Origin of the sequence: Pseudoalteromonas sp. SG41-2, assembly GCF_014164535.1 — a bacterium.
Taxonomy (GTDB): domain Bacteria; phylum Pseudomonadota; class Gammaproteobacteria; order Enterobacterales; family Alteromonadaceae; genus Pseudoalteromonas; species Pseudoalteromonas rhizosphaerae.
This window is the reverse complement of the sequence record NZ_JACJFK010000009.1, coordinates 57,672-173,014: the sequence shown is the minus strand read 5'-3', so window position 1 is coordinate 173,014 and position 115,343 is coordinate 57,672. Positions and strand designations below refer to the sequence as shown.

Here is a 115,343-nt window from a genome sequence, read left to right as displayed (position 1 = left end):
TTACGCTCTTCACAACCACATCAGCGCCCTTGTACATGCCGATTGGCGATAAGTCATGTTGATCAAAAGCCGCCTCGTCAACACTAACCGTGGTATTGGTGTCTGTATCAAGGTCAGATCCTACGGTTAAAGATTTAGCTGATAGCGTATTTGTATTCACCTCTGGTGTAACAGCATTACCTGTAACTTCTACTTTGGAGGCTGTTGACGGCGCCGCTTGTTGTGCGTGAACCGCAGACGTTCCACCACCCATTAAACACACAAATAACATAGTTCTTATAAACATTTTGCTCCCTAATTTTTACGTAATTTGTAAATGTGGCGATGTAACACCAACATACTTGATCAATATGCCGCATCGTTTTGATGGACAAATTATTGGCTATATAACTAATGCCGAACGAGATCCGATTTTCATCAAAAGAATAATAAATTTTTTATTAATAATGTTTGCAGAATATCTAAATTAACTTGAATAGGAATGAAAATCATTTATACTCGCGGTAAATATGCTACAGGAATAGTTAAATTTTGACTAGCACTACCGCTAACTCAGTAGGGTTTAATGCGCTCTACCAAGAACACCATGAGTGGCTTGTTCGCTGGATCGCTCGACGCACCTACAACAAAGATAATGCACAAGATCTCGCTCAAGATACATTTATGCGTTTACTTAATAAGCCCTCTTTGTATAACGAAATACAAAGTCCGCGAGCATGGCTTACAAAAGTTGCCGGAAACTTAGTAACCGATAACATTCGTCGCAAAGTTCTAGAAGAAAACTATTTATTATTTTTAGGAAGCATGCCAGAAGCAGCCTATTTTTCGCCTGAAGAGCAACTACAGCTGCTCAGTTTACTAGAGCAAATAGATAAATTATTGAGTGGTTTGAGAGCAATCGAAAAAACAGCATTTTTAATGGTTAGACTCGACGGGCTCAGTTATAAAGAAGTCGCAAAGCAACTCAAGGTGAGCCTATCATCTATTGAAAAATACATGGCGAAAGCGATGTTAGAGTGCTACACCCTTACATACTGTGATATAGAGTAAGCGATTGTGAATAATACGTGTGCCCAAAAAACACCTTTACCAGAACAAGTCGTACAGCAAGCGATTGCGTGGCGTATTTGTTTAGAGTCGGGCAACGCACAGTCTGCAGATATGGCTGAATATAGGCGATGGCGGCTTGCCGATCCGATGCATGAATTAGCCTGGCAACGGATAGAAAACATGGAGGCTGCATTTGCCGGGGTGAGTAAAAAAAATGGTCGTATTGCTCACATGACCTTAAAAAAAACCGATCATGATATACAAAGCATGAGTCGTCGCCAGGCGCTAAAAAGGATCGCTGGAACCACACTAGGACTTGCCAGTGTAAGCTGGTTGGCAGACAAACAGGGGGCATGGCAATACCTTAACGCAGATCACGCAACTACCTATCAACGGCAATTATTTACGCTCGCCGATAATAGCCAGCTTTGGTTAAATCATAACAGCACTGTTGAACTGAATTTTAATGCTCACAATAGATACATTCATTTAACCCGAGGAGAAATGCAATTTATAGCTTCAGCTAATACGCAGCCTGTGCAGGTGGCGTTACAGCACGGAACTTTACTTTGTGACAGCAAACAATTTTTTGTGCGTAATGAAGCCGATCATGCTTTAGTTCAAGTTATGCAAGGCAGTGTTAAGCTCGCGCAAGCAAATGGCTTATTTACCAATCAGGCGATCAAGGCTGGCGAGCTATATAAAATTACCGTAAATTCAATGCAACAGTTAGACAATCATATATTTGATTACAGTAGTTGGACAGCAGGGCTGTTGTCAGTGCGAAATATGTCAATCAATTCTTTTTTAGCTGAACTATCTCGTTATCACCGTGGTTTTATAAAAATTGCCCCCAGTTTAAATGATTACCTTGTCTCTGGGGTTTTTCAGTTAAATGACACTCACCTGATCCTTAAAACAGTCGCTCGTAGCGCTCGGGCAAGTGTGCATTACAGAACCCGTTGGTGGGCCGAAATTCGCTCATAGTCATGTGTATTTAGTTCATCAGGAAAAAATATAAAATAATTATCATTTAGAGTTACGGGATTACTATTTTCATGCGTCATATAAGTATGCATTAAAGAAATAGGAAACCACTTATGCCCCGCGCAGCGTTAAATTTACTCATCGTAGTCACAGGTTTGTTGGTGATTACCCCTTCAGCAAGTTTAGCTGAAGGGGTACCTGCAACATCACAATTAAAAATGATCAAATTTGATCTTCCCGCAGGCCAGCTTGGTGATGTACTGACTTTATTTTCACGCCAAGCGGGTGTGACTTTATCCTTTGAAGAGCGTGTTGTCGGTGGTTTTTCAGTCGCTGCAATAACCGATGAAATGACCATAGAGGCAGCCTTACAAAGGCTGTTAAGCAATACCAATCTACAAGCTTTACCTGTTAGTAATAGCGCATGGCTAGTGCAACAAAAAACCACCCAAGATTTGATCACGCTAAATACCATTAATGTGCAAAGTCGCAATAGGGATCTAAAAGATCAAACCTATACCGAAGCCGCATCAGTAAACCTAATTACCCAGCAAGATATTGAACGCTTTAGAGGAACCAGTGTTGGCGATATATTTCAAGGTACCCCCGGTGTTTTGATCAGCGAAAACCGTAACTCAGGCGGGCTTGATGTTAATATTCGTGGCATGCAAGGCCAAGGACGAGTACCGGTAGTGATAGATGGTAGTCGTCAAGAAACCACCGTGTATCGCGGCTATTCTGGTGTATCGAGCCGCAGTTACATTGATCCCGATTTGATTGGTTCTGTTAAAATCAGTAAAGGCCCTATCATGAGTGCTGATGGCACTGGGGCGACAGGTGGCTTGGTGAGCGTTAGTACATTGTCGGCTGATGATATTGTTAAAGAGGGTGAGCTCAGCGGGTTTAGATTACGTGTTAGCGCCATAGGTAATAGCGCTAATACGCCAGAGCCAGGTACATACGCAGGGTATTATTTACCACGCAATGCCTATCGTTCACAGTGTCGCTTTTCGAGTTATTGTACTGAGCAGTACATAATGCCAGAGAGCTTTGCTCCTGAGGAGGGTATGGATAGGCCCAGCTTATTTGAGTTTGCTAGTTATGCTGGCAGCTTTGCTGCTGCTAAGCATTTTCAGTGGGGCGATCTAATTGCTGCTTATGCTAAGCGCGAGCAAGGTAATTACTATGCCGGTAGTAACGGCCCGGCACCTGAAATAACTTATTCAGCGCCCGACAAACTTGCTTGGTACACCGAAACGGCGGTGTCAATGCAAGGGGCATCACGGTTTCGTGCCAATGAACGCATCCCCAATACCAATTTTTCTAGTGAATCTTGGCTGTTAAAAAGCAATGTGTTGCTGCCCAACGATCAAAGCCTCGAAATGAGTTATATACGCTATAACAGCAGCTACGGCGAAATGATGCCATCGCAAATACGCTCTTTTGGTCAAGCAAGGCAATGGCTCGATAGCGAAGTCACTAATCAAACTTACACAGTGCGATATCGCTGGCAGCCAATCAAATATGATTGGGCTGACTTTAAAGCCAACTTTTGGCATACCGATGCACTTACCCATTTAAATACCCCTGGTGTCGGCTCAGTAGATATAGTCGATAATGTTGCTCGCAGCGATGATTATCAGCGCTTTGGAACTGATGTAAGTAATACCATGATGTTTTATTCAGCGGGCGAACTAGCGCTGAGCTATGGTGTTGCCGCACAGTATGAAGACATGGATACCGACACCCCTGAAACCGAAGGGTTCTATGCAGGGTCGCGCAGTGGTTGGCGCAAAGAGTTTAGTGCTTTTACAGCCATTGATTGGCAGTTTTTAACAGCATGGACACTCGAAGCGGGACTGCGTTTTACGCACTTTTCATCGAAAGATAATAACCCAGTAACCATTACTAACAACGATCCTGCTTGTGTGTCTGACGGAGCCGGTGGTTGCTTAGAAGTACAATATGAAAATAGCCACTCAGGCACAGCACCATTGGTTGCTTTAAAGTGGCAGGCATATAAAGGACTGCAGTTTTATATTCGCCACAGTGAAGCTTTGCGTATGCCAAGCCTATTCGAAAGTACCTCAGGTTGGTCTGTCAGCCCCGTTTTAGATATCCCTTTAGAGCCAGAGCATGCTAAAAACCAAGAAATTGGCCTTAATTATTTAACCGACTCATTACTAACAGATAACTATAAAGTGGGCTTTAAGCTCGCCTATTTCCAAAATCATGTTGATGATTATTTAACCCGTACGCAACCCAATGCGTGGGAGCAAAAACAAGGCGGCTTCAATGATTTTTTTCGAATGCGAAATATTGACAGCCTAGATTTAAATGGCTGGGAGCTTAATTTTAGCTACGACACAAAATACTGGGTTGCTGAGATTAGCGGCACGCATTATACCCAGATTGAAGTATGTAATGTAGGCAGTTATGTGCGCTACTACTGTAATGATTGGGGCCTTCCTGAAAGCTATATCAATAACATGATCCCGCCAAATTGGCACGCCAGTGCTCACCTTGGCTTACGTTTATTTGAGCAGCAATTAGAAGCTGGGCTGCGTGGCACATTTATGGGAGAGCGCAACTCAATTCCTCGCTATAACGCACCTACAGGGTTTAATGAACCGGTACTTTGGCACAGTTATAACCTTTTAGACATCTACGCTAGTTATAAATTTAACGACGACACAACACTCGATTTTACCATCGATAATGTTACAGATCGTTATTACCTCGACGCTTTAAGTTTAGGTTTAGTACCTGCACCAGGAAGAACTGCACGGCTGAGCTTAACTTATAATTTTTAACTGATAACACCTATCAGCAAGGAGTACAAAAGAATGAAAAAACTATTTGGCGCAATAGCCATAGTCGGGCTTTCGCTTACTATGGTAGCCTGTGGTAGCGGTAGTGATAACAAAGACAGTACACAAACAACAGAGCAAAAACCAACAGCGGTTGTTGAGCTGCAATCGCCAGCAGAATCAGCATTCTCACTAAAGGATGGCGCGGTAAAAGTCACGCTGAATGCTGAGGCGAGTACAAGTGCAGAGGGAACAGATTTAATTTATCAATGGCAGCTCATTGAACGACCAGCAACAAGTACTGCTAATATCACCAACACCAATACCATAACAACAGACTTTACTGCAGATTTACCAGGCAATTATGTTGTGAGTTTAATTGTTAATGACGGGGCAAATAATAGCGAAGCCGCGCGTATCACGCTAAGCGCAACCAGCCCGTATCCAGTCGCAATTACTGACTCAGTCCATAGTGTTAATTTAGGCACTAATAGCGTAGGTTTAGATGGTAGCCAAAGTGTAAACCCAGCAGGTGGCACCGATTCATTACTATACCAATGGACGCTTATGGAAAAGCCCACCGACAGTGCGGGTTATTTAAATAACGCAGAGCAAAGCCAAAGCACACTGTTTGTTGATTTAGCCGGTGATTACACATTGCAGTTAGTGGTGACTCATAACGACGTAGCAAGTGAACCAAAACAAGTTGTGGTAAGCGTTTCAGAAGGTAATGCGCCACCAGTGGCTAAAGCCGACGACATAACTATTATCCTAGGTGAAGAAGCTACCTTAGATGCATCAGCCAGCATTGACCCTGAAGGGGAGCCACTACAATATCGCTGGCAATGGCCGTCACGCTCAGCAACGGATCCCGAAAATGTACCACTACCAGAGCTTACAGGTACAAAAACGGCTGTAGTGCGTTTTACACCACAAGCTGTGGCAAGTTATAAATTAATACTATTTGTATTTGATGGCACCCGAAAAAGTGAAGAAAAAGAAGTTACAGTTACCGTCAAAAAAGATCCTAACGCGACTAGCAATACCCCACCGATCGGTAAATTATTAGCAACCGGCTATTACCCATCTAATAGTATTGGTGAACAAGAAGTAGGCTTAAGAGCTGAATTTAATTTTACCGGCTATGATCCAGAAGGCGAGCCGTTACAAATTATTGCAGCTACGCTTATTGAAAAACCGCAAGGAAGTATTGCAGAGCTAGTGGATATTGGTTCTTGGAAACCTATGGGTAAAAAGATTCAAAAGCTTGATATAGCCGGCAGTTATTTAGTACGTATGGTTGTCTCTGACGGCGAAAACCAAATTTCAGTTGATGCCAGCATGCAAGCTAAAATAGGTAACGTTAACGGTCAACCTGCAACTGGCGGCGTTGATGCACAATCAAAGTCAGTGCTGGTGGGTGATGCATTAGTGTTTGATGCATCAAGTAGCGACCCTAATGATGATCCACTGACCTTTCATTGGCAGTTAACAGATAAGCCTGATGGCAGTAATGCGACTATCGAACCGGTAATTGAACCACAAAGCCAAGAATACCGTCGTGCAAAAGTGCTCACCGATGTGCCGGGATCTTATACCGCGCAGTTAATTGTAGAAGATGACCGTGGCTTATTTGCTAAGGCGTATGCACAAGACAGTGGTTTAGCTAAATTTACCAATACCGCTCCAGAGATCCGTTCCGTTGTATGGGCGCGTAGCTGGGGACGCTTAAATCCTGGCCAAGACTACTATCAAATTTTACCGTGCATGTCGTTATTACATCGGCCAGTAACCGTTGATGCCGATGGCGATGAAGTATTCACTCATGAAGAGCTTGTCAGTACACCAGCAGGCGGCGAGTTTACTAGCAACCCAAGTGAAGCAGATTGCCCAAATACCCGTGGGCAAGTATTTACAAAGCCAGGTAAATATACATTCCGTTATTCTGCAACAGACCTAATTGATGATGCGCCGCAGTATGACTTTGTCGTTGACGTTGACCCACTCACAGAGGCTACAGGTGTACGTTTACGTAGCATCAACGAAGATAATGAAAGCCTATGGTATCCATTACCGTATGAGAATATTCCACCCTTTGCGAATGACTTTAGTGCCAGCTCTAAACCTTATCTTGAAGAGGGTTATATTAGCTGGTCATTAACCGCCACTGATGCAGATTACACCATTGAAAATTTACAGGTGCGCCATATTAATGGTGGGTTAGCAAGCTTAACACCGCGTTTCGAAAATCTAAAAAATGAGCAAGTAATAGCAAAGGGCAAATCAGTTGCATTTAAAACTATATTGCCTGTGGTTGCGTGTATTCGTAACGAAGAAGCATCTGAAGGTTTTCATTTTTCTTTTAACATTAAAGAAATTCCTGAAATCACCTTCGTATATGAAACATGGCGCACAGCCAACAAATCAAGCTTATTCTATGATTGGCCTGAATGTGTTGCTGAATAACTAAATACTTGGTAGTTCAACGAATAACAAAAAACCCAGCGTACCGCTCTGGGTTTTTTGTTATTAACTTAATCAACTTCCTATCGTTGTTTTTATCGAAAATTTCGCGCCATAATCTTGTAACCCATAAATCAATTGGTACACTAGAGCCAACTTATAAAGAGCAGGACAAGCTATGTCGCCCGCCAAAATACGCAGTGATGTCATTAAATTAACTGTATTAAGCGATAAAAAACCAGATTACTATTTTATCCAAGGTTATTTTTTAGGGTTAGGCTTACTGCCCGACATAATAATGCCCAGCCAATGGCAGTCAGACCTATTAGGTGACATTAATTTTACAACAGACACTGAGTTAAAGTACCTCGAAAGCCTGATGGAAAATTACAATAACAGCATGCATAAAGTGATGACCGAAGACCTTAAAATGCCCACTAAATGCAGCTTATCGAAAACCGACTACCGCGATTCACTCAAAGCTAATATGCCACTGCCTAATTACTGTAAAGGGGCATTACAAGCACTTAAATTTATCGACAAACGCAGCCTAAACAAACACCAAAAAGACCTGCTAACGAGTTTAAATGAAGTACTGAGTGCATTTAGCTCTGAACAAGTTGCAGTTAAAAAATTTGCTGACAACCAAGGCCTAGCGCAAGCCTATAAAAAGAACTACAGCTATTTTGTAGCCGATGTGCTTTATAGCGTTCGTTTTATTGAAGACCCCAGCTGGACAGATGAAGACGAAGCCGCGTTTAACGAACAATTTGCGGAAGAGTTTGCAGGTGAACACCACAACGATGACTTTGCTGGTAAAGTGCTCGACGACGAAGTGATTGATCAATTAATGGAAGCAATCCTTAGCGATTTTACTCCAAGCGCATTTGAACCTATAGCAGCGTTACTGGAACTGTTTGAAGGTGTTATTACAGAGCAATACATAGCACAGAACCAAGGCCACTTTTGGCTGATCCACGAAACACGCCCTTATATGATGTTACGAGCGCATCGTGCACAAATCAACGCATTACAAGGTAACATACAATACGCTATTGACGAATTTGAAGCGCTTTGGCAACTAAACCCCATGGATAATCAAGCTAATCGCCATTGGCTAATGAATTGCTACATTATTAAAGGCCAGTGGCAAAAGCTGGATGCGTTTTTAGCCGACTTCGACAGCGAAGAGCTCCATGCCACAGCAAGCCGCGCCTTGAGTGAGTTTCATAAACATGGTGACTCTAGCAAAGCTAAGCAATACAAAAAGCAACTTAAACAGCTTAATAAACATTTTATAAAAATACTCACCGGGCAAGAAAAACTAAAATCTGAGGAGTTTCATTTTTACAGCCCAGGCAGTAAAGAAGAAGTGGGTATATACCTAAATTCACTTGGCAAACAAGCTTGGATAGCCACCGAAGGCAGCTTGTTTTGGCTAAGAAAAAAGTAAATAAAGTGCAACATTAATGACTCGATAGTCGGTCATTAAGCTAATAATGATTTATTTGGCGGTATTTAACTTATCTGCAAGGTGATTTAAAAAGATCAGTGCCGAGATGCGAGCGACGGGCGACGCAATGATCCTAGCACCTAGTCACTTCCTTAGAACCTAGCAGCTTTTTCGATCTGTGATTGTTTAAAAACCTATTTTACCACTGAGGCGCTTCGCTGCACGGAGAAGATAAAAAGTGCTTCGAGCGACGGGCTAATCCTAGCTAGCGCCTTTTACTACCGTAGGCGTTAAGCTTGCTGACGCGGTCTTTATATTCTTTCTCTAAAGCGCAGCGTCTCTTAACCTCTGTGGTGAATAAATCACTTAAAGGCATTTTGCACAAAAAGAAGTGAGTGAGGGTAAATGAGCGGACAAAAGCTGTTGGCTTCGAGCTACGGTCTGCGGGCTCACCCTAGCACCTAGCTCCTTTTATTGTCGTAGGAACTGGCTTTAGCCGTGATTATCTTAAAACCACTTTTACCACCGAGGGCCACTGAGGCACTTCGCTACACAGAGAAGATAAAAAGTGCTTCGAGCGACGGTCTGCGGGCTAATCCAAGCCAGCTCCTTGTACTACCGTAGGCGTTAAGCTTGCTGACGCGTTCTTTATATTCTTTATCTAAAGCGCAGCGTCTCTTAACCTCTGTGGTGAATCAGTCAGTTAATAACTTTTTGCACAATGAGAAGTGAACGAGGGTAAATGAGAAGATAACGGCTTCGAGTTACGAGCAGCGAGCTTGTGCAAACAGCCTAGCACCTAGCTACTTCCCTATAACCTCACAGCCTCTTTGTGAATAAATTACTTAAAGATCGTTTGCACATGAACAGTTAATGTTGGTCTACAAAATATTACCTTTAAGGTGCTTTTTTGTAGGCCTTAAAGTTAGCTCCCCATATCAAACTTATTATTTTTAATACCATTATTAAGGATTGAGAGTGACATAGTACTAATTTCTGATTGTACATATGGCCAATAATCAGGGTTATCGATTGTTCTTTCTTTGATTTGATTTGGAATGAAACGGCTCATTTCAATATTGAAGTCTTTACGAACTTCATCGTCATGCTGTAGCTTGTCTAATTGAATAGTCAGTGCCTCAATAAAGTCTTCGTTGGTTTTACCCCTGGCCGCAAGCTTTTTATTGATCAGTTGCTTAGATACTGCAACACCTCTTTGTTTTATCCATACTATATCCCATACATCGCGCGGTTTAATGCGCCTAGCACGGTAGGCTAATGCAATAAACTTGTCTGCAAGCGTTTCCGTTAATGATTGTACAGGGATCAGCAAACCTTCTGTTGGCGCGACAATATTATAGTGATTTATTAATGGCCTTTTTTCGATATCAAATGACGGGATAGCGCAAATATCTATATGCATTTTTTGGCGGGGAAGATCAGGACGATTACTTTCTTTTTCGATACTTATTTTCCAAGATGAAGTATTAGCTTGATTATCTTCAGCTGGTTTATTTACCCATACCTGCACCTCATATTTATTTTGTATGTATTTTTGGATTTCAACTTCTAAGCCACTGAAACTACTTGGCTTGAAGTTATGCCCACCATTAAAATCTAAATCCTCAGATAATCTAGAACTGTTATGGCACAAACGAAGTGAGGTGCCACCAATAAAAGTAAGCGAAGGCATAACACCTTGTTTTACCATTGCAGCCATAATGTCGTGATGAAGAATTTCTTTTTCAATCACAGGCGTGACGCCAGCGTACTCTGGATTTGCAGCTATAATTTGGCGTATATATTCTGTTAACATTTAGTTCTCCAGCATGTGTACGTTGCGATTGCAGGCTTTTAGATCCGCAATCGCTTGCAGCGTATTTGCTCGGTACATCTTGATGCTTTTATCGAAATATAGGTTTTTCGCAAATTTATCAATTGGTTTTTTTGTATGGGTCAGCTCAATAACCCCATACGGAGTTGAAAATGTGCCACTACGACCTTTCGTTATTACCGTTAACCTATCCATTAATATTTGCGAAATATCGCCCGTGTAACTGAGTTGGCTTTCTAGGCTAATGTAATTTAAAACGTCGCCACGTAGTTTTTTAACTATTTTATAAATCGCGGTGGTGGGGTCAGGTGGCGTGAGCGTGCTTTCAAAAATACCATTGCAGACTCTTCTTAATAGTCCTTTATTAACATTGTCAGTCAGAAACTTAGTGAATGCAGGAGTGGGTTTTTCAGCCATCATAAAAGCCAATTCTGCACTGGTATGAATACCGCCACCTGCTTTAACAGAGCTAGCTAGTATTGCTAATAATCTTTCTGCTTTATTCATTTGGTCTACAATTTCATACTTATAATGTTATTAATTGTAGACCTCTAACTTAATTGAAGCAAACTAGAGTTTAGATTAACTCTAGTTTGACTTGTATTGTCATCTAGCCCTCGTACTTATATCACCCTATAAACCGATTTCGGGCAATGAGCAACGAGCTGCGCGCTAATCTTAGCATTTCCTTGTAGGTCGTCATTTATGGCGACAATGTCTAATGTTGAAAATTGACGCGCTAAAGCACGACCTACATTAGACTCTTTATGTTTTTCTCTAAAGCGCAGGCTTCTTAATCTCTGTGGTGAATAAATCACTTAAAATTAATTTTACCACCGAGACGCTGCGCTACACAGAGAAGGTAACGAGTTGCGAGCAACGAGCTGCGCGCATACCTAGCTCCTAGTCACTTCCCTAGAACCTAGCACCTTCGCTCAATAAATATAACCAATACAAAATTCTTAATTTTTGCTAATTAGCAGCTATGTACTTGGTACTCATCGGAAAACTCTATGTTTTTAATACATTTTCATGTTAGGTTAGAGTTAAACTTAATGAAAGCTTAACGCTCTAGTAGTTAAGTATTGTTAATTAGCCATGGAGCGGTATATCAAGTGACCACTAAAACACTCAGTTACTACAACCAAAACGCACAAAGCTTCAGCGATTCAACGCTTAATGTTGATATGTCGGCGCTTTACGCTGAGTTTTTACCGCTTATCCCCAAACACGGCCATATTTTAGATGCAGGCTGCGGTAGTGCCCGCGATGCCATGTATTTTAAACAGCAAGATTTTACTGTTAGCGCATTTGACGCAAGTCCCGAGCTTGCAAAGTTAGCCAGTAATTACTTACAGCAAGCCGTTGAGGTTAAAACCTTTCAGCAACTTAATTGTACTAATAAGTACGATGGCATTTGGTGTTGCGCCAGCTTATTGCACGTTCCAAAAGTAGAGTTACCGCAGGTGTTTTTAAAACTGCAAAATGCCCTAAAACCAAACGGTGTTTTGTATGTATCGTTTAAATATGGCACGCAAGAGCGCGTGCATAACGGCCGCGAATTTACCGATTTAAACGAAGACGGCCTAACTGCGCTCATTACTCATCACACTAAACTTAAAATACTAAAACAATGGCAAAGTGTTGATCAGCGGCCAGAGCGCGAAAGCGAAGTGTGGCTCAACGCATTATTAACGCGCAGCGAATTAATAAATGAATAGTTTTAACGAACAGCACCAATTGCAAAGTAATAAGCAGCAGCTTATTACGGGTGCCGATGACCCGCTATTACCTAATCTTGTACATGCAATAAATAATGCCACAGAGATTGAAATCACAGTGTCATTTATCCAACCCAGTGGCTTGGCTTTGTTATTTGATCCACTCAATGAAGCTTTACAAAGTGGCGCAACACTAAAGCTGTTAACCTCCGATTACCTTGATATTACTCAACCTAATGCGTTGAGAGAGCTAATGGTATTAGTGGATCGTGGTGCTGATGTGCGTATTTACCAAACACAGAGCAGCCAAAGCTTTCACATGAAGTCGTATATTTTTGTCAAAACAAACGACACCAGCGAAATTACGTCTGGTTGTGCCTTTATCGGCTCAAGTAACATTAGCGCCAGTGCACTTACTAAAGGTCATGAGTGGAATTTTAGACACGATTATATGCAGCCAAAAACAAGCCAAGCAGCGCAGCAATTTTTAAGTATTCGTAATGCTTTTTACGCTATTTTCAACCACGAGTTTGTTACACATTTAAGCCATGAATGGATTGATAACTACATTGCTAGGCGTAAAGTACAGCAGTTTGTAACAGTAAATCATGCCGATACAGCGGAACAAATTATTGAACAAAGCGAAGCTAAAACACCAAGGCCAGCTCAAATTGAAGCGCTTAATGCCTTAGCGAAAACGCGTACTGAGGGGTTTAAGCGTGGCTTAGTGGTGTTAGCAACAGGCATGGGTAAAACATGGTTAAGCGCGTTTGATGTTAAACAATTCAAAGCTAAACGGGTATTATTCGTCGCACATCGTGAAGAAATACTTTTACAAGCACAGCGTACTTTTGCTGAACTACTGCCGCTTTCAACGGGATTCTATAACGGTAAACACCGCGACAAAAACGCCGACTGTTTATTTGCCTCTATTCAAACAATTGGCCGAAGTAATCATTTAAAGCAATTTGCACCAACGGCGTTTGACTACATCATTGTTGACGAGTTTCATCATGCCAGCGCACGTGTTTATCGTCAGCTATTAAACTATTTTGAACCACAATTTTTACTTGGTTTAACCGCCACGCCAGAACGAACCGACCAAGCCGATATTTTAGGATTGTGTGACAACAATTTAGTGTTTGAGCGAAACTTAACGCAAGGGATTGATCAAAAAACGTTAGTGCCATTTCATTACTATGGTATTTGGGACGAAAACGTAAACTACCAAGCCATTCCATGGCGTAATGGTCGATTTGATCCAGCAGCACTAGAAAACAAATTTGCGACACAAAAACGTGCCGATCATGCGCTTGCACAGTGGCAGCAATACAAACAACAACGTACGCTAGGCTTTTGTATTTCCACCAAACATGCCGATTACATGGCTGATGCGTTTAATAAAGCGGGTGTAAAAGCACTATCAGTACACAGCCAATCAAAAGTACGCAGAAATGAGGCGCTTAAACAATTAGAACAGCGTCAAGTTGAAGTACTATTTACCGTTGATCTGTTTAACGAAGGGACTGACTTACCCAGCATCGATACCATATTAATGCTGCGTCCAAGTGATTCTAAAATTCTGTTTTTACAGCAACTTGGTCGAGGGTTACGCACGTTAGAAGGTAAAACCCATTTAGTGGTGCTCGACTTTATTGGTAACCACCATAGCTTTTTAAATAAGCCTTATGCGCTACTACATGAAACTACGCCAAGTGGTGTAGTGAAAAAGCTTAAAAAGCCAAATCTTGCTAACGGCTGCTTTATAAATATTGATTTAAAAGTCACTGACTTTTGGCAACAACTTGCTAAAGCGCAGGGCACCACAGTCCTTGAAGATATAACTCAACTTGCCGAACAACTCGGGCATTTACCTACCTTAAGTGAGTTTTACTACCACGATATAAAAAGGGTAACTCGTAAGTACGCCAATTGGTTTGAGTTAATAGCTAAAACACAAAAAATTGATGATGATGCACAACAAAGCGCTGAGCAACTAGCGCCATTTTATGACTTTTTGCATAAAGGCATACAAACAACCAGTATGACCAAATGTTTCAAAGCTATTATGCTTGAAGCTTATGTGGCATTAAATGGTTTTGCTATTCCCCCAACGGTTGCTGCACTTGCTTTAATGAGTGCTAAAGTCTTAGCGCGTTATCCAAATTTAAAACATCACGATTTAGCCATTAAAGAACAACAAGCCACCGCTGATTCACAAATATGGCAAAGCTACTGGCGTAAAAACCCAATCAAAGCTTACACAAGTAAAAATAAAGATGGCACGCAGTGGTTTACGTTAGAAAACGACACAGTAAAAGCCACGTTTGACGTACCCGCAGATAAACTCGAATTATTAAATAACGCCGTGTTAGAGCTGGTTGAATATAGTTTAGCTAAATACAGCCAACGGCTAAAAGCTAAAGCACTAGTAAGTGAAGAACATAGCGAGCAACATGTTGATAATGTTACTCAGCTTGAGTTGAAACACACTGATGTTGTCTCAAATGAGCAAGCTAACGCACTTAAGCTACCGTATTTCCCTAATATTAAAATAGCCTGTGGGCATTTTAAAACAGGGGATGAGAGTGATATGGAATTAATGGATGCGCCACTTGGCGTGGGCAAGCTCGATCCGCAAGTACATTTTTTAGCGCACGCTTCAGGTAACTCAATGAATGGCGGTAAGCACCCAATACTCGATGGTGATTTACTGCTACTTGAGCTTATAACCTCCGATAAAGCAGGATCGCTACGTGGCCAAATAGTTGCCATAGAGCGAGATGATATAGGCGGAGAAGGGCAGTATTTACTGCGTAAAGTTAATAAATTACCTAATGGGCAATATGAGCTAATTGCTCAAAACCCTGATTACGAGGTAATGATTGCAGATGAAAGCATGCGAACATTCGCACGGTTTAAACAAGTGGTTGCAGAGTAGTTTGTAGTCGCGCTTTAACTTGTAGGCGCAGAGCTTGCTCGCGCGAAAAGCGAAGCTTTTAAATTTTTAGGTCGTGGTGTAGGCGGGAGTTTACCTCTCGCTTTTAAAGTGTAGAAATTGGCTTTAGCCGTGAATTTATATCGTTTTGGGGAAGGGATTAAAAACCTCTATTCGAGGTTTTTTGCCAGATTGCTGGCGGCAACCAAGGGGCGATCGATTTTCAAAGTTGACTCTGCTGCAAGTAATTCATCCCTGAAGCTGGGTTCCTGTCAGCATCCATGCTTCCACTTCCTCGCGCTGCGAAACTTCGTTTCGGTCACTCGTCACCCACGGCGCCCCGAGGATCACACTTTATCTTCAACTGGCGTTAATGATGTGAACGTAACCAGCGTAGATAGGCCATCCATGGCCAAGCTACGCTTTTTACAGCATCCATGCTGTAAATTACTCATCATTAGCTCAGTATCAGGTGTGATCACGGGGGGTTGGAGTGTGTTGGTAGATTGGTGTTTATGAATTGCGGCTGTTTTTTATTGTACTGACGAGACTGAATGTAACGTGAACGTTTGTTGCTGTAATAATAATAAACTGTTACGTTAGTAACCACATAATAAGAAAGGACTCTACTAAATGAAACTCAACCAAGTTTTATCCATTGTTAACCAAGTCGAAAAGTCTAAGTTCATTTCATGCCTCGATCGCCTTTGTTCTGATGCAGCTAAAAATAATAAAACACTAGCTAAAACAATCGATAATATTGACGGCCAAATCAAAAATGCTTCAGGCAGCGAAATAACTCAGCTATTTAATACCGTCCGCGAGTTCTTCAAAATTTCTGTAAAAGAACAGATTCTAATGAGTACAGCGCAGCTTAACTTATTGGTTAATATTTTAAGTCGTGACGGCAACGGAGTTGCCAGAATAAGCTGGATTGAGTCGCTCTATGAAAAAGAGTGGGCTGAGCTATCTACGCTTTCAAAAGAATTAAAAGAGTGTATTCATCAAGGCTCTAGTGAGAGTTTTTTAGAAAGAAATCGAGCACTAAAAATCTATCACGCTTGTATGAAAGAAGCATATTTTAATGACGAAAAAAATAACCGTGATGCCAAAGTTACCGATGATGAACGCAGTATTCTTAATGTGCTTGCAGATGAGTTAAATCTCACTACAGATGAATGTGCTGCTGTTGAGCATTTGGTTGATGTTATTCCTAAGAATGGTGTGCTAGATGCTTTAAATAGCCTAAGGGATATAGGATTGGTATTTATCAGTAAAAAGCGCCAAGAGGTATTTATTCCTGATGAAATAGTTACCTTACTGAATGAAATTCAAGGAAAAGACCTTGCCGATAAATATGTTCTAAGGATATTGAGAACCTGTACTGATGCAGAGCTTTCCAATGCACTTAAAGCCCATGGCCGTAAGATTCGAGGCGTAAGCCGAACTGATAAAATTCAAACAATTATTCATTCAGGTATTAGCGCTGCAAAACTATTGTCTGATGATATTCATAACGTTGAAGATAATCAAAACCAGCGTAAAGAACGATTAAAACAACTGATCCAAGATTTAGAAATTGATACCGAAAAACTAGGCACAACTTTAGATGAGCGTATTGGTTTAATATTGTCATCGCTATCAGGTGCAACAGAAAAAGAGTTTGATTCTCTAAGTGCCAGTGGGTTTAAACAGCTTCTAAAAACATTAGAAGAACACTTCCCAACAATGCAAGCTGTGCTAAAAGAAGCGTTTGAACTCGAAGCGAACGAAGTGATTGACACTGAAAAGCTTCGAGCTTTGAGTATTACACCACATGATATTTTATATTTACTCTCAAATGACGAAGTAAAAGAAGTTCGTGACAGCATGGGCTTATCTAAACGTGGTAACCCGCGCTTTGCTATCTTAGAGAGCTTTGCTAATGCGACAGATAAGTTGATTGAAAATTACGACGCACTAGCACGCCGCGATATTAATGCACTAAGAGAGGCGGGCGCTGATGTAATTGAAGCTGACATTGGCGTTAAGTTTGAAGAAGTCACAAAAGCTATTTTTGAAATATTAGAACTTAATATTGATGAAGATCTCCGAAAAGACTTAAACACCACTAAAGATAAAGCGGATATCGTAATTTCACTCAGCGATAACGACATAATTATTGGTGAAGCAAAAACCTGTAAAAATGGTGATTTTGCAAAATACTCTACAACGTCTCGCCAAGTAAAAGCATATGTAACCCGCGCAGAAAATCAGGGTAAACGCGTAGCACAAGTATTGATAATTGCCCCCAGCTTCTCAGATGATTTTATAGAGTCTGCTGAAATGGATACCGAAGTTAATATCTCATTGTTAGAAGCACATGGCCTCAAGTTAATACTTGATGCCTATAAGTCAAAACGTAACCCAAGTTTTGCGCCTAAGCTACTGACTAAAGGTGGCTTGTTGAAGGCTGAATTAATAGCGAAGAATATTTAAAGGGTTCTAGGAGTAATAGACTTTAAAACCTCTATTCGAGGTTTCTGCCAGATTGCTGGCGGCAACCAAGTGGCGCTCTTTACCAAGATAAAGCGCCGACCGCCCCTTGGAACCCCACGGCGCCTCGAGGATCACACGGTGTCCTCAAGTTAAAAATTGATGTGAACGTAATCGCCGTGTATTCGCCATCCATGGCGAAGTCACGGCTTAACTTGCATCCATGCAAGTGATTACTCATCAATTTATAACTTTCAGGTGTGATCACGGGGAATTGGAGCGTGTTGGTAGATTGAGTTTTGTAAAAACGGTTAACATTTAATGTATAAGTCAGCTCAGATTGGAGCAAAGTTAATTACTAAAGGAAACAATATGGAAAATTTAGTTGTACAAAAGTTTATGGATATAAATATCAATGATTCTTTTTTTGATAGCTTAAAAGCTGATTATGTAGAGTTCACAGCGTGGTTTGAGAGAAAAGCTGATAACAATGCACTTGTTCTCTATAGTGAGCAGGGATTAATCGAGGGTTTTTTATATTGTAAATTTGAATCAGGTCCGGGGAATGATACGGCACCTCTTTTGCCAAATGCTAATCACATGAAAGTTGGTACGTTTAAATTTAATCCTAAAAAAACAAGGCGTGGAGATAGATATTTAAAGAAAATTTTTGATTATGCTTTAGCTGCACAGCCTTTAGTTGATGACATTTATGTTACCGTTTTTGCTGAAAAACATAGTTACCTTGCCGAGCTATTCCAAAGATATGGTTTTGAGCATTATGGAAATAAGGTTACTGGTAACGGTACTGAGAGTGTACTTGTACGAAGATTAGATAAATTTCATGACAACGTAGATAAAGATTATCCATTTATAAACACTCGTGGGAATCGTAAGCACTTATTGAGCATTTATCCTGCATTTCATAGTAAGTTATTTCCAGATTCAATTTTATTTAACGAGTCCCCTAATATAGTACAAGACATATCACATTCGAATAGTATTCATAAAATATATATTTGTAAAATGGCTGATGTTATGAATTTTCAGCGAGGTGATCTCATTGTTATTTATAGGACTGGAGATGGCCAAGGAGCTGCAGAATATCGAGCAGTAGCTACATCGATCTGTGTAGTTGAGAGTGTCAGAAATATCGAAGAGTTTAGAACTGAAAATGAATTTTTAAGTTACTGTCTGAAATTTAGCATTTTTACAGAGAAAGAGTTAATTGAGATTTATAGAGAGAAAAAGTATCCATACATAATTAATTTTACTTATAATGCAGCTCTGCCAAAAAGGCCTATCAGAAAGCAGTTAGCTGATGATGCAGGGATCTCTCGGGATCAGTATTGGGGTGTACTTGAGTTAACTGATGAGCAGTTCGAGAGTGTAATAACTCTGGGCGAGTTAGATAGAAAAATAATAATGTAACCCACAATGATTGGCTATTGAAATTAACTTCTTTTTAGCCAATCGCTCAATCTTGAAATACTTTCACCTGATTTATGTTCATATATAGGTACGCTTAGTTTTAATGCAAGTTCTTTCGCTTTAGCTGTTTCTTTATGTTGCATTTCTTTTAAAATGTTTATATCAATACTATACCCATCTCTATTTTTAAGTCTCTCTTCTATTATGTTTTCGTTACAAGTCACATGGATGATTTTATAGGGATTTATTTTTGTGAAAATTGTGTCATCTATTTCGATAATAGAGTGATCTTTTGCTAATAAACAAAAATGCCCATCTAGTAAAAAATTAGTGTCTTTTAAAGTTGAAATACCATGTAATAAAGTCGTTTGATTTACTTCAGCCCTACTAACTAACTTATTGTTTTCTTTGTAATTTGAGTTATCTTTTATTATTTGGCTACATGAATGTTTAGAGAGACCAGTTACTGAACTTAACTGGGTACATAATGTACCCTTCCCAGCTCCATGTATACCTGATACAAAAATAATTTTTTTCAATTTAAAGGCCTTAGTTTTCTTAATGCAAAGTTGAAATTCAGTCAATATACTTAAATGATTGTGGAGCTTTAAAATTACTGTAGGTTAAGTATGGATCAACAGGGTGTTCGTAACGAATAAAATTTTTAATTTTTATAGCGAAAGCTGTATTTTTTTCAATAAAATAGCGGTCAAAAAATTCTTTAGATATACCCGAGCGCTCACTTGTTTTGTACCATAAATCTTGTGGAGGTAGCTCTATAATTTCTTCAATTTCAAACTCCCCAACTATTTTTCCAACAGGCATCGTTGAGTAAATTACGACGGTTTTTACCATAGGACGTTTAAAAACGGCTTTACGGTATTCAAATATTTTTTCGCCTGTAAATATTTTAGATACAAATTCTGGTTTTATAGAAAGTAATGCTTTCATTCATTTTCACTGTTTATTCTTATACTTACTATGGTGATATAAACCTTGAGTAAGAACTATAAATTAATTTCAATAGTATATATAAATACTGTCTTTTTATACAGACTATTATCACCCAACCGCCAATTTACCAGCCTCATGCCACATTTCACTTGGCATGGGGTTGGTTAACTCCCACGTTATATTCATCGGCTGGCTGCCGTTGTGGCTTTGGTATTTAACCTCGCCGTAGTTAACAAATCCCATAGTTCGGCCGTTTTCGTCTTTACCTTGTTCGCGCACGAATAACAGGATAGTTTTGCCTGTTTTTTGATGCTCAATATAGCTTAGGCCGCGGCCATGTTCTGGGCGGGCGCTGTTTTGTGTTTGCCAATGGAACAGGGTAGGGCTGATTGCGTAGTCGTGATATAGCGTAGTTGGCGAGTAGGTTTTTTCGCACTTATTGAGTGTTACAAATAACAGTTCTAAGTTCTGGTTTTTAAATTCTAAAACGCCTTCGCGAGCGGTCGATTTTTTATCAAACGTGTGTGCACCAAACGCGGCGAGTATTTGTTGGCGTGTGTAGCGGCTGTGTAATTTGATTGCGTGATTAGGTAAACACGCTAAATCACTTTCTTGCTGGTGAATACGGTTTATTAATAGCGTAATTACTTGAGTAAGCTCGCACTGTAGCTCTTTGTGTTTAAGTGCTTGTAAGCTCTGTTCGAGGGTTTTAAACCTTAAACTTGTGCCTGTGCTATCCCAAAAGTTGTAATGCGCCATAAGCGCGTACTGTTGGTTTTGTGGTGTTGGGGTAAAGCTAAAGTCGTTATTACATAAATCACGTAAAAAACATAAGTAACTGAGTGAGTTGCAGCCGAGTAATTGGGTGTTGATTGCGCGGTAATACGCGGCGTAAATGTCGGCTTGCTCTGCGGGTATTTCATCGCCTTTTAACCAGTGCCAGCCACCGAGCTTTTTATCTTTTGGTTTGTATATATCTTCAAGTGTGACTTGCGGGTTTATGCGTAAAAAGTTACTGAGCGTAAGGGCGTCATTGGTGTGTTGCGAGTAGCTATTTATCAGCTGCTGTAAACGGCGCTTAGTGTTTATAGCGTGCTGAATATTTTTTAATATTGTTTGTTGCGTACGCTTTTGTAGTTCTATACGACAACCTAGTGGTAAATGCGGGAAGTTGTTTTCAATCTCGGTTTTTATTGGCTGATTACTTTTACCAATGAGTGCGCGGAATTTACTGGCAAAGTCGTATTCTGGGCGCGCATTTCCTACAAAGTCGAGTACGGTACAGCATTGCTTTGATCTACCTAACGAAAAGCTGTTGTCGGGCAGGCGCAAACCACGGCCTAGTTGCTGCAAAAACAGCGTTAGGCTTTCCGTTGGGCGTAAAAATAACAGAGTATCGACCTCTGGAATATCGACACCTTCGTTAAAAATATCTACCACACACAGTATTTGTATTTCACCTTGACGAAGTGCTTGCTGTTTGGCCGCGCGTTCATTGGTGTTTTTACTGGTCAGTACATCGGCGTTTATGCCTGCTAAGTTAAACTTAGATGCCATAAACTTTGCGTGTTTTTGGCTTACGCAAAATGCCAACGCTTTTATATCGTGAACATTAGTCACTATATCAGCAAGGCTGGATATAATTTTGTTAGCGCGGCTGTTCTCGCCTGTATAAAGGTTACTTAGCTCGCTTATATCGTAACGGCCACCACGCCAAGTTATTTGGCTTAGGTCGCTATCGTCATCAAGTCCAAAGTACTGAAACGGGCATAAGTGGCGTTGGTTTATTGCCTCTGGCAAGCGAATTTCCGCGGCTATTACGCCACAAAAATCATCAAGGATATCAGCCCCATCTTGGCGCTCTGGTGTGGCAGTTAAGCCAAGCAATATTGTGGGTGTAAAGTGGTTTAAAATAGCACGATAACTTGTGGCTTTTACGTGATGTACTTCGTCTATCACAATGTAGTCGTAGTAATCACAAGTTAAATTGAGCGACTCAATTTGGCTATTCAGCGTTTGGATTGACGCAAATAATTGGTTGTAGCGCTGTGGTTTGTAGTTACCCACCCACAGCTCACCAAAGTCGTTATTTTTAAGCACACCACGATAAGCGCTTTGCGCTTGTTTGAGTATTTCTTCACGGTGGGCTACAAACAAAAAGTGTGCGTTTGGGTTTTTGTCGTAAACGGCTTTGAAGTCAAACGCTGATATTATTGTTTTACCAGTTCCCGTTGCAGCAACCACTAAATTTTTAAAGCGATCATGCACGCTACGCTCAACGCTTAGTTTTTCTAAAATAGCGAGTTGATGGGTTTTTGGCGTGATATCAAAATAAAACTGACTGCTTGCTTGGCCAACACCGCGTTGCTCGTTAAGTGAATTAATGAGCTTTTCTTTACATTCAGCTTTGCCAGTAAACAGCTCGAAATCTGGCGATTGCCAGTAAGTTTCAAAGGTGCTTTTGGTTTTAGCTATAATGTGCGGTATTTCTTGCGCGGTAATTTTTAAGTTCCACTCAAGGCCGCTGGTAAGCGCTGAATGCGATAAATTAGACGAGCCAATATAACCGGTATGAAAACCTGTATTACGCATAAACAAGTATGACTTTGCGTGTAAGCGCTCTTGCTGATTATTGTAACTAAGCTTTACCTCGGTATTTGGTAGGCCTGCTAAAAACTCAACCGCTTTAGCATCCGTTGCGCCCATGTACGAGGTGGTAATTACTTTGAGTTTATTACCACTTTTGGTAAACGCTTCAAGCTCATTTTTAAATATGCGCAGCCCCGTCCATTTTATAAATGAGACAAGCCAGTAAATAGTGTCGGACGATTTAATCTCGCGTTTTAGCTCGGTTTCGAGCGATATACCCGCATTCGCGCCGCTAAACAATTCGCTTTGTGTAAGCCCTGTTAACGGGAATATATCGTGTGAGTAATCTTTAAGATTTGCCGCAATGGGGTTTTGGGTATTAAACAGCGCGGTGAGAATACGCCCTTGGCTGTCGATAAGATTTTCATTGATCAGCTCGTCATCGCGAATATGATCTTTAAGCCAAAGTACAAGGCTGTTTGCGAGATTAATTTGCTCTTGTAAACGCTCGCTTGAATTAGGGATTGCATCGATTGCATGTTCAACAAGCTTACCTAAAAAGCGCGAAAGCCACGTTGCAGCCTCAGCTGATTCAAGCTGGCGTTCACCGACATAAAATTGATCGCGATTTAAGTTTTGCTTAATTACTTGTGTAATTAACTGCTCGTAAATACCAATCTGTTGCATTAAATCGCTCCCTGTTTGCGAACATTCAGTTTACTAAAAAATGCAATGTAAACAAGCATTAACTCACTATTGAATTAAAGGCAGCTGTTAAGATAATTCCCCGTGATCACACCCGAAATTAAATTAATGATGAGTAATAACAGCGCATGGATGCGCGTTAAGCTGTGACTTCGCCATGGACGGCGAATAAACAGCATTTACGTTCATATCATTAATTTAAATTGAGGAAATAGTGTGATCCTCGGGGCGCCGTGGGATTCCAAGGGGCGTACGGCGCTATGCGCCCCTTGGTTGCCGTCGCCAACGCGACATAACTAAAAATTTGCAATTAAAAACCAAAGCGCGAGGTTAACTCCCGCCTACAATTTAAAAGCTGCGCTTTTCGCGTCAGCAAGCTTAACGCCTACGGTCAACCTAAACGATGCTGTTAAGAAAACTCCCCCGTCATTTTGCCTGAAAAGACTCAATTGATGAGTAACTAACAGCATGGTTGCAATCAAAGCCATGACTGGCACATGGATGCGCCTTACACGGCGTTTACGTTCATATCAATTGTTGCTTTGAGGAGAGTGCAAAATGCTCGGGGCGCCGTGGGGTTCCAAGGGGCGGTCGGCGGTATCCTCTCCTTGGTTGCCGCCAGCAATCTGGCAAATACCTCGAATGAGGAATTTACAAAACTTGCAATTAAAACCCAAAGCGCGAGATAAACTCCCGCTACAATTCAAAAATTTCGCTTTTCGCGTCAGCAAGCTTAACGCCTACGGCAAAATTAAATACTGCTGCTAAGACAATTTCCCCGTGATCACACCCGAAATTAAATTAATGATGAGTAATAACAGCGCATGGATGCGCGTTAAGCTGTGGCTTCGCCATGGACGGCGAATACACAGCATTTACGTTCATATCATTAATTTAAATTGAGGAAGCAGTGTGATCCTCGGGGCGCCGTGGGGTTCCAAGGGGCGTACGGCGCTATGCGCCCCTTGGTTGCCGTCGCCAACGCGACATAACTAAAATTTTATGTTTTTTATTGAACATAAACGAGGTGTATCGCAGTTACGGAGTAAGCCCTAATCCTGTAATACACCCTTACCAATTAACTCATTTAACTTATAGTTAGTTGGACTACAACAATTAAATAAGTTAAATCAATAGAAACTCTCACTACTTTTTTCTTCTTAAAATGAATATCAATTTTCATCTACATCACTTATTAATATTGATAGTTAAAACGTGGCATCCAAGCCATTTTACTATCATTAATTGTAAACGAGGCCTCATGCCTAGCTACCTTCACCTATGATACTAACAAAAAAAATTGGGTGTCTTACGAGTTTGAAAATTTAGTCTTTTCCACTCTTAAAGTCATGTGTTTTCTGCAAGAGGTTATGCTACAAAAATTAAATTAGCAGGCATGGGTTTGTAAAATTTAATTAAAAACCAAAGCGCGAGATACACTCCCGCTACAATTCAAAAACTTCGCTTTTCGCGTCAGCAAGCTTAACGCCTACGGTAGTAAAAGGAGCTAGGATTTGCTCGTAGCTCGTAGCTCGAAGCCCGTCGCTCGAAGCACTTTTTATCTTCTCTGTGTAGCGCCGCGCCGCGGTGAGCTCGGTGGTAAAATTGTTTTTAAAACAATCACAGATCGAAAAAGCTGCTAGGTTCTAGGGAAGTGATTAGGTGCTAGGCTGAATTCATCGCCCGAAGCTCGAAGCTCGTCGCACGTATCCCGCAACCCTCTGTGGTGAATTGAGTTTAAAACAATCACAGCTAAAGCTGGTTCCTACGATTTCAACTTACCAGTTTTACGCTATAAACTAGTCAATTAAAATTTACTTATGGGTTTTAATTTAATTACAAGTATTCATAAGTTAAATGCATTTTACTTATGGTCTTGTTGATTAATTATTTAGTCTAAAAGTAAAGTATCGTTGACTTTTTCTTAAGGTATTCTAGAATTGGTTGTATAAGTAAACTATAGTTGACCATAAATGAGCGATTCCTCCGTCAAAAAAACACTCGGAAGAGTTGTTAAGCGTACTGAAATGCCTGAGCTTTCTAAGCCATTTTCACCCATGCAGCTGGCTAAAGCCATTACTGCAAAGCGAACTGGTATGAAGCTGACATTAGTGGATGTATCACAAGCGCTTGCTATTTCTAAGCCTACGCTAATAAAAATAGAAAAAGGTGATGTAACTGTGCAACTGCATAATGTACTAAAAGTTATGGAGTATTTAGGGTTGTCGTTCAGCCTTGTCAGTGATGATATAGCTCATAGCAATGATGAGGTGAGCGATGAACAGTGGTACTAACACCAATCGTTTAGATGTGTTTATCGGTCAATCGCAAAAGGTGGCTGAGATAACGCTGGCAATAGGCTCTGAAAATGAGATTTCATTTACTTATGAGGCTAAATGGATCAACGAGGGTTTTGCAGTTTCACCACATTTGCCACTCAATGGCGGTTTTGACTCTCGTGCAGTACGTAATTATTTGCAAAATTTATTACCTGAGGGGAAAGGCCTTGAAGAGATCATCAGTAGCACGACCATTTCTAAGAATACATACTCAAACTACCTCTAGATACGAGTTTCAGTTGGAATTAAAAGCGATTTAGGCAAGGCATTGATTGCAAGTAATAGTGGTTCTATTGTTAAAATCAATAACGCAGTATAAATTGCTTTTAAACCAACCCGCTGGGCGTTTCACAGGCACTTACTCTCAGCGTTGTTACTTCTTAAAAGGGACTGCCATTCTTGCAAAGTAACGCCTTGATATTAAGCTCCTGTGAAACGCTGAATTCTGCATCTTGAGGTGGTTTGAGTATACCCTTGGTTTAATTAAAGTTATTGGCGAAGAAACATCGGGTGCTTTGTCGTTTAGAGCAAGTAACCGTGCAGTAAAGCAAACATCTTTTCGTGAAGTAACGAATCACCAATTGAGTCAAAAGCTGAACCGTTTTAAGCAAGCGGGCGAGCCTATTACATTATGGGACGGGCGAACGAGGCTCTCTGTCGCTGGGGTTCAAGATAAGCTTAATTTACTCGAAATCGACGGCAGGCTAGGGTTTGGTGAAGGCGAATTATGCTCTAATAAAATATTTAAGTTTGAAACGGGCGCTGCGCCTTTCATTGCCGTAAATGAGTTATTTACTATGTTGCTGGCAAGAGGCGCAGGACTTGATGTGCCTGACGTTGAATTGCGTAGCTATGGTGAAATGCGGGCCTTTGTTATCGATCGTTTTGATAGGCGTGTTGTTAAAGAGCAAAACCGAGTGTTACGTCGTCATGTTATTGATGGGTGCCAAGCGACAAATTTGCCTCCTTCTTATAAATATGAGCGTCAGCACGGTGATCAGGGGGACGGTATTTATATTCGAGATGGTGTTTCTTTTCCTAAGCTCTTCAATATTGAAACAGTGAATCTGCAAGCGTATCAGGCGCAACTTATTCGCTGGATGACATTTAATATTCTAGTGCGTAATTATGATGCTCACGGCAAAAACATTAGTTTTTTTGTTGGTAAAAATGGTTTAGAGCTCACACCGTTTTACGATTTGGTAAACATAGAAGCGATTATTGAACAGGCGGGGATTGATTGTGCAAAAGGTGGTTCAAAGCTAGCTATTTCAAGGCATTATGCAATGTCGCTAGGTGACTATAATTCACAAGGCGCGGGTAATTTTAGTAATGAAATAACGGCTTATATGTTAGCTGATTTTGCTGATGAGTTTGATATTTCTCTTGCGCGTATGCAGCTACTGATGAGTCAAACAATTCAGTCAGTATTAGCTGCAATAACAATGGCTAAAGCGACTGCTATTGCAAATAATTTGTCTAATAGTGAACTAGAACACATCGGCTTATGTATTAACATTATCAATAAAGCAGCTGGCGAACTGAGTGAGCAGGTTGGGCTGTTACCAAGTATGAAAGCGTTTATTTAAGTTTCTTCGGTGTAGTGAAGTGAGGTAGTAAAAGGAGCTAGGTTCTAGGATTTGCTCGTAGCTCGTTGCCCGCATTATTTTTACCTTCTCTGTGTAGCGCAGCGTCTCGGTGGTAAAATTGGTTTTAAAACAATCACAGGCAAGATAAAGGCTCTAGGTTCTAGGGAAGTGACTAGGAGCTAGGGTTAATTCGTTGCCTGTTACCCATAGCCCGTAGCATTTTATCTTCTCCGTGCAGCGAAGCGCCTCAGTGCCCTCGGTGGTAAAAGTGGTTTTAAGATAATCACAGGCAAGATAAAGGCTCTAGGTTCTAGGGAAGTGACGAGGTTCTAGGGGATTGTATTCGTGCGTTGTATTCTTATTTACCCTCATTGTCTTCTCTTTGTGCAAATTGATTGTAAGTGATGTATTCACCACAGAGATTAAGAGGCGCTGCGCTTTAGAGACAGAATATAAAGACCGCGTCAGCAAGCTTAACGCCTACGGTAGTAAAAGGTGCTAGGATTTACTCGTAGCTCGAAGCCCGTCGCTCGAAGCTAATAATTTAAAAACAATCACAGTTAAAGCGCGCTCCTACTGGTGATAGATACCATTAAGATGATGTGATTACATCAACTAAGTGTCGTATGTTTGCATTGTTTAAATGTCGTATGTTTGCTATATTTTGTCTAAGCAACGAGAGTAATTAATATGACAATAGCAAGTAAAGTAACGACAAGAATAAATCGCTCTAGGCGTTATGTTTTTGAGCGCGCTGATTTTGCTGATATTGCAGGTTACGACCAAGTTGGTCGTGTACTAAAAAAGTTGGTTGATAGCGGCCAGTTGTTACGCATTGGTTATGGGCTTTATACCAAAGCGCGAGAAAATCGCATTACTGGCAAGTTAATGCCAGCATCACCTGCGGGAGCTGATGGAGTCATTTTAGAGGCTATTGAAAAACTGGGCGTTGAGTATCAATTTGATGAATTTTCACAACGCAGTCTTAATGGTGAAAGTTTACAAGTTCCCGCTTCATTTAAAATAATGACCAATAGTCGATTTAAGCGCAAGATTGTTGTAAATAATAGCGCTATCAATGCAAGTTGATAGCGGTTTATTTTTAGATGTAGCAGATGCTCTTGGTATGGGTAACCCTGCCATTGTTGAAAAAGATTATTACGTAGTTGCATTGCTAAAGCTACTTTCAGAGTTATTTTTTGATACGCATTTTTTAGTTTTTTCAGGTGGTACGGCATTAACAAAGTCAGGCATTAAAACTCATCGAATGTCTGAAGATGTTGATATAAAAATCATTCCTAAAGATTTAGCTGCTAACACCTCTAAAACTAAAAGAAGAAAGGCAAGGAAAGCGCTCCATTTACAGTTAATTGATGCAATTAATTCATATGATTATTTTTCTGTAGAAAATGCTCCAACCGTTTTTGATGAATATCGATATCAACAAATTGATATTCGTTATCCTCAAGCCCATTCAAAAGCTCCATGCTTACGACCGTTTATTAAATTAGAGCTTATAGAAACATTACTTTTTGATAATGTACAAAGCCGCAATATATCTTCTTTAGTGAACGAGATAACTCAACAGGCACCAGAAGTGCCGCTGATGGATTTTTCTAGCATTAAGAGTACACAAGCTGAAAAGTTAGTGTCTATGCTTAGGCGCACAGCGAGCTTTGCACGTGATAATAGAAGAGACGATGATCCTGCGCTAATTCGCCATATTTATGATACGTATTATATTCAACAAGCTGGATTGGCGAATGTTCAAGATGTAGTACCTTTAGTGCAAAAAGTCATAGCAGAAGATATTACTCGTTATGGTAATCAGCATGCAGAATTTATGGAAAATCCGATTACTGAACTTAGGTTTGCTTTAGGTGTATTACAAGCGAATTCAATTTATGAAGCGCGTTTTAATAAATATGTCGTGCCAATGGTTTATGGTAATCATAGCCTTAATTGGGAGCATGCATTTGATGTATTTAAGTTATATTGCGACCAAGTACTAAATAATATAAAGCTTTAAATATCGTCGCCAATGCTATATGTACGAATAATTTGCAATTAAAAACCAGACCGCGAGATAAACTCCCGCCTACAATTTAAAAGCTGCGCTTTTCGCGTCAGCAAGCTTAACGCCTACGGTGCTAAAAGGAGCTAGGTTCTAGGGAAGTGACTAGGGACTAGGGTTTGCACCAGCTCGCTGCGTTGTATTTTCTTCTCTGATTCTAAGTGATGTATTCACCACAGAGGTTAAGAGGCGCTGCGCTTTAGAGAGTGAATATAAAGACCGCGTCAGCAAGCTCAACGCCTACGGTAGTAAAAGGCGCTAGGTACTAGGATTTGCTCGTAGCTCGAAGCCCGTCGCTCGAAGCTAATAATTTAAAACAATAACAGCTAAAGCCAGTTCCTACGATTTCAATTCGCAAACTCACACAATGAGGCAATTAAGTTTATTACTTGCCTCACTGTGTGAGGCGAATAATGGCATGAACTTTATATATCAAACGCAAAGGTTTGCTTTAGTAACGGTTGTATATTTGTTTTTATCGCAATGGGTTTGCCATCTGCAAAGCGCTTAGGGTTTACCGTAATAAATCCCCAAAACTCTAAAAACCGCTCTATAAAACGGGATCTGATTAAAACACCTAACAAATCTTGTGGCTCTTTGTATTGCGTAGCTGGCACTTCATTTAGTAAGGCTGGGAATGCGGTGATGACTTCTTCAGTCAATTGCTCAACCGAACCGTGGGTTTGGATCCGCCATAGCATAAATACCCAAAAAGTGCGCAGATCGCAATTACTGACAAAGCTATCAAAATAGGCCCAATTATAGTGTGTGGTGGCAGCTTCAAGCATAGGTAAGAAGAATGCTTTAATTCCCTGTGATTGATACTGTTTTTGGGCGGTTTTTTTAACATGGAAACGGCCGCTCTTAAGGTAAATAATACCTGCAATATCTGCCAAAATTCGGGTGTAATGTAAGGCGTTAATTTTGTCTTCGTTACTACCTGCAAACTCACTGATACTGACTGGCTTTTCATACTCAGATACGGCAAACTCTGGGAGTAATTCACTTGCTTGCTTGGCTATTTTGGCTGGTAAATTACCTTTGGTTGTTGCTTTAAATGATCCTCCTTGTTGCATCGCTTCATCTAGTATTATCGCTAAGTAGCGCATCACAGGACTTGTTGTTAGCTCATTAGGTATACTTATTGTTACCCTTGCCAACTCATTAAATGGTGCTCTTAGCCAATTATCCATTTGATTGGCTGACAGGCCGCAAAAATCATCTAATGAACTATTGTTGATGCCTGAAATTTTATGTTGAGCTATCAGATTCATTTCATCTAGGCTTAAATCAGGGTTAGCCGCAATAGTGTGTGCTATTTCGTCAAATACTTCGCTGTGCTGCTTTGATGCGCTATCCATACAACAACGCTTATATTTTTTACCGCTATTACACGAGCATGGATCGTTTCTGCCTAACTTCATATGAAATAACTCTTAGTTTTGAAACTTTGCGTAATTCTAATCAATTTACTGACGTTGGGTCAAAGTAAGGTTTGCATTGATTTGATATTAGCAAACTTAAGTAGCTGGTTCCTACAATTGTAAAAGCGCTAGGATGTTTGCATAAACTCGCTAACTCACACAATGAGGCAATTAAGCAAGCTATTTGCCTCTACTAAATATTAGAGGCGACAACTATCCTGACACAGGGGGAGGTGAATGGTTGTCGGAAACTTCTAATTGAAAGTCTTGCTGCTAGCGTAAAAAATGCTACGCTATCCCTAATTTAACGACAGTGATGTATATATGATTAAAAGGATTTTATTGGCTATCTGCGTGATTTCAAGCAATAGCACATTGGCCGCAGAGCAGTATTCGCAATCACGGTGTGATGCTATTAAAGCCGAGCGAGAAAAAGTTCAGGATAGAATGAGGGCAGGGTATAAGGCAGCTGAAGGTGAGCGTTTACGCAGGCGCTCAACTGAGTTGTTTGAAATATTGGGTCGTCACTGCATAAGCCCAACTAATGGGAGGAGCTACAGTTCAGGTTCACGAACTTATACTCGCTCATCTGCGAATGATTTATTAAATAAAAAAGTTCATGACTCAACGGTCTATAGTAAAACATACGACAGTGATAGCAAACGACTGGCGTGGAGTAGCTTTTACCAATATCCTGAGCGCTGCCGTGCTAAAGAAATGCAACAAACTGACTTTGTTTGGTGCAGTGAAAATCGAGCTGAGCAGCGTGCAAAATTTGAAGCCCAGTGGCAAGCACCAAGCAAAGCAAGCGCGAATGTTAAACAGCCAACGGTTGTTTTATCTCAACAAAACACTACTGCAATACCCACAATTACACATTCGATGACGCTAACCCCAGTGTCAAAAGCTGATACCCGTTTGAATACAGTTGCTTTGGAAAAAGAAGGCTACAACTACAAAGTTTGGCAATTAGTGGCTGTTGGTTGTCTTGCCTTTATGGGAGTTTTTGGCGCTTACCGCTGGTTTAAAGATTAAGTGCAAACAAGTCGCTCTAAGTAAACGCCGGGTTAGGTTAGGCTTATTGTCACGTAAAGTATGAACTACGGGTTAACTCGTTACTGTAGTTTGGCTTGGGGCTGATAATCACCTTGCTCTAAACCTTTAAAGTAAGATTGGTAACGGCCGTTGTGCTTAAACTGTGATAAGTACTGATTAAAGGTGTTGAGCAGTTTTTCACTTTCGCTGTTATTTTTTGGAAATAGTAAGAAGCTTTTATTAATTAACAGGGGTTTGGGGTGGTGGCTAATAACATTAACAAGATCGGGCAGTTGGTGTTTGAGGGTAAAGTAGCCAACACTTTGCTCTTCAGCAAAGGCGTCGATACGCCCTAGTGCTAAACGGCGAAAGTTTTGCTCGGTATTACCTACCCGCGACATTTCAAAAGAGCCTTCGGCAAGGGCTTTATCAAACTCTGGGCCATAACTATAGCCAAGCCCACCACCGAGTAATAGGCCTTTTAAATCTGCAATATTTTGCCAATCAAAATGGCGCTGCTTTTGATAAAAAAACACAAATCGTTCACTGAGTACCGGTTCGCTATATAAGTAAGCAGTTGCTCTTTCGTCACTGAACATCCATACCGCAGTAGCGGCATATTTGTTATTTTCGGTATCGTGATATGCACGTGACCAAGGTAAAAATGTAAAGTTAACGGTAATGCCTGCTTCCGCAAATATATCGCGAATTAAATGCGCTACTACACCTTGGTAGGGCAGCGATTCACTGAGAAAAGGCGGCCATTCACCTGCGCTAAGTTGAATTGTCGTTGAGTCAATACTTTGCGCTGTTGGTACTGCTTTACTGGCGTTACTTACACACAACAGTAGTAACAGACTGGCGTTGCATATGTTGCGTAATCGTTTAGCTGTTCGCATTGTGTAATTTAGCATTTATGATCATGGTAAAAAAATCTGCATTGGTTATAAATTCCTCATTTATGATACTACAGTAGCGATCACGCAAAAGCGAATTAGTTAATAAACTTGTGTGCGGCTTATATGAGTTGTCTGATGAGTGAAACCTATCTGGTTGTGGTGTGAGGCGACGTTTAATTGAGTCCCATATCAAATTAGGGCAGTTAGAAGTTTACCCTAATTTTGAATATAACTGCCACTATAAATATTATTTAGTGGGCCCTAAGGAGCATTTTAATTGGCCAAAGGTAATCGCTTTTCAAGCTTGGTTATTATCTAGATTTCAGCAAGATGATGACGCACTTAAACAATGTTTAAAGTAACATTGCGTTGAGATTGACTAACTTTCTAACTTTCTAACTTTCTAACTTTCTAACTTTCTAACTTTCTAACTTCATAACTTTCTTTAACTGGCTATCTAACACATTTAAATTAAAAGGTTTTACAATAAAGCCTGACACTTTCGCGGCGATAATTTCTTTGATTGCTGTGGAGCTGTCTTCGCAGGTGATCATTAACACCGGGATTTCGGCTAACTCTTGGTCATCACGAATACGATTGAGTAAAGTTTTGCCATCCATTTTTGGCATATGCAAGTCGGTGATAACTAAATCATAGCCTTGGTTTTGTAATAAACTTAATGCTTGTATTCCATCAGTCGCTTCAACAATATCGTGATAATTTAGTTTTCTTAACATATTTATTAATACATGGCGCATCAAAGGCATATCGTCAACGACGAGGATTTTCATAAAGTTAAATTGTCCATAATATGCAAATTACCTTAAGGTTAGTTAACAAAGTCTTACTCTGCCACAAAACACTGGGCAACTAGCTGACTAAGTCGCGCTATTTTTATATTGCTAAGTTGGCGGTAATCAAAGTATGGACACACAATCAACTTGTTTACTTTATCGATAGCAAATTCTTCATCTAACCACTGTAATTGACACTTTAGGTGCCCTTGCTGAAGCAATGCTTTAGCATAGGTGCGTCCGGCAATAATATGCAAGGTATTATTGTTGTTTAAAACCGGAGGGCTAAAAAGTAAGGCTGTTTGACTATTAGGCTGTAGCAGTTGTTCATCACGATAGTGTTGCCAAGTCGGGGCGAGTTTGGCGAAGTGGTAATGCTCGCTAGGCAGTGAAAATAGCACTTTAGCATATACATTAAATACTTTACGCCAGCCATTACCACAGGCTTGGTTGATGCTGGCAATTTGTCCATCCACACATGACGTCACTGTACTTAGGTTGGTGTACTGTGGCATCGGTGGTACATTCGCTGTATACACAGCGACTGTAAAAGCTGGGTCACCAAAGCCTATATTACTTGCAGCCTTACTCATTTATTTTTAGCTAGAATGCGATCTAGATTATTAGCAAAGTTTTGACGATCACTTTGGCTAAGCGGTGGCGGTCCGCCGTTCATTTCAACGCCACTTGAACGCATAGTATCCATAAAATCGCGCACATTTAGTAACGAGCGAATATTTTCACTGGTATACAGTTCGCCGCGAGGATTTAGCGCTTGGCCGCCATTATCGATTACTTCTGATGCTAGCGGAATATCACCGGTGATCACTAGATCATTGGCTGCAATACGTTTGACGATTTCGTCATCAGCCACATCAAACCCTGATGAGACCTGCAACCGGCTAATGTATTTTGAAGGCGGAATACGCATTGCATGATTAGCGACTAAAATTGTTTCAGTTTGCGTACGCTCTGCGGCACGAAACAAAATTTCTTTGATCACCACTGGACAGGCGTCAGCATCAACCCATATCTTCATTGTTAACTTCTAATAGTTAGTAAAAAAATGATCCTAACCTAAGGCTTTTAGAACAACTAGTATTAAGTGAACTTTTTATGCTTTACTGCGTTGGTGGCCTAATTAACTATCAAGGAATCAACGATGAAAAATCAATTATTTATCACTCTTACTCTGTTTGTCAGTAGTTTACTGCTTGGCTGTACTGGCATGCCCGATAAGGTTGCACCAGTGAGTCCTTTTTCCATCGAACAGTACCAAGGTAAGTGGTATGAAATAGCCCGATTAGATCACTCTTTTGAGCGGGGTTTAGATAATATAACAGCGGATTATACAATTAACGATGATGGCTCTGTAACTGTGCTAAACCGTGGTTTTAATAGCGAGGAAAACAAATGGAGTGAGGCTCAAGGTACTGCGAAATTTGTTGATAGCAATGATGTTGGTCATTTAAAAGTATCGTTTTTTGGTCCTTTTTACAGCTCTTATATTGTATTTAAGTTAGACCAACAAAATTACCAATATGCGTACGTATCTGGCTACAATAACGATTATTTGTGGCTATTATCGCGTACCCCCACTGTGAGTGAGCAACGCTTAGCTGACTTTAAAGTGCTTGCGCAGCAAAAAGGCTTTGATACTGACAACCTGATTATGGTTAAACAGAACAGTACACCATGACTGTAAATCCCCTTTACAGTGATAGAGAATAGCTATGTAGGGCGGCTTGTGTAACTTTGACTTTGCTACGACTACACAGTAATAGGTTTTATTTTTTTATATTAAAAAGTAATTACTAGGTAATAAATATGACACATTAGAGGGATATTATGTTCCACATAGATTGATTGGCAATAGCTTCAATCAAGCTATTTGTAACATGAGTATCCCCCTACTATTTATAACCAAATCATTTGGATATAGGCAAACTAAGTTAGTTTGCCTTTTTTTTTTGCTCAGATCATATTTTTACTAACTAAGCTTAAAAAACAGTTAAAAACAGCCCACTGAGCATTACAACGGTGATATTTAAAGCAGTCATTATTTTTACCCAAGATGCTTTGAAGCTATAAAAAATCATTAATATTAAGACACTTAGCGCCATGTAACCACAAAATAGTAAAGCGCCGTAGCCGTTATGTTGTACAACACTCAGTACTAAGCTTAGTAAAATACTGATCCAAGCAGCGATCAAAAACTGTTTACTGAGTTTGTCGCTAGGGCGGGTTTTAAATACATCACGGTAATGATTAAATTTAGCCAAAGCAAAACAATTAAATGCCAGTAAACATAGGCTCAATTGCAGTAATTCATGCATTATGGTTGCTCCTGTAACTTAGTTTTTGCTGAACGGCGCGCCCGTTGTTGCGGTGTTTTAGCCGGAGTGTGAGTTGGTATTTTTTTGGCCTGAATTACAAATAAGGCTGCAAATATTAAGCACATTAAATCAAAACTAAACAACGCCCATTGGCCGTTTAGCAAGTAGCTTCTTAGATTGCCATTGGTGGTAAGAGCATTAATAACAGGCACGCTGAGACAGGCGATACCGTTTATCCACGCGAGTAAAATCCACTGCGGCCTTGCGCGTTTAAATAGCGCAAACAAAGCAACGGCTAGCCAAGTCACAAAGAATGCAAGTATTTCTTTATCAGCGCGCTCAGGGGTTGTCATAGGCAGTAACCGGTTGGCAATAAAAAATGCGCAGGTTGCAAGTGGTAAGCCCATTAATGTGGCAAGGTTTAACCCTTCTACCAACTTTAAGCCAATTGTAGCGGGTTGGTCTTTTTTCATGCGTTCGCGAATACGCTTAGCCCACATAATACAGCCAGTTGCTATCATTACACAGCCAGCTACGCCGCATAAAAAGTATAACCAGCGTAATAATGGGTTAGCTAAACGGCCTGTGTGTAGGGCTGTTAGCGAGTCATAGAACACTTCTGTATTGGTTAATTGGGCAGCAGTTTTAGCTATTAAGCTGCCATCTACACCGTTAAATAAGAAGGTGGGTGTTTGGTCGCGAACTAGGCTACCGGTGTCTGCACGGACTGTAATTGTGGCTGAGGCTTTATTTGGATCACGAATTGATATTTGTGTTAAGTCAGCATCAGGCCAGTTAGTATAAACTTGATCTAAAATAGTATCGATGGCTATTAATGGGGCGCTATCTGGGCTAGTTTTGGTGCGCACATTAGTGGGTGACACATCGTTAAATAAACCACGAATACCATCTTCGTATGCGGTCATTGCTGGATAGGGGAATAACATAAATATTAGCGTGATTAGGCCTGTATAAGTGATCATAATATGAAAAGGTAACGCCAATACAGACGATACATTATGGCCATCTAACCAACTGCGGCTGCCTTTATTGGCACGAAAGCTAAACATATCTTTAAAAATACGTTTGTGGATCACCACCCCAGATATCAGCGCTACCAACATAAATAAGCTCGCAAAGCAGACAATCCATCGGGCTGTGCGTACATCAATATAATGTAGGTCAAAATGCAGTCGGTAAAAAAAGTTACCACCTCTGGTGTCTCTTGTTTGTGCTATTTCGTCGCCTGTTTGTGGGTTGATATTGTGCTCTTGCCAACCACCAAAACGCTTCCCTTCAGGACGAGGCTTTTCATAAGCATAGTTAAGCTGCGGTTTTCGCTCTGTGGGCAAGTAAATTCCCCAACGCGTAGACTCCGAGCCTGCATTTTGTAGGTAATTAATACCACTGATAATTTGGCTACGCTGTTGCGCTACACGCTGTTCAGGCGCTTGTACATTGTGCAGCGCTGGTTGATTCCATAGCGTTATTTCGTCCCGAAAAAAACTCACCGTACCAGCAAAAAATATTAAATAGAGTAGCCAGCATACTAATAATCCAACCCAAGTATGCATCCAGGTCATGGAGCGGAAAAAACTCTCTTTCATAGCCAACCCTTTAGTAATGATAAGATCAGAGCACACCCTGAAGTAGTTAGTAAAATAGTGATCCATATTTTAGATAGTGACTTAACTGCAAACACCCAAATAAACACGCAGCTGTACACTAAAATAGTCAGGCTGATACTAAGCAGTACAGCATCTGATTTTTTCAGCGGTAAAATAATACTCAGTAACGCGGTAAACACGGCAGTAAAGGTATAACCACCAACAATGGCGGCAAAAAAGCGTGAGATAACAGCAAAACGGTAAGCATGGGCTTGATAAGCTTGGCTTAATTTAGATCTTATAGAGAGTGTTTGGCTGTTTTTGACAGATTGAGCGTGCATGATGATCCCTCAAAGTCCCAAATGGGGGCGAATAAAGAGGGTATTATATATTCTAGATACAGAAAAGATAGTGATTCGTATTTTCTTTGTTGTTTGTTCGGGTGATAGCGCAATAATACTCAGTATATTTACTTAGTAAAATGATGATCTGCTTTTATCATTTGCTGTTTTAATTGAAAAGTTCGCAAATTTTTCAACTGCTTGTATGCTTAGTGATTGGAAGGCTATAAGCCGTTACATTAATTTTTTAGGGAGTACTATGTCAGCACACAAAAAACTTAATTATGTTGAATTTGCCGCAGCAGATTTAATCGCCACTAAGGCATTTTTTAGTGCGGTTTTTGATTGGCAGTTTATTGATTATGGCCCTGAATATACGTCATTTAGTGCTGATACTGCTGGGCTTGATGGCGGTTTTTATCAAGCACCACTTAGCTCATTAACGCAACATGGTGCAGCTTTGTTAGTATTTTATAGCGAGGATATTGCGCAAACACAGGCTAAAGTAGAGCAATATGGCGGGAGTATTATAAAACCAATTTTTGATTTTCCTGGGGGCTGTCGATTCCATTTTACCGAGCCCAGTGGCAATGAATTTGCAGTGTGGTCAGAACATAATTGAACGCAAAAATAGATCATAATTTTACTAACTCAAGGAAATGAATTGAATGACAGATTTGAGTTGCGAAGAAATTAAAGCATTTGTACCAGCAAAAGATTTTGCGCTTAGTTGTGCGTTTTATCAGCATATGGGCTTTCAAATCGCGTGGGAAACCCCAGATATGGCGTACTTTTACCACGGAGACTGTAGTTTTTTACTGCAAAATTTTTATAATCCAGAGCACGCTAAAAATTTTATGATGCACTTATTAGTTGCAGATGTGACAGCATGGCATGATAAATTAACAAGTGCAGGGTTGGCGCAAAAATATAATATAAAAATTACTGAGCCAAGCTTGCAAGCGTGGCAAATGATTGATTTTGTTATTTATGATCCAAGTGGTGTGCTGTGGCGAATAGGGCAAAGCAGTGATGATGGCTAGCACCTTGTTAAAGCAAGTTAGTCAATGCGTGATCTGTGAGCCTGAGCTGGCGCTTGGGGCACGTCCGGTGCTGCAATTTAATCCCAGTGCGCGTATTTTAATTGCAGGGCAAGCGCCGGGGCTTAAAGTACACCAAAGTGGCATTCCATTTGATGATGCCAGTGGTAAGCGGCTGCGCGAGTGGTTAGGGCTTAAGCCATGCGATTTTTATGATGCAACTAAGGTTGCTATTTTGCCGATGGGCTTTTGTTACCCAGGTAAAGGTAAGTCAGGCGATTTAGCGCCGCGTAAAGAATGCGCACCTGCATGGCGTTCCCAGTTTTTAGCGGCACTGCCCAATATTAAGTTAACCATAGTGCTGGGTAAATATGCCCAAGCGTACCATTTACCACACACAAAACATTTACCCCTCACTGAGTTAGTAAAATCATGGCGTGAGTATTGGCCAGATGTTTTGCCATTGCCACACCCGAGTCCGCGTAATAATATTTGGCTAACTAAAAACCCTTGGTTTGAGCGTGATGTGGTGCCACAGTTGGCGCAAACTATTCAAGCAATTTTGCAATGTGAGGATGATTAGTTTGATGATCAATACCCAATTTGAGCAGCATGGCTTTTTTCATGTAAAAGGTTTTTACACTGAACGTGAACTTGTGCATGAGCGCGAAGTGATCAATTGTTTTCATCAGCAATGGATCGCAGATAATCAACAGTTTTATCAAACCAAGGCGGTTAATAGTGCCTATTTAACTGCAAATACCTATTTAGATGAGGCCCAGCGCTTAGTATTATTTAAGTTTATTGCCAGCCATAAGTTAATGGCTCAAGTTGATTCGATACTTGAATCAGCGGCCTTTATGAATACCCAGTTGTTTTTTAATCCGGTTAATCCTGAGCAAGAAAATTATTGGCATCGTGATATGCAGTACCATTTAAGCTTGGCGGAGCAGCAAGCTGCGCTATCGGGTCCTGAAGTGATACATTGTCGGGTTGCGCTTGAGGATGAGCCAGGTATTGAGTTAGTACCAGGTACCCATCGACGTTGGGATACCCCTGATGAGCTGGCAACTCGGTTGGCGATTGAGCACAACAACACCAGCGATGATTTAGCCACCGGCCATGTGATAGAAATGCAAGCAGGGGATTTATTAATTTTCTCGGCAAATATGATCCACCGTGGTTTATACGGTAAAGACCGCTTAGCGCTGGATATTCTTTTTGGTGAGCCACAGCCCCATGTACTGCATTTTGTTCAGGATATCTGTTTGCCTACTCCAGCGATGCTTTCGACATTAGAAGATGCCAGTGCCTTTGCGGTTACTTTGGCACACCAAGAATAACCGCGCTACATAGACCTGCCTAAAAACCACATGGGCTGCTGTAATAATCTCGAAAGATAAACAGGTCTGAGCTACATTTCGCTGTTACTTAACAGCGCCAGTAGTTGATCTTTAGACATTTGCCCAGCATCACCACTGCCGGCGAGTACTTTATCTGCGAGTGCTTGTTTATGTTCGTGCAATTGCAGGATTTTTTCTTCAATGGTATTTTGTGCTATCAGTCGGTACACAGTAACGGGGCGTGTTTGCCCTAGGCGATGCGCGCGATCTGATGCTTGTTGTTCAACCGCAGGATTCCACCACGGATCGAGATGCAGTACATAATCAGCCGCCGTTAAATTAAGCCCCGTGCCGCCTGCTTTTAAGCTGATCAAAAACAGTGGTGCATGACCTGCTTGAAATTTATCAACTTGTTGTTTGCGTTTGTTAGTACTCATGCTGCCGTCAAGATAACAATAATCGATGCCGCGTTTTTGTAAGCGCTTTTCAACCAGTTTTAACACATCGACAAATTGGCTGAAGATCAGCGCTTGGTGGTTGTTTTCTAGTAATTCTTCAATAATCGCTTCTGCAGTGTCGAGTTTACTAGATGGCAACTTACTATTTTCTAATAACAACTGCGGGGCAATACAAGCGCGGCGTAATTTAGTTAATGACGCCAAGATAGTAATGTATTGGCTATCTTCCTGATTTGCTTGTTCAAGTGCGTTTAAACGGGTTGCTTCGTACAGTGCTTGCTCTTTTTCACTTAATGCGAAGGTTAAGTTTATTTCGGTTTTTTCTGGTAACTCGGTCAATACCGTTTGTTTGGTTCGACGCAGGATAAATGGAGCAATGAGGGTTTTCAGGGTATCGGCTTGTTGTTGGTTTTTATCGGCGTTACCAAAGCGCTTTTTAAATACTGGCAGGGTATGTAAAAAGCCTGGCATTAAAAAGTTAAACAAGCTCCACAGTTCACCTAAATGGTTTTCGATTGGTGTGCCTGATAGGGCAATTTTAAATTGACCATTGAGTGCAAATGCGGCTTTAGCTCTTAAACTCAAGGGGTTTTTAATTGCCTGTGCTTCGTCAAAGACAATATTAGCAAAAGAAAATTGCGCCAGTTGTTCACCAATTAGTGGCAGTAAACCATAACTGACGATCACTAAATCGTGTTTACCAGCCGTTGCCAGAATATCAGCGCATGCAGTGGCGTTTTCAATGATTTTTACATGCAAAGCCGGCGCGAATCGCTCGGTTTCAACTTGCCAGTTATGACACACAGATTTTGGCGCAACCACTACACTGGCACCTAAACTACTGCGCATTTGTAACACGGTTAAGGTTTGTAAGGTTTTACCCAGCCCCATGTCATCGGCTAAACAAGCATTGAGTCCCCAGTTGGCCAGTTGCATTAGCCATTTAACCCCGACTACTTGATAGTCTCGTAAAATATGGACTAAATGTGCAGGTAAGGTAGGGTCGATAGTTTGCTCAAATTTAGCTAAACGCGTTTTCCAGCTGTCACCAAATGTGACATCACCTAAGTCGGCAATGCTTTGGTGTAAAGGCAATGCACGCGCGTTGGCAATCCGTAGTTCATCACTTGGGTTGTGCTTATCAATATTTTGCATCCCTTCTAAGCGATTTAATAAGTTAGTTAAACGCTGATCCAATAATAATGAATTGCCTTCCGAAAACTCTAAAATGCTGCCACGGCGCGGGGCTTTAAGCAGGGTTTGTAATTCGTATATTTGGCCGCTAGGGAGTGAGATTTTACCACTGACGCTTAACCAATCGTTATCATCATTTAAGTTAAGAGAAAGGTGCTGGCTTTTGGCAACTCTCATGCCTTGGCTCGTTTCGTCCCAACTTAATACCAGAGACTGTGCTTTTTGCGCAGCTTCAAGTAACTCAATTGCTTGGCTAATATCTTCAGGTAAATAAAACTGCTGTTGAATTTGATTATGTTGCGGTGATTGCCGATCAGCAAATAATCCGGCCATACTTTTCAGTAATTTTCTAAACGCTTTTTGCTCTGCTTTTAAATCACGTTTAATAACAATGCTGTCGGTTTGATCATCATCAGTATGTGCCAGTGTCAAAGCACCAATGCCGGGCTCAACCCAAGGGCCATCTACGCCATTTGGCATGGCATAAAAGTTAATGTTGATACCTAATTGGGTAAGAGCGATCACTGCGGCAAATTCACACAAGCCTTGGCGTACGTTGTTGATATGAGCAAACTCGGTACGCTGGCTGCTAATATGATGCTCGTTAGCCAGTACTTGTAATGCGGCATTTAGTTGTGGCAGTTTTTCTTCGGTTAAATTATTGGGTTGTTGCTCAAATAGTTGCAGTAATTTGAGCTGTTTGTCATCAATGGCGAATACTTGGTAACAATTTGCGTGACTGTGGATAAGTAAAAAGTCACAGTCCGGATCGCTGATACTCGGTTGCATTACCAGGCGATAGCAATCATTGCTGTCTTGTGCAATTTCAATGACAAACTCGCCTTTGATCAGCGTAAGTGGCTGTCCATTGTGATCTTCAAGCCCTTTAAACCCTATTAGTGCTTGTAATACCGCGGCCGTTGCATGTATTTCGTGATAACCAAATCCGGCATGGTTGTTGAGCACTTGTACTAAGTTATGATCGGCGCTGGTTAATGCATCTTGATACTGGTTATAAGCAAGTTCTTGGGCGTTTACTTTACGACCTTTGGTCCATTCGCCTTTGGCATTGAGTTGCTGTACTTTGGCTTGTATGAGCGGTAAATCTAGATGGGTTAAATCCAGTTGCCATACAATTCGTTGCTGCGCAGTGGGCGTATCAATTTGGCTAATATCATTAAGCCAACGCTGCCATTGTGGGACGCGGGTAAAGTGCTGTAATAAACCAGTATTGGGTAATGGTGTGTCATCGCTAAGCCAATTAACTAAGTGCTGGCATTGCTCAGCTAACCAGTGTTGATGCGCACTAATTGCGCTATTGAGCTGTTCTAACAGTTCAGTATCACCCCTTAGATGATTTACCTGTTCGTCTGTGGCGTTTTTAATAATTGCCAGTAATAAGCAAAATAATGGCGCTAATGCATTCGGGTTACCAAGTAGATGACTTAAGCTGTTGCTTAAACGATGGTTTTGATAGTTAGCTAAATCCTCTTCCAGCAAATAATCAATCGCTTGGCTTGGGTGGCTTAATTCCCCAAGATTTTTTTGATACCATTTTCGACAGGTATTTAGTTGTTTAATATCTGCAGCGGTTGCACTGATAAATAGGCATATAGTGTAAAGTAATCCGGTGATCTCGGTCGGATAGATGCCTTTGCCAAAGTTTTTTCTAAACGCTGTTAAAGCGCTTTTATACTGTATCAAAGCAATATCAATAAACTCACCCTTGATGGCATTGGTATTTGCTTCATAAAAAGTGGCTAAAACACGGTCTCTTTTATCATCTAACAATTCAGCAAAATTATCTTCTTGTAATAATATGGCTAAATTCTCATTCAGATAAATGCGTTTTCTCAGCTCTGTTGTTGGGAGCGCTTTGGCAATCAGAGTCGGCCATGCACGCTCACTGGTGAGGTTGAAAAATTGACCGCGGATAAAGTTATCCAAGCAAAGCTGTTGCCATTGCTCAGGAAGGCATTGCCACAGTTGCTCGCTGTATGGTGATTGCGCGAGCAAATTAACAAAAGCGCTATCAAGCTCAAGTGATAAATCACTAGGGAGCGGTTTTTTTCCGCTTTTTGCGCGGTCAAGATCATTAAATAGCAGGTGCAGAAAGTGCACGGCTTGATCGTGGTAATAATAGCTTTTTGTAGCTTCGGTTAAAAAAGCATGCAATAAAACTGGCTGATGTTTTATAGCATTAATAGCTACATAAGCAACTGCGCTAACTGATATACGAAAGTTTGGTCCGTAGGGGAGCTTCCAAATTAAATCTTTAGATTCGAGTTGTTTAGTGTATTTAGCGACTTCAGCTTGAGAAAACGAATAGCCATTTTTAATGTGACTATAAAGACGTTTAGTGAGCTGCTGGACAGAGTTCTCATAGCCATGCGATGAGCCACTTATTATCAGTGCAAGTAATACACACAGTTGTTTTTGGTCGTTATCAGTTGTGGCGGGCGAAAAAGTACTTAATGGCATAAAATCAATAATTAAAGTCGCTAATGATTGCAGCCAGTATAAGTTTCAGCTGGGGGAGTTACAACTATAAAAAAGCGACCCTAAGGTCGCTTTTTTATAAAAACCTATTGCACTCTGGCAAATAGTTTTTGTAGTTGCGGCATATATTCTTTAATTAGTTTTAAATTACTTTCGCTAACAACCGGCGCATCTGTATTAGCAGCATTAGCTGAGTTACCAAGTGTGCCCATCATTGAACTAGCGCTGTTATGCTTCGAGCCGCCCATACTTTGCAAACCACCCATTAGCTGATTTACTTTATCTTTGTTTTCTGGCGATAAATTACCTTTGATGTTTTCAAGGTAAGCCATCGAGACTTCAGAACCCACAGTAATTAGTTGTTCAGGCGTGAAACCATATTTATTGGTAAGGGCTGCAAACTCTTTGTATAAATCATTATCTTTGATTGTACCAAGGGCGCCTAATGCCATTGCCGTCGAGCCCCCTTCAGAGCCACCTAACATACTACCCAAATCCATGCTTTTTAATGAATCTTGATTTTGTGACCAATCAGCAACCGCGGGTAATGCTTTCATATAACCTTGTAAATCTTTTTCTGTGATATCTGCCGCAAGGCTTGAAAAACTCATTGCTAACAAACTAAGAGATAAAATTATTTTTTTCATGTTGAGCACCTTTTTATTCAATTGTTAGTTGCATTAAAGACTATTAATTAGATAACCGCTATAAATTAAAGAGGGTTTTAGTCTGTTAACATCAGATGATATACTACATTTTTGCCTGATGTAGCTGAACCACATGTTAATTATTTCAAATACCGTAACAATCGATGAATGGGAAGTCGAGCTGTCAGCTATTCGTTCACAAGGAGCGGGTGGTCAAAATGTTAATAAAGTGGCCAGTGCGATCCACCTTCGCTTTGATATTAATCGCTCAAAGTTACCAGAGTTTTATAAAGAGCGGTTGTTGGCGTTCAATGATAGTCGTATCACTAAAGAAGGTGTGATTGTTCTCAAAGCGCAAAGTCATCGAACTCAAGAGCTAAACAGGGAAGATGCGTTAAAGCGACTAAAACAGCTTATTTTATCAGCCACTAAGGTCGAACGTGCTCGTCGTGCTACAAAGCCAACACGTAATTCACAGCGCAGACGCATGGATAAGAAAACCAAACATGGTAATACCAAAGCGCTGCGCGGCAGTGTTAAAGTTTAATTTATAAGTTTGGTTTAAGCACCTCAAATAACGCGTTAATATGATCGTCTCTATCATTAAGCGCAGCTATATAACGGTATTTTTCACCGCCAGCTTGTTCAAAAATCTCTCGGTTTTCACCTTCTAATTCTTCAAGTGTTTCAAGGCAATCAGCGCTAAATGCAGGGCTGATAATAGCCACGTCTTTAATCCCTTCGTTTGGTAAGCTCTCAAGGGTTGCATCTGTGTAAGGTTTTAACCACTCGGCTTTACCAAAACGGCTCTGAAAGGTGCTGATAACTAAATCTTTATCGAGTCCGAGCTTTTCGACCACTAAGCGAGTGGTTTGTAAACATAAGCAATGATATGGGTCGCCATTATCTAAAAACTGTTTAGGCATACCGTGGTACGAAAACACTAATTTTTGTGGCATACCGTGTTTTTCTAAATCTTCGCTAATGCTGTTAGCGAGTGACTCTAGGTAGGTTGGGTTTTTGTGATACCCATTTATAAAGTGAAGCTCTGGCACCCAGCGCCATTTTTTTAATACATTCGCCACGGCATCAAATGTTGAGCCTGTGGTTGGGCTTGAATATTGTGGGTAAAGTGGCAACACAATAATGCGGGTTAAGCCTTTATCTCTAAGCTCTTCAAGGCCGGCTTCGATTGATGGATTACCGTAGCGCATCGCCATAACCACTTCGGTATTGGTATAGCCATGCTGTTTTAATAAGGCATTTAATTTAAGGCTTTGCTGGCGTGTAATATGGGTCAGTGGCGAGCCATTTTCAGTCCAAATACTTTTATATAGTTTAGCTGAGCGTTTTGGGCGAATACGCAAAATGATGCCATGCAGGATGATCATCCACACAATACGCGGTATTTCTACGATACGAGGATCTGACAAAAACTCACGTAAGTAAATGCGCAATGCACTTGCTGTTGGGGCATCGGGGCTGCCTAAGTTGGTCAGTAAAATCCCTGTTTTTTGATTAAAACGCTGATCATGAGGGTTATCGGTAACGGCTGAAAATCGCGACACGCAATGCTCCTAAAGCAAAATAGACGGTTATGGAATATAGGCTATTAATATTAATAGCCTATTGTAACGAATGAAAGGGTTAATAGGATCACTGATTTACAATGATTTGATCATGATCCTAAATGGAGTCGGTTTTTTAGCTTCTAGTTGCTGTAACTTTTCAATGGATTTAGCACTAAATATATGCCCCTTTGGCAGCAACATAATCCCCGTGTGACTATGCAGTGCATGGCTAAGTACCATATTGATGGCTAGCTCTTTGGCCGTTATTATTTTCATCGAGCCTACTTTTGCTTGCTGCTTAATGCATTTAACTCGGCAAGCCTCCAAAGCTTGCACTAATTTAGGATGGTAAAAGTTACCGCTGTACATTTTTACTGTTTCGAGTGCATGTTGGTGCTTTTCTTCATCTTTTAAATTACTTTGTTCAAATGCATCCCAATAGTCACGTGCAAGCGCGAGTATCATTGCACTAAGAGGAATATCATTACCTTTTAATCCTTTAGGTAGGCCATTTCCGTTATAGCGTTCGTACTGGTGATAAATGGCGTCAGATACTTCATGCAGATGAGTCGCAGGCATTAACATCAATTGTGCTGTACTTGGATGCGTATAATAACTTTTGCGTTGCTGTTCATTAAGCGCATGCACGGGTTTTTCATAAAGTGCGGGATCCATTGCTAACAGCCCTATCTGAGCTAAGTAACCAGCCATTGCCGCCATTTCTATATTTTTTGGTGGTAGCTGCAACTGTTTTGCTATTTGCGTACAGGTATTGGCAATGTTCTGCGCTTTGGTGCCATCTAAATATGGATTGGCATTAATGAAGTTATAGAGCAACTCAACTGTTGAACTATGTTCGTGTTTTTCATGGGCGTTGGCAATTTCGAGTTTTTTAAGTACTTGTTTTATTTGTTTGGTTCTTTTTTCAACGCGCTGTTCAAGAGAGCTATTAAGTTCTTTGAGGACTTCATTATGGCGATTAATTTGTTGTTGGAGTTTCAGGTTTTGTTTTTTAAGTTGATATTTTTCAATACTGTCGGTGATGGAACGTAGTAATAAGTCATTTTGCCATGGTTTTTGGATATAGCCATGGATCTTGCCTTGATTAACAGCTGCTAAGGTGATTTCGATATCTGCATAACCAGTAAGTAAAATACGCTGAGTATCAGGTGCTAATTTTTGCGCTTGTTGAAAAAGTTCAGCGCCATTCATTTTTGGCATCCGCATATCGCTAATAATTACATCAAATTCATACTGTTTGATTAATTTTAGTGCATCTATAGGTGAATCACTGGTAAGTACCGTAAGTTGCTGCGTTTTGAACAGCCGCGATAAAGAACGTAGCACAATCTCATCATCGTCAACGCATAATACTTGCATGGTTGGTAGGTCTGCTGATTGACTCACGATTTTACCTATGGATAAACAATATTATTAACCATAGCCTGTCTGCTATAGTTTTTCTAATTAAACCGTGTCATTGGCATCAATTGTGCTAATTTTAATGACAAGATAATCGTTTTTAATTGCTGGTTAATTAAGATGGATGCGATAGATGAAGACTACAAGCAAGCTTATTTTCGTGAACGTACCGCGCGTATAAAGGCTGAGCAGCTGATTGAAGATAAAAGTCGCGTTTTATATGCACTAAATGAAGAGTTAATAAAAAAAGTAGCTGATCTTGAGTATCAACAGCAGTTATTTATTCAAGCAGAAAAAATGGCCACTTTAGGTACCTTATGTGCTGGGGTTGCCCATGAAATTAATAATCCCTTAGCTTATGCAATGAGCAATGTAGAAAGTTTGCAACAGAGCATGCATGGCTTTTGTGAGTTACTTGATTTAAACCAGCAATATTTAGCTAAGAGGATTAGTGAAACAAATTTTCAACAACAGTTAGCATCACTTAGTGAGCAGCAATCATTTGCTGAACTGCAGCAAGATATTCATCAACTAGTGGCTGATAGTGCTGAAGGCTTAAGGCGCATTAATCAAATCGTGGGCAATTTGCTTAATTTTGCGCGACCAACAACTAACAAGAAACAATTGGCTGATATGACAGATGCTGTGAAAAATGCGCTTAAATTGCTTAAAAATCAATTAAAAGGTTGTCAGTTAACCACATCAATAACGACATTGCCGCTGAGTTATTGTGATTTGGCAACCATCAATCAAATAATGGTTAACATACTTATTAATGCTTCACATAGTTGCGAAGCATTAATTGATAGACAAGCACATATTCACGTGCAAGTTGATAGCGACGACCAGCAAATAATTATTAGTGTTAATGACAATGGTTGTGGCATGAGTGAGCAAGTGCTTGCAAAAGTTTTTGATCCATTTTTTACTACTAAACCAGTTGGCAGGGGGACCGGTATGGGCATGCCATTAGTGTACACTATGGTTAATGATCATCAGGGAAAAATTGAAATTGAGAGCACCGTAAATATAGGTACATGTGTGCGATGTATATTTCCAGTGTTGAGTGAGCGACCTTAACTCAGGCAAAAACCATTTAACCAGAGTTAGGTTAAGTAATAATTTGCTTTTAAATTAGCCAATTGTTGGTTAGTGTAGGTATGAATTTTATAATAACTTGAGGGTGAATAATGCTTAATGAAAAAAGTGAATTGGTTCTTAGGGATTATCTAAGTCAGCACCCTGAACTAAAAGTGGTGAGTTCTGACAGCGTGATTGGTTTTATCAGTGGGTTATTGGCGTGCTCGGAATTTTATGGCGAGTCAGAAATTGCCAATTATATTGCTGATAAAAATGACCCTATTTATACCCAATTAATGACAAGCTCAGCGGAGCATGACGCAATGATCACGCTGCTGGATAATGTAACCGAAGCTCAGGTAGCGCAGCAGCATATACTGGCAAGTATTTATCCTCATGGTAAAGATGCTAAAGCGCCGAGTGAGCAACTACAACAATGGTGTGTAGGCTATTTAGCTGCTTATATGGTGAATCAAGAAGTATGGCAGCATGACTTTAACTTTTTACTCAGTGCCGATAAACAGGTCGTTGAGAATCAGGCGGATGGACAGTTATTTATTGATAACTTTGAAGCGACGCTTAATTTACTAGCCACTTTTGCGATGTGGCCAGATTCGCTCAAAGAGCATCCAGAACCTGCGGTACTTAGTGAAGGCTTTGCGCTACTGTATACCGGATTAGATGAAAGTCTTACTGGCATTGCATCCATGGCATTGATGCTAGAAGATGAAAAACTGGCTTTGTGGGAAGAAGAAGGCTAGAAAACATAGTTTTAACAACCAGCATGATTTGAATAATCATGCTTTTTTTTGTTTAAAATTCAATCAAAAACATGAAATAGGAGAAAATTTAGCTAACTTTTGCATATATCGACCATTGTCGCAGTTAAATATGTTTCTTTTTATATGTGTATGTTGCTAGGATGTTTGCCAAAGCGCAATTTTGTAAATGACGCTTGATCACACTAATTATAACTTTTATTAATTTACCTGTTTACTACTGCAATTGAGTAAACAGGTGAAGAGTCAACAGGGTCGAACAACACACATGACAACACTTCGTTTAAATACATTGGCTATCGCCGTAGGACTTGCATTTAGCACCTCTTCAGTTATTGCTGAAGAAGCAACAGTTCAAGCAGAAAAAAATATAGAACAAATTTCCGTTTTAGGTTCACGGGTTTCTAACCGCACAGCAACTGAATCTTCGTCACCCATTGATTTAATTGACGCTGATGATTTAAACAAAGGTGGCTTTACCGAGCTTGGCCAAAGCTTACAAGCTACAGCGCCATCGTTTAATTTTTCGCGTACTCAAGTATCAGACGGCTCTGATTTATTCCGCCCAGCAACATTACGCGGCTTACAGCCAGACCAAACGCTGGTTTTAGTAAATGGTAAGCGCCGTCATAATCAATCTATTTTTGGCCTTAATGGAACAGTTGGTGCAGGTGCTGCGGGTACCGATATGAATGCTATTCCACTGACTGCACTTAAAGGGGTTGAAGTATTACGTGATGGTGCAGCAGCGCAGTATGGCTCTGATGCTATTGCTGGGGTCATTAACTTATCACTGAATAACTCAACAGGTATAACAACTGGTTATGTACAATATAGTGAAACAGCTGAAGGTGATGGCGAGACTATTTCAGCGGGTTTAAATCGCGGTTTTGATTTGGGCACTGAAGGCGGTTTTATTAATTTATCTCTTGAGTATCGTGATGCCGATGGTACTAACCGTGCAGAGCGCGATACCGGTGGTTCGCTTGATGTAGAGCCAGGTACGTTATCTGACAACGTTCGTTGGGGCCAAGGTAATTCGGAAAGTGAATTTACCTCGTTATTTTATAATATGGCATTGCCAATGAGCGACGGTGAGCTTTACTCGTTTGGTGGTTACTCTGAGCGCACTGCACTGGGTAACGGCTTTTACCGTAACTTTGACGAAGCATCTAAAAATGTTACTCAAGTATACAGTGATGGTTTTTTACCGCGCATTTATAACGAAGCACAGGATATTTCTATTGCGCTAGGTTTTAAAGGTGATATTAATCCAGATTGGAATTACGATGTATCGGCAGTTTATGGTGAAAACCAATATGACTTTACATCACGCAATACATTAAACGCTTCTTACGCGGCGGAGTATTTATTTAATAACCCAACGGCAAGTGATGCTGAGATAGCAGCAAATGCAGGCCCAACTGCTGGTTACTCGGGTGGTTTTAGATTTGATCAAACCACAATAAATGTAGATATTAATGGTATTATTGATATCGGTCGCAATGAGCCTATTTATCTGTCATTTGGTGGCGAATATCGAAAAGAAAATTACCAGATAGTACCTGGTGATGAAGCATCGTACGCTTGTGGTTTAGCTAATAATAGTACTTTGTACCCTTCAGTAAACAATCCTAATTTTGTTGCTGAGTGCGGTTTTCAAGCTTATAACGGTTTAAGGCCAGAAGCATCAAACAAACAAGGTCGTGACAGTTATGCATTTTATGTGGATGCAGAAACCATGCTCACTGATGACTGGAATATCAGTGGTGCACTTCGCTATGAAGACTTCTCTGATGCTGGAGATGATTTAATTGGTAAGTTAGCTACGCGTTATGAATTTAACGATGACTTCGCAGTTCGTGGCGCGTTATCAACTGGTTTTAGAGCGCCATCACTTCAGCAAAGCGCATACACTGCGTTTACCACTAATTTGAATAATGTTGGTGAACTTGAGCAATCATTTATTGCTAAAGCAGGTTCAGATCTTCCTGTTGCTTTAGGTGTTGAAAGTTTAGAATTAGAAAGCTCCAGAAATACTAGTTTTGGTTTTGTTTATGATGTAAGCAGTGAGTTGTCATTAACAGTAGACTTTTATCATATAACAATAAAAGATCGAATTACTTTGGGTAACTTTATTAAAGCTGAAGATCTTGCATTTAACCCCACTGCTGTTGCTGCTCTTCAGGCAACAGGATCTGACCAAGCTGCTTATTTTTCAAACTCAGTCGATACAACAACAGAAGGTGTCGATATTATTGCGTCATATCGCACCGATTTATATGACGGTAATTTCTCTGCTACGTTTGCCGGTAATTTAAACGAAACCAAAATTGACCGTGTCAATGCAGCACCTGGTATTCCTGAAAACCTAGCACTTGATGATATTCAAAGTAGCTTTTTAACTGATGGGCAGCCGGGCGAACGTGCAACGCTAACGTTTGATTATGAGCGTGACGCGTATAGCTCAATGATCCGCTTTAATTACTTTGGAGAAACCGATGTGAAGTACTTTGGTAATGACCATATTGAACTTGCAACAGATGGCTCATTTAAAGCAACCAGTACGGTAGAATCAGCTGTATTAGTGGATTTAAATGTAAGTTATCAAATTAACGATATGTTTGCGTTATCTGTTGGTGCAGACAACGTATTTGACGAAACACCGGATGAATTAGGCGATGATGAAGTATTAAACGCTATTTCAAATGGGGCATTTAAATACCCTTTACGAGCATTGCCTTATGGCTTTGATGGCAGAAGTTATTACGCAAAAGTAAGTTTTAGTTTCTAAATTTATAGTTGTTTATTAAGCCCGCAAATAAGCGGGCTTTTTGATTTAAAATACTTGTATTTTTTTATATCAAGCATACAATCGCAAAACTTTTAAAGAGGAAAAATAAATGAGTAAACGTCGTTCTAAAGTGACTAAATCTACAACATCAGTAGATACAGGTCGGGGTGTTATTCGCGATAATGCATTAGCGGCATTAGTGACATCGAAAATTTTTAAGCCACAAATTGTAGCTGCTAAAAAAGGCAAAGGCGCTTACAAACGCAACAAAAAACACGCAGGACAAGAGTCCTATTTAATCGCCGCTTAATGACGTTGTGATCAAATAGGGCTTTTATTTAAATGCTATTTTTTACAAAAAATAGCAAGCTCCGACATTTTTTTAAAAACCTCGCTTAGATAATTTTTTTCTAAGCGAGGTTTTTTGGTTATATAGTCTACCACCTTATTGTTTATATCTATTCCCACTCTCATTTACGTTTTCGTAAAACTTGCTAGAGCCCGCGAAGATACTCGCAAATAAAACTTAACCATAAATTAACCTTGTATTCATATTCTGTATGCGAAATTACCCTTTCTTTAAACGGGATGGCTCTAATTTAGTTCTAAATAACGATAAAAAATATATTTTATGGTCTTTTTTTATTAATAAAGCGGCTGTTTTATATACATCATATATCCAAATTAAGTTGACGTATGAGTTAACTGTGGTAGTTTTTAAACTGAGTTGTAAATTTAATGTTATATTTAACCCTGGGCGGAGGAGCTATGAGCTCACAAATGACAATAAAAAATGCTTTTAAGCTAAGTGCGGTATCGCTTAGTTTTGTAGGCTTAAGTACGCATGCAGCAGTTGACTGTAGTGTATTAACACAATGGCAAACGGGTCAAACTCACAGCGGTGGCAGCCAAGTACACGCACAAGATAATGCGTATGAGGCAAAATGGTGGACACAGTCAAATCCAGTTGAAAATGCTGGTGACTGGCAAGATTGGAAACTTTTGGGTTTGTGTGACAGCGCTGTCACAGAAAGTCAGGCGCCAAATATTACAGTATTAACCCCCGCAAACAATTCTCAATTTGCTGATAAAGACAGCGTTGTCATGACTGCGCAAGCAACCGATGACGATGGCTCTGTGACAAAAGTTGAGTTTTTTGTTGATGGTGCATTAATCGCAACTGATAGTAGCGCACCGTTTAGTACTAATTGGCCTGCAGTTGTCGGCACACATCAAGTGAGTGCTGTGGCAACCGATGACGATGGCGCGCAATCTACGCAAGTGATCAATACGATCAGTGTTACTGAGATCGTGGAGCCGGTTAATCAAGCACCGGTGGCAACAATTAGTTTCAGCAGTTTACCAACAGAATTAACGGTTGGCTCACAAGTGGTGTTTGCGCTTGCTGGTACTGACAGTGATGGTCAAGTAACGGCACTTAACTTTGCGGTTAATGGTGCTGATGTGCACCAAGCAAGTACGGCATCAAGCAGTTATGCTTGGCAAGCAACAGCGCTTGGTCAGGCAACCTTTACGTTAACGGTAACTGATAACGAAGGCGCAACAGCCCAAGTAACAAAGCTGCTTACTGTTGTTGAAGAAAATACCGGACCAGTGACTGGAACTGATTGTCATCCGCAGGGGTTATATCAAACACCAGGTGTAAATACGCCGTATTGTACTGTGTATGATGCAGATGGTCGTGAGATAATGGGTGTTGATCATCCGCGTCGTGTAATTGGTTACTTTACCAGTTGGCGCAATGGCGCAAATGGCCAACCGAGCTATTTAGTAAATGATATTCCATGGGATAAGATAACTCATATCAACTATGCGTTTGCCCATGTTGATGCCAATAATAAAGTATCGATTGGCGATCCAAATGCTGCAGGTAATCCAGCTACAAATATGGAATGGCCAGGAGTGGTAGGTGCCGAAATGGACCCAAGCTTCTCGTATAAAGGTCACTTTAATCTTTTAAACAAATTCAAAAAACAACACCCACACGTTAAAACATTAGTATCTGTAGGTGGTTGGGCTGAAACGGGTGGTTTCTTTGATGAAACGGGCCGCGTTGAAAGTGGTGGTTTTTATACCATGACGACCAATGCAGATGGTTCAGTTAATCAAGCGGGTATTGATGCCTTTGCAAAAAGCTCAGTCGAGTTCATTGAAAAATATGGTTTTGATGGTGTTGATATTGATTATGAATACCCATCATCAATGAAAGATTCAGGTCATCCTGATGATTTCCCAATTTCAAATGCATGTCGTGCAGGTTTAAATGCATCTTACCAAGTACTAATGAAAAAGCTGCGCGAAGAGCTAGACCGTGCTGGTGAAAAAGCGGGTAAACATTATTTACTAACAATTGCATCGCCTTCTTCAGGTTATTTACTACGTGGTATGGAAACATTCCAAGCGGTTAAATACCTCGATTACGTTAACATCATGTCTTATGACCTTCACGGTGCATGGAACTCGCATGTTGGCCACAATGCGGCCTTGTTTGATACCGGTATTGATTCTGAACTAGCGCAATGGGGGGTTTACTCAACAGCTGAGTTTGAAGGGATTGGTTATTTAAATACTGATTGGGCGGTACGTTATTTTCGTGGTGCAGTATCGGCAGGACGTATCAATATTGGTATTCCTTACTACACCCGAGGTTTTAAAGATGTCAGCGGGGGTACTAATGGGCTGTGGGGGCAATCTGCACTACCTAATCAAGCAGATTGCGCAACAGGTACCGGCGTTGGTGAAAAGAACAAGTGTGGTAATGGCGCATTAGGCATTGATAATCTTTGGCATGATAAGAACGATGCAGGACAAGAAATGCCAGCAGGTTCTAACCCGTTGTGGCATGTTAAAAATCTTGAGAACGGCATTGTTGGTTCGTACTTAGGTGTGTATGGCTTAACACCAGAGACTGATGTTGATGATCAATTAACGGGTACTTATACACGTCACTATGACAGCGTTGCTGTTGCACCTTGGTTATGGAACTCAGAGAAAAAAGTATTCCTATCTATTGAAGATGAGCAGTCTATGGCAGCTAAAGTTGATTACGTAATTAACAATGGCCTTGGCGGTATCATGTTCTGGGAACTTGCTGGTGATTATGATTTTGACTCAGCAAAAGGTGAATACTTCATGGGTTCTACCTTAACAACTTTGGCTTATGACAAGTTTAACCAAAGTGGTGTGGCGTACGACACTCATCCAGGTAATCCAAACTTTGTTGTACCAACTGAAGCGGTAGATGTAACGTTTGCAGCAAAAGACTTCCCAATTGGTGATGATAACTACCCAATTAGCCCAACATTTGCGTTCACTAATAACTCCAATATTGATCTAAGCGGTGCGAAAATTTCGTTTGATGTACCTGTATCAACATCGGCTATTTTTAAATCTAACTGGAACGCACAAGAAAAATTGGGCATGGCAGTTGAAGTAAATGGCTCAAATGCCGCAGGTAACAACATTGGTGGGTATGAAAATGAATTCCACCGTTTTTCAATCACTCTGAACAATGAATGGGGCGGTCAACCGAAAGACTTCAGTGGTGGCAAAACAGTCAATGCGCAAGTTATGTATTACATGCCAATTACCGGTCCTAGTAACTTTACTATAGAAAAAGATGGCAAAGTTTACGCGTTCAAATTTGAATTCCCACAATTGCCTGATGGGACTACCGGTGGCGGCGACACCACGGATCCTGGTAATGGTGGTGGCGATACATCTGGTATGTGTGAAGGTGTGGCTGTGAGCTCAATCCCTGTATATCCAAACTTCCCTCAAAAAGACTGGGCAGGCAATCCAAGCCATGCCGCAGGCGGTGACTTAATGGTTCATAACAGTGCCGTTTATAAAGCGAAGTGGTGGACAAGTTCTGAACCAGGAGCAACAGCTGACTGGACTAAAAGTTGTAGTCTGTAAGTAAATAATAGGGGCAAGTTTGCTTGTCCCAAAATTTCAGCTTTTCAAGGACAAAACAATGAAAGCTATTAAATTTAAAACTTTATCACTCTCGGCAGTGGCAAGCAGCGTATTACTAACAATTATGCCAGCGCAAGTGAACGCCCATGGTTATATGGATAGCCCAAAAGCGCGGCAAGCTTTTTGCCAAGCCGATGGTGGGTATTGGTGGCCAGAAGATGGCACTAATATTCCAAACCTTGCTTGTCGTGCCGCATTTTTAGAGTCGGGTACAGTGCAATTTGTACAAGATATTGAGTTTTCAGTTAATACACCGGACTACTTAAATCAAGCTGCGGTAGAGGCTAAGGTACCAAATGGGTCGTTATGTGCCGGTGGTGACAACGCAAAGCGTGGTATGGATTTACCTTCGCCGCATTGGCAACGCAGTGATGTGGTGCCTAATGCCAATGGTGAAATTCAAATTCGTTACTTAGCAGCAACGCCGCATAATCCCAGTTTTTGGCAGTTTTATTTAACTAAACCAAGCTTTAATGCAGCAACAGATGTATTGACGTGGGCTGACTTAGAGCTAGTTCAACAACATGAAAATATTGACGTTATCAAAGATACCGATGGAAAGCGTTATTACGAAATGAATGTTGCTATTCCACAAGGGCGCAGCGGCGATGCTATTTTATATAGCCGTTGGCAACGTATTGATGTGGTGGGGGAAGGTTTCTATAACTGTAGCGATATCAATATTGTGACAGACGCAGGGCCGACGGATCCGAGTGTTTGGTCAAGTGTTGGTTACTTTGTTCGTCAAGGACAAAGTGCCATTGCTGGTGACACTGTTTGGGCACGTTTATTTGATGAAAATGGCCAAGAGGTTATCAATCAGCAATTAAAAGTGACCGCTGCGAATCAAGTGAGTTGGCAGCAAGCACTGGCACAACAACTGAACTTAGATTATGCCCACTTAGTACAAATTGGCGTGCAAAATCAAGCCGGTGACGTGGTTTATAACAGTACTGATGTACTGACTAATCAAGTGTATAGCAGTAATGAAAATTACACTTATAGCTTAAGCGTGCAAAGCGCTCCCACTAATACTGCGCCAATTGTACATACGCCAGATGATTTAGTTGTCGATGAAAACACCAGCACAGCCTTACACCTTCATGCTTTTGATGATGAACAAACGCAATTGAGCTACAGCTGGTTAGTGCCAGCACCACTGAGCTTTACCGGTGGTGACGCAAACGTGGTGATTAGTGCGCCAGAGGTATCAACAAGCACAGATTATACCGTGTCAGTGTCGGTTTCGGATGGTCAATTAAGTACTCAAACTAGTTTTAAAGTCACCGTAAATGACAGCGTTATCACTGATCCTGATGTTGTAGCTTGGAGTAGTAGTGCAGTTTATCAAGCCGGTGACAAAGCCAGTTTTCAAGGAGTTGTTTATACCGCGAAATGGTGGAGTCAGGGTCAGCAACCTGATAGCTCTAATGCATGGCAAAGCGATTCACAATCGGATGTGAATAACGATTGGAATGCAAGTAAAGCCTATCAAAGTGGCGCTGAAGTAACCTATCAAGGACAGCGCTATAGCGCTAAGTGGTGGACTCAAGGTGATACACCTGGACAAGCCAATGTATGGACCAAACTTTAATAAGAAGCCTAAGTTTTGTAGTTCAAACTTATTAAATAATTAAATTAATAATGGATAAGAGAGAAATATGAATATTAAACAGTTAACAGCAGCCATTGGCGTTGCTCTATTTGCAAGTACAGCCTTTGCAGCACCGTCTACACCAAGTATTAATTGGGAACCGCAACAATATTCGTTTGTTGAAGTGAACTTAGAAGGTAACGGTTCTTATAAGCAACTTGTTACCCGTGTGGAGCAGGTGAGCATCAATATTCAATGGAGTGCATGGAGCGGTGACGGTGGTGACAGCTACAAAGTTTACTTTGATGATATGTTGGTAAATGAAGGCACACTTTCTGCAGGTTCTAAGAGCGGAACTATTTCTTTCCCTTATGACAAAGCTGGTCGCCATACATTGTATGTAGAACTATGCGAAGTCGGTACTACTTGCGCACGCAGTGCCGGTAAGCCAATCGTAATTGCAGATACCGACGGCGGGCACTTAGCGCCATTGCCGATGGATGTTGATCCTAATAATCGTGATATTGGTACCAAAGCAGGGTTAGTGACCGGTGCGTATTTTGTTGAGTGGGGTATTTACGGTCGTGATTATGATGTAACAAATATTCCAGCACAAAACTTAAGTCACATTTTATATGGCTTCATTCCAATTTGTGGTGAAAATGCATCACTAACTGGCAGTCCTAAACAAGCACTTGAAACAGCCTGTGCTGGCTCTGCTGATTATGAAGTGGTTATCCACGATCCATGGGCTGCTGTACAAAAAGCATTACCAGGTGTGGATGCAAAAGATCCAATCCGTGGTACGTATTCACAGTTAATGGCACTTAAGCAACGTTACCCCGATCTTAAAATCTTACCATCAGTAGGTGGCTGGACGCTTTCTGATCCATTTGGTGGTTTTACTAATAAAGCTAACCGCGACACCTTTGTAACATCAATGGAAGAGTTTTTAAGAACCTGGAAGTTTTACGATGGTGTTGATATTGACTGGGAATTTCCTGGTGGTGACGGCCCTAACCCAGATATTGGCGATCCGATAAATGATGGTCCTGCATACGTTGCGTTAATGCAAGAGCTGCGCGCTATGCTTGATAAGCTTGAAGCTGAAACAGGCCGTACTTATGAGCTTACGTCAGCAATTGGCGCTGGTTACGATAAAATTGAAGACGTTGACTACCAAGCCGCTAGCCAATACATGGATTATATCTTCGCTATGACTTATGACTTTTATGGGGCATGGAGTGGCGTAACTGGCCATCAAACTGCGCTTTATTGTGGTGAGCATATGAGCGTAGGGCAATGTAATGGTACGGGCGTAGATGAAAACGGTGAGCCACGTAAAGGCCCTGCTTATACAACAGATAACGCAGTACAGTTATTATTAGCACAAAATGTAAACTCGAAAAAAATTGTTGTTGGTACTGCTATGTATGGCCGTGGTTGGGAAGGTGTTTATCCAACAGGCACCACTATTGATGGTAACCCTATGACAGCAACAGGCTCCGGTCCATTAAAAGGCTCAACAGCACAAGGCGTGTGGGAAGATGGCGTTATTGATTATAAAGGCATCAAAACTCATATGATTGGTGCTGCAGGTACTGGTGTTAATGGCTTTGAAGTAGGCTACGATGACCAAGCGCAAGCGGCGTATGTGTGGAATCGCGCCACAGGTAAACTAATCACTTATGATAGCCGTGAGTCAGTGATAGCTAAAGGTGCTTATGTTAATCAATATAACTTAGGTGGGTTATTTGCATGGGAAATTGATGCAGATAATGGCGATATTCTCAATGCTATGCACGATGGCTTAGGCGGAGTTGTTACACCACCAAGTAATAAAAAACCAGTGTTATCAGTATCAAGCACTTTAACCGTGAACGCTGGCGAAAGTGTTTCTGTCAGTGCTTCAGCAACAGATGCCGATAATGATCCACTGACGTTTAGTTGGACTGCATCACCTGAGTTAACAGTATCTGGCAGTGCAACAAGCACATTGGCAATTACTGCACCTAACGTAACCCAAGACAGCCAGTTTACCGCAACCGTCAGTGTAACTGATGGCAAAGCAACGGTAAGCCAAAGTGTTTTGGTTAATGTCATCGCGCCAACAACTGGTGACAACACTGCACCGACAGTTGATGCGATTGCTGATATCACTATTGAAGAAGGCGCTTCTGCAGCAGTAACGGTTGTTGCCTCTGATCCGCAAAACGACGCACTGACTTATACATGGTATGTCCCTGCAGGTCTTACATTAGTTGGCAGTGGTGCCAGTGTTAATCTTACGGCCGGCGCAGTAGCTGCAGATACAAACTTAACAGTATCTGTGGCAGTAAGTGACGGCCAAGTTGCTACCACTCAAAGCTTTACTGTAACGGTAACTAACACCGATACAACGCCTCCTACAGGTGATACGTGGGATGCCAGTAAGGTATATGTTGGTGGCGATACTGTTGTTTATAACGGCGTAACATACAAAGCTAAATGGTGGACTCAAGGTAATCGTCCTGACTTAGGTGGCGTTTGGGAAGCAATTACGCAACCAACAGATGATACAGGTGCTCTGATTTGGCAGTCATCAGCAACTTACAATAGCGGTGACCAAGTTTCTTATGGTGGTAACAAATACCAAGCGAAGTGGTGGACTCAAGGAAATGAGCCCGGCGTAGCAGACGTATGGAAATTACTTTAATTAGCCTATTAATCAAGCCTACTTTTAGGTAATAAATTAAAGTGTAATTTACTCACATAAAGCAGCTTTCGGGCTGCTTTTTTTGTATTTCGAGTCAGATGCACCATACTGTACAAAGCGTCTATAATTTTACTAGGCTGTAGTTATTAAATACATTTACTTATTTTTGATATTGTTGAGTCCAATTAGTAGCGGCTGCGAAAAAACTCTGCAAGTAGGGGTGGTGTTACCTTGGCCACCGTTTGTCTTTGATGGTGAGCAGGCTCTTACAGGAATAGATGTAGAGATCAGCCGTTTGGTGTTAACGCATGCTGGATTCTGTAGTCAGTTTGTGTCTTTACCGTCATCAAAGCGCGGTTTGGTCGAGCTTGAAAAAGGCCGCGTGGATATATTAACTGCTGCGAGTTTCAATCAACAACGTGCCCAATATAGTCACTTTTCAACCCCATATAGACGTGAGAAAATGCGGCTGTTCTGGTATGAAGATGCTAAGTACCTAACACACGATTTAGCCAGCCTGTTGGCGCAACAAAAAACAATAGCCGTAAATAATGGTGGTTATTATGGTAAAGAATTTGAGCAGCTAAGCAAAGTCACAAACAATAAAGATTTACTTGTACGAGTACCTTTGCTCAAGCACCGGCTATATATGTTAAAAGCTAAACGCGTCGATTTTATGATCGATGATGAAATATCTGGGTTATACCTCATAAGCCAAGAAAAAATCCCCGGTATTACACTGCATCCTTATGTTATTCATGATAATCCAATCCATTTTATGCTCAGTAAAAAAACGGTCACGATGGACAATGTGCGCTCAATTAATGCAGCGATCATTGATATGCAATCGAATATCAAGCAAATAATTGCCAGCTATACCTATTAATTAACTGGCTATAATTGATACCACTAAAGCTGCGCACGTTTTACTGTGTCTGAAGGGTTTTCACCAAATAGTTGTTTATAGTCTTTAGCAAACTGGCCCGGATGCCAAAAGCCCCAATTGGCGGCAATCATTGAAATGTGTTTATTTTGTTGCGGATCACTGAGTTCACGGCGTATTTGGTTAAGCCGGGTCATGCGTAAAAAACGCAGCGGATTGATGCCTAAAATACTTTCAAAGCTGTATTGTAAAGTCCGTCGACAAACGTAGGTAAACTCACATAATTGGGTGATAGTCACTATGTTGTCTGGGTGATCGTGAATAAATTCTTTCGCTTTATCAACAACGTTTTTACGGTGTTTATAACTTGGGGTTACTTTTTGCTGGGGGAGTTGTGATTGCAGTAAGTGCAGCACTAAATTTAATAAAATATCGTGTTGTAAAGCCGCACTTGCTCCACCGCCATTAGCATAAATGATTTGTTCAATGCATTCACGAGCACGTTGCAGTGCTTGTGGTGATGTTGTAATACGCGGTGATCCATGCTCACAAATGCCCTGAAGCGACAACCCTTGTTGCTGAGCAATTTGATGAAGGGTATCTTGATTGATCACCATGCCATAAATATTAAATTGCGCAGGGGTGATCAGCTCAAAGTTGCAATCACTTGGGCGGCACATTAATTGATTATCAGCGATGGTGAGACCGTTAATTTTACTGTTTAGTGCGTTTACCGGAATGCCAAGCCATAACGCATTTGGCCATACTTTACACTGTTGTCGTAATGCGCACTGTGTATACTCTTTAAACACTTGCAAACCATCATAAGCCACTTCATCAATACAGCCATAAAAGCGGCCATCACTGACTTGATCATATTTTTGTTGCCAGTTTGTTAGGTTTCCCGCCTGCTGGTCCACATCGGTTGTAGCTAAAGTGCACTTACTTGGTGCATTTGTCGGTAAATTATGTTGCATAGTTGCGTATTACACCTCAGGCTAATTATTACAAGTAAACAGTAGTTGTCCGATTTTTAATTTTAACTATATGATTTTTATTGTTTAAGTAACATTTGCCAAAACTTGATAGTTGCTTGGTACGCTATAAGCTACCTTAAAAGAATCGTTGTACTGTTTATTGCTTTATTTATTGTTTTTTATTGTAGTAAAAGCAATAGCTGTGCCTATCCTTTTTAACACACATTTTGTCAGCAAGGTAAGTTTATGAGTAAATCGTATCGATACACGTTAGGAAGTAAAACCTACCAGTTTAACAATCTCGCACAGTTAATGGCTAAAGCGACCCCGCAGCGCTCTGGTGATAGCTTGGCAGGTGTTATTGCCAGTTCTGCCGAAGAGCGAGCCGTGGCACAAATGACGCTGGCAGAAGTCCCTTTAAAAACATTCTTGAACGATGCCTTGATCCCTTATGAAGACGATGAAATTACTCGGCTAATAATAGATGAACATGACACTAACGCATTTGCAGCAATCGCACATTTAACGGTAGGTGATTTTCGTAATTGGCTGCTGAGTGATCACGCAACAAGCCATGTTTTAGCGACAATCAGAGCGGGTATTACCCCCGAAATGGCTGCTGCTGTTAGTAAAATAATGCGTAATCAAGATCTGATCTTAGTTGCCAAAAAGTGCCATGTTACGACTGCATTTAGAAATACCATTGGCTTACCTGGCCACTTATCAACACGCTTACAGCCTAATCATCCAACAGATAATGTAAATGGCATTGCCGCGAGTATTTTAGATGGGCTGCTGTATGGCAGTGGCGATGCCGTAATTGGTATTAACCCCGCCACTGATAATGTTGCACAAGCGATTAAATTAATGCGGTTAATGGATGATGTGATTGAAAAATACCAGATCCCGACTCAAAGCTGTGTTCTCACGCATGTAACTAACACCATTGAATGTATTGAGGCCGGTGCGCCGGTTGACTTAGTGTTTCAGTCTATAGGGGGGACTGAGGCGACTAACTCAAGTTTTGGTTTTAATTTAAATACACTTGCTGAGGCGCAAGATGCAGCACAAAGTTTAAAACGCGGAACAGTAGGCAATAATGTGATGTATTTTGAAACGGGGCAGGGCAGCTCGCTATCAGCAAATGCCCACCATGGGCTTGATCAACAAACGTGTGAAACCCGTGCTTATGCCGTAGCGCGAAAATTCAAACCGTTACTGGTCAATACCGTAGTGGGTTTTATTGGCCCGGAATATCTATTTGATGGCAAAGAAATTACTCGAGCAGGGCTTGAAGACCATTTTTGTGCCAAATTACTGGGTGTGCCTATGGGCTGTGATGTGTGCTACACCAACCATGCTGAGGCAGATCAAAATGATATGGACAACTTACTGACCTTACTCGGTGTAGCGGGGTGTTCGTTTGTAATGGGGATCCCCGGATCTGACGATATTATGCTTAACTATCAAACCACCTCATTTCATGATGCTCTGTATGCAAGGCGGGTATTAGGTTTGCGTCCAGCACCTGAATTCGAACTTTGGCTGGCAAAAATGAACATTATGACAGATACCCAGCAGCATATTTTGTCTGACACGTTACCGTCACAATTTGCGCGTTCTTTGAAAGCTTTAGGTGGTGGACAGCCATGAAAAACTCATCTCCCAAAACGGCACAGCAAATACAGCAACAACATCAAGATAATGGCAAAGTGGTGCATAACCCTTGGCGGCAACTACGCAGCTTTACCGATGCACGCATTGGTTTAGGGCGCGCTGGGATCAGTCTTCCGACGGCTGAAATGTTGGCGTTTCAACTCTCCCATGCGCAAGCACGAGATGCGGTTAATTTTCCATTGGATTTAGCTGCGTTAAGTGAACAGCTAGAGGATTTTTGCGCATCACCACTGCATTTACATAGTCAAGCCGTGGATCGCAATCATTATTTACAACGCCCTGATTTAGGTCGAAAACTAGATCAAGCATCGCGCGATCAGCTAAGCAACTATATGAGGAAAGCGGCTATAGCCACTGAGTTACACCATGATATCGCAATCGTTATTGTTGATGGTTTATCGTCTTTAGCAGTACAAAAAAATGCCCATCCTTTTCTTGTTCAGTTACTGACGATACTGCGTGAACAACCAGAGCCATGGCGTTTGGCACCGATCAGCTTAGTTGAGCAAGGTAGAGTGGCGATAGGCGACGACATAGGTGAGCTCCTTAATGCCAAGGTGGTGCTGGTATTAATTGGTGAACGGCCAGGGCTAAGTTCTCCAGATAGTTTAGGGCTGTATTTAACTTGGCAGCCAAAAACAGGGCTGAATGATGCTTGTCGTAATTGTATCTCTAATATTCGTCCTGCTGGGCTGTCATATCAGGATGCAGCACAACGAACTTTATATCTTTTACAAGAAGCGAAACGTTTAAACCTGTCAGGGGTGGGGTTAAAAGATCGCAGTCAAGACGATGTGATAGAGCATCAAACGCAAACAACAAACTTTTTACTATCAGAATAATCAACAACGAAAACATAATGTAATTACAACAATAAATAGCAGGAGAAGATAATGTCAGATAATAAAGAGTACCTTGCAAAAAGACAGTTAAAACGAGGCTCCGCGGGATGGATTTTATTGGCGGGATTAGGAGTGTCGTATGTTATTTCTGGGGATTTTGCGGGTTGGAACTTTGGTATTGCAGAAGCTGGTTGGGGCGGCTTTGCTGTCGCCACAGTATTAATGGCGGTGATGTATTTAACTTTGGTTTTGTCATTAGCAGAAATGTCGGCGGCCATTCCGGCATCGGGTGGTGGCTATAGTTTTGCGCGTCAGGCAATGGGCCCTGCTGGTGGTTATTTGACCGGCTTGGCCGTGTTAATCGAGTATGCATTAGCACCCGCTGCGATTGTTATTTTTATTGGCTCGGCGGTCGAAGCGCTACTGGGTTTTAATGGTCCTTGGGTGTATGCGCTGTTCTATATTGTGTTTATCAGTATTCATTTAGCGGGAGTGGGTGAAGCATTAAAAGTGATGATGGTGATAAGTGGCTTAGCGGTTTTTGCCATTATAGCCACTGCGATCGCATTATTTACACATTTTGATGTGTCGCGATTGTTTGATATTGCCATCACCGATGCTGCTGGAGCCTCCGAGTTTTTGCCCTTTGGTTGGTATGGCGTGTGGGCTGCATTGCCGTTTGCAATGTGGTTATTTTTAGCCGTTGAAGGCGTACCATTAGCGGCAGAAGAAGCCAAAGATCCAGCTAAAGACGTGCCAAAAGGAATTATAGGTGCAATGTTGTTTTTATTGTTTACTGCTTTGTTAGTCGTAGTATTGATCCCTGGTGCCGGTGGTGCCAGCGCAATGGGGTCTAGTGCCGTGCCGTTAGTTGATGCGCTAAACGTAACAGGGAATGCAAGCTTAGCAACACTCGTTAATATATTAGGTTTAGCGGGTTTAGTGGCGTCGTTTTTCTCGATTATCTATGGGTATAGTCGGTTAGTGTTTGCGCTCTCTAGAGCGGGCTACTTTCCAAAAAGTTTGTCGGTTACAACTTCACGAAAAGTGCCGGCACGTGCCTTAATCGTGCCGGGTATTTTTGGCTTCTTAGCATCATTAAGTGGTGAAGGTGATTTAATGCTGGCGATGGCCGTGGTAGGCGCTACGGTTTCGTATGCATTGATGGCATTGAGCCATATTTTACTGCGTATTAAACAGCCTGAACTCGCACGACCTTATAAAACGCCAGGTGGCATGATAACCTCAGCAATTGCGCTGGTCTTATCTTTGGTGGCTTTAACTGGGGTATACGCGTTTGATCCTCGTGCATTCTTGTTTACTGTGGTGCTATTTGTGATCGGAGCGATTTATTACTTTGCATACAGTAGTAAGCACTTAGTCGCACACAGTGCCGATGAAGAGTTTGCTATGTTGGCTGAAGCTGAAGCCGCTTTAAGTGCAAAATAGTGATAGTTTAATGTTACCAATAGGCCGTTAGCACGGCCTATTAATAATGCAATTAACCAAGGCGGGTCACGTTTATTTTTATACGCCCAGCATTAGCGCCATAAAAACGCACCAAATCATTTGCAAAAGGCGTAAATTCTCCTGAGTGAGTCATTTTAAATTCACCCCCATCGGCAATCTCAAAAGCATCATTATCGCTATGGGCAATAGCACCAATTAAGGCAAACCAGTTTGCATGTGGTAAACGACGAAAGGGTTCGAGCAATGCCATGGGGATCTCTTTTACACCCAACTGTAGGTTATCTCGGTGCCAACCTTGTGGCCCACATTTTACGCCATCGTCATACCAAAGTTGTTCTGGGTAAGGGCTAAAGCGATAAGTAGCTCCTTGTTCAAGCATTAGTCCTGTTGCATTGTATTGCTCTGCGGCATAAACCAACACATCTTGGCTTTGGCCAATTTGTAACACTGACATGTTTTGATTTTTTAAAGCTATATGGGCAGACAAACCGTTAAAACTAAACGTAGTTTGATCTGCATACAGCAGTTGATAACTAAGGTTTTTTAAAGACTCGGGACGATAACTGGTTAATTGATTGATACGTGTAGCAACACTGTGGTGGATAATGGGTAACAGCTTACTTTGTTCGTCATCAACCAGCACGGTACATTCACGATCAATCAGTTTAAATAAAGGATTAAACCAAAAATAATTCTGTTGATGGCTTAACGCGAGAGGATCTGGGGTGATGGTCATATCATCTTGGGCGATAAAACTGTTTTGATCCGCAGGAAATAACGATGAATACTCGATTGCTTGACTAGTTAAAAAGGATAAAGCCACAGGCAGTTCAAGTAACCACTCCATTGCAAAGCGTAAGCAAATATCCGCCAGCCCATCTCGATAATAGCCACCACCGATATCGGAATGTGCGCCTGCAAACCATATTTCATGTACATTGTTTTGATGATTTATAAGGGTAGGCTCAAAAGCTCGACGCTTTTCATCCAGTGCCACACAATGCAGAGCCTGATTTATGTTGGTCGCTAAAGTATGGTTTTCAAAAATAACATGCTCAGCGCCTCGGGTGGCCTTGGTGACTTTGGATAAACCAATGGATGCCACAGTATCAAATACGCATAAATAAACGTTATTATCTATGAGCGGCTCTAAGCACTTTGCAAAACGTCGTGCTAACGCAGCGCCGCGACTAAAGCCAGTGAGTAACAATGTATCGCCAGTTTTGTAGTAGCGCTTAAAATCATTTATAGCATGATTTAAAATACTGGCAACATCGTCATCGCGTGGTGCGAAAGATTGATTGAGGAATCGCTTTAAACGACTTCCTTGAGTTCCAATACCTTGGTAATAGAAGCTAAGTTGATTAGTAAAAGGAGTAACGGGCTCGTTATTTAATTGGCCACCCATTAATAAATGAAGTTTGAGAATATTCGAAATGCTTGCATCTTCCTTAAAATGCGCAGAGCTGAACTGCTCAGCATCACGTGGCTCACTACCTGTGCCATCAAAGTTGAAAATCAGCGTTTTCGCGGTCATAGCATCATTCCTTTATGTGGTTTTTTATAACTTACAGGTAAATTATTTAAATTTGAAGACAATCCACTCAAATATGCTATAAGGATTTTTTGTTATTTATTTTAGGCAATACTTTTTTATAGATTGAAAATAATATAGTCAAATGTAGTCTAAGCTTAAACAGTTGAAGCTCTGGTTTAGTAACAAAGTTCAAGTTGCCATTAAGCCTTAGGTTAAATAGTTAAGTTACGCAGATTTGCCTAGAGCAAATGTATTATTGTGTATCTTTAGATAGGCATGATAAAAGGTATCGTGTTGCTATGACTAAATTTTTTATTATTTTGCTGTTATGCATACAAAGTACTGCTGCGCTTTCTAATTCAATAACACAGCCTTTAGTAGGATCTCATAATGAATGGCCTCCCTACATATTTGCTGATGGAACGGGTATGACTACTGAGCTTGTACGTGCTGCATTTTTTAGCCAGAATATTGCATTCGATATTAAAATAGCGCCATTTAGTCGTGCAATGCGAATGTTAAAATAATGAAATAGATTTGATCCCTGCATTATGGTGGACAGAAAATCGTGCTAAAACAATTTTATTTAGCCAGCCCTACTTTACTAATGAACTTAGCATAATTAGTAATACTAAGTCGCAGCTTGATTATCAAGGCCCTCACAGCCTAGAAAGCTTAACAATCAGTACAATTAGAGGTTACGGATATCATGAGTATTTACAGTCTATTGATAGGCTTACAATCGTTCCTTTACTTAATGTCCATAGTTGTCTTGAGCATGTAAAAAAGCATCGCGCTGATATTGCTCTGGTTGATAAATACGCAGCATGGTTCGAAATGAAAAAAAATGGTTACTCAACAGAGCTAACAATTTGGCAACCAGCTTTAATTAAGCACCCTCTTCATATAGGGATCAGTAAAGAGCATCCCGATGCTGAATATATAATAACCTCCTTCAACAAAGGGCTAGAGCAAATAAAGCGCTCAGGTGAATATGATGAAATATTAGCCCGTTACGAACATCTAGCCTCAGCACAGCCAGAGTAACTAATAAAAAAATAAAGACACCCACCTAATAAATGGCGATTGTAGTAATTCAAACTTAAATGACACCCATAATAATGACTATATTTGCAGTTTTACCATGAGGAACTAGTATTTTATAAGGAACGTGATATCTGAGATATTTATGGCTACTGCAAGAAATCGACAAATCAGTTTAACGGACACTCGTTACTATCATTGTATATCACGATGTGTAAGACGTGCCTATTTGTGTGGTGTGGATGAATATACGGGTCAATGTTATGAACACCGCAGAAAATGGGTTGAAGATAAGCTAATGAGTTTGGCATCTCTCTTTTTTATAGATGTGTGCGCTTATGCAGTAATGAGTAATCATACTCATATTGTAGTGTACGTAGATAGTAAAAAGGCGGAAAGAGTAAATGATAGAGCAGTTGCAATTCGCTGGCATAAAGCCTTTAAAGGTTCTGAATTAACACGACGTTTTGCTAAAGGTGAAAAGCTAGCATCTTTTGAGATGAAAATAGTTACAGATAGTATTGCGCAATATCGTTCAAGGTTAATGGATATTAGCTGGTTCATGCGCTCTTTAAATGAATATATAGCGCGAAAAGCAAATAAAGAAGATGACTGTAAGGGGCGATTTTGGGAGGGACGGTTCAAATCCCAAGCGTTACTTGATGAAGCCGCATTATTAGCATGTATGGCGTATGTTGATTTAAACCCAGTTCGTGCAGGTATTGCTGACAAACCAGAAAATTCAGATTTCACGAGTGTCAAAAAGCGTATTATTTCGGTCGCAGCAGGGAAACAGCCCAAATCATTACAACGTTTTTCAGGGATGGCAACACAGCATATGGTGAAAGGTTTACCTTTTGAGCTAACTTCCTACCTTTCTCTTGTTGATGCGACAGGGCGCTGTATTCGTCCTGATAAAATAGGTTATATAGCCGCCGATCTAACCCCTTTGCTTGAAAGGTTGCAAATAACCCCCGAAAACTGGTTGAAAGTTACCAGCAAATTTACCACCGTTTTTCACGGTGCTGTTGGAAGACCTGAGTCGTTAAATATGTTTTGTGAACATCAACACTTTAAGCGACGAACGAATCTAACGAATTGCGAAAAATTACTAGCGTGATAACGTAGCCAACCAATAATACATAACTTATTAATTCAGATTTTTTTGACGCCTAAAAATGCAAACGCCTGATATTTATCTGCCATTTGTATAAAAGTCCTTTTTGAAAATAACTACGGTTTTTAATTGTTTCGTTTATTGCCCTAACCTGGATGTTTGCAATTTCATTCTTATTTTGAATGGGTGTCATTGCAATTTTTAGATGGGTGTCTTTTTTATTTACCTTCAATCCATTGCTTTAAAATGTAAGTTTGCATTTTTTTAGATATATATGGATGGGTGTATGGATGGGTGTCAATTTTAATTTTAATGGGTATCATTATAATTTCTAGATGGGTGTCATTTTTTATTTTATTTCTAGGTGTGTAAGTGAAGCGGCGGCTCCACTTACTCTTGTTAGTTGCTTAATGTAATTTCATCTTTGGCCTAACGACCCGGAGCACTTTTTCGCTGATCCATAATGCAAAGGTTTTGGCGCTGCCGTGGATAGCGCGTTGATGCATGCGATAGAGCGAAATATACATAAAGCGGGCTATCTTGCCTTCAATAAAAAAGCTATTACTAGTGAGGTTGCCCATTAAGCTCCCCACGGTACTGTAGCGTGACAAATTGACGAGCGAACCATGATCGCTGTATTCAAAGCCAGTTAACGGCTGTTGGCGCAGTGTCGCAATTAGGTTTTTTTCAACACATTGTGCCATTTGATGGGCTGATTGCGCACGGGGCGGTACTAATTTGCCATCTTTTTGTGTAAACGCGCAACAGTCACCTAATACAAAAATGGTGTCATCGCTATTACTTTGCAAATAGTCGTTCACCATGATTTGGTTATTACGAGTTAGTTCAAAAACCCCGAGATCTTTTATAAAATCGGGGGCTTTTACACCCGCTGCCCATACCATAATGTCGGCATCGATCTGTTCATCATCTTTAGTGATGAATCCTTGATTTGTTGCCTGCTTTACTTGGGTGTTTTCTCGAACGTTAACACCAAGCTTTAGTAGCTCTCTTTTCGCTGAGTTTGCTATACGCTCTGGTAGGGCGGGTAAAATACGCGGGCCTGCTTCGATTAAGTGAATGTGTAAGCGCTTTGCCGACATATTTGTCAAACCATAAAGTTTTAATAAGTCAGAAACATGATACAGCTCAGCTGAGAGTTCAACGCCTGTTGCGCCACCGCCAACAATGGCAATATTTAATGCATGCTGTGGGTCGTCGTCTTGATGTAGCCGAGTAAAGTTATCGAGTAGCGCGTGCTGAAAGCGTTCCGCTTGTTGGTTTGAATCAAGATAAAAACAATGTTCTTTAATACCGGGTGTATTGAAGTCGTTACTGACGCTGCCGATGGCAATCACCAAGTAGTCATAATGAACGGTGCGTTGTGGTAAAATTTGATGGCCAAGTTCGTCATTAAAGGCACTGAGTGTGATGGTTTTATTAGCGTTATCAAGGTTGCAAAAAGTGCCAAGTTGAAAGTTATAATGATGTTTTGCTGCGTGTGCTGAGTAAACTACCCCATCTAAATCGGCATCTATAGAACCCGTTGCCACTTCGTGCAGCAAAGGTTTCCAAATATGGGTGCGATTTTTATCAATTAATAGAATGTCGGCGTGTTTTTTCTTCCCTAGTTTATGCCCTAATTGCGTTGCGAGCTCAAGGCCGCCGGCACCGCCACCGATGATCACGATTTTAGGATGTGTGGTTATCATTTCATTGCCCTCAAAAGAATTATACCTAAATGCTCTTATGATGATGAAACGTATAGAACACTTAGGTATTGAGCTGAACAAAAATGTTCAAAATACCTTTTCAAGCAACGCATTTATAATGCGCCTTTTCTCACGATTTGTCAGTAAAATTTAATAGGAACAAATAGATAAGCCAAGAAAATAAAGCAAAAAAAAGTTACCATGGCAAACATTGCATTTTCAAACTATGATTTCCTTTATTAGGGAATATGAATAAAGGGAAATATTATGAGCGGATCGATACTTTCTTCACTTGAGCAACACTTTGGGTTTAGTCAATTTCGCCAAGGTCAGCAGCAAACCATAGAGCAACTGCTAAATAACCAATCATCATTGGCAATGTTCCCCACTGGATCTGGTAAGTCATTGTGTTATCAGTTAACTGCATTGCATTTACCTAATCTAACGCTGGTTGTTTCGCCATTACTTGCGCTGATGAAAGACCAAATTGGTTTTTTAAATAACAAGGGAATTTATGCCGCAAGCCTTGATTCAAGCCAAACTACAGAGCAAAGCCACACTGTAATGAGCGATGTGCGTGCCGGTAAAGTGAAAATCTTAATGGTGTCGGTAGAACGTTTTAAAAACGAGCGATTTCGTGAATTTATTAATCAAGTGGCTATTTCAATGCTGGTGGTTGACGAAGCTCACTGTATTTCCGAATGGGGCCATAATTTTAGGCCTGATTATTTAAAACTGCCGCGCTATCGTGATGAGCTCAATATTCCCTTGGTATTATTATTAACGGCCACCGCCACTAAAAAAGTAAAGCGTGATATGAGTGAACGTTTTGCAATTACCCCAGAATGCATTGTACAAACTGGGTTTTATCGGGCTAATTTAGACTTATCGATACTCAGCGTGAAAAGCGCTGATAAAGCAAGTACATTGGCTAATATTGTGCGCGAGCAAACGGGCCCAGGGATTGTTTATGTGACCTTACAACATAGTGCAGAGCAAGTCGCTGAAGCGCTTAGCCGCCAGGGCTTACACGCTGTGGCTTATCATGCTGGGCTTGAAGATACCCTGCGTTATGGTATCCAAGATGATTTTATGGCGGGTAAAATTAATGTCGTAGTGGCCACGATTGCGTTTGGTATGGGGGTTGATAAATCAGATATCCGTTTTGTTATTCATTATGATTTACCAAAGTCGATTGAAAACTACAGCCAAGAAATTGGTCGTGCAGGGAGAGACGGACAACTATCGCAGTGTTTTACATTGGCTAATTTAGATGGCTTAAACACGGTTGAAAACTTTGTTTATGGCGATACCCCAGAGCTTAGCGGTATTGAGCATGTGATCAACGATATTCGCCAACACCAAAGCGATCACTCAAAAGAAAGTCAACAGTGGGAAATGCAAGAATACAGCCTTTCAAGTGATAGTAATATTCGCCAATTAGCGCTTAAAACCTTGTTAGTACAATTGGAAATGCAAGGTGCAATAACACCACTTTATGCTTATTACGCCGACTTTAAATATAAGTTTTTGGTTGATAAAGCCGCTTTACTTGGTCACTTTGATGCTGATAGACAAGCATTTTTACAGTTAATATTTAACCATACCCAGTTTAAAAAAATCTGGGGCACACTAAATTTTGACACGCTTACCCAAGCCGCTCAGGTGGATCGCAAACGCGTTGTTGCAGCGCTTGATTATTTAGCAGAGAAGAATTTAATAGCACTTGAAACAAAGCGAATCACCCAAGTCTATCAAGTACATAATGAGGTAATTAATAACCCTGAGCTGGCTAAGCAATTACACAGCTATTTTGTTGATAAAGAGCAAGCTGAAATTAAGCGTATTGCGGCACTTATTCGCTTTTTCGAGCTTAAAACATGTTTGAGCTATAACCTTGCTCGTTATTTTGACGACCATCAAGCGCCACAGCAATGCGGCCATTGCTCAGTATGTAGAGGCCAAGCTGTAACACTTGAATATTCACTCGCTCATAGCTTTGCTAACGATGCTGTAATTTATCAAAAGGTTGATGAGTTACTTAGTCACCTCGCCAGTAAAGGTATACATAATATAGGTATTGAAACCCAATGCCGCTTTTTAGCGGGAATGAGCGTACCGTTATTTGCGCGTAACAAAGTGCGTCAACTCAGTGGTTTTGGTTTGTGTGAGCAGCAGCGTTACAGCGAAATAAAAGCGAAACTACTGGCGCGTTAGTTTTGCTCGTGTATGCTAAGCGGCTAACATTATTTTAGTAAGCCGCTATGCCTCAAACCGTTATCCCCATCGACAATATAATTCCTATTGAAACAGTTACTAACGCCCCTGAGCCGGTTACCTGTGCTAACTGCCAAGCATGTTGTTGTCAGTTAGAAGTGCGTATTGTGACCGACACCGGTGTGCCATTTCATTATATTGAGTATGATAAATGGGGCAGCGAAGTGATGAAACGCGCCGATGATGGTTGGTGCCAAGCACTCGACCGCAATACCTTAATGTGTTCAATCTACGAAAACCGCCCGTTAGTATGCCGCGAATTTGAAATGGCATCGGACGAGTGCATCACCGAGCGTGACCTTGCAGGGATCTGATGGTTGCTTTAGCAGTGGAACACTAAGTGATTGAATTATAGTCACTATTCGGCTATGGTTGGTAACTCAACAATAACATTAAACAATCATGCATAAATTAATCACTATTGTGTCAGTTACTTTTCTTAGCTTTATTATATGGGTCATATATCAAGCTAATACGGGGCAACATAGTATTTTCTTTGAGCTTGTTAGAAGTATCCCTTATGGCGATAAAGTAGGGCACTTTTGTTTATTTGGTTTGCTTACTCTAGGTGCTAATTTTGCGTTTAAGCTAAAATCATATTCAGTATTGTCATGCAATTTGTATATTGGTTCGAGCGTCGTGTTTCTATTCGTTTTATTGGAAGAGCTAAGCCAATACTTCATACCTAGTAGAACCTTAGACATCGCTGATCTACTTGCTGATGCTTTTGGTATCCTCACTTTTAGTTTGATAACCAAGCTGATAAATAAAGGTTCGCGATGACGAGTTTTATTAGCTTACATTAGTTGATTACTGCAAATGAACAGCTTTTTCTCCTGCATAGCAAGCGCTGGTTTGAAGGTTTTTTTGTCGTTAGTTTATTAATGTATCGATAGTTAAATTTTATTCAATTCAATTCAGAACCATTAACCAACCTCATATTCGTTATGCAAGCTCTTAAATCATCATGGTTAATTTTTGGCTGTATTCCATAAATTAACAATGGGTGTCTTTGTTATTTTCCAATCAATTTTTAGTTTACACATTACGAAATTAAGATTGGTGTCTGTGTTATTATCTTTATGCAAGCTCTTAAACCATCATGGTTAATTTTTGGCTGTATTCCATAAATTAACAGTGGATGTCTTTGTTATTTTCCAATCAATTTTTAGTTTACACATTACGAAATTAAGATAGGTGTCTGCGTTATTATCTGTGTTTTTAACCTATGAAAATCGTCTGTTAGTATGTGGCGAATTTTAAATGGCATCAAGCTAGTACGTCACTGAGCGAGTATTAGCTGGGATTTAGTTTGAGATTCTCCCAGCTCTGCTATTTAGCCAATCGATAATTGTGCGCTTGGATATCTTAGTTTCCTACTGCGAGGACTCGCTAAAAAGTAGGCAATGATTAAGGGGCCAATCCTTCCCATAAACATTAAAAACATAATGATAAATTCGCCCAGCGGAGAAAGAGAAGCAGTTAAACCCCGAGACAATCCTACAGTGCCAAGTGCAGACACAGCCTCAAAGGCGACATCTAAAAAAGGCGCATCTTCAACAATCAGTAAAGTAAAAATAGCCAGCCATGTTATACCCGCTGAAACAAGGGTTAAAGCCAGTGCTTTATATACAGATTCTTTGTCGATTTCTCGGCGTAACACAGTAACGCCTTTATCGCGGCGTAAGTAGCTGTAAGTTGCTAAAATCAACACCACAAAAGTCACTACTTTTATACCACTTGCGGTACTGAGTGAGCCTCCACCAATAAACATTAACATCATTGTTAATGCGGTACTGGCATTTCTCAGCTCTTCTATAGCAATGGTATTAAATCCAGCCGTACGCGGTGTTACGGCTTGAAACCAAGCAGCTAGCCATTTACCGACTTCTGACAAGGGTTGCAGTGTTTTTGGATTGTCATATTCAATAACGTAAATCAGTACCAGCGCTACAATATTGATGATAACCGTGCTGATCAGCATTAACTTACTATAGGTGCTAAGGGCTGCCCAACGTTTTGATTTATACACATCCATGAGTACGGTAAAACCTAGGCCACCGATAATAAACAAACCAGTAACGGTAAGATTGATCACAGGATCGTCAACATACTGCATTAGGCTGTTGGGGCTAAGCGCAAATCCCGCATTATTAAATGCACTAATGGTATAAAACAACGCATGGAAAAAGCTGGTTTGTAAGCCCAGCTCAGGGAGCCAGTACAGCGTTAAAATAACAACACCGAGTGACTCAACAATGATGGCAAAAAGCAACACTGATTTTGCCGTACTCAAAAGTGTTGATGTATCTGTTTGATTAAAAGCTGCTTTAGTTACTGTTTTTTGAATAAAGCCAACTTTGTTACCCAATGCCAGCAAGGTTACCACTGCAAATGTCATCAAACCCAAGCCACCAAGTTGAATTAATAGCGCGATCACCCCTTGGCCAAAAGGGGTAAATGCGGAGCCTGTGTCTACCACAACTAATCCGGTGACGGTTACCGCCGATGTTGCAGTAAAGGCACTTTGTATCCACGAAATAGGTTCATTGGTGGCAAAAGGCAGCTTTAATGCTAAAGCCCCTAGTGCGATTAATATCAAAAAGCTGCAGCATAAAATAAGCGGCGGTGCAGCATTGATTTTTTTATGCCCACTGACTTTGCGCTCAATAGGCGTTTTGAGAGGGTGCCATAAAACCATGGTTATAACAGCCTTGGAGCTAGATAGTTTAATTCGACTCGGCTACCTGATAGCAGTAAGGTGTCGTGGGTATGTAACTCAAAGTCGTCATCAAGCTTGACAAACGTTTGCTTGGCGCGCTTTACCAATAGAGGGTCTACAGTGCCTTTTATTTCTCTGAGTAGATGCCCTAGTTTTGTTTTATGTAGGTGAGCTTTTATACTTACTTCAACAACGTATAAGCCATTGCCTAATGAAATATAGTCGTTCACTATCGGGTAATTAAGCGCTTGTGCAACGCGCACTCCCATTTCTTCTTCTGGGTGAATAATACGCGAGACACCCAACTTTGATATAATCGTATGATGCGCTTTGGTGCTGGCTTTAACCCATATTTGTTTAACCGCTAAATTTTTTAGTGCTAAGGTACACAATATGCTGGACTGCATATCTTCACCGATCGCGACTAAGACCGCTTCACTATTTGCTAAATCGAGCTCCTTTAACGCCGCTTCATCTGTTGAATCGCATACCACTGTCTCTGATAAGTGCTCAACATACTTTTCGGCGAGTTTTGGGTTGCTATCAACGCCAGTCACTGTGTGTCCTAAATGGATCAACTCCAAGCTTGCTGCAATGCCAAAGCGGCCTAAACCGATAACTGTAAAATGTGCCATAGTATTCCTTCGTTATTTTTTCCAAAAGCTATGAGTAAAAAGTGTAAAAACAGTAAAATATTCTAACCGACCCACGATCATAGCGACCGAGAGTATCCAAATACCGGTGTCTGAAACGGGTTGAAAGTTAGCGCCAACTTCACCAAATCCAGGGCCAAGTACATTGACGCATGCAGCTACTGCAGTAAATGCGCTCCAAAAATCCAGACCCGTTGCCATAAGCAACATTGTAAACAGTAAGCTTGAACCAACAGCAAAGGTCATAAATGCCATAATTGCATGGCGTACATCTTCTTTAACGGGCGATCCTTGATACTTCAGTGTAAATATCGCTCTTGGGTGAAGCAGCTGTTTAATATTGTTATTAATCATTTTGCCAACAATAATGTTACGAATTATTTTATTTCCGCCAGCCGTTGAACCTGCGCAACCACCAAGATAGCCGGCAATAACCAGTAAAAACCCAGCCTCAGCTGGCCAGTCAGTAAAGCTTGCTGCGCCATAACCGGTGCTGGTAATAAAAGAAATAATATGAAATGTAGAGAAACTAAATGCTTCAAGTACATTTGAGTAGCTGTCTTTAAGCAGTAGCATGGTGGTTAAAAGAACCGATAAAAGCACCACTATATAAATAAAATAACGCGTCTCTTCATCATGATAATAACTAGTAATGGCTCTTTTGTGCGCTACTTTGAAGTGCAAGGCAAAGTTAATCGCTCCTGCAAGCATAAATACATTAGCTATCCACACCAGTAAGTGGCTGTGGTAATACCACATACTGGCATCATGGGTTGAAAAGCCCCCAGTTGAAACCGTGGTAAAGGCATGTGCGATCGCATCGTAAAAACTCATTCCGCCAGCATAATAGGCTAAACTACAAAGTACGGTGATTGCTAAATAAACGCCCCATAAATAATGAGCGGTACTGGCAACGCGCGGAGTCAATTTTTCGTCTTTAATGGGGCCTGGTGTTTCTGCTTTTAATAATTTCATGCCACCAATATTCAACATAGGTAAAATAGCCACTACAAAAATTACAATGCCTAAACCGCCCATCCATTGTAAGAATTGTCGATACAATAAAAAGCTAGCAGGCATGTTATCGAGCCCTGATAACACCGTTGCGCCAGTGGTGGTTAAGGCGCTGATTGACTCAAATACCGCGTCGCTAAAGTTAACGCCAGTGACGACTAGAATAGGAATGGCGCCTAACACACCGGCTATAATCCACGTTACTGTGGCGTAAATAAGTGCATCTCTGAATGTTGCGGCGGTTAGATCAGTTTTACGTAAATTGATAAGTAGCACTAAAGCGACAGAGATCATCGTTGCGCCAGGAATAAGAAATGCGCTAATAACTCGGTCTTTAAAAATAAATAATGAAAGCGCTGCAAAGACCAGTTGTACCACTCCCATCCAAATAATAGGAAAGGCGAGTAGTCTTAAGGTGATTTTCCAATTTATCATCAATACGCCTTATCAAATACCTATAGCAGGTAACACGCAATCACTAAAGTTGAGTTGAATATACGGGATCAAATAGTAAAGTCAGCGCTGCACTGCAAAGCTTTATAAAGATTTTATAAATGAGATAAAAAACTTTATAAAAACTTTATAGAGGCAATATTGAAAAGGCAGTAACCTATGTAGTTAATTGTCAGAGGAATCGTTAATGAATCAAGTGCAGGGCAAACCAAGCAAATATAAAGCATTTTTTTTGGCGGTGATAATGCCGATCATTGTAGTTATGGCGATTTATCCGTTACGAGATTGGTTTTCGACCACCGACATTGTGATGTTACAGCTGTTATGGGTCGCCTGGGTTGCAGTTCGCAGTAACCGACGCGTTGCAGCCATTACCACCTTGGTCAGTGTAGCGTGTACCGATTGGTTTTATGTTACCCCGTATTTTACTTTTCATATTGAAAATATTGAGTATCTAGTTACTTTTATCGTGATGCTCATTGTGGGACTGATGATCAGCCAGTTAGCGGGCGAATTAAACACTAAGGTGCGAGATGTACAATTACACGCGAGTAATAGTCGAACACTGTATGAGCTGGCTAAAGGATTAAATAGTTTAGACGCACTGGATGAGCAAAAGCAGTACTTTCAGCAGCTTATTAGCGAGCATTTGGCCATTACTTGCCAATTTCAACAAATGCGTCAGCAAGTGGCAGGTGAATTTATGCTATTAAGTGATAAAGAGCAAAGTATGGGGGGGTTTGCTTTTGCAACGTTACTGTCTGAAGGACAAAGGAGCTTCGTAAATACCGCAATTTCATTGTTGTATCAGGTACATGAGAAAACCTTACTGAGGCAGCAGTCGGCGGCAATTTCAGTTCAAGCTGAACTCGAGCGTGCTAAAAATGCATTATTACGCAGTTTATCTCATGACTTGCGCACGCCACTGGCAACTATTATGGGCGCCTCAAGCATGTTGGCCGATGATGAGATCACACTCAGTGAAGCGATAATAAAAGAGCAGGCCGGTAATATTTATGAGCAAAGTAAAATTCTTAATCAGCATTTTGACAAGGTGATGGAGCTTAGCCGAGTAAATAAAATGGGCGAAAACCTGTGCTGGCAAACAATTAACTTGCAAGCTTTGCTAAGCGAAGCAAAAGCACGTAGGCAGCAGCAATTAGCGCATTTTGTGGTAACAACAAATATTGATGCCAATTCGAGCTGCCAAGGCGATGTGACACTGTTAGAAATAGCACTGGCAAATATGCTCGAAAATGCATGGCGTTATGGTGATGGTGAGGTGGTTGTTGAATTTACCCAAAGCCGTTACGAGTCAGCGGTGAGTTATCAATTACTATTGAGCAATAAATTAATTAGCAAGCCACAGGCAAGTGCTGATGAAGGTGTAGGGCTTGGCAGTGTAATTTGTGATGTGGTTGCTAAGTTTCATCAAGGCACATTTTCACTGACGATAGATAACGATACAGAAATGGCCTTGGCAAAATTAATCTGGATAAAAAATAATGACTAAAATCTTAATACTTGAAGATTCTCCGCCGTTGCAAAGCTTTTTAAAAACCTTACTGCAAGCCAGTGGCTATGAGCTGAGTATTTGTGATAAAGGGCTGGATGGTTTTGCACTTTTAAGTGAGCAAAGTTATGACCTTGTATTATTAGATTTAGGGCTTTTGGATATGGATGGTCAAGACTGGCTAGTGGAGTTTAGGCAATGGAGCCAGTTACCGGTATTAGTGCTTTCAGCTCGTGATGGTGAAGTGGAAAAAGTCACTGCGCTTGATAATGGGGCCAATGATTTCCTTACTAAACCTTTTAGCGCCAATGAACTATTAGCGCGTATTCGGGTGTTACTGCGTACTAATAATCAAGTCAGTTTTGCGTTGCAATGTGGCGACATTTGTATTGACCCAAATAAGCATATTGTGCGTGTTGGTGACAATGAGGTTAAGCTGACTAAAAAGGAATATGCAATCTTACTGTTATTATTTCAAAATAAAGATAAGGTACTGACTCATAATGCAATATTAAGCCATATATGGGGAGAGCAATATATAAATCGTCCTGAATATGTGCGTGTGCATGTAGCGCAGCTAAGGCAAAAATTAGAGGCAAATCCCGCAAGCCCAAAGTATTTACTTACTGAGCCTGCGGTAGGATATAGATTAGTAGATTAAAGTATTAAAGCGCTCTTTAGTTCACTTTGAAATAGCTAATGTACTGCTTCAGTGTTTTTGATAACTCAGCCATTGCGACTGCTTCTTGTGCATTGTTTTTTAAGGATAAACTGGTTTCCTTGGACATGTTAGCTATTTATTCTACACCGATATGCCAGGTATCTCAGCTGCAATTTAATGCACTGATTGGCTGCTATGGCTCATGTTTTAAATTACTTACCGCAGAATTTGGTAAAGTTACTTGATTATTAGCAGCATGCTTTATTTTGATAGACCGAACCGCAATGAGTGCATCGCTTGGCTGTAAAACCACCTTAAACAGCCAAAACGAAAACTAACTTAGTCGTACTTTGCCTCTAACTCGTTAGCGGAATGAAATTTCTCGTGAGTTTGTAATTGCTCATCGTATTTAACGAGATTTTTAAAATGCGTAAGTTGACCTGCATTTTTAACAATTTCAACAATAAACGACATCATAAAATCAGCACCGGTTAGAGAGTCTCCCACTAAGTAACGTTTACCTTCTAAGCGGTCATTAAAGTAACTAATAACTTTGGCGGTTTCTGCATCGGCATAGCCTTCTAAAAATTGCGTTTTAGCGCCATCTTTTTTCACAAACATTTTTAATAATAGCGGTAAAATTGCTGAGCTTTCAGCGAAGTGCAGCCATTGCTGGTAGTCAATATAGTCTTTACTGTCACGGCTTGGCGCAAACTTACCGTTACCGTATTTACTGATCAAATAGTCGGTGATCGCACCTGATTCAGCAATGATTTGGCCATTGTCCTCAATGACTGGTGATTTGCCCAGTGGATGAATCGCTTTAAGCTCATCAGGAGCTAAAAAGGTTTCACTGTTGCGTTGATAAGCCACAATTTCGTAGTCAACGTCTAGCTCTTCGAGTAACCAAATAATACGTTTAGAGCGGGATTTATTTAAATGGTGTAACTTGATCATAGTTATCCTTAAAAGCGCAGCCGTTGCTGCGCAGGGTAAATTTAAAGCGGTTTATTTACTTGTACTACCGTTTTGCCAAAGTTCTTGCCGTCAATCATATCGTTAAACGCTGATACGGTATTTTCAAAACCTGTTACTAAATGTTCACGGTAATGAATTTTTCCTTCGCTAAGCCATTTTTGCATATCAGTGGCGAACTCATCATAACGATGGCCATAATCATCAAAGATAATAAAGCCTTGCATACGAATGCGCTTAGAGAGAATTTGACCCATTAGAGCCCCCATGCGATCAGGTCCTTGTGGTAACTCAGTCGCATTATATTGCGACACTAAACCACATAATGGTACGCGCGCAGCGGTGTTTAATAGTGGTAATACGGCATCGAAGACTTTTCCGCCCACATTTTCATAATAAACATCAATACCTGCATCACATGCGTCAGCTAACTGTTTGGCAAAGTCATCGCTGCGGTGGTCAATACAAGCATCAAAACCAAGCTTTTCGACTGCGTATTGGCATTTTTCATTGCCGCCTGCCACACCGACTACTTTACAACCTTTGAGTTTAGCAATTTGCCCAACAGTTGCACCTACTGGGCCTGTTGCTGCTGCAACCACCACGGTTTCACCTTCTTTCGGTGCACCAATATCAAGTAGCCCCATATAAGCGGTAAAGCCAGGCATACCCATAATACCTAATGCATACGATGGATTACTTGGCTCTTTGCCTAATGGCATTAATCCTTCGCCATTTGAAATCGCATATTCCTGCCAGCCTGTATAGGCTAGTACCCAATCGCCTTTTGCAAACTTGTCGTTATTTGATTGCTCAATTTGACATACGGTTGCGCCAACCATGACATCGCCAATCTCAACAGGGTCTGCATATGATTTTGCATCACTCATGCGGCCACGCATGTATGGGTCTAATGATAAATAAATAGTGCGTAGTAATACTTCACCTTGTTGTAGTTCAGGCATTTGTACGCTTTTAAATTCAAAGTTATCAAGCGTTGGCGCACCATGAGGACGAGACTTTAGAGTAAATTGTTTATTTGAAATAGCTTGCATAATTTTTTCCTTGTCTGATTAAAAGAAGGCTGCATAACGGCTGTAAATCTAAATGCTCAGTCGTTATAGTCTCTGCAGCGAATTAAATGCTTAACTAATGAAATTAGGGCTATGCTTGATAAATTCAACAGCCAGCCTAGATAAGTTTATCGCTATACGGAGAATCACTTTTGTAGCTGTGCAACAGCTACTCTGCTTACTGCTATTTGGCAGAATTTTTGTTTTTTCTTACAACTTTGAGAGCGCATGTTGAGTGGTTAACTTGGGTGTTTAACATTACGATAAACATTATTTAAGCTTTAAATCATTTGAAGGTAGTTATGAGCGCCACACAGTCAGCACATCTAAAACAAAGAGCTGCCTAACTCTTTTTTATTACGAGAATATAAAAAGCAGGCACCGCAATCAGTGTCTGCTCTTACATTTTAAACCCCCACAATTAAGAAGGGGGTTTTTTATGCTTAATTACGCTTGCGGTTTAATTAAGTATTTTTCACCTGTGGCATGTTTCGAGTAAGCCTCAATTGATTGTAATTGTAAGGCCTCTGGCAATGACACATCATGGGTGTAATTACTTGCAAAGGTTGTGGTAATTTCATCTGCAATACGTTTACGCATTGCAATTACTGTATTAGTACCAAGTTTGCCTAACGCATTGAATAGTAAGAACCCATTAACACCCCACGCAAAGCCAAAGTTGCGATTTAGCGTAATTGGGCCGCGGTTTAAGGCACCATAAATATAAACTTGCTTGAAAGTGTCAGAGCCATAAACGCTGTATTCTGTAATGTCACGAGTTGCAGCGACTTCCATACAGTTAAGAATGTCACTCGTTAGTTGGCCACCACCAATTGGATCAAACGCAATCGTTGCACCGGTTTCGATAATTGCGGCTGTTAAATCAGCAAGGAAAGTATCATTACTTGAGTTAACAACATACTTTGCCCCCATATCACGTAGTAACTTTTCTTGCTCTGGCTTACGTACAATATTGATTAAATCAACACCATCGGCAATACAAATTCGATTTAGGATTTGACCAAGATTAGAGGCCGCTGCGGCATGAATAATTGCTTTATGGCCTTCAGCACGCATTGTTTCAACCATTGCTAATGCAGTAAGTGGGTTAACAAAAGCCGACGCACCTTCTTTAGCCGTCGTTCCTTCTTTTAATTCTAAGCAGCTTTGCACATTTGCGCATATAAATTTGCGATACGTACCACCACCAATTACAGCAACAGTTTTACCCATTAATGCTTGTGCAGCTGGCGATGAGCCTGCGGCCACAACCGTACCTGCGCCTTCATTGCCAACGGGTGTGGCTTTACCAACACGTGTTTTAAGTGATGGCATAAATTGAGCAGGAACATCAGCGGTAATAACTGGGTTTTGCTCAGTACCAGTTTGCTTTGCACTGGACATATCAGCGGCGCTGAATAAAACGCCTAAGTCAGATGGATTTAATGGCGTAGCCTCAATACGAATCACTACTTCATCGGCACCAGGTTGTGGCATATCGATATTTCTTAGGGCAAGCGTTAGTTTATTATCTTCACTGATAGTTGAAGTAAGTTGGATATTTTTATCTGTCATTATGTCCGCTCCTAAAAATTTGTATGAATTTGTGCAAACGCTAAGTATTACTTAGCATTTACTACCTGAATGTGAGCTTTTACTTTTTGCAAAGCCGACAAGGGCTAACAACGCTAGTAAATGAAATAAAAACACATACGTTTAAGCTGAATACATTATTACTTGTTTTAATCTGATTATATATAGGAGAAAATACCAATAACTTTTGTCTTTAAGACAATAATACTGCTCATTAGAAGGAGAAGTTAGATGGATCAACTACGTGCAATACGGTACTTCATTAAAGTTGTCGAAACGGGTAGCTTTACTAAAGCGGCGAGCACGTTTAATGTGCCGCCTTCTTCTTTATCAAGACGAGTGGTTGATCTAGAAAAAAGCTTAGGAGCAACGCTTTTAAAACGCACAACCCGGCTTGTGAAGCTGACAGAAGTGGGGCAAATTTACTATAACGACGTTCAGCAAATAGTAAACCAGTTAGAGCAAAGCCACGAAACTGTGCGCAGTTATCAAACAACACCAATGGGGCGCTTATCAATAAGTTCGATGGTAAGTTTTGGTGATAAAATATTACTACCGTTGTTAGATGAATTTAATGCGTTATACCCTGAAATTATACTCGATGTTAGCTTCAGTGATGAACTATCGACATTGGGCCGTGACGATGTTGATATTGCTATTCGCGGTGGTTATGCACCCAATGAGCGCGTGTTAGCCATAAAATTGATGGACAATGAGTTTATTCCTGTAGCGTCACCAGGTTATTTACAGCAGCACGGTGTGCCTAGTCATGCTATGGCGTTAAAGCATCACAATGGCCTTTATTTTAAAACGCCACTAGGGCCAACCCCTTGGCTATGCAAAGTAGATGAGCAATGGCATGACGTGTCAGGGCCTGCTGTGGTTATTTCGAATAACGGAGCATGGCTTAGTAAAAAAGCCTGTAATGGGGAGGGCATTTTAATGTCAACTCGCTGGGCACTTGCTCCATACCTTGAGTCGGGCGAGTTGCAAGAACTTAAGTTTGAACATCAGCTTGCGGTAACGCAAAACTCTAATATGGCTATTTATTTGTTATATCAAAAACAGCGATATTTAGTACCAAAAGTGAAAGCCGCCGTAGATTTTTTGGTACAAAAAATAAAGGTAGAAGCCGATTGAGCACAAAGTTATAGAGCTTTCTATTAGCGTCACAGCACTGTTAATAAAATCTTTTTAGTTATTAAAGAAATTGAAAAATTAAATGAGAAAGCACACAAGTTGTGTTAAAAATAACCTTTAGATAGATGTTGTTAGCGAGGGAATGAAATGAAAATACAACTGTTGGTTTTACTGCCACTGCTAGTCAGTGCTTTTGTGAGCGGTTTGGTAAAGGCAAATGATGAAGTATTGTCGGTCGATCAAGTTGCGTTACAGGGAATGCAGTTTAGTTTTGAAAATGATGCGAAAGTAAGGCCTAAAAACAGTGATTTCAGTGTGGTTAACTCTGTGCTGATGAGCAGTGAGCAAGGCCGGCGAGTCGCAGTGGTGACAATTCGTAATGACGCGTCAGGTTCACGCATTTTACAGGCTGAACATATTATGGCGTTATTTGCCGATGGCAGACGAATATCGCCTATGGCTCTGGCTGACAATATTAAACTAGACGATGGTGAGCAGCGCACATTAACGCTGTCGTTTGGCGAAGACAATTTCCCGATTTTGAGCATCTTCACCAGTAATAATTTAAATTAGGAATAATAATAAAATGAAAGCGATGATCTGTGGATTGAGCTGTGCAGCACTTTTTAGTGCCACCAGTATTGCGCAGCACAGTAAGGAGTTTGTGCCTGATAATGTGTTTACTCAAGGCGTTGAAGGACCTGTTTTTTATAAGCAGCATTTATACGCAGTTAATTTTGCTGATCAGGGCACCATTGGTAAGGTAGATAACAATGGTAAAGCCAGCTTATTTTTAAAGCTGCCAAATGACAGCGTTGGTAATGGTTTGCAATTTGATGGCCAAGGTAATCTCTATATTGCGGATTATGTAAATCATAATATTTTAAAAGTGCCTGCTAATAGTAAAAGCGTTGAGGTTTTTGCTCATAATAAAACCATGAATCAACCAAATGATATTGCCATAACTAAACGCGGTGTGTTGTTTGCCAGCGACCCTAATTGGGCTGATGCTACCGGCAAATTATGGCGTATAAATACAGATGGCAGTACTCAATTATTAGAAGAGAATATGGGCACCACCAATGGTGTGGCGGTTAATAACAGCAATAGTAAACTCTACGTAAACGAAAGCGTGCAGCGGATTATTTGGCAATATGATCTTGATAGTGAGCTAAACATCAGCAATAAGCAGCCGCTGATCACATTTGACGATCATGGTATGGACGGCATGCGTGTTGATAACCAAGGTAACCTGTATGTAGCCCGTTATGGCGCAGGTGTTATTTTAAAAATTAGTCCCGCAGGTAAGATATTGCAAACCTATACTTTAACAGGGCAGCATCCAACCAATGTGGCATTTAATGACCAGCAAACCAAGCTGTTTGTAACTATGCAAAAACGCGGTGCGATTGAAGTGATTGAGTTTTAAGTAAATTGGAAAATTTGAACCATTTAATATCAATTCTTTTGCATCAACAGAGAGTTTTATGCTTTTTTTGAAGAAAATCATTTTGATTGCGCAGAGCTAAGGATTGATGGCATTAAAAAATCCTTAGATGGTGATTCGTACTTACCATGTTTTACTCTTCGCAGAGCTAACAGTGTTTGGTCAAAACTAAAACTATGTGGCACAGTTAATTAAATCGGGCTTAATGTAATAAGCCCAAATGATCCCAGTGTTTGGCAAAATCTTATGGGCGCTGGATACAGCATATTCGATATCAAACGAAATGCAGTTCCCTGATGATTTTTTATTAGCGTTAGATGCAAAACCCCAAGCTAAAATGTTTTGTGGGGTTGAGCAAAGCAACTAAACATATTATTTATCATGCGCTGCAATTAGCCAAAAAACCAGCAAAAACCTCAGTAGCTACAATAACAGATCAGTACTACTTGCTTACAAGGCCCCCTAAGTTATCGACAAAGTAGTCCAATTTGCCAATTCTGCGCCAACCTAATTTAAATTACGGTATCTTACTACTGCGTAATTTAAATTAACCTCGAAGTTCACTATATCGTTAATCTTTTGTTTTAATTGCACTTATTTATAAGGCTCTCATTTTTCATAAATTTAAGTGCTTTATTTAGATAGCGACTAAAGGACATTTTGTGTATTTTTGGAATTATAAATTGCAAATGTTTATTAATTTTGGAATAAATTATATTGACCTTGTGTGTTTTTTTGACTAAGTTAACAGCAGGTAACAAAACTATAAAATATGTCTTGATTTAGCTATTTTAAATTAGCTGAAGCCGTACAAGTACTTTGCAATATAAAAAGGTTAAATGCTTATACTATGAATAATAAATTCCACACAATTACAGCTCAATTCAAAAAATCATTACTCGCCACTTTGGTTATTTCAGCTTCTAGTACGGCTTTTGCTAATGATGCAGAGCAATTAGACAAAGAAAACTTAACAAAAGAAGATATCGAACGTATAGAGGTAAAAGGCTACGCTGCGTCTGTCGAGAAGAGCCTCAATATGAAACGGTTTGCTAACAGTGTTGTTGATGCGGTATCTGCAGAAGATATCGGTAAATTCCCTGACCAAACGGTAGCAGATGCCCTGCAACGTATTCCGGGTGTGCAAGTTGAAAAAGACTTAGGCGGAGAAAGTGACCGAGTAAGTATTCGTGGTACAGCACCCCATCTAAACATTACCTTATTAAATGGTCAGAGTGTTGCTTCAGCGACGGCATCAGCGTCTATCACTCGTCCATCACGTGGTTTTAACTATTCACTTTTGCCTGCAGAGTTAGTCGATACTTTAGAAGTGTTTAAGTCAGCTGAGGCTGATGTTGATGAAGGTTCAATTGGCGGCACTGTGGTGGTTAGAACACGCAAGCCACTGGACAGTGAATCTAACTATGCGGCACTGTCAGTGAAAGCATTTCATTTTGAAAATGCCGATGAAACTAAACCTTATATTTCAGGTTTATACTCTTGGAAAAATGAAGATGAAGACTTTGGTTTTAATGTGGGCTTTGTGCGCAAAGAACTCGCAACCCAAAGAGACAGTAAAGAAGTAAGATTTGGTTACCGCAGTGTTGATGCCAACGGTGATGGCAATAATGAGTATTACCCTGGTGCGGTAGGTTATAATCGCTATGCCAGTGACTCGGATTTAAATACCATTACGGCTACCTTACAATACGCACCTTCAGCAAATTTAGATATTTTATTTAATAACTTGTATTCAAAATCTGAGCATGAGTCATACGGTACTTATTCGAGTGGTTTTATATTACAAAACATCGGCAATATTGAGCAGGCCGATATTGTCGATGGGACTGTGATTGCTGGGACTTTACCTGCCCATAATAATTTAGGCTATTACGGAAATGCCGGATACCAAGGTGAATTTAAAACTCAAGCTCACGATATTAAAGTTACCTATGCAAAAGATAACTACACTCTGACAACACAGTTTGGCTATAGTAAAGCTGAAGGCGCAGTAAGTGACGTATATTCAGAGTACTACGCAAACACTGACGCTTCGTACAGCATAGAAAATGGCATGCCAGAAGTTGAATTATCAGATTCTCTTACGCCTGCCGATTATCGCTTAGACTACAATCATAAAAATGATATCGCGAATGATTCCGATGAGAAATATGTGCAATTTGATTTTGAGTATCGACTCGATAATGATTACTTTACGGCGATAAAAACTGGGGTCAAATACCGAGAACACAGTAAAGCCGCAAACTTAATTAAAGCAAATTATCCTAAAAAGGGGGCTGATGGCAGTACGAATAATTTAGGCCAGTTTGCAACTACCACAGTTAATGATTTTATGGGGGGTGAGAATGCCATTTTATGGCAATTTGATAATGCCGCTTATAGTCATTGGATTGCTTCTACCGAACCATCAACAGCGCCTTATGAACATCTAGATTATACATATGACTTGCAAGAAAGCATTACTGCAGGTTACGTTAAAGCATTGTTTTCATTTAGTGATTTTCGCGGTAACTTAGGTGTTCGAGCTGTCAAAACCGATGTTGACTCGCAGTCACTACAATATACGGGCCGCAGTTTTGATCCGCAAAATATCGAAGAAGTTGGTTTTTCTACTAGTTATGACGACTTTTTACCGAGTTTAAATATCGCTTATGATTACAGTGATGAGATCATCCTGCGTTTTGCTGCAGCAAAAGTTATGTCTCGTCCTGATTATGATTTTTTATCCGCTCGTAAAAGTGGTTATTGCACTGCAGCAACAGGCTGTAAGGGTAATGAAGGTAATCCTGATTTAAAACCATATCGTGCTTCGCAATATGACTTATCAGCTGAATGGTATTTTAATGAGTCATCTATCTTATCATTAGCTTACTTTTATAAAGATATCGATTCATACATTACAAATAGCACTGTTGATAAAGAGTGGATGTGGACTGATCCAGATACCGGTGCTGAAGAACTGCGTACTTTCTTGATCACTCAACCATTAAATGGTTTAGGCGGCGAAAACTCAGGCTTTGAAGTTAATTATACGCAAAAGCTAGGTTATGGTTTTGGTATTCAAACTAACTATACTTACTCAGATGCAGAGCTTGAGCAAACAGCTGAGCAGGTCGCTGCAGGAGAAGAAGCCGTTCTGCCTAATAATTCAGAAGATACCTTCAATGCCACAGTGTATTACGAGAATATGGGTTTTAGTGCAAGGGTTTCATATACTTATCGTTCTGAATACTTTTATACAACTTATTTAGGACTCAACCAGTACATTGATGACTTTGGTCAATATGATTTGAACCTTAGCTACAATGTGACTGATAATCTGAATGTGGTATTTCAAGCCATTAATTTAACCGATGAAGACCAGCGTTCAATGTCAAGTAACAGCACTGGTATGTCAGATAGCAATCGTCCACTTGCTATTCATAATTATGGTCGTAGATTCTTACTCGGCGCCCAGTATAAATTTTAATTCCCCCCATATACGATATAAATAGCCGATAGTCCTCACTATCGGCTATATTTTTTCACTTGTCAGGAAATCAATGATGATCCGAGTAATTTTCTCTGTGCTCATATCTGTTACTTTAATCGCTTGTCAGTCCGCTCCTTTAACACCTAATACTAAACAACAACCTAACCCACTGCTTGCAACTATTCATACCGAAGATGTTGTTCGTGAATTTCGCGCCGCATGGGTTGCGACTGTTGCGAATATTAACTGGCCGCAGCAACCAGGCTTGCCTGTTGATGAGCAAAAACGTCAAGCAATAAAAATATTAGATACGCTGCAAACGAATAATTTTAATACAGTTATCTTTCAAGTTCGGCCACAAGCTGATGCACTTTACCAAAGCTCAACTGAGCCATGGTCTTACTATTTAACCGGTGAGCAGGGGAAAGCCACAGAACCATTTTATGATCCTTTGCAGTTTTGGATTGAACAAGCGCATCAGCGAGGTTTAAAGCTACATGCGTGGTTCAATCCTTATCGCGTTCATCACCCATCAGGTGGAATTGTCAGCGAACAATCAATTAGTATGCAAATGGCTGAAGATGTCGTGCAGCTTAAAAATGGTATGCATTGGTTCATTCCAACTAATCAGTCAGTGATCGATTATAGTATTGCGACGTTACTAGAGTTGGTAGAAAACTATGATATTGACGGCCTTCACTATGATGATTATTTTTACCCTTATCCTTCCTATAATGAAGGTGAAGATTTTCCTGATCAAAGCCAATATTTAGATTATCAAAAACAAGGAGGTAAATTAAGTAAAGGTGATTGGCGTCGAGCTGCCGTGAATCAATTTACAAAAACGCTCTATGAGCAAATAAAGCAGCTGAAGCCACATGTACAAGTAGGTATTAGTCCATTTGGGATATATCGTCCAAAGCAACCGGCCACGATCCGTGGTTTAGATCAGTATGAAAAGCTTTATGCCGATGCCAAACTATGGCTAAATGAAGGTTGGCTTGATTATTTTACTCCGCAATTATATTGGCCTATCAACCAATACTCGCAAAGCTATCCATTGTTAATTGCGTGGTGGCAATTGCAAAATACTCAAAATCGTCATTTATGGCCAGGTATCAACACACTGATAGCAAATACGGATGCAGGAATCGACGAAGTCGTTAACCAAATTATGATCAATCGGGCGATGCTTAATAACTCGCCAGGCTTTGTATTTTGGAATGTAAAATCATTAGAAAACGCTGACTTTTCTCAGGTGATAGAAAAGGGCGTGTTTCAACATCAAGCATTACTGCCACTATCAAATTGGTTACCAGTTCAGGAGGTCAGTAAACCTGCAGTGAGCTATAACCAATATGCACAGGTGACAAAACTGAGTTGGCATCATACGCAACCTGAGCATGTATTTAAAACGCTTGTTTATCTTAAATATGGCGATAATTGGCAATATAAAATTTACCCATCAATAATACGCTCAATCACAGTTGAGAATAACAACAATGGACTTGCACTTTCACATATCCGAGTTGTTGCTGTAAGCCGTGATGAAATGCTTAGCGAGCCGATAGAAATACAGTTTGAGTAATGCCTTGTTTAGCAAGCAAAGTGTAATGCAACAATCACTATTAGCAAATCTTACGCGAGCACTGAGCAACTATGCCGCACCTTTACTTAACCGTTAAACTTACGGTTTCTATCGCTGCATAGGTTTGATTAAAATTGAACCAAGAAAAAGCGCACCGGGCAGGGTGCGCTTTAAGGGTTTAATCCTGTGTTGCTATAGGCAATTGGGGATTAACTAAAAACTCGGTGAGTAACGTACTGCAACGCCCACTGTACGGCCAATCACACTGTAATCACTCACAGTATTAAAGTGGTTAGCGCCAATGTCAGGTGTTGGTGGTGCTTTGTCAAATAGATTATCGATACCAAAGTTAACCGCGATAGTGTCGGTTGCTTGCCACGATGCAGCAAAGTCCATGTAGTCTTGTGCTGAAATTGTTTCTGTTCTATCTACAGCGTAGTCTACTTCACCGATTCTGCGCCAGCCTAATTGGAAGTTCATGGTATCTAGCTGCCAATCAAAGGTGGCGCGGTGTTTATAATCGGCTTGTAAGATACTCGCAAAATCGCCTGAACACGCGCTACCGTAAGTACCTTTACAATCAACTTCGGCTACGGTGCTATTATTTTGGCGAGTTTGTTTTGTTACAAAGTTACCTTGGTATGAGAGCCTAAAGCGACCGCCTAAATCCATTGGTGCATCAAATACATAGTTGGCTGCTAAATCGATACCAGCTTGTTCAATCGCTGCAAGGTTAAAGTCATTTACGATCGCGGTGCTAATAAAGCCTGTATTAGGATCGCGAAGTACTGCGCCACACAATGGGTTGTTCGGATTTGGATCGTCGATATAGCAGCTTTGTAATGCTGCAGCAGGTTGAATTTGACTTACCGCATCGGTTACACGAATGCTATAGTAATCAAGTGATAGGTCAAAGCCCTCAATGTAACTTGGAGTATAAACTACACCTAAAGTATCTGATTCTGCTTGCTCAGGCTTGATGTTCGGATTACCGCCGTAAGTATACTCGGCTGTTGTTGAGTCATACTCAGTGCCTACTGGCGGTGCGCCAAAAGCGGCACATTGCGCTGCGTCCCCCGTACCTAGCAAACATGGATCGCCATTAAAGCGACCAGCAAAGCGTGGTACAAATTGGTCACTATTTTGGTCAAATAAAGCTAATGATAACCCCGTGATCGGACTTGCGAATTCGCCTAAGTTTGGTGCTCTAAATGCAGTGAGCTTATTAGCACGAATACGAATGTCATCGTTAATTGCCCAGTTTATGCCAAGCTTATAAGTGTCTTCGGCTTCGGTGTTTGAATAATCAGAAATACGGTAAGCACCTTCAAAACTAAGTTCTTTTGCAAATGGCATATCAATTAAGATCGGCACTAAAATTTCTGCATAAAACTCACTACTGTCGAAGCTGGCGTCCATATCAAATGCGCTAACTGAGGCAAAGCTAGTGCCATTTCTAAATGCATCTCCCGGTGTTTGCTTGCCCGTTTCTTTGCGGTACTCATAACCAATTGCAAAATCGACATAACCGGCAGGTAATTCAAATAAGGCACTAGAATCGCCAGAGAGAGTTGCAGCAAATACACTTTGAGTACGTTCACGGGTGGTATATAACAGTGGATCGCTAAATTCATTTAGATCTAAATTAGGATCAAAAATATCGCTGCTATTGGAAATATTGCCAAAGCGGCTGTTGCCACTGTTATCATTTTTATAGCCATTGTTGTAAATTGTAGCGACTTCGTCAGTTTGACCGTATTGACCATAAATGTCGTAACGTAAATAATCGTTAATATCGCCTTTTAAACCCAGTTGAAATTGTAATGAATCACGCACGGCTTCAGTATGTTGAACGCCAAGGCCTAAATTACGCTCAACATTGACTAGCGCATTTCCATCAGCATCAAAGGTGAGTTGTTGGCGTAGTTCATCAGGAATATATTGGTTATCTTGTGTGAGGGTTACTTGTTCATTAACAAGAATAGGTGTTTGGCCGCTAGCACCGGCGCCATTAACGGTTACTTTTGAATACATAGCACGGCCGTAAATGATTGCGCTGTCACTGGCATCTACATCAAATAATAACCCAGCAGAAAATCTATCCATTGGCTGAGTTAAATAACGGTCGCCGGTAAAGTCACTGGTTTGACGGTCGCTCACGACTTGCCCTGCATCATTAATCGCTAAACTGTTGCCGCTGGCAACATCGGTGTAAAACCCGCCGCTATTAATCATAGTTGCGCCATTATCTAAGGCATAATCACGTTCACCAGCAAGTAATTCTTTACGTTCAGAATAACCAAGGTAGCCAGTAATATGGCCACTACCATCAGCTATATCGCCACCAAAAATGGCTTCAAAATTAAGTTTTTCATTGCCACCATCAGCTGTTTCATAACTACTTGAAAACTCAGCGCCGGTAAAGTCATCATCAAGCACAAAGTTAACCACGCCAGCTACTGCATCGGCACCATAAACAGCAGCCGCACCGCCAGTTAAAACATCAACACGTTTGATCAAACCGGCAGGAATTGTATTGACGTCAACTGAGTTACGAAAACTAAATGGCACAGCGCGCGTACCGTCAATTAATACCAAAGTTCGGTTTTGACCAAGACCACGTAAATCAATAGTCGATGAGCCAAATGAGTCACCTACCGTTGCACCTGTACTATTAGCGCCCGCTGCGGCTTGTGGTAATTTTGCGGTAATATCTTCTACATTCACCGCGCGATCTAGGTGTATTTGTGCTTCGTCAACACTCACTACTGGGCTACTTGAAACTAATTCTGTTCGCTGAATTCGCGAGCCAGTAACCGTAATTACTTCAGGTTTTTTTTGCTGCACTTGTTGCTGTTCAGCGGCCAATAAAGCAGGGCTAGTAGTGGCAATAACTGCCAGTGCAATTGGTGATAGCAGGTGGAGTGGGCGCATTGAGTTAGGTTTGCAGTGTTTCATGGTCTGTTCCCGTGGTTATGTATTTTTTGCTATTATGAATTTTATCGTTGTCGGTACACTCAGTGTGTTGGTAAGTTTTAAAGCATTTTTAACGTATTTGCAATAATTATTCTTTCAATGTTTAAAGTTAAGGTATAAAGTATTCTTTAGTTTGAAGTGAATGTACATTCATTAGTATTTTGATTTTTAAGGGTAAAAAGAATGCATCAGCATATATTACAACTGTATAACAGTGCTAAAAAACAACAAAGATTAATAATTGGTCTGATGAGTGGGACTTCATTAGATGGGCTAGATGTTGCATTGTGCAAAGTCTCAGGGCATGGCATGGACACCCAAATTGATGTGTTAGCCTTTGACACCGTTGGTTATGATGATGACTATAAACAGAAAATAAAAACAGTATTTGCCAAGCGCGAATGTGATTTGGAGTTAGTTACTTTACTTCACCCTTGGGTGGGGCAATTACATGGCAAAATGGTATTGCAGTGTTTAGCTAAATGGAAAGTTGCTGCAGCTGATATTGATGTGATTGCAAGTCACGGGCAAACTATTTATCACTGCCCTAAAAGTCAGCATAGCCAGAGCGATTTTAATCATGGCACTTTGCAAATAGGTGATAGCGACCATTTAGCGGTTACGACAGGTATTACCACGATTGGCGATTTTAGACAAAAGCACATTGCAGCGGGCGGAGAAGGCGCACCACTTGCGGTATATGGCGACTATTTATTTTTTAGCAGCTTAACTGAAAATCGTATATTACTGAATATGGGTGGCATTGCTAACCTGACTTTTTTACCACAATCTGCTGATGCGAGCGCTGTATTTAGCTCTGATATTGGCCCAGGTAATACCATTATGGACGCTTATATACAGCGTTATTTTGCGCCGCTTCATTATGACAAAGATAGTTTAATTGCCAACCAAGGCCAGATAAATCAGCCGCTGTTGGATGAGTTATGCCAAGATGAATTTTTTAATTTAGACTTTCCTAAGACGACAGGCCCTGAAGTTTTCAATTTGGCTTATTTACACCAAGCACAAACGACAACCAACACCCTACAGCTAAGCCACGAAGATGTGATGGCAACACTAAATCGATTTTCGGCGATGATGATTGCACAGGCTATTAATCAATGCAGTGAAAAATTAGCCGATGTTACAGTTTATGCCAGTGGCGGGGGAATACATAATCCACTGTTGATGAAGCATATTTTATCTTTGTGCCCACAGTTACATGAGATTAAAAATACCCATGCTCTAGGTATCGACCCAGATGCGAAAGAAGCAGTTTTGTTTGCGATTTTAGCGAACGAATGCTTAGCGGGTGGCCAGCAACGTTTTGGTAATCAAGCGCAGGGCATACCCACCATTACTATGGGTAAAGTCAGCTTTGCGGATTAAAATAATGATAAAAATGAACTACTAAAACTTGTCATATATTGGCGCAGTGAATGACTTTTAGAAACTAGAGCCGGCTCGTATTGTGGTATATAACCTGCGCCATATTCCTTGATTGCGACATCAAATTCAGCACTGTCTTTGAGGGTGGCATGTAAACCATGCAACATTAATTGCAGCACATATTCGTCGCTTTCATCACTGAGAGTTATTTTTTCAAGTGTCAGCTTTACCGTACCGGCTTCTATATCGCTCAGACGCAGTGTGTATTGCATAAAGTAACGTGCATCACGCGCTGCTATATGTGTTGCACTTAACGAAATAGTGTCGCCTTCATGCGCATCTTCTGGTAATACACAAAGCAGTGTAATTTCATGCTGCGCGTTTGCATTTAGATGCAGCGTATCGTACTCCATAGTATGTGCCATGGCAGCTGATAGCGGATCTTCAAAAGATTGCAGTGCAAAGTTCAAGCGCACTAAAGGAGTGGTCATTGAGGTCAGTCGTCTTTTCTAGGTTAATTAAATCGAATGGAAATTATCCTATAGTTTAATTGCAGATTTATGACTAATTGAACGTATTTTCATCATTTTTAACTTAGCGTGCTAAAACAATGCAGCAGCAGTTGTTTATAGGTAATATCAAGCTTATAAATTTTATAATAATAAATTTAAAATCCATTTTTAAATGTTTACTTAATAGCAGCAAGATTGGCTAATTTACAAACGGGTAATAGCACTCGCAATAAACTGTGATTTGGGTATAGTCAACTTAATATAAATAGCCGAGAATTATCATGTTTAAACGAATAGCGCTCTTTTTATCAGTATGTTTAGTGCCGCTACTGTCTTTTGCTGTAGATAATAAGCCGTTTGTAGGGCAGATAAGTGCGGCTGATTTACTTAACGATTATCAGCAATTTTCCAATGAATATAATAACTTTGTGCCAACTGTTGCCGATACACAAGCCATGCAAACACTCAGAGGTAAAGATATTTTGGTGTTATTTGGCACTTGGTGTCACGATAGTCAGCGTGAAGTACCACGGTTACTTAAATTACTTGATAGCTCCAAGGTGGCATTGGCCAGCTTAAAGTTGGTCGCTGTCGGTTATGATAAACGCGATCCTGAAGGGATTGCAGCACGCTACCAATTAAAGTATTCACCAACGATTATAGTATTAACAGCAGGCGAAGAGCTTGGGCGGTTAGTTGAAAAACCAAAGGCGTCTATTGCTTCAGATTTAAGTCAATTTAATCCAGTAACAGAGTAAAAGTATGAGTGATCAAATTATTGCTGCTATTTTGGTATTTGTTGGCTGTATTGTTTTAAGTTTAGTTTTTCACTTTGCACTGAAGAAGGTTGAACGTCGTTTTGATGGCCATGCCGCGGAATCGTTTCGTTTAATTTCAAACTCACAAAAAGCGATTTTGATTTTTATTGGCACTATATTAGCGCTCTCTAAGCTTGATTTTGATGTAACTGGTTTAGTCGCTGGCTTGGGTTTAACAGGGTTTGCGTTAGGGTTTGCGCTTAAAGATGCAATTTCAAATCTCGTTGCAGGGATAATGGTTGTGCTTTATAGACCTATTAAGTTGGGTGATAACATCGAGGTCGCGAGCTGTAAAGGTGTCGTGGTCGATTTAAACCTCAGATATATTACTTTACAGACCGATGGCTGTCGTCATTTAGTTCCCAATTCATTGATGCTCAGTAATAAAGTAACAATAAATAACTCGTAATATTTTCAACTAGCTAATTACAAATGAGCTGATTAAAATAGCCTATAAATCTAAGAGTGATGACTAAACTAATGTTTGAGCAAGTAATCGCGTTAATTGATGAAGCAAATAGTCAGGATCCAAATCAAGAACACTATGCAGGTAAAGTGTGGCCTAAAGAGCGTTTATATTCAGAGCGTATGACGCAGATGTTAAACCGTTTTAAACCTGATGCTGATGAGCTAATGCATATTGCTGTGAGAGCACAGCACATAAAGCGTTGGTGTTCGCCGCGAAGTCACTTTCCTATGGATAAACAAGGCTATCATCAGTGGCGCAGTGCGTTGTATGTTTTTCATGCCAGTACTGTGGTTGAATTAATGCAGCAAGCTGGTTGTTCTGATGTTGATCAGCAACGAGTATATGCAGCGGTTGCGAAAAAACAAATCAAGCGTAATCCTGATAGTCAATTGGTGGAAGATATCGCAAGTTTAGTGTTTATTGAGTATTACATGTTGGCATTTGTGCAAACAAAACCAGACTACGATGAGCAAAAGTGGATTGGGATTTTGCAACGTACGTGGCAAAAAATGTCTAATGAGGCACATGACTTTGTGTTGGCGGGTAATATTACTTTACCAGCGCCGTTAGTACCGCTAATTGAAAAGGCGCTTGCACCGAGTTAATATCTCACTGCGATGAGTAATAAAATGCAAAGGAACTGGATATGCGCTGCCCAAGGACAAATATAGAACTCACTAAACTAATGGTCGGGGGGATCGAGGTTTTCTCATCCGCCAATGGTGGGGTATTTTTTGATAATCGCCAGATTTTTAATTTTAGTGATCCATCTTTAAAAAGAGCGCTGGTGCTTGCTGAGCACTTGGCTGCTTTACCTGACACAGACGTTGATTTAACGGCACGAATTAATTGCCCTAAGTGCCCGAGTGTCGTGATGATGCGGCGCTTTTTTACACCTCTTCATGTGGTCGAAATTGATGAGTGCCCAAGTTGTGCGGGTATTTGGCTAGATCCAAAAGAACTTAATAAAATTCACGACAATCACTTAACAGTGAAAGAAAAACAATTACTAGTGAACCAGCAAGCCAATAATCATGGTTTTATACCAATCGTGTTAAGTTACTGACCATTTATAGCGACAGATAAATGGAGTGATAACAAGGCGTAAATTTTGACATGTAGTTGTTCTACTTGAAAAAATTATAACGCAGTTAGCGCTTTATTTAGCTCGCTAGAATGGTTAAATATTTAAGTCGATTGGTATTATACATTTTGAAATACCGACTAATCGATTTAGCCAGCGAGGTATTAAGAAAAACCACAACAAAAATACCGAGAGTTTAGTTGAAATCGCTTTAGCTTCGTTTTTGGACTAACTCTGCAGAGCAACTTAGTCTTGGTTAAGTTGCTGTTTTACGTTTTGTACTTTCGCTAAAGTTTGCTTATCAACAACCACAGGCAATACCAATTCTATATTTTCTAATGTGGCGATGACTTGTGTTTTCAACTGTGTCTGCTGTTCAATTTGCATAACTTTAAGTGTTTCAGCGGTTTGTAATTTTACTTGTTCAGTCACTAGCGCTTCAGTTGGGCTTAGTAGCATCAATGTTAGTAGTAATGTATTCATATTAATCTCCTTATTTAAATTACCGCTAAGATAAGGAAATTAGATGACAGTTACGTGTGGCTTATATTGCTACAAAGTTAAACTTTAATGCTGTTTTGATGAAGAGCTAGGCTTGTACTAAGCAGATCAAAGTACCTTCAATGGCTCTTACGTAGGCATAATATTGAGTTCCTCTACAGCTAGGGGGGCAAAGAGGCTCTGCGCCAGCAAGCACCGCTTTATCGTAACTTTCACTGAGATTAGTACAGCTAAAGCGCAGCTCAAAACCTAGCGCTGGTTGCTTTGGGTGAGCGCGGATATAACCTTGTTTAAAATGGGCTTGAGCATACGGGTGATTCGCAAAAGCAATTTTTACATCGCCAGTAGCAAGCTCTCCATATTCGGCATCATCGCTGAGGGCATGAGTGGCAAAACCAAACGCTTGAAAATAAAAGTCTAAGGTTTCTTCAACGTTATCAACATAGATAACCTGATTGATTAATTCCATTGATGACTCTATTTAAGTTTACATCTTTTAAATAAAGCACAGTTTCCTGAGATTTGCGACATCAGGTAAAACTAAACACTTAAATTTGTTTATAAAAAAACCTTGTAAGGGTGTGCCCAACAAGGTTCAATTTTTCAGCTTTCAGCTTTCAGCTTTCAGCTTTCAGCTTTCAGCTTTCAGCTCTATCATTTATTGCGGTTTTCTTTACTAAACGCGCGGATCTTACGTTTTTGCGAAAGCGTCACTTTATTAGTACGTCCTGCAAATGGGTTATCACCTTCTCTAAATTCGATTTTGATAGGCGTGCCCATAATTTTTAATGCTTTACGGTAGTAGTTCATTAGGTAGCGTTTATAGCTATCTGGTAAATCATGTACTTGGTTACCGTGAATCACGATACGTGGTGGGTTATAACCACCCGCATGCGCGTATTTAAGCTTAACACGGCGACCACGAACCAGTGGCGGCTGGTGATCAGCTTGTGCCATATCCATGATACGGCGCAGCATAGCAGTGCTAATACGCTTAGTTGCTGATTCATAAGCTTCGTCAATTGACTCAAACAAATGACCAACACCTGTACCATGTAAAGCTGAGATAAAGTGTAAGCGTGCAAAGTCAATAAAGCCTAAGCGACGGTCAAGCTCCGATTTAATACGATCTTTCACGTAATCATCAAGGCCATCCCATTTATTCACAGCAATAACCAGTGAGCGGCCAGAATTTAAGGCAAAACCAAGTAAGCTTAAATCTTGATCCGAAATGCCAGCGCGGGCATCTACAACCAATAGCACCACGTTACAATCTTCGATTGCTTGGAGGGTTTTGATCACTGAGAATTTCTCAACCACATCGCTGACTTTTTTGCGTTTACGTACACCAGCGGTGTCGATCAACACGTATTCTTTTTCGTTACGAGTCATTGGAATATAAATAGAATCGCGGGTTGTGCCCGGCATATCATAAACAATAACGCGTTCTTCACCTAATATACGGTTAGTCAGTGTTGACTTACCTACGTTAGGACGACCGATAATAGCAAGTTTTACTGGCTTATCTGCAAATGCTTCATGCGCTGTAGAATCTTCATCATCTTCAGAGTATAAATCGATTAACTCGTCGTCATCGCCTTTACCATCATCATTTTGCGCACTCAGCTCTGCAAGCAAAGGCTGTAAGGTGTGTTCAAGTAACAAGGTAATACCACGGCCATGAGCGGCTGCAATATGATGTACTTCGCCCAGTGACAATTGGTAAAACTCAGCACAATTTGAGTCAGCATCAATACCATCAGTTTTATTGGCAACAACAAAGCTTTTCTTTTCTTGTTTACGTAAATGGTTGGCAATAGCTTGATCAGCTACTGTCATACCTACGCGTGCATCAACTAAGAATAATACGATGTCGGCTTCTTCAATCGCCAGTAGCGATTGATCAGCCATTTCGATTTCGATGCCTTCTTCAGAGCCATCAATACCGCCCGTGTCTACCACGATAAATTCATAGCCATCGTAATTAGCTTGGCCATATTTTCGATCTCGCGTTAAGCCCGGAAAATCGGCAACGAGTGCATCACGCGTACGTGTTAAACGGTTAAATAATGTGGATTTGCCCACATTGGGTCGCCCAACTAGAGCGATCACGGGAAGCATAAACTACCTCTTAAAAAAACAACAAAAGGCTTCGCATAGCGAAGCCTTAAAAAAATAAATTAACTATTAATAACTTATAGTTATTTAGCAAATTAGTCCGGTATTTTTACCGCACTAACTTCACCATCTCGGGTGTATAAAATCAGTTTGTCGTCAGCAACAATTGGCTCAATAAAAAAGCCTGAACTGTCGAAGTCTTCACGCGATACAAGTTCGCCTGATTCTTTATTCAGCCAATGTAGATTACCTTCTTGGTCACCCATGGCTAAGTAATTTCCTGCTACCGCAGGCCCTGTTAAGTACCAACCACGAAGGGCTGGCTGACTCCAGCGTTCAATGCCAGAGGTTTTATCTAATCCATAAACAACACCATTACTATCTACTACGTAAATAGTTTGGGTATCCATGGCAATTTCACGGTAACTGCTGTATTCGCGTTTCCAGACAACATTACCAGAGCGAATATCTACAGCTGCTAAGTTACCATTATAGGCAATAGCATACGCATAAGGACCACTGATCAGAGGTTGTGTATCAACATCGACTAAACGTTCGAATTCTGATGCGCCTTTTGCTGTAGCAATTTCAGCACTCCACGCAGAGTAACCACTGTCAGAGATAAGTACGCTTAACTTGCCTGTTTCAAGGCCAACTAATACACCGCCGTTAGCAACGGTCGGAGAGCTTTGTCCGCGTAGTGTTAATGCGGGGACTTCTTGCTCATGGCTCCAACGCTCTTCACCGGTATCAGGGTGAAGGGCTAATAATTTACCTGAGCCTAGGTTAACATATATAAGGCCATCACCGGCAGCTGGTTTTGCTAACACTTCACCGGGTACTTTTTTGCGCCAAACAACATCACCCGTTTCACGGTCAAGGGCAACTAAATAACCATGCTCAGAGCCGATAAAAATTTTACCATAAGCTTGTAAAATACCACCTGATAATTTTGCACTAATGTCGCTTTGCCATGGCCAAAAGGTCAAATTTTCGCGAACATCAGTCTCCCAAAGAGTATTACCGTTTTCAAGCGATAGCGCTTCGACTTTACCAGCGCGGCTTGCTACAAAAACACGGTCTTTATATACCGCCGGTGTTAGCCGAGAAAAGTAATGTTCAACACCGTCACCAATGCTTTCTTGCCAAATTACTTTGGTTTCAAACTGATTAACGATTTCAGGCAACACCAGTTCGTCTTCGTCATCGCTTGATGAACAACCGACTAAGGTTGCCATACATAGCGCTATGGTTGCCGCTGTTAATTTTTTCATGGTAACCCCTTACGCCGTTGGGCTAGTTACTGCTAAGTCATCAAGTTTGATTTGCAATAATGGGTTATTCTCCAGACCGCCCGCATCAGCAGCAGTCTGATAAGCACTGCGAGCTTGATTTGCATCGCCTTGAGCTGTGTATATATCACCTTTAAGCTCAGCGACTGTTGCAGTGAATGAATCTGCAAGTTTAGCGTTAAGCGTTGTTAAAGCTTGGTCGTATTGCTGCTGTGCTATTTGCACGCGAGCTAAACGGGTGGTCGCCGTTGCTTTTAAATCTGCATTGGTAACATTAGTCATTATCCAGCTGAGTTTTTCACTGGCTACATCAAGTTGACCTTTTTCTACGGCTTCTTTAGCAGCAACAAAGGCTGCAAGTGCGCTGTAGTTAGTATCTTTGTGCTCTGCGATAAATGTATCTGCCGAACCTAATACTTCACCACCTTCAACCAGCTGAGTATATGCATCAGAGGCACTTTCAGCAGTTGTAATTTGATTTTGGTTATATGCTTTCCAGCCATACAAGCCACCTAAACCAAGCACTACACCTAGCGCCAGTGATACACCATTTTCACGAAAAAAACGTTTGATCGCTTCAGCTTGTTGTTCTTCTGTTGAATAAATATCCATTACTACCTCGTCTTTTTTAGCTGTTTATTAGCTCAGCTAAAAGCGTTTTAATTTGTTCTAATTCTAAGGTGACCTGTTCTTTACGCTCACGTAAATACTTAACTGTCACTACGCCTTGTTCTAATTCATCTTCGCCGATAATCAGTGCAACGAGTGCATCGCTTTTATCTGCGCGTTTAAGTTGTTTCTTAAAGTTACCGCCACCGGCATGGACCATGATACGTAAGCCAGGTACTTCAGCACGTAATTTAGCTGCGATAATAGGGGCTTGAATGCTGGCTTTGTCCCCCATCGCTGCCAAATATACATCAGCGTTGCGACGAATGTCACCAACACATTCCAATGCTTGTAACATTAACACTAAACGTTCCAGACCCATAGCAAAGCCCACAGCTGGCGTTGCTTTGCCACCTAATTGCTCAACTAAGCCATCATAGCGGCCACCTGCACATACAGTACCTTGTGAGCCGAGGCTATCTGTAACCCACTCAAAAACAGTACGGTTATAGTAATCAAGACCACGAACTAACTTTTCATTAACCGTGTATATGACGCCTGCGGCGTCTAAACGTTCACATAAATTTTCAAAATGTTCTTTTGATTCAGCATCTAAGTGTTCAGACAGTTTTGGTGCATCAACTAAAACCGCTTGTACATCAGGGTTTTTGCTATCTAGCACGCGCAGTGGGTTGCTGTACATACGACGTTTTGAGTCTTCGTCTAGTGCATCAATATGTTGCTCAAGATAAGCCACAAGTGCATCACGGTATTGCGCGCGAGCTTCGTTTGAACCTAAAGAATTAAGCTCTAAACGAACATGTTCGCTGATGCCAAATTGTTGCCATAATTGCGCCGTCAGTAAAATCACTTCAGCGTCAATATCAGCGCTGGCAATACCAAAGGTTTCTAAACCAAATTGGTGAAACTGACGATAGCGACCTTTTTGCGGACGTTCATGACGAAACATTGGGCCCATATACCAAAGGCGTTGCTCTTGGTTATACAGTAAGCCGTTTTGATTACCAGCACGTACACACACAGCAGTACCTTCAGGACGAAGTGTTAAGCTGTCGCCATTATTATCGGCAAAGGTGTACATTTCTTTTTCAACGATATCGGTGACTTCACCAATTGAGCGTTTAAAAAGATCGGTTGATTCTACAATTGGAAAACGAATTTCTTGATAACCGAACGATGCTACTGTCTCGCGTAAGATGTTTTCTACTTTCTGCCAAACTTGGGTATCGCCCGGCAGACAATCGTTCATTCCACGTATTGCCTGAATTTGTTTTGCCACTGCTAAATCCTAAAAACTGTTTTTTGCGTAATAAAAGATGACTACACAACAAGAATGCTAAAAATTGACCCGTCATTATAGCGTTCTAGCTATAAAGGTAAACGGCAAACGGCTTTGTTTGCCGACTATATTGTATTTATTCGACGATTTTGATGTCGATAGGGGTCTGTTTTTCTTTTTGTGCGATAAAGTCGCGTACATAACCTTCGAGTTGATCAACAATATTGTTGTTATCAATTCGGGCTTTTTGACGTTCGCCATTAATATAAAGGCCCGAGCGACGGTTTGCACCAGCTAAGCCAATATCACTCACTAACGCTTCGCCAGGGCCATTGACCACACAACCAATAACCGATACTGATACCGGTTCGATGATATCTTCCAAACGCTCTTCAAGTTGGTTCATGGTACTAACCACATCAAACTCTTGACGTGAACAGCTCGGACAGGCAATAAAGTTAATCCCGCGAGAGCGAATGCGCAGTGATTTTAAAATATCAAAACCGACTTTGATCTCTTGTACTGGATCAGCCGCCAACGATACTCGCAGCGTATCGCCGATACCTTCGGCAAGTAACATACCTAAGCCTACAGCTGATTTCACTGAGCCTGAACGCATACCGCCTGCTTCTGTGATCCCTAAGTGCAGAGGTTGGTCAATTTCTTTAGCAAGTAAGCGATATGCTCCCACAGCTAAAAACACATCAGAAGCTTTTACTGATATTTTAAATTGATCAAAATCTAAACGGCGCAAAATATTCACATGGCGCATGGCTGATTCAAGTAACGCTTCAGGCGTTGGTTCGCCGTACTTTTCTTGTAAATCACGCTCTAATGAGCCGCCATTAACACCAATACGAATTGGAATGTTGTGCTCACGGGCAGCATCGACTACCGCGCGAATACGTTCTTCACTGCCAATGTTGCCAGGATTAATACGTAAACAATCAACACCATACTTTGCGACTTGCAAAGCAATACGATAATCAAAGTGAATATCTGCAACCAGTGGAATGGTGACTTGTTCTTTTATGCTTCTAAATGCTTCGGCGGCGTCCATAGTCGGCACGGAAACACGCACTATATCGGCGCCGGCATCTTGAATAGCTTGAATTTGTGCAACAGTTGCATCAACATCCATGGTATCGGTGTTGGTCATTGATTGCACGGCAATAGGGGCGCCATCACCGATCGGTACGTTACCCACGTTGATGCGGGTAGATTTTCTGCGTTTAATGGGAGATTCTGAAAACATAGTGACTACTCTGTTAACGGTAAATTAAATTTGGCTAAACGATTTTTTGGGAAACTGGAAATATCAATCTTTTCACCGTCAAGAGTGATATCAACAGCTTGATGCTTACCAAGCACGATAGAAAAAGGCAGATGACCTGATAAAGTCATATCATAACCCGCTTTTTTAACACCAAACGCCACTTTATCACCTTTGCCGTCATGAATTTCAACCCAACTTTCTTCATTGAAATGCATAACTATGGTGCCAAGGCCATCATTTTGTGGCTCGCTTGACGCTTCGCTCTGGGCAACGTCTAGTTCGGTGGTATCGGCTTGTTGCTCCATAATTTGCGCCGCAGTGGGGTCATCAATCGATTCATCAGGGCCCGCTTGTTCTAACAGACTGTTCGACGCCACGTCAGGCTCTGCTTGTGCGACTGCAACAGTCTCTTTGGCAAAGCTATTTAAAGATTGCGTTACAACTTGTTCGTCAAGAGGGGTTGAATTTTGCCACCACCATAATGCGGATGAACCAATAACAATTGCCAGAATAACGTAACTTACCAGCATCAACCGACTATCATGAGCTTCTTTTTCTGTTCGTCTAGAAAAGCTTTGCATATTGGTTTTTTTAACGGTTTCCTGTGGTTCAGGGAACAGCGCTAAAACGGCCGCAGTATCTAAATTAAAGGCGCGACAATAACTTTTTGCATAACCTTTAACAAAGGTAGCTGGGCCGATTAATTGGTGTTCGTCATTCTCAAGACGTTGTAATTGCAACACCGATAATTTTAAATTTTTTGCCAACTCTTCTAAGCTGACATTCGCTTGCTCGCGGCTACTTTTTAAAGTTTGGCCAAGAGTGAGCGTTGTTGATTCTGTATTTTCATCATTCATAATGAGTATGATTCAGGGTCCACTAGTAACAGTCTATGCCCAGGTTTAAGTGCAACATCCGGGCTTAATTTATTCCATCGCATTAACTGATCAATTAACAAGCGACGCTTGGTGGCAATACTATACAAAGTATCACCGACGTTAATTTCGTAATAAATGTTGGGATCGTTAAGATAAATTTTCGTCCCATTGACCACCCGATCAGATTCTTTCAGACCATTCCATTGGAGTAATTTCTGTAGTTTAACATTGTATCGTACTGAAATGCTAAATAGGTTTTCACCATCTTGCAAAACATGGTAAGGCGTCGTTAATTGTGGGATCCGCGAATTTAGCAACGGTGCGTGAGTATTTTGTTGCGGATCTTGAAAACGGATCTCAGGTGTAGAGCTATAACTTGACTCTGCGAAGACGGCAGCGTTGCGTTTTGGCTGGTAAAAAACCACCTTTTCTTCATCCGTTAATTCATCACTAAATTGTGCTTGGCTTGAAGCCTGGCTGTTATTTGCAACGGCTTGGCTATCAGTGGGCGCACCAAAAGAAACAATTGTTACACCATCTTGTGCTTTGCTACTACGAGCAAGCGTTTGGGGAGGCGTTGCGGCAGTCGCTGTGGGCGCTGTTGCTAAATGCACAGTTGGTATTGCTAATGCTTTAGCAACTGCCTCCTCAGAGGCTAGTGATGCAATGTCCGTCGCTTGAGTTGAAGTTACAGCTGGATTGTTTGGTGTTTGTGCGACCACCAGAGCAGACATTACTGCCACAGGATCATTATTGTTTGCTGGAGCACTGATCTGTACAGCGGTAGTATCAACGTTTGTTTGCACTGGCGTTGTTATTGCTGTGGTACTTAAAGCCGCCAAAATACCACTCGTATCGACAGGTGTTGATACTGTTGCTTGGCTTTGCTGGCTACTTTGTGATGCGGTGCTTTGCGTTGGCGCAACCGGTGAGGTTAGCAACGCGGCAGTTAATTCATTGCTGCTTGCATTGTTATTTTTAACGGCCATTGTTGGCGTTGTGATACTTTGCGCCGACGTACTAGTTGCTGGCGCTTTTTTCTTTTTTACAATGCGTATTTTGGGTGCCGAGATCACCTCTCCCGCAGGGCTATTTGCTTGTAGCTCATCTAATTTTGCTTGGCGGTATTGCGAGCGTAGTATTTCAAACTCACTACGTTTGATTTTTTGTTCGCGAATGATCCCCGCTTCACTTGAGGTTGGGTAGGTTTGCAATATCATTGCCGCAGTGGTTTCGGCTTTTTCAATGTGGCCCATACGCTGCTCAACTAAATAGCTTAATAGCAATGAGCGAGACGATACTTGACCACTATTCTCATAACGCTCGAGTATTTCTTTTGCTCTATGTAAATCACTTTTAGCGTAATACAAAGCGGCTAAACTGATCAGTGATGAGGCACGCATTGAACTGTGATTAATGGCCGATTTGAAATATTTTTCAGCGTTATCAAAATCATCAAACTCAATGGCGCACAGAGCTAAATTTTCATAACTTTCTGCTACTCGTATATAACTTGGGATGGCAATGGCTTTGAGTAGTTGTTCTGTGGCGCGGTCGTACTCGTCAATACCGCATAAAAATACCCCGTAGTTATTTCGGGTATTAGGATCATTGGGATCAATTTTTATTGCTTTTTGATAGGCTTTATCGGCTTGTACGTTTTCGCCGACTTGTTGGTAATAATAAGCAAATGAATAATGGACTTCAGGAAGATCAGGAGAGAAAGACGCGGCGCGTTCGAGGTTATACTTTGCTTGCGAGCTATTACCAGTGCTTAAATATTCTAATGCTAAGGCTATTCGGGTACGTGCTGCGCCGGTATTATTGATTTTATTTTCAACGACTGGTTTGTCATTGCCATCATAACTATTTTCAGTTACACACCCTGTTAAAGCGAGTGCACTGATAGTTAAAGCAAGTAAAGATCGCATTACTTCATCTCTTTATTATTGTCCATGCACCTATATTACCGAAAAGCCCTTATCTTGCATCATTTATTTAAAAATAAAGCAGCGCTAAGGGCTTTTGATTCACGACAACAGATTATGCTTGGTGGATATTAACCGCAATCGCATTATCGTCGCGCATTTTCTTTTTCGCTAAACGTTTTGTACGGTCAACTACATCACCAACTAACTGGCCGCAGGCTGCATCAATATCATCACCGCGAGTACGACGCACAATACAGGTAATACCTGCTGCTTGTAGCACTTTTGAAAAGCGGTCAATACGGCTGTTACTAGAGCGTGTATATTCGTTACCCGGGAATGGGTTAAACGGGATAAGGTTCACTTTAGATGGTGTGCCTTTGAGTGTTTTAACTAATTCATGGGCTTGATCTGTGCTGTCGTTAATACCATTTAGCATCACATACTCAATGGTCACATCTTTATTGGCTTTAGAGCCATCAATGTAACGACGACACGCCGCTAAAAACTCTTCAATTGGGTATTTTTTATTGATTGGCACTAAAATATCACGTAATGCGTTATCAGGTGCGTGTAGAGAAATAGCCAATGCAACGTCGATTTTTTCTTTCAATAAATCAAGTGCAGGCACCACACCAGAGGTACTTAAAGTAACGCGGCGTTTAGATAAACCAAAACCCCAATCGTCCATCATTAATTCCATTGCCGGAACTACGTTTTTAAGATTAAGCAATGGCTCGCCCATGCCCATCATAACGACGTTGGTGACCGGACGCTTTTCACTGTTGCCATCAAGACCTATGTCTTTGGCCACACGCCAAACTTGGCCGATAATTTCAGATACTTTTAAGTTACGGTTAAACCCTTGCTGCGCTGTTGAGCAAAATGTACATTCAAGCGCACAACCAACTTGCGATGATACACACAAGGTGGCACGTTCTTTTTCTGGGATCCACACCGCTTCAACTTCTTGGCCGCCTTCAAGTATCAGCGCGTACTTGATTGTACCATCACTGGCTTGTTGGCGTACGGTGATTTCAGGCGCGACAATTTCACATTCCGCTTTAAGTTTTTCTTTCAGCTTTTTGTTAACGTTGCTCATTTCGTCAAAGTTATCAACGCCAAAATGATAAATCCATTTCATCACCTGATCGCCACGGAATGGCTTTTCACCGAACGATACAAATAACTCGCGCATTGCATCTCGGTTTAAATCTAATAAGTTAATCTTTTTTTGCTCAGTGGTCATGAAACAACCTTAATCAGTGACGGTGGTGATAAAAATTTACAAAGGCGAATTGTACACAATTCACTCACTTTAATCATTAAGTAAAACATCATAAATTAGATAATTAATACTTTAACTAATGACTAAAAAAGGGCTCGAAAGCCCTTTTTACTTTTGCTTAGCGCATTCGAATTAACGAGTACGTGGGCAAAGCTCTTCGTCTGCGAAGAAGTACGCGATTTCGCGAGCAGCAGATTCAACAGCGTCTGAACCGTGAACAGCATTTTCGTCGATGCTATCAGCGTAGTCAGCACGTAAAGTACCAGCTAGTGCTTCAGCAGGGTTAGTAGCACCCATGATTTCGCGGTTTTTAAGAACAGCGTTTTCGCCTTCAAGAACTGTAACCATTACTGGACCAGATGTCATGAAAGATACTAAAGCACCAAAGAAAGGACGCTCGCTGTGTTCTGCGTAGAAACCTTCCGCTTTCTCTTGTGAAAGGTGAACCATTTTAGCTGCAACGATTTTAAGGCCAGCAGTTTCGAAACGGTTGTAGATAGCGCCGATGTGGTTTTTAGCAACTGCATCAGGTTTTACGATTGAGAAAGTACGCTCTAAAGCCATCTTTATGCTCCAATAATTTTTAAGTAAAAGTGTGAATATTAACGGGCGCGAATTATACGCGTTTTAGTAGGCAATGCCTAGTTTTATTAAAAACTAGCTTGATGACAATTGTGCGATTTTTAAATGTTAGGCAATCACCACGCATAGAAAAGCATGATGCTGTGAATTAATTAATGATCTAACATTGCATGGGACTACGTATTACTTAATTTAGCTAATAATAAGTTGAAATATTTTTCGAAGGTTATTTTTAGTACAAAATGGTGCTCAGTGACTATAACGTTTAGGCCCTTATCTGTAACTGCACTATTAAAAATTACCTTAAATTTTATTAACCTTATGTTTTAATTATTTATTTTAAAATTATTGATAGGCGCTTTTGTATCATTCGAGCTTTTGCCATTTAAACTGCTATAAGATGCACAATAGAAAATCCACTTTTAGCTTAAAATGATTATTTTAGTTAAATTCTACTAAATTTGGGGACTTGGTTTACACTCAAGTTATAACCATGAAATAAATTAAAGGTTTTAATATCTTCGTGCTTCATTTCATCCATTTCATTGATAGTAGGTTGCTATGTTTTTTAATAACACTATAAAAAGTGAGAATGCTAAATTAAAAAGTCAGCTTTTTGTGCAGAATCAAGTAAGAAAAAGCTTAGACGAAGAAATGCTAGTTTTAATCATTGATAAGACTGGGCTTATTACAGCGCAAAATAAAAACTTTGCAAACGAGCTTGGTTATCCTGAACAGCAACTTATTGGAAAGAGGCTACTAGATTTTGTGCCAAGTAACGCCAGACAGACAGGGCATTTTAAAAGTTTAAAAAAAGCATTAGAGAAGCATGAACATTGGGCTGGTGCATTGCAGTTTGTTCATGTTAATGGTGAACAAGACTGGCTAAGAAGTATTTTACAGCCGATTATTGATGAGCAAGGTAAGCTAGTTGAGTTTACTCTGCATTCAAATGTGTTAACGCGTACGATTGAAACCTCCCGTGAGCATCAAGATTTAATTAAGGCATTACATCGTGCCATGGCCGTTATTGAATTTGATACTAATGGCATTGTATTGACGGCAAACGAAAACTTTTTGGCGGGAATGGGATATTCACTTAAAGAGATTGTTGGCCAACATCATCGTATTTTTTGTGAACCAGAAGAGGCAAATTCACCTGAATATGAAGCCTTTTGGAAACAGCTCAAAAGAGGCGAATACGTTTCAAGCCGTTTTAAACGCATAGACAGTTATGGGCGAGTGGTTTGGCTTGAAGCTTCTTATAACCCGATTTTCAATGAGCAAAACGAACTGTATAAAGTGGTTAAATTCGCTACTGTTATTACTGAGCAAGTTGAGCGGGAGCTCGCAATCGCAGAGGCGGCAGATATTGCCTATAGCACTTCAACTGAAACTGACCACCTTGCAGATCAAGGTGCTGCTGTCATTGAGCAAGCGGTTAAAGTAATGAATGAGCTGGCGGTGCAAATGTCGCAAGCAGGGGATGAAATATCAGCATTGGATAAACAATCACAGTTAATTGCCAGCATAGTGCAAAGTATTAGCAGCATTGCTGATCAAACTAATTTGCTAGCCTTAAATGCGGCGATTGAAGCAGCAAGAGCTGGTGAGCAAGGGCGAGGTTTTGCGGTAGTCGCCGATGAAGTGCGTCAATTAGCATCTCGAACCAGTAAAGCCACAGAAGAAATTGTTGAAGTGGTACAAAAAAATCAAAGCTTAACGCAGTCAAGCGTAAAAGCCATTAAGCAAGGTGAAGATAAAGCACAAGAAGGGTTAGAGCTGTCAAACGAGTCTGGCATTGTGATGAGCAATATTAAAAAAGGTGCCCAGCAAGTCGTTGATGCAGTGAGCCAGTTTGCCAATCAATTAAAGTGAGTTTTATGATTTCGATCAAAACATCTTAATTTAACGTACCATATACTGCCGCGCTTTATTACTTGATCTGATTTTCAGGTTATTTTCATGCCACTGGCTTGATCCCAGTTTTATGTATGGAGCGCGCATGTCGTCAATTATTACCTCGTTTACCCCAGAGTTACTTTCACCAGCTGGCAGTTTAAAAAACATGCGTTATGCCTTTGCTTATGGGGCTGATGCGGTGTATGCCGGACAACCTCGTTATAGCTTGCGAGTACGTAATAATGAATTTGATCTGGAAACGTTAAAAATAGGCATTGATGAAGCGCATGCGCTGAATAAAAAGTTTTATGTGGTATCAAACATTGCCCCGCACAATGCCAAAGTGAAATCGTATTTACGCGACATTGAACCAGTAATTGCGATGGGGCCAGATGCGCTGATCATGTCAGATCCGGGTTTAATCATGTTAGTGCGTGAAAAATGGCCTGATATGGCTATTCATTTATCAGTACAAGCAAACGCTGTAAATTATGCCAGTGTACAGTTTTGGGCTAAACAAGGCATAGAGCGGGTGATTTTATCCCGCGAGCTATCACTTGAAGAAATAAGTGAAATTCGCACGCTTTGCCCAGCAACCGAGCTAGAGGTATTTGTACATGGCGCATTATGTATGGCGTATTCTGGCCGTTGTTTGTTATCAGGCTATATAAACAAACGCGATCCAAACCAAGGCACCTGTACCAATGCATGTCGCTGGGAATACGATGTAAAACCGGGCGTTGAAAACGAAACCGGTGAAATGGTGCACAAATTTGATCCTCAGCAGGTTATTCCTACTCTTGGCGACGGCGCACCAAGTAATGATATTGTTATGCTTGAAGAGCAAGGCCGCCCGGGTGAATACATGCCAGCGTTTGAAGACGAACACGGCACTTATATCATGAACTCAAAAGATTTACGCGCCGTGCAATACGTAGAGCAGCTTACAAAAATGGGCGTGCATAGCTTAAAAATAGAAGGCCGGACTAAATCGTTTTATTATGTTGCGCGTACAGCACAGGTTTATCGTAAAGCAATCGACGATGCCGCAGCAGGAAAACCATTCGACGCTGATTTATTTAAAACATTAGAAAACCTAGCCCATCGCGGTTACACCGAAGGCTTTTTAAAGCGCCACGCCCATCAAGATTATCAAAACTACGAATACGGCCATTCGGTATCGACTAAGCAGCAATTTGTCGGCGAAGTATTAGGGCGAAATAGCAATGGCTTGGTAGAGATTGATGTTAAAAACAAATTTTGTGTGGGTCATTCATTAGAGCTAATGACTCCAAAAGGTAATATTAGCTTTACCCTTGAATGCATGGAAAACAAAAAAGGCGAGGCAATTACCGATGCCAAAGGCTCAGGGCATATAGTAAAAATTCCACTGCCCGACAATATCGATTTAGAACACGCCATATTAATGCGCAACCTAGATGAAAACCAAGACACCCGCAATCCGTTTAAACAAATCGCGGGTTAGCTTGTAGTTAACAACAGGTGTTAATGCTTTCAACACCTTTAATTATCTATCATCCAAGTTTTGGGTTGATTATTACCTATAAAAAGTGATGCCGAAAAACAAAGCCGCGGT

91 protein-coding genes and 1 pseudogene (1 of these 92 only partly in view) are annotated in these 115,343 nt (G+C 40.8%); 52 read left to right on the top strand and 40 right to left on the bottom strand.

Annotated features, from left to right (window positions below):
* A protein-coding gene (gene exbB, locus H5186_RS09425; RefSeq protein ID WP_182794404.1) for a tonB-system energizer ExbB crosses the window boundary here: on the bottom strand, positions 1–286 show its start. It extends 674 nt beyond the left edge of the window; 286 of the gene's 960 nt are visible here — the first part of the coding sequence; it begins with the start codon at positions 284–286; its stop codon lies off the left edge, out of view.
* Positions 287–531: 245 nt separating this feature from the next.
* Here exbB and H5186_RS09420 point away from each other — a divergent pair, with 245 nt between their 5' ends.
* The 5 genes from H5186_RS09420 to H5186_RS09400 all read left to right on the top strand — a co-directional run bounded on the left by H5186_RS09420 (position 532) and on the right by H5186_RS09400 (position 8,763).
* The gene (locus H5186_RS09420; protein WP_149981994.1) at positions 532–1,050 is read left to right on the top strand and encodes a sigma-70 family RNA polymerase sigma factor; all 519 of its coding nucleotides are present in this window, start codon (positions 532–534) and stop codon (positions 1,048–1,050) included.
* Positions 1,051–1,056: 6 nt separating this feature from the next.
* On the top strand, positions 1,057–2,037 hold the full coding sequence (locus tag H5186_RS09415; protein ID WP_182794403.1) for a FecR domain-containing protein: 981 nt from the start codon (positions 1,057–1,059) through the stop codon (positions 2,035–2,037).
* Between the two features lie 113 nt (positions 2,038–2,150).
* Positions 2,151–4,850 carry a TonB-dependent receptor gene (locus H5186_RS09410; RefSeq protein ID WP_182794402.1) on the top strand — a complete coding sequence of 900 codons (2,700 nt, stop codon included), beginning with the start codon at positions 2,151–2,153 and terminating at the stop codon, positions 4,848–4,850.
* A 33-nt stretch (positions 4,851–4,883) separates the two neighbouring features.
* Positions 4,884–7,313 (top strand): PKD domain-containing protein, encoded by a 2,430-nt coding sequence (locus tag H5186_RS09405; RefSeq protein ID WP_182794401.1) that lies wholly within the window; start codon positions 4,884–4,886, stop codon positions 7,311–7,313.
* Positions 7,314–7,488: 175 nt separating this feature from the next.
* Entirely contained in the window at positions 7,489–8,763 is a 1,275-nt protein-coding gene (locus tag H5186_RS09400) for a lipopolysaccharide assembly protein LapB (protein ID WP_149981990.1), read from the top strand.
* Between the two features lie 925 nt (positions 8,764–9,688).
* On the opposite strand, the gene H5186_RS09395 is transcribed toward H5186_RS09400, so the two are convergent.
* Together H5186_RS09395 and abiEi are read right to left on the bottom strand one after the other, a co-directional pair.
* A complete protein-coding gene (locus H5186_RS09395; RefSeq protein ID WP_182719369.1) occupies positions 9,689–10,579 on the bottom strand; it encodes a nucleotidyl transferase AbiEii/AbiGii toxin family protein in 891 nt (296 codons plus the stop codon).
* Positions 10,580–11,104, bottom strand: coding sequence for a type IV toxin-antitoxin system AbiEi family antitoxin (gene abiEi / locus H5186_RS09390; RefSeq protein ID WP_145238776.1), 525 nt, complete (start codon positions 11,102–11,104; stop codon positions 10,580–10,582).
* Positions 11,105–11,712: 608 nt separating this feature from the next.
* Between abiEi and H5186_RS09385 the strand changes: the two genes are divergently transcribed.
* The 4 genes from H5186_RS09385 to H5186_RS09370 all read left to right on the top strand — a co-directional run bounded on the left by H5186_RS09385 (position 11,713) and on the right by H5186_RS09370 (position 19,162).
* Positions 11,713–12,318, top strand: coding sequence for a bifunctional 2-polyprenyl-6-hydroxyphenol methylase/3-demethylubiquinol 3-O-methyltransferase UbiG (locus H5186_RS09385; RefSeq protein ID WP_182794400.1), 606 nt, complete (start codon positions 11,713–11,715; stop codon positions 12,316–12,318).
* Complete coding sequence (locus H5186_RS09380) at positions 12,311–15,259, top strand: DEAD/DEAH box helicase family protein (RefSeq protein WP_182794399.1); 2,949 nt, start codon at positions 12,311–12,313, stop codon at positions 15,257–15,259. The genes H5186_RS09385 and H5186_RS09380 overlap by 8 nt, the downstream gene beginning before the upstream one ends.
* A gap of 630 nt (positions 15,260–15,889) precedes the next feature.
* A complete protein-coding gene (locus H5186_RS09375) occupies positions 15,890–17,734 on the top strand; it encodes a hypothetical protein (RefSeq protein ID WP_182794398.1) in 1,845 nt (614 codons plus the stop codon).
* Between the two features lie 369 nt (positions 17,735–18,103).
* On the top strand, positions 18,104–19,162 hold the full coding sequence (locus H5186_RS09370; protein ID WP_182794397.1) for an N-acetyltransferase: 1,059 nt from the start codon (positions 18,104–18,106) through the stop codon (positions 19,160–19,162).
* 23 nt (positions 19,163–19,185) lie between these two features.
* On the opposite strand, the gene H5186_RS09365 is transcribed toward H5186_RS09370, so the two are convergent.
* From H5186_RS09365 to H5186_RS09355, 3 genes are all read right to left on the bottom strand, one after another.
* Positions 19,186–19,701 carry an ATP-binding protein gene (locus H5186_RS09365; protein WP_182794396.1) on the bottom strand — a complete coding sequence of 172 codons (516 nt, stop codon included), beginning with the start codon at positions 19,699–19,701 and terminating at the stop codon, positions 19,186–19,188.
* Between the two features lie 37 nt (positions 19,702–19,738).
* Positions 19,739–20,113: an ASCH domain-containing protein gene (locus tag H5186_RS09360; protein ID WP_182794395.1), complete on the bottom strand. Its 375-nt coding sequence runs from the start codon at positions 20,111–20,113 to the stop codon at positions 19,739–19,741.
* 111 nt (positions 20,114–20,224) lie between these two features.
* Positions 20,225–23,392: a DUF3427 domain-containing protein gene (locus tag H5186_RS09355; protein WP_182794394.1), complete on the bottom strand. Its 3,168-nt coding sequence runs from the start codon at positions 23,390–23,392 to the stop codon at positions 20,225–20,227.
* Between the two features lie 1,991 nt (positions 23,393–25,383).
* Between H5186_RS09355 and H5186_RS09350 the strand changes: the two genes are divergently transcribed.
* The 5 genes from H5186_RS09350 to H5186_RS09330 all read left to right on the top strand — a co-directional run bounded on the left by H5186_RS09350 (position 25,384) and on the right by H5186_RS09330 (position 29,367).
* A complete protein-coding gene (locus H5186_RS09350; protein WP_145242858.1) occupies positions 25,384–25,704 on the top strand; it encodes a helix-turn-helix domain-containing protein in 321 nt (106 codons plus the stop codon).
* The gene (locus H5186_RS09345) at positions 25,688–25,975 is read left to right on the top strand and encodes a HipA N-terminal domain-containing protein (protein ID WP_259400311.1); all 288 of its coding nucleotides are present in this window, start codon (positions 25,688–25,690) and stop codon (positions 25,973–25,975) included. The genes H5186_RS09350 and H5186_RS09345 overlap by 17 nt, the downstream gene beginning before the upstream one ends.
* 226 nt (positions 25,976–26,201) lie before the next feature.
* On the top strand, positions 26,202–27,338 hold the full coding sequence (locus tag H5186_RS09340; protein WP_259400310.1) for a HipA domain-containing protein: 1,137 nt from the start codon (positions 26,202–26,204) through the stop codon (positions 27,336–27,338).
* 690 nt (positions 27,339–28,028) lie between these two features.
* Entirely contained in the window at positions 28,029–28,427 is a 399-nt protein-coding gene (locus H5186_RS09335; protein WP_182794393.1) for a DUF6088 family protein, read from the top strand.
* On the top strand, positions 28,417–29,367 hold the full coding sequence (locus H5186_RS09330; RefSeq protein ID WP_182794392.1) for a nucleotidyl transferase AbiEii/AbiGii toxin family protein: 951 nt from the start codon (positions 28,417–28,419) through the stop codon (positions 29,365–29,367). Before H5186_RS09335 ends, H5186_RS09330 begins: the two co-directional genes overlap by 11 nt.
* A 470-nt stretch (positions 29,368–29,837) precedes the next feature.
* On the opposite strand, the gene H5186_RS09325 is transcribed toward H5186_RS09330, so the two are convergent.
* A complete protein-coding gene (locus H5186_RS09325; RefSeq protein ID WP_182794391.1) occupies positions 29,838–30,836 on the bottom strand; it encodes a YecA family protein in 999 nt (332 codons plus the stop codon).
* Between the two features lie 324 nt (positions 30,837–31,160).
* On the opposite strand from H5186_RS09325, the gene H5186_RS09320 reads away from it, so the two are divergent.
* Positions 31,161–31,871, top strand: coding sequence for a hypothetical protein (locus H5186_RS09320; RefSeq protein WP_182760086.1), 711 nt, complete (start codon positions 31,161–31,163; stop codon positions 31,869–31,871).
* Between the two features lie 80 nt (positions 31,872–31,951).
* Here the strand turns inward: H5186_RS09320 and H5186_RS09315 are convergent, their stop codons facing one another.
* The 4 genes from H5186_RS09315 to H5186_RS09300 form a co-directional block, all read right to left on the bottom strand.
* Positions 31,952–32,785 (bottom strand): ABC transporter substrate-binding protein, encoded by an 834-nt coding sequence (locus H5186_RS09315; RefSeq protein WP_259398492.1) that lies wholly within the window; start codon positions 32,783–32,785, stop codon positions 31,952–31,954.
* A 404-nt stretch (positions 32,786–33,189) separates the two neighbouring features.
* Positions 33,190–33,561, bottom strand: a complete 372-nt coding sequence (locus H5186_RS09310; protein WP_145239878.1) for a response regulator — start codon at positions 33,559–33,561, stop codon at positions 33,190–33,192.
* A gap of 53 nt (positions 33,562–33,614) precedes the next feature.
* Positions 33,615–34,157 carry a DUF6942 family protein gene (locus tag H5186_RS09305; protein WP_182794390.1) on the bottom strand — a complete coding sequence of 181 codons (543 nt, stop codon included), beginning with the start codon at positions 34,155–34,157 and terminating at the stop codon, positions 33,615–33,617.
* Positions 34,154–34,603 carry a YaiI/YqxD family protein gene (locus H5186_RS09300; protein ID WP_145239874.1) on the bottom strand — a complete coding sequence of 150 codons (450 nt, stop codon included), beginning with the start codon at positions 34,601–34,603 and terminating at the stop codon, positions 34,154–34,156. Before H5186_RS09300 ends, H5186_RS09305 begins: the two co-directional genes overlap by 4 nt.
* A gap of 123 nt (positions 34,604–34,726) precedes the next feature.
* Here H5186_RS09300 and H5186_RS09295 point away from each other — a divergent pair, with 123 nt between their 5' ends.
* Entirely contained in the window at positions 34,727–35,263 is a 537-nt protein-coding gene (locus H5186_RS09295; RefSeq protein WP_149981969.1) for a lipocalin family protein, read from the top strand.
* Between the two features lie 301 nt (positions 35,264–35,564).
* On the opposite strand, the gene H5186_RS09290 is transcribed toward H5186_RS09295, so the two are convergent.
* Genes H5186_RS09290 through H5186_RS09280 form a run of 3 tightly spaced genes read right to left on the bottom strand, consistent with a single transcriptional unit; the run spans position 35,565 to position 37,848 of the window.
* On the bottom strand, positions 35,565–35,900 hold the full coding sequence (locus H5186_RS09290; RefSeq protein ID WP_145239865.1) for a DUF3325 domain-containing protein: 336 nt from the start codon (positions 35,898–35,900) through the stop codon (positions 35,565–35,567).
* Complete coding sequence (locus H5186_RS09285) at positions 35,900–37,507, bottom strand: PepSY domain-containing protein (protein ID WP_182794389.1); 1,608 nt, start codon at positions 37,505–37,507, stop codon at positions 35,900–35,902. Before H5186_RS09285 ends, H5186_RS09290 begins: the two co-directional genes overlap by 1 nt.
* A complete protein-coding gene (locus H5186_RS09280; protein WP_182739995.1) occupies positions 37,504–37,848 on the bottom strand; it encodes a hypothetical protein in 345 nt (114 codons plus the stop codon). Before H5186_RS09280 ends, H5186_RS09285 begins: the two co-directional genes overlap by 4 nt.
* A 259-nt stretch (positions 37,849–38,107) precedes the next feature.
* Between H5186_RS09280 and H5186_RS09275 the strand changes: the two genes are divergently transcribed.
* From H5186_RS09275 to H5186_RS09260, 4 genes are read left to right on the top strand one after another with little or no spacing between them, the layout of a single operon-like run.
* Positions 38,108–38,470, top strand: coding sequence for a VOC family protein (locus H5186_RS09275; protein WP_182718230.1), 363 nt, complete (start codon positions 38,108–38,110; stop codon positions 38,468–38,470).
* 46 nt (positions 38,471–38,516) lie between these two features.
* A complete protein-coding gene (locus H5186_RS09270; RefSeq protein ID WP_182718231.1) occupies positions 38,517–38,891 on the top strand; it encodes a VOC family protein in 375 nt (124 codons plus the stop codon).
* Positions 38,881–39,471: a uracil-DNA glycosylase family protein gene (locus H5186_RS09265; protein ID WP_182718232.1), complete on the top strand. Its 591-nt coding sequence runs from the start codon at positions 38,881–38,883 to the stop codon at positions 39,469–39,471. Before H5186_RS09270 ends, H5186_RS09265 begins: the two co-directional genes overlap by 11 nt.
* Positions 39,472–39,475: 4 nt before the next feature.
* On the top strand, positions 39,476–40,231 hold the full coding sequence (locus tag H5186_RS09260; protein ID WP_182794388.1) for a phytanoyl-CoA dioxygenase family protein: 756 nt from the start codon (positions 39,476–39,478) through the stop codon (positions 40,229–40,231).
* 71 nt (positions 40,232–40,302) lie between these two features.
* Here the strand turns inward: H5186_RS09260 and H5186_RS09255 are convergent, their stop codons facing one another.
* Both H5186_RS09255 and H5186_RS09250 read right to left on the bottom strand, forming a co-directional pair.
* Positions 40,303–44,364 carry a DEAD/DEAH box helicase gene (locus H5186_RS09255; RefSeq protein WP_182794387.1) on the bottom strand — a complete coding sequence of 1,354 codons (4,062 nt, stop codon included), beginning with the start codon at positions 44,362–44,364 and terminating at the stop codon, positions 40,303–40,305.
* 104 nt (positions 44,365–44,468) lie between these two features.
* Positions 44,469–45,029 carry a short-chain dehydrogenase gene (locus tag H5186_RS09250; protein WP_182794386.1) on the bottom strand — a complete coding sequence of 187 codons (561 nt, stop codon included), beginning with the start codon at positions 45,027–45,029 and terminating at the stop codon, positions 44,469–44,471.
* Between the two features lie 133 nt (positions 45,030–45,162).
* Between H5186_RS09250 and arfB the strand changes: the two genes are divergently transcribed.
* A complete protein-coding gene (arfB, locus tag H5186_RS09245) occupies positions 45,163–45,576 on the top strand; it encodes an alternative ribosome rescue aminoacyl-tRNA hydrolase ArfB (protein WP_145239847.1) in 414 nt (137 codons plus the stop codon).
* 1 nt (position 45,577) lies between these two features.
* On the opposite strand, the gene hemH is transcribed toward arfB, so the two are convergent.
* On the bottom strand, positions 45,578–46,597 hold the full coding sequence (gene hemH, locus H5186_RS09240) for a ferrochelatase (protein ID WP_149981962.1): 1,020 nt from the start codon (positions 46,595–46,597) through the stop codon (positions 45,578–45,580).
* Between the two features lie 96 nt (positions 46,598–46,693).
* Positions 46,694–47,980, bottom strand: a complete 1,287-nt coding sequence (locus H5186_RS09235; protein ID WP_182740004.1) for an HD domain-containing phosphohydrolase — start codon at positions 47,978–47,980, stop codon at positions 46,694–46,696.
* Between the two features lie 162 nt (positions 47,981–48,142).
* On the opposite strand from H5186_RS09235, the gene H5186_RS09230 reads away from it, so the two are divergent.
* The 8 genes from H5186_RS09230 (at position 48,143) to H5186_RS09195 (ending at position 61,849) form a co-directional block, all read left to right on the top strand.
* On the top strand, positions 48,143–49,102 hold the full coding sequence (locus H5186_RS09230) for a sensor histidine kinase (RefSeq protein WP_182718235.1): 960 nt from the start codon (positions 48,143–48,145) through the stop codon (positions 49,100–49,102).
* A 110-nt stretch (positions 49,103–49,212) separates the two neighbouring features.
* Positions 49,213–49,863: a hypothetical protein gene (locus H5186_RS09225; protein ID WP_182718236.1), complete on the top strand. Its 651-nt coding sequence runs from the start codon at positions 49,213–49,215 to the stop codon at positions 49,861–49,863.
* A gap of 286 nt (positions 49,864–50,149) precedes the next feature.
* Positions 50,150–52,675 (top strand): TonB-dependent siderophore receptor, encoded by a 2,526-nt coding sequence (locus H5186_RS09220; protein ID WP_182794385.1) that lies wholly within the window; start codon positions 50,150–50,152, stop codon positions 52,673–52,675.
* 109 nt (positions 52,676–52,784) lie between these two features.
* Complete coding sequence (gene arfA, locus H5186_RS09215; protein ID WP_149981958.1) at positions 52,785–52,985, top strand: alternative ribosome rescue factor ArfA; 201 nt, start codon at positions 52,785–52,787, stop codon at positions 52,983–52,985.
* Positions 52,986–53,443: 458 nt separating this feature from the next.
* Positions 53,444–56,614 carry a glycosyl hydrolase family 18 protein gene (locus tag H5186_RS09210; RefSeq protein WP_182794384.1) on the top strand — a complete coding sequence of 1,057 codons (3,171 nt, stop codon included), beginning with the start codon at positions 53,444–53,446 and terminating at the stop codon, positions 56,612–56,614.
* Positions 56,615–56,672: 58 nt separating this feature from the next.
* Positions 56,673–58,268 (top strand): lytic polysaccharide monooxygenase, encoded by a 1,596-nt coding sequence (locus tag H5186_RS09205; RefSeq protein ID WP_182794383.1) that lies wholly within the window; start codon positions 56,673–56,675, stop codon positions 58,266–58,268.
* A 67-nt stretch (positions 58,269–58,335) separates the two neighbouring features.
* Complete coding sequence (locus H5186_RS09200; protein ID WP_182794382.1) at positions 58,336–60,963, top strand: glycosyl hydrolase family 18 protein; 2,628 nt, start codon at positions 58,336–58,338, stop codon at positions 60,961–60,963.
* A gap of 175 nt (positions 60,964–61,138) precedes the next feature.
* Positions 61,139–61,849: an ABC transporter substrate-binding protein gene (locus tag H5186_RS09195; protein ID WP_182718241.1), complete on the top strand. Its 711-nt coding sequence runs from the start codon at positions 61,139–61,141 to the stop codon at positions 61,847–61,849.
* A 23-nt stretch (positions 61,850–61,872) separates the two neighbouring features.
* Here H5186_RS09195 and H5186_RS09190 read toward each other — a convergent pair whose 3' ends face one another.
* Positions 61,873–62,823 (bottom strand): helix-turn-helix domain-containing protein, encoded by a 951-nt coding sequence (locus H5186_RS09190; RefSeq protein ID WP_182739988.1) that lies wholly within the window; start codon positions 62,821–62,823, stop codon positions 61,873–61,875.
* Between the two features lie 246 nt (positions 62,824–63,069).
* Between H5186_RS09190 and H5186_RS09185 the strand changes: the two genes are divergently transcribed.
* From H5186_RS09185 to eat, 3 genes are read left to right on the top strand one after another with little or no spacing between them, the layout of a single operon-like run.
* Positions 63,070–64,476, top strand: a complete 1,407-nt coding sequence (locus H5186_RS09185; protein ID WP_182718243.1) for an ethanolamine ammonia-lyase subunit EutB — start codon at positions 63,070–63,072, stop codon at positions 64,474–64,476.
* The gene (gene eutC / locus H5186_RS09180) at positions 64,473–65,342 is read left to right on the top strand and encodes an ethanolamine ammonia-lyase subunit EutC (protein WP_182718244.1); all 870 of its coding nucleotides are present in this window, start codon (positions 64,473–64,475) and stop codon (positions 65,340–65,342) included. The genes H5186_RS09185 and eutC overlap by 4 nt, the downstream gene beginning before the upstream one ends.
* A 51-nt stretch (positions 65,343–65,393) precedes the next feature.
* Entirely contained in the window at positions 65,394–66,791 is a 1,398-nt protein-coding gene (gene eat, locus H5186_RS09175; protein ID WP_218939782.1) for an ethanolamine permease, read from the top strand.
* Between the two features lie 52 nt (positions 66,792–66,843).
* Here the strand turns inward: eat and H5186_RS09170 are convergent, their stop codons facing one another.
* Complete coding sequence (locus tag H5186_RS09170) at positions 66,844–68,349, bottom strand: DUF2235 domain-containing protein (RefSeq protein WP_182718245.1); 1,506 nt, start codon at positions 68,347–68,349, stop codon at positions 66,844–66,846.
* Positions 68,350–68,886: 537 nt separating this feature from the next.
* On the opposite strand from H5186_RS09170, the gene H5186_RS09165 reads away from it, so the two are divergent.
* Positions 68,887–69,396, top strand: coding sequence for an ABC transporter substrate-binding protein (locus H5186_RS09165; RefSeq protein WP_182794381.1), 510 nt, complete (start codon positions 68,887–68,889; stop codon positions 69,394–69,396).
* Positions 69,397–69,538: 142 nt separating this feature from the next.
* Complete coding sequence (locus H5186_RS09160) at positions 69,539–70,513, top strand: transposase (RefSeq protein ID WP_182761740.1); 975 nt, start codon at positions 69,539–69,541, stop codon at positions 70,511–70,513.
* 404 nt (positions 70,514–70,917) lie between these two features.
* Here the strand turns inward: H5186_RS09160 and H5186_RS09155 are convergent, their stop codons facing one another.
* Positions 70,918–72,222: an NAD(P)/FAD-dependent oxidoreductase gene (locus H5186_RS09155; protein ID WP_182739985.1), complete on the bottom strand. Its 1,305-nt coding sequence runs from the start codon at positions 72,220–72,222 to the stop codon at positions 70,918–70,920.
* A gap of 267 nt (positions 72,223–72,489) precedes the next feature.
* On the opposite strand from H5186_RS09155, the gene H5186_RS09150 reads away from it, so the two are divergent.
* The 3 genes from H5186_RS09150 to H5186_RS09140 all read left to right on the top strand — a co-directional run bounded on the left by H5186_RS09150 (position 72,490) and on the right by H5186_RS09140 (position 75,282).
* The gene (locus H5186_RS09150; protein WP_182794380.1) at positions 72,490–74,439 is read left to right on the top strand and encodes an ATP-dependent DNA helicase RecQ; all 1,950 of its coding nucleotides are present in this window, start codon (positions 72,490–72,492) and stop codon (positions 74,437–74,439) included.
* 47 nt (positions 74,440–74,486) lie between these two features.
* On the top strand, positions 74,487–74,813 hold the full coding sequence (locus tag H5186_RS09145; protein WP_182718251.1) for a YkgJ family cysteine cluster protein: 327 nt from the start codon (positions 74,487–74,489) through the stop codon (positions 74,811–74,813).
* An 88-nt stretch (positions 74,814–74,901) separates the two neighbouring features.
* A complete protein-coding gene (locus tag H5186_RS09140; RefSeq protein ID WP_149981943.1) occupies positions 74,902–75,282 on the top strand; it encodes a VanZ family protein in 381 nt (126 codons plus the stop codon).
* 553 nt (positions 75,283–75,835) lie between these two features.
* Here the strand turns inward: H5186_RS09140 and H5186_RS09135 are convergent.
* Genes H5186_RS09135 through H5186_RS09125 form a run of 3 tightly spaced genes read right to left on the bottom strand, consistent with a single transcriptional unit; the run spans position 75,836 to position 79,323 of the window.
* Entirely contained in the window at positions 75,836–77,200 is a 1,365-nt protein-coding gene (locus tag H5186_RS09135) for a TrkH family potassium uptake protein (protein ID WP_182794379.1), read from the bottom strand.
* A gap of 2 nt (positions 77,201–77,202) precedes the next feature.
* Positions 77,203–77,856 carry a TrkA family potassium uptake protein gene (locus tag H5186_RS09130; RefSeq protein ID WP_182718253.1) on the bottom strand — a complete coding sequence of 218 codons (654 nt, stop codon included), beginning with the start codon at positions 77,854–77,856 and terminating at the stop codon, positions 77,203–77,205.
* 12 nt (positions 77,857–77,868) lie between these two features.
* Positions 77,869–79,323, bottom strand: coding sequence for a TrkH family potassium uptake protein (locus tag H5186_RS09125; RefSeq protein WP_182794378.1), 1,455 nt, complete (start codon positions 79,321–79,323; stop codon positions 77,869–77,871).
* A gap of 205 nt (positions 79,324–79,528) precedes the next feature.
* On the opposite strand from H5186_RS09125, the gene H5186_RS09120 reads away from it, so the two are divergent.
* Together H5186_RS09120 and H5186_RS09115 are read left to right on the top strand one after the other, a co-directional pair.
* The gene (locus H5186_RS09120) at positions 79,529–80,854 is read left to right on the top strand and encodes a DUF4118 domain-containing protein (RefSeq protein WP_182718255.1); all 1,326 of its coding nucleotides are present in this window, start codon (positions 79,529–79,531) and stop codon (positions 80,852–80,854) included.
* On the top strand, positions 80,847–81,515 hold the full coding sequence (locus H5186_RS09115) for a response regulator (RefSeq protein WP_149981938.1): 669 nt from the start codon (positions 80,847–80,849) through the stop codon (positions 81,513–81,515). The genes H5186_RS09120 and H5186_RS09115 overlap by 8 nt, the downstream gene beginning before the upstream one ends.
* Before the next feature lie 339 nt (positions 81,516–81,854).
* Here H5186_RS09115 and H5186_RS09110 read toward each other — a convergent pair whose 3' ends face one another.
* From H5186_RS09110 to H5186_RS09100, 3 genes are all read right to left on the bottom strand, one after another.
* A complete protein-coding gene (locus tag H5186_RS09110) occupies positions 81,855–82,472 on the bottom strand; it encodes a glutathione S-transferase family protein (protein ID WP_182794377.1) in 618 nt (205 codons plus the stop codon).
* 41 nt (positions 82,473–82,513) lie between these two features.
* A complete protein-coding gene (locus H5186_RS09105; RefSeq protein ID WP_182718258.1) occupies positions 82,514–83,545 on the bottom strand; it encodes an NADP-dependent oxidoreductase in 1,032 nt (343 codons plus the stop codon).
* A gap of 465 nt (positions 83,546–84,010) precedes the next feature.
* Positions 84,011–85,138: a zinc-binding dehydrogenase gene (locus H5186_RS09100; RefSeq protein ID WP_182794376.1), complete on the bottom strand. Its 1,128-nt coding sequence runs from the start codon at positions 85,136–85,138 to the stop codon at positions 84,011–84,013.
* A gap of 249 nt (positions 85,139–85,387) precedes the next feature.
* Between H5186_RS09100 and H5186_RS09095 the strand changes: the two genes are divergently transcribed.
* The 6 genes from H5186_RS09095 (at position 85,388) to H5186_RS09070 (ending at position 92,824) form a co-directional block, all read left to right on the top strand.
* A complete protein-coding gene (locus H5186_RS09095; protein WP_149981934.1) occupies positions 85,388–86,296 on the top strand; it encodes a LysR family transcriptional regulator in 909 nt (302 codons plus the stop codon).
* 147 nt (positions 86,297–86,443) lie between these two features.
* The gene (locus H5186_RS09090; RefSeq protein ID WP_149981933.1) at positions 86,444–86,869 is read left to right on the top strand and encodes a hypothetical protein; all 426 of its coding nucleotides are present in this window, start codon (positions 86,444–86,446) and stop codon (positions 86,867–86,869) included.
* A 13-nt stretch (positions 86,870–86,882) separates the two neighbouring features.
* On the top strand, positions 86,883–87,725 hold the full coding sequence (locus H5186_RS09085) for an SMP-30/gluconolactonase/LRE family protein (RefSeq protein ID WP_182794375.1): 843 nt from the start codon (positions 86,883–86,885) through the stop codon (positions 87,723–87,725).
* A gap of 238 nt (positions 87,726–87,963) precedes the next feature.
* Complete coding sequence (locus tag H5186_RS09080; protein ID WP_182794374.1) at positions 87,964–88,110, top strand: hypothetical protein; 147 nt, start codon at positions 87,964–87,966, stop codon at positions 88,108–88,110.
* Positions 88,111–88,593: 483 nt separating this feature from the next.
* The gene (locus H5186_RS09075; RefSeq protein WP_182794373.1) at positions 88,594–91,233 is read left to right on the top strand and encodes a TonB-dependent receptor; all 2,640 of its coding nucleotides are present in this window, start codon (positions 88,594–88,596) and stop codon (positions 91,231–91,233) included.
* Between the two features lie 73 nt (positions 91,234–91,306).
* Positions 91,307–92,824 (top strand): glycoside hydrolase family 10 protein, encoded by a 1,518-nt coding sequence (locus H5186_RS09070; protein ID WP_259400304.1) that lies wholly within the window; start codon positions 91,307–91,309, stop codon positions 92,822–92,824.
* Positions 92,825–93,037: 213 nt separating this feature from the next.
* On the opposite strand, the gene H5186_RS09065 is transcribed toward H5186_RS09070, so the two are convergent.
* On the bottom strand, positions 93,038–95,782 hold the full coding sequence (locus H5186_RS09065; RefSeq protein ID WP_182783953.1) for a TonB-dependent receptor domain-containing protein: 2,745 nt from the start codon (positions 95,780–95,782) through the stop codon (positions 93,038–93,040).
* 201 nt (positions 95,783–95,983) lie between these two features.
* Here H5186_RS09065 and H5186_RS09060 point away from each other — a divergent pair, with 201 nt between their 5' ends.
* Positions 95,984–97,189 (top strand): anhydro-N-acetylmuramic acid kinase, encoded by a 1,206-nt coding sequence (locus H5186_RS09060; RefSeq protein WP_182718263.1) that lies wholly within the window; start codon positions 95,984–95,986, stop codon positions 97,187–97,189.
* Here H5186_RS09060 and H5186_RS09055 read toward each other — a convergent pair.
* Positions 97,186–97,680, bottom strand: coding sequence for a hypothetical protein (locus H5186_RS09055; RefSeq protein WP_182794372.1), 495 nt, complete (start codon positions 97,678–97,680; stop codon positions 97,186–97,188). The genes H5186_RS09060 and H5186_RS09055 overlap by 4 nt on opposite strands.
* A gap of 302 nt (positions 97,681–97,982) precedes the next feature.
* Between H5186_RS09055 and H5186_RS09050 the strand changes: the two genes are divergently transcribed.
* The 4 genes and pseudogenes from H5186_RS09050 to H5186_RS09035 form a co-directional block, all read left to right on the top strand.
* The gene (locus H5186_RS09050; protein WP_182739973.1) at positions 97,983–98,459 is read left to right on the top strand and encodes a thioredoxin family protein; all 477 of its coding nucleotides are present in this window, start codon (positions 97,983–97,985) and stop codon (positions 98,457–98,459) included.
* Positions 98,460–98,463: 4 nt separating this feature from the next.
* Complete coding sequence (locus tag H5186_RS09045) at positions 98,464–98,928, top strand: mechanosensitive ion channel family protein (RefSeq protein ID WP_182739972.1); 465 nt, start codon at positions 98,464–98,466, stop codon at positions 98,926–98,928.
* Positions 98,929–98,999: 71 nt separating this feature from the next.
* Complete coding sequence (locus tag H5186_RS09040; protein WP_182767886.1) at positions 99,000–99,593, top strand: DUF4202 domain-containing protein; 594 nt, start codon at positions 99,000–99,002, stop codon at positions 99,591–99,593.
* 41 nt (positions 99,594–99,634) lie between these two features.
* Positions 99,635–100,039, top strand: a pseudogene (locus H5186_RS09035) (zf-TFIIB domain-containing protein); the annotation flags it as partial.
* 279 nt (positions 100,040–100,318) lie between these two features.
* Here H5186_RS09035 and H5186_RS09030 read toward each other — a convergent pair.
* The 11 genes from H5186_RS09030 to ndk form a co-directional block, all read right to left on the bottom strand.
* Positions 100,319–100,555 (bottom strand): hypothetical protein, encoded by a 237-nt coding sequence (locus H5186_RS09030; RefSeq protein WP_145239728.1) that lies wholly within the window; start codon positions 100,553–100,555, stop codon positions 100,319–100,321.
* A gap of 106 nt (positions 100,556–100,661) precedes the next feature.
* Entirely contained in the window at positions 100,662–101,042 is a 381-nt protein-coding gene (locus H5186_RS09025) for a VOC family protein (RefSeq protein ID WP_182718270.1), read from the bottom strand.
* Positions 101,043–101,227: 185 nt separating this feature from the next.
* Positions 101,228–102,694, bottom strand: coding sequence for a ribosome biogenesis GTPase Der (der, locus tag H5186_RS09020; protein WP_145239710.1), 1,467 nt, complete (start codon positions 102,692–102,694; stop codon positions 101,228–101,230).
* A 92-nt stretch (positions 102,695–102,786) separates the two neighbouring features.
* Positions 102,787–103,965, bottom strand: a complete 1,179-nt coding sequence (gene bamB, locus H5186_RS09015) for an outer membrane protein assembly factor BamB (protein ID WP_182794371.1) — start codon at positions 103,963–103,965, stop codon at positions 102,787–102,789.
* A gap of 9 nt (positions 103,966–103,974) precedes the next feature.
* The gene (locus H5186_RS09010; protein ID WP_149981918.1) at positions 103,975–104,595 is read right to left on the bottom strand and encodes a tetratricopeptide repeat protein; all 621 of its coding nucleotides are present in this window, start codon (positions 104,593–104,595) and stop codon (positions 103,975–103,977) included.
* Between the two features lie 16 nt (positions 104,596–104,611).
* Positions 104,612–105,892, bottom strand: coding sequence for a histidine--tRNA ligase (gene hisS / locus H5186_RS09005; protein WP_145239702.1), 1,281 nt, complete (start codon positions 105,890–105,892; stop codon positions 104,612–104,614).
* 136 nt (positions 105,893–106,028) lie between these two features.
* Positions 106,029–107,147, bottom strand: coding sequence for a flavodoxin-dependent (E)-4-hydroxy-3-methylbut-2-enyl-diphosphate synthase (ispG, locus tag H5186_RS09000; protein ID WP_145239699.1), 1,119 nt, complete (start codon positions 107,145–107,147; stop codon positions 106,029–106,031).
* 5 nt (positions 107,148–107,152) lie between these two features.
* Positions 107,153–108,025: a RodZ domain-containing protein gene (locus H5186_RS08995; protein WP_182718272.1), complete on the bottom strand. Its 873-nt coding sequence runs from the start codon at positions 108,023–108,025 to the stop codon at positions 107,153–107,155.
* Positions 108,022–109,977 (bottom strand): type IV pilus biogenesis/stability protein PilW, encoded by a 1,956-nt coding sequence (gene pilW, locus H5186_RS08990; RefSeq protein ID WP_182740585.1) that lies wholly within the window; start codon positions 109,975–109,977, stop codon positions 108,022–108,024. Before pilW ends, H5186_RS08995 begins: the two co-directional genes overlap by 4 nt.
* Before the next feature lie 112 nt (positions 109,978–110,089).
* Positions 110,090–111,223 carry a bifunctional tRNA (adenosine(37)-C2)-methyltransferase TrmG/ribosomal RNA large subunit methyltransferase RlmN gene (locus H5186_RS08985; protein ID WP_145239689.1) on the bottom strand — a complete coding sequence of 378 codons (1,134 nt, stop codon included), beginning with the start codon at positions 111,221–111,223 and terminating at the stop codon, positions 110,090–110,092.
* 171 nt (positions 111,224–111,394) lie between these two features.
* On the bottom strand, positions 111,395–111,826 hold the full coding sequence (gene ndk / locus H5186_RS08980) for a nucleoside-diphosphate kinase (protein WP_008111339.1): 432 nt from the start codon (positions 111,824–111,826) through the stop codon (positions 111,395–111,397).
* A 579-nt stretch (positions 111,827–112,405) separates the two neighbouring features.
* Here ndk and H5186_RS08975 point away from each other — a divergent pair.
* Both H5186_RS08975 and yegQ read left to right on the top strand, forming a co-directional pair.
* Positions 112,406–113,722 carry a PAS domain-containing methyl-accepting chemotaxis protein gene (locus H5186_RS08975; RefSeq protein WP_182794370.1) on the top strand — a complete coding sequence of 439 codons (1,317 nt, stop codon included), beginning with the start codon at positions 112,406–112,408 and terminating at the stop codon, positions 113,720–113,722.
* A gap of 127 nt (positions 113,723–113,849) precedes the next feature.
* A complete protein-coding gene (gene yegQ, locus H5186_RS08970) occupies positions 113,850–115,232 on the top strand; it encodes a tRNA 5-hydroxyuridine modification protein YegQ (protein ID WP_182718275.1) in 1,383 nt (460 codons plus the stop codon).
* The last annotated feature ends 111 nt before the right edge of the window (positions 115,233–115,343 follow it).

Bases quoted from the DNA above. Each gene is read 5' to 3' on its own strand.
- H5186_RS09270 (WP_182718231.1), top strand. From the start codon at position 38,517: ATGACAGATTTGAGTTGCGAAGAAATTAAAGCATTTGTACCAGCAAAA.
- H5186_RS09325 (WP_182794391.1), bottom strand. From the start codon at position 30,836: ATGAAGTTAGGCAGAAACGATCCATGCTCGTGTAATAGCGGTAAAAAA.
- H5186_RS09260 (WP_182794388.1), top strand. From the start codon at position 39,476: ATGATCAATACCCAATTTGAGCAGCATGGCTTTTTTCATGTAAAAGGT.
- H5186_RS09190 (WP_182739988.1), bottom strand. From the start codon at position 62,823: ATGCAACATAATTTACCGACAAATGCACCAAGTAAGTGCACTTTAGCT.
- H5186_RS09025 (WP_182718270.1), bottom strand. From the start codon at position 101,042: ATGGAATTAATCAATCAGGTTATCTATGTTGATAACGTTGAAGAAACC.
- H5186_RS09070 (WP_259400304.1), top strand. From the start codon at position 91,307: ATGATGATCCGAGTAATTTTCTCTGTGCTCATATCTGTTACTTTAATC.
- H5186_RS09220 (WP_182794385.1), top strand. From the start codon at position 50,150: ATGACAACACTTCGTTTAAATACATTGGCTATCGCCGTAGGACTTGCA.
- H5186_RS09235 (WP_182740004.1), bottom strand. From the start codon at position 47,980: ATGCAAGTATTATGCGTTGACGATGATGAGATTGTGCTACGTTCTTTA.
- H5186_RS09100 (WP_182794376.1), bottom strand. From the start codon at position 85,138: ATGACAGATAAAAATATCCAACTTACTTCAACTATCAGTGAAGATAAT.
- eutC (WP_182718244.1), top strand. From the start codon at position 64,473: ATGAAAAACTCATCTCCCAAAACGGCACAGCAAATACAGCAACAACAT.
- bamB (WP_182794371.1), bottom strand. From the start codon at position 103,965: ATGAAAAAATTAACAGCGGCAACCATAGCGCTATGTATGGCAACCTTA.
- der (WP_145239710.1), bottom strand. From the start codon at position 102,694: ATGCTTCCCGTGATCGCTCTAGTTGGGCGACCCAATGTGGGCAAATCC.
- H5186_RS09250 (WP_182794386.1), bottom strand. From the start codon at position 45,029: ATGAAAAAAATAATTTTATCTCTTAGTTTGTTAGCAATGAGTTTTTCA.
- H5186_RS09185 (WP_182718243.1), top strand. From the start codon at position 63,070: ATGAGTAAATCGTATCGATACACGTTAGGAAGTAAAACCTACCAGTTT.
- H5186_RS09230 (WP_182718235.1), top strand. From the start codon at position 48,143: ATGGATGCGATAGATGAAGACTACAAGCAAGCTTATTTTCGTGAACGT.
- H5186_RS08995 (WP_182718272.1), bottom strand. From the start codon at position 108,025: ATGAATGATGAAAATACAGAATCAACAACGCTCACTCTTGGCCAAACT.
- H5186_RS09200 (WP_182794382.1), top strand. From the start codon at position 58,336: ATGAATATTAAACAGTTAACAGCAGCCATTGGCGTTGCTCTATTTGCA.
- pilW (WP_182740585.1), bottom strand. From the start codon at position 109,977: ATGCGATCTTTACTTGCTTTAACTATCAGTGCACTCGCTTTAACAGGG.
- H5186_RS09075 (WP_182794373.1), top strand. From the start codon at position 88,594: ATGAATAATAAATTCCACACAATTACAGCTCAATTCAAAAAATCATTA.
- arfB (WP_145239847.1), top strand. From the start codon at position 45,163: ATGTTAATTATTTCAAATACCGTAACAATCGATGAATGGGAAGTCGAG.
- H5186_RS09090 (WP_149981933.1), top strand. From the start codon at position 86,444: ATGAAAATACAACTGTTGGTTTTACTGCCACTGCTAGTCAGTGCTTTT.
- H5186_RS09205 (WP_182794383.1), top strand. From the start codon at position 56,673: ATGAAAGCTATTAAATTTAAAACTTTATCACTCTCGGCAGTGGCAAGC.
- H5186_RS09225 (WP_182718236.1), top strand. From the start codon at position 49,213: ATGCTTAATGAAAAAAGTGAATTGGTTCTTAGGGATTATCTAAGTCAG.
- H5186_RS09310 (WP_145239878.1), bottom strand. From the start codon at position 33,561: ATGAAAATCCTCGTCGTTGACGATATGCCTTTGATGCGCCATGTATTA.
- H5186_RS09305 (WP_182794390.1), bottom strand. From the start codon at position 34,157: ATGAGTAAGGCTGCAAGTAATATAGGCTTTGGTGACCCAGCTTTTACA.
- H5186_RS09040 (WP_182767886.1), top strand. From the start codon at position 99,000: ATGTTTGAGCAAGTAATCGCGTTAATTGATGAAGCAAATAGTCAGGAT.
- H5186_RS09095 (WP_149981934.1), top strand. From the start codon at position 85,388: ATGGATCAACTACGTGCAATACGGTACTTCATTAAAGTTGTCGAAACG.
- H5186_RS09155 (WP_182739985.1), bottom strand. From the start codon at position 72,222: ATGATAACCACACATCCTAAAATCGTGATCATCGGTGGCGGTGCCGGC.
- H5186_RS09140 (WP_149981943.1), top strand. From the start codon at position 74,902: ATGCATAAATTAATCACTATTGTGTCAGTTACTTTTCTTAGCTTTATT.
- H5186_RS09150 (WP_182794380.1), top strand. From the start codon at position 72,490: ATGAGCGGATCGATACTTTCTTCACTTGAGCAACACTTTGGGTTTAGT.
- H5186_RS09395 (WP_182719369.1), bottom strand. From the start codon at position 10,579: ATGTTAACAGAATATATACGCCAAATTATAGCTGCAAATCCAGAGTAC.
- H5186_RS09010 (WP_149981918.1), bottom strand. From the start codon at position 104,595: ATGGATATTTATTCAACAGAAGAACAACAAGCTGAAGCGATCAAACGT.
- H5186_RS09045 (WP_182739972.1), top strand. From the start codon at position 98,464: ATGAGTGATCAAATTATTGCTGCTATTTTGGTATTTGTTGGCTGTATT.
- H5186_RS09265 (WP_182718232.1), top strand. From the start codon at position 38,881: ATGATGGCTAGCACCTTGTTAAAGCAAGTTAGTCAATGCGTGATCTGT.
- H5186_RS09410 (WP_182794402.1), top strand. From the start codon at position 2,151: ATGCCCCGCGCAGCGTTAAATTTACTCATCGTAGTCACAGGTTTGTTG.
- ispG (WP_145239699.1), bottom strand. From the start codon at position 107,147: ATGTTTTCAGAATCTCCCATTAAACGCAGAAAATCTACCCGCATCAAC.
- abiEi (WP_145238776.1), bottom strand. From the start codon at position 11,104: ATGAATAAAGCAGAAAGATTATTAGCAATACTAGCTAGCTCTGTTAAA.
- H5186_RS09210 (WP_182794384.1), top strand. From the start codon at position 53,444: ATGAGCTCACAAATGACAATAAAAAATGCTTTTAAGCTAAGTGCGGTA.
- H5186_RS09320 (WP_182760086.1), top strand. From the start codon at position 31,161: ATGATTAAAAGGATTTTATTGGCTATCTGCGTGATTTCAAGCAATAGC.
- H5186_RS09085 (WP_182794375.1), top strand. From the start codon at position 86,883: ATGAAAGCGATGATCTGTGGATTGAGCTGTGCAGCACTTTTTAGTGCC.
- H5186_RS09380 (WP_182794399.1), top strand. From the start codon at position 12,311: ATGAATAGTTTTAACGAACAGCACCAATTGCAAAGTAATAAGCAGCAG.
- H5186_RS09125 (WP_182794378.1), bottom strand. From the start codon at position 79,323: ATGATAAATTGGAAAATCACCTTAAGACTACTCGCCTTTCCTATTATT.
- H5186_RS09295 (WP_149981969.1), top strand. From the start codon at position 34,727: ATGAAAAATCAATTATTTATCACTCTTACTCTGTTTGTCAGTAGTTTA.
- H5186_RS09280 (WP_182739995.1), bottom strand. From the start codon at position 37,848: ATGCACGCTCAATCTGTCAAAAACAGCCAAACACTCTCTATAAGATCT.
- H5186_RS09275 (WP_182718230.1), top strand. From the start codon at position 38,108: ATGTCAGCACACAAAAAACTTAATTATGTTGAATTTGCCGCAGCAGAT.
- H5186_RS09170 (WP_182718245.1), bottom strand. From the start codon at position 68,349: ATGACCGCGAAAACGCTGATTTTCAACTTTGATGGCACAGGTAGTGAG.
- H5186_RS09105 (WP_182718258.1), bottom strand. From the start codon at position 83,545: ATGCAAGCTATTTCAAATAAACAATTTACTCTAAAGTCTCGTCCTCAT.
- H5186_RS09030 (WP_145239728.1), bottom strand. From the start codon at position 100,555: ATGAATACATTACTACTAACATTGATGCTACTAAGCCCAACTGAAGCG.
- H5186_RS09345 (WP_259400311.1), top strand. From the start codon at position 25,688: ATGAACAGTGGTACTAACACCAATCGTTTAGATGTGTTTATCGGTCAA.
- H5186_RS09120 (WP_182718255.1), top strand. From the start codon at position 79,529: ATGAATCAAGTGCAGGGCAAACCAAGCAAATATAAAGCATTTTTTTTG.
- H5186_RS09110 (WP_182794377.1), bottom strand. From the start codon at position 82,472: ATGATCAAGTTACACCATTTAAATAAATCCCGCTCTAAACGTATTATT.
- H5186_RS09400 (WP_149981990.1), top strand. From the start codon at position 7,489: ATGTCGCCCGCCAAAATACGCAGTGATGTCATTAAATTAACTGTATTA.
- H5186_RS09285 (WP_182794389.1), bottom strand. From the start codon at position 37,507: ATGAAAGAGAGTTTTTTCCGCTCCATGACCTGGATGCATACTTGGGTT.
- H5186_RS08975 (WP_182794370.1), top strand. From the start codon at position 112,406: ATGTTTTTTAATAACACTATAAAAAGTGAGAATGCTAAATTAAAAAGT.
- H5186_RS09130 (WP_182718253.1), bottom strand. From the start codon at position 77,856: ATGGCACATTTTACAGTTATCGGTTTAGGCCGCTTTGGCATTGCAGCA.
- H5186_RS09080 (WP_182794374.1), top strand. From the start codon at position 87,964: ATGATCCCAGTGTTTGGCAAAATCTTATGGGCGCTGGATACAGCATAT.
- H5186_RS09330 (WP_182794392.1), top strand. From the start codon at position 28,417: ATGCAAGTTGATAGCGGTTTATTTTTAGATGTAGCAGATGCTCTTGGT.
- H5186_RS09255 (WP_182794387.1), bottom strand. From the start codon at position 44,364: ATGCCATTAAGTACTTTTTCGCCCGCCACAACTGATAACGACCAAAAA.
- H5186_RS09375 (WP_182794398.1), top strand. From the start codon at position 15,890: ATGAAACTCAACCAAGTTTTATCCATTGTTAACCAAGTCGAAAAGTCT.
- H5186_RS09115 (WP_149981938.1), top strand. From the start codon at position 80,847: ATGACTAAAATCTTAATACTTGAAGATTCTCCGCCGTTGCAAAGCTTT.
- H5186_RS09300 (WP_145239874.1), bottom strand. From the start codon at position 34,603: ATGAAGATATGGGTTGATGCTGACGCCTGTCCAGTGGTGATCAAAGAA.
- arfA (WP_149981958.1), top strand. From the start codon at position 52,785: ATGAGTAAACGTCGTTCTAAAGTGACTAAATCTACAACATCAGTAGAT.
- H5186_RS09355 (WP_182794394.1), bottom strand. From the start codon at position 23,392: ATGCAACAGATTGGTATTTACGAGCAGTTAATTACACAAGTAATTAAG.
- eat (WP_218939782.1), top strand. From the start codon at position 65,394: ATGTCAGATAATAAAGAGTACCTTGCAAAAAGACAGTTAAAACGAGGC.
- H5186_RS09065 (WP_182783953.1), bottom strand. From the start codon at position 95,782: ATGAAACACTGCAAACCTAACTCAATGCGCCCACTCCACCTGCTATCA.
- H5186_RS09360 (WP_182794395.1), bottom strand. From the start codon at position 20,113: ATGAAAGCATTACTTTCTATAAAACCAGAATTTGTATCTAAAATATTT.
- H5186_RS09335 (WP_182794393.1), top strand. From the start codon at position 28,029: ATGACAATAGCAAGTAAAGTAACGACAAGAATAAATCGCTCTAGGCGT.
- H5186_RS09050 (WP_182739973.1), top strand. From the start codon at position 97,983: ATGTTTAAACGAATAGCGCTCTTTTTATCAGTATGTTTAGTGCCGCTA.
- H5186_RS09160 (WP_182761740.1), top strand. From the start codon at position 69,539: ATGGCTACTGCAAGAAATCGACAAATCAGTTTAACGGACACTCGTTAC.
- H5186_RS09290 (WP_145239865.1), bottom strand. From the start codon at position 35,900: ATGCATGAATTACTGCAATTGAGCCTATGTTTACTGGCATTTAATTGT.
- H5186_RS09405 (WP_182794401.1), top strand. From the start codon at position 4,884: ATGAAAAAACTATTTGGCGCAATAGCCATAGTCGGGCTTTCGCTTACT.
- yegQ (WP_182718275.1), top strand. From the start codon at position 113,850: ATGTCGTCAATTATTACCTCGTTTACCCCAGAGTTACTTTCACCAGCT.
- H5186_RS09145 (WP_182718251.1), top strand. From the start codon at position 74,487: ATGCCTCAAACCGTTATCCCCATCGACAATATAATTCCTATTGAAACA.
- H5186_RS09315 (WP_259398492.1), bottom strand. From the start codon at position 32,785: ATGCTAAATTACACAATGCGAACAGCTAAACGATTACGCAACATATGC.
- H5186_RS09055 (WP_182794372.1), bottom strand. From the start codon at position 97,680: ATGACCACTCCTTTAGTGCGCTTGAACTTTGCACTGCAATCTTTTGAA.
- H5186_RS09370 (WP_182794397.1), top strand. From the start codon at position 18,104: ATGGAAAATTTAGTTGTACAAAAGTTTATGGATATAAATATCAATGAT.
- H5186_RS09135 (WP_182794379.1), bottom strand. From the start codon at position 77,200: ATGGTTTTATGGCACCCTCTCAAAACGCCTATTGAGCGCAAAGTCAGT.
- H5186_RS09350 (WP_145242858.1), top strand. From the start codon at position 25,384: ATGAGCGATTCCTCCGTCAAAAAAACACTCGGAAGAGTTGTTAAGCGT.
- H5186_RS08985 (WP_145239689.1), bottom strand. From the start codon at position 111,223: ATGACCACTGAGCAAAAAAAGATTAACTTATTAGATTTAAACCGAGAT.
- ndk (WP_008111339.1), bottom strand. From the start codon at position 111,826: ATGGCTTTAGAGCGTACTTTCTCAATCGTAAAACCTGATGCAGTTGCT.
- H5186_RS09060 (WP_182718263.1), top strand. From the start codon at position 95,984: ATGCATCAGCATATATTACAACTGTATAACAGTGCTAAAAAACAACAA.